Origin of the sequence: Rahnella sp. WP5 (assembly GCF_000745615.1) — a bacterium.
Classification (GTDB): domain Bacteria; phylum Pseudomonadota; class Gammaproteobacteria; order Enterobacterales; family Enterobacteriaceae; genus Rahnella; species Rahnella aceris.
Genome location: NZ_JQJR01000009.1, coordinates 230,216 through 326,102, shown reverse-complemented (window position 1 = coordinate 326,102; position 95,887 = coordinate 230,216). Strand labels below are relative to the sequence as shown.

Sequence of the window (95,887 nt, the reverse complement as noted above, 5' to 3'; positions counted from 1 at the left end):
CCTGACCCCATGCCGAACTCAGAAGTGAAACGCCGTAGCGCCGATGGTAGTGTGGGGTCTCCCCATGCGAGAGTAGGGAACTGCCAGGCATCAAAAAAAGACAAAAGCCCTGCACAATGTGCAGGGCTTTTGTCTTTTTGTTCTACGGATCAGCGATTAGGCACGCAATATTCAAACAAAAGGCCATCCTCAGGATGGCCTTTTCTATTTCTGCGCTCTACTCATCAGTGATTAGAGCTTTGCGAGATCCCGATCCCTGTTTGTGACCGCACAAACTGAGGGTAGAAACGCTCCCTTTCTTTCTGTCCTTCCAGTGAGTTATCTGTAATCGAGAAGAACCAGGTACCGGCAAAAGCAACAATCATCGAGAACAGCGCGGGGTATTCGTAAGGATAAATGGGCTTAGCATGTCCTAAGATCTGGACCCAGATAGTTGGCCCGAGAATCATCAATATGACTGCTGTAAGTAAGCCGAGCCATCCGCCAATCATTGCCCCGCGCGTTGTCAGTTTAGACCAGTACATTGAGAGCAGAATAATGGGGAAATTGCAGCTCGCAGCAATGGAGAACGCTAATCCAACCATGAATGCAATATTCTGTTTTTCAAACAGAATACCCAACGCGATGGCGACGATACCAAGCAGAACAACGGTGATCTTCGAAACCCTTAACTCATCACGTTCTGTTGCTTTACCGTCCTTGATGACGCTCGCATACAGATCATGAGAGACCGCCGAAGCCCCTGCCAGCGTTAAGCCCGCGACCACCGCTAAAATGGTTGCGAAAGCCACGGCAGAGATAAATCCGAGGAAGAAACTTCCACCGACCGCATCCGCTAAATGCACGGCTGCCATATTATTACCGCCGAGTAATATACCGCTGGCATCTTTAAACGCCGGGTTTGAGCTGACCAGAACAATAGCACCGAAACCGATAATGAAGGTCAAAATGTAGAAGTAACCGATAAAGCCAGTAGCATAGAACACGCTTTTCCTGGCTTCTTTGGCATCATTGACGGTGAAGAACCGCATCAGAATATGGGGTAAACCGGCGGTACCGAACATCAGTGCAAGCCCCAGAGACAGGGCGGATATCGGATCTGAAACCAGTCCTCCCGGGCTCATGATTGCAATCCCTTTAGAGTGGACGGCGACCGCCTGAGTAAAGAGGGTATTAAAGTTGAAGCCGACAGATCTCATGACCATAATCGCCATGAATGTCGCACCGGCCAGCAACAGGATAGCTTTGATGATTTGTACCCAGGTCGTCGCCAGCATTCCGCCAAACAACACGTAGAGTACCATCAGGATCCCAACCAGGATCACTGCGACATGATAGTTAAGCCCAAACAATAGCTGGATTAACTTACCGGCACCGACCATTTGTGCGATCAGATAAAGCGCAACAACCACCAGCGAACCGCAGGCTGAAAGCAGCCGGATTGGTTTCTGTTTCAACCGGTATGACGCGACATCTGCGAAGGTATATTTCCCCAAATTACGCAGGCGTTCGGCAATCAGGAACAAAATGATTGGCCAGCCGATCAGGAAACCGATGGAATAGATCAGGCCATCATAACCGGAGGTATAAACCAGTGCGGAGATACCCAGGAAAGAAGCGGCAGACATGAAATCGCCAGCAATTGCCATACCGTTTTGCAGGCCAGTAATGCGGCCGCCAGCTGTATAGTAGTCCTGGCGGGACCGTGTACGCTTTGATGCCCAATAGGTGATATATAAAGTCGCGCCAACAAACAGCACGAACATTACGATAGCTTCAATATTAAGAGGCTGACGTTTAACTTCCCCGGCGATGCCCTCCGCAGCAAGCAAACTGAACGGGAAGGTGAGGGATAACATCAGTAAAAGAAGAGAGCCGCGACGTGCGATCATGGCTGCACCTCGCGGATAATATCTGCCGTCAGGCGGTCAAACTCGCCGTTCGCGCGAATGACGTAAATTCCAGTCAGCACGAAGGAAATAACGATCAGCCCCACGCCCACGGGAATGCCGCGGGTGATGGTGGCACCGTCATAGAGAGGTGTTCCCAGCCACTGTGGATCGAACGCAATCAGTAAAATGAAAGCGACATACAGAACCAGTGTGATGCCTGACAGAAGCCAGGCAAAACGACTGCGTTTTTGCACCAGTTCCCTGAAGCGCGGATTACTTACAACTCTCTGATAAATGAGATCATTCATCTCAGTGACTCCTGTGAGGCATTGATAGAGTTCACCGCGCCAGGGCGGTGAAAAATTACGACGGTACTTTCATTGATTGTTTTTCTTCCAGCAATTTATCGACTACGCCCGGATCCGCCAGCGTAGAGGTATCTCCCAGATTGCTTGTGTCTCCGGCTGCAATTTTGCGCAGAATACGACGCATAATTTTGCCGGAACGGGTTTTTGGCAACGAATCAGTCCAGTGAAGAATGTCAGGCGTGGCAATGGACCCTATCTCTTTACGCACCCAGTTGCGTACTTCGGTATAGAGTTCTGGTGACGGTTCTTCGCCGTGATTCAGTGTGATGTAGGCGTAAATAGCCTGACCTTTAATGTTATGCGGAATACCCACAACGGCGGCTTCTGCAATTTTAGGGTGAGAAACTAATGCTGATTCAATTTCAGCCGTCCCAAGGCGATGGCCGGAAATATTGAGCACGTCATCAACACGGCCTGTTATCCAGTAATAACCGTCTTCGTCACGACGCGCACCGTCACCGCTAAAGTACATATTTTTAAACGTGGAGAAATAGGTCTGCTCGAAACGTTCATGGTCACCAAACAGTGTACGCGCCTGACCCGGCCAAGAATCGGTGATGACCAGATTGCCTTCGCATGCTCCTTCCTGAGGAACGCCTTCGTTGTCTACCAGAGCAGGCTGAACACCGAAGAACGGCCGCGTTGCCGAACCCGCTTTCAGCTCAGTGGCACCCGGCAGCGGGGTTATCATGAAACCGCCGGTTTCGGTTTGCCACCAGGTATCGACAATCGGGCACTGGCTGTTACCAATAGTCCTGTAGTACCACTCCCAGGCTTCCGGGTTAATTGGTTCGCCAACTGACCCCATGATCCGCAGTGAAGCACGGCTGGTGCCCTCAATGGCTTTATCCCCTTCAGCCATCAGTGCGCGGATCGCCGTAGGTGCGGTATAAAGGATATTTACCTTGTGTTTATCAATAACCTGCGCCATACGGGCCGGTGTCGGATAATTTGGTACACCTTCAAACATCAGGCTGATGGCTCCGCACGCCAGCGGGCCGTAGAGCAAATAGCTGTGGCCCGTTACCCAGCCGACATCGGCCGTACACCAGTAGATATCGCCATCATGATAGTCAAAGGTGTATTTGAAGGTCAGGGCCGCATAGACCAGATAACCGCCCGTGGTATGCAATACGCCTTTCGGTTTACCCGTGGAGCCGGAGGTATAAAGGATGAAAAGCGGATCTTCTGCTTTCATTTCTTCGGGCGGACAATCTGCAGAAATGCCTTCAATTGCATCATGCCACCAGATGTCACGACCCTCTTTCCATTCCCCCTGTTTGCCGGTGCGTTTGAAAATGATGGAATGTGTGATGCTGGTGACCGACGGGTTTTTCAGCGCATCATCCACATTTTGTTTCAGCGGAATGGTACGTCCGGCGCGCAGACCTTCGTCGGCGGTAATCACCAGCCTGGCATTGGAATCGATAATGCGACCGGCAACAGCTTCCGGGGAGAAACCGGCGAAGATAACGGAATGCACAGCACCGATACGGGCACAGGCCAGCATCGCGACAGCCGCTTCCGGTACCATAGGCATGTAAATAGCGACAACATCCCCTTTCTTAACGCCCAGGCCCTTTAAGACGTTAGCAAACTGACAAACATCATGATGAAGCTGTTTGTAGGTGACGTGTTTATTCTCGGCTTTCGGGTCATCACCTTCCCAAATCAGCGCGGTCTGATCGCCTTTGTCGCTTAAATGACGATCCAGACAGTTAGCTGCAAGATTCAGAGTGCCATCCTCAAACCAGCGAATATCGACATTCCCCGGCGCAAAGGAAGTGTTTTTCACTTTTGTGAAAGGCTTAATCCAGTCGAGCACTTTGGCCTGTTCACCCCAAAATGCGTCAGGATCTTCGACAGACTGTTGATAATACTGCTGATATTTCTCAGGTGTGATCAGGGTACGCTCTGCTATGGAGGCAGGAATAGGGTGCTTATAAACATGGCTCATGGTTTTTCTCCTTTAATTTGTTAATGATATGTCAATAAAAGGTTGGGTGTAGTTTGCGGTATGCCTTTGTTTGTTTTCTGGGGGACAGATCACGCAAGCGGAGAAAAAACAGCAGGATATATTCATTCGTCATGCGGAGCAGTCCACATAAGCCTGGGAAGTTCAGGAAAGAGATAAAGTTAAAAAATATGATTCTTAATGTGATTATTTGGTTAAAGAAAGCTTAACTCAGGGTTTGGTGTGGAAATTTTCTTATCTATTACGGAACATTTAATATCAGATATTTTAACCTCTGAGTTAATTTCCTTTCATAAATCGCATGTTTAAAGATTAATCTGAGAGTAAAACTCTTAATATTTGCAATTGGCAAATTATTATAACGTTAAATTTAAAATATCAGTATATTGATCTGGCAAGAGAGGGGTGCTCTCTTCGGTACAGCGAAAAATATCGCTTAATAGCTGCTTAATGCTTAATAGCTACCGTTAAATCTCAAGGACTTATTATGTTTAACGCCAAAAGAAAGACACTGGTTATTGCTTTATCTGCCTTTATTTCTGCATCAGCTTTTGCAGATGATACAACGCCTCCGACAGGAGCTGATCAAGGTTCAGGCCGTATTCATTTCACCGGGACGGTTATTAACGCACCTTGCTCAATTGCCGCAGGTGATGAAGACATTAATGTAAACATGGGGCAGGTCGCGAATAAGGTGCTCGAAAGCGGCAATAAATACTCTCAAAACGTGAATTACACCATTCATTTGCAAGATTGTGACCTGACCGCACAGACGGCGGGCACCGTTCAATATCCGGCTATGTCCAAAGTCGCCGTTTCTTTTGCGGGTACGCCTGACAGCAGCGCCGCTGAACTACTGGCCAACACCGGCAGCGCGAAAGGCGCAGGCATCCGCCTGATTGACGCCAACGGTGACCTGCTGAAAGTGGGTGACACCTCTAAAGATATTAACCTGGTCACAGGGAATAATGAGCTGGTATTCGCCGCACGCGTGGAAGCCAATTCTCAGCCTGTTTCAACCGGTACGATCGTTTCTCAGGCAACTTACGCCCTGAACTACAAATAAATATCGCTGCTATTTAGGGGAGTTTTCTCCCCTTTATTTTTCGGCTGTGCCAGCGCCAGGGATTGGTGTGGATTACTATTTTAGTAAGAAGTGATTTTATTATGTCGTTTGCGATGAATAGAACATCGGCTGAAATCAAGAATGTCCTGTGGTTTATTTTTCTTCTGTCAGGATGCTTTATTTCAGTCAGAAGCTTCGCAGTAGAATTTAACGTTAACTTCATTGATTCTGCCGATCGCAATAATGTCGATCTGTCACGATTTCAGGTAGCCGATTATATCGCGCCCGGTGAATACCTGCTGGATGTGGTGCTCAATGGCCGCACGTTCGGCGAACAAAGCGTGATTCACTATATTCCCACTGCGGATAAGAAAAATAGCCGCCTGTGTTTACCGCCGGTACTGGTGGATAAATTCGAACTCACTAAAGACGCGCGCGAAAAGCTGACTTTGTGGCATCACGGTGAATGCACGTCTCTCGATCAGCAGCAGGAAGTCACCGCACGTTACGATCAGGAAAAACAAACGCTGAATATCAGCATTCCCCAGGCCTGGCTGACCTTTCACGATCAAAACTGGGTGCCGCCCTCACAGTGGGATGATGGCGTCAACGGCGCATTGCTCGACTACAACCTGCTCGGCAGCCGATACATGCCGCAGTCCGGCGACAGCACCACCAGTTTCAGCAGTTACGGCACTACCGGTTTTAACCTCGGGCCGTGGCGCGCCCGTGCCGATTATCAGTATTCTTCGTGGCGCACATCCGGCGCGCCCGCCAGTGATAAATTCACCTGGACGCAAACCTATCTGTATCGTGCGCTGCCTTCTGTGGGCGCACGCCTGACTGGCGGGCAGACCTATTTAAGCTCAGATATTTTCGATTCATTCCGCTTTCTCGGTGTTTCACTCAACAGCGATCAGCGCATGTTGCCTCCGTCGTTGCGAGGTTATGCGCCGCAAGTCACCGGCATCGCCAAAACCAATGCCAAAGTGAGCATCAGTCAGAACGGGCGGGTGATTTATCAGACCAACGTGTCACCGGGCCCATTTGTGGTTCAGGATCTGACCGAAGCGGTACAGGGCGCGCTGGATGTCAAAATCGAAGAAGAAAACGGCAGCGTGACGACTTATCAGGTGACCACCGCGACCATTCCGTTCCTGACCCGCAAAGGCCAGGTGCGTTTCAAAACCGCAATGGGCAAACCGACCACCGGCAGCAGCAATCACGTCTTGCAGCCGGGTTTTTACAGCGGCGAAATGTCCTGGGGTGCGCTGAATGATTTCTCGCTTTACGGCGGTCTGATCAGCACCACCGGTAACTATCAGGCGCAGGCCATCGGCGTCGGGCAAAACCTGCAAAAACTCGGTGCCGTATCTTTTGATGTCACGCGTTCCTCGGCGACCGTACCGGTGGCAGGGAAACAAACCGGGCTGAGTTACCGCGCCAACTACTCCAAGCGGTTTGACTCGACCGGCAGTCAGATTACGTTTGCCGGATACCGCTTCTCGGAAAAAACGTTTATGTCGTTCAGCCAGTACCTCGACAAGGTGAACGGCGACGGTTATTCCCGCGATGACAAACAAACCTACACCGTGACGGCAAATCAGTACCTGCCGTGGCCGGCGATTACGCTCTATCTCTCTGCTACCCACAAGGTCTACTGGAATGAGAGTGCGAGTAACAATTACAGCGTATCGGTCAGCAAGATTTTCGATATCGGCCGCTTTACCGGCATTTCTGCGACGTTTTCCGCCAGCAAGCTGAACTACCGCGATACCGATGAAAATCAGATGTTTCTGTCGCTCAGTTTGCCGTTGTCTTCCGGGCAACAGATCAGCTACGACGCACAGCAGGATTCGCAAAGTGGTTACTCGCAAACGGCGTCGTATTACAACAGCCAGGATCCGAACAATAGCTGGCGCGTGGGCGCGGGCGGGAGCAGCCCGGATCTGCAAAAAGGTAACGGTGTGTTCCGCGCCAACTATCAGCATATGTCGCCGTACGGTCAGTTCGGTGCGAACGGCAGCGTGAAAAATAACGATTACCGCTCAGTGAATGCCAACTGGTACGGATCGTTTACTGCGACAGCGGCAGGTGCAGCATTGCATCAGAGCAGCGCCGGCAGCGAGCCACGCATGATGGTATCAACCGGTGTGAAAGGCATTCCGATCAGCGACGGTGCGTCAGTGACCAACGATTACGGCATTGCTGTTGTGAATGGCGTGTCCAGCTACCAGACCTCCGATATCCGCGTTGATGTGAATAATTTGCCGGATGACGTGGAAGTTTACAGCTCGGTGGTCAGCAAAACCCTGACGGAAGGCGCAATAGGCTTTCGCAAAATCCGCGCCATTAAAGGTGAACGCCTGATGGCGGTAATACGCCTCGCTGATGGCAGCCACCCGCCGCTGGGCGCCGCCGTTACCGACAACAGTTCCGGGTTTGAAGCGGGCCTGATTGGCGACAGTGGTCTGGCGTACCTGGCCGGAGTATCCGGCGAGAAATCCCTGACTGTTCGCTGGGGAGACGGGCAGCAATGTCAGATCCAGGTGCCACCTCAGCCCGTGACATATTCAGGGCAGGTATTGCTGCCCTGCACTTAATAATTTAAACGCTTTCAACAAAGCAGATCAGGAAAGGAATAATCCGATGAACAGGTATTTTTTGCGTTTTGGGGCAGCATTACTGCTGATGATTGGCATGACTTATCCGGCTTTCGCCGCCGTCAATCTGGACCGGACACGCATCATCTATAACGCCAGTGATAAATCCGTCAGCGTGATGCTGGAAAACCAGAGCAAAGATCTACCGTATCTTGCGCAGGTCTGGCTGGAGAACGAGCAGGGCGAAAAAATCACCTCTCCACTGGTGGCGTTGCCGCCGATGCAGCGCATTGATGCTGGCCAGAAAAGCCAGATCCGCATTTTGCAGTTACCCGAAACCGCCGGTCTGCCGAAAGATCGCGAATCGCTGTTTTACTTTAACGTGCGTGAAGTGCCGCCAAAAAGTGACATGGCGAACGTGATGCAGGTGGCGATCCAAAGCCGCGTGAAGCTGTTTTTCCGTCCGGTGGAACTCAGGAAGCTGGTGAAAGGTCACTGGCAGGAACAGCTTCAGGTTGCCCGTCTCAGTGATGGGCTAAAACTGACCAATCCGACACCGTTTTATATCACTGTCGGCTATCTGGGCAAAGACAACAAAGGCAATATCCCTGGTTTTGACAGCGTGATGCTCGCACCGTTCGCCACCGAAAATCTCACCGGCAAGCAGTACGTTAGCCAGCAATACAGTCTGGGTTACATGGATGATTACGGCGGTTTGCAGGTGAACGAGTACAACTGCCAGACACAACAATGTCAGCGCATCAGCAAAGACGCAAAACGCTAAGGAGTGGTGATGGCTGGTATTGACAGATTTCAGGCGGGTCGAATGGTATTTCTCCTGCTGCTGTTGTTTTTTTCCCGCAGTGCACTGGCGCTCGATTGTGTCGAAAAAGGTACCGGTATTGTGGACAAACCGGCTATTCCCGTCGGGCAACTGGCGATCCCGGCGAACGTGCCAGCAGGCACGAAAGTCTGGGAATCCAATGACATCAATGTCACGGCCTATTGCGACAATGTGCTGGGTTCGATCATTGATGTGGTGCATTTCTATTTTAATCCTAAATCACAGTCGATTGGTGAAGGGTTGCTGCTGGGCGTCAGTTACAACGGGCAGGATCTGGAGCAGAACGAACAGCGTCTGAGTACCAACAGTACGCCGATCAAAAAAGGTCAGAATGTGACGGTGAATGTCACGTTCCGTCTGTATATCAAAGTCAGCGGAAATGCGCCTTCCAGCGGACATTATCAGGGGGCCGACCAGTTTACGGTTTTCCAGCTTGACGGCAGCCGCGGGATTAACAAAACGCCGGGCGCAAAAAATCTTAAATACAACCTTTCAGGATTACAGGGGATCCGCTTTCTGGCCTGTGGCTCTGATCTGAAAGTCTATCCTGAGTCTCAGATTGTCGATTTTGGTGCAATTCAAAGTACCACGTTGTCCCGATCGTCCGGCGTTTCACTGCCGTTTGCCATTAAAGCGGTAAAACAAGGGTGCCTTGACAACTTCTCGCTGCAGGCGGAATTTTCCACCGCCAGCCCACTGCTGGACAACACCGCGATTGACCTGTCCAACGGCGCGAAGCTGATGCTCTATAACGACCAGGATAAAGCCATCACTTTCAACCGCTATGATGACTTTGCTGAGCTGAACAATGTGAATGAAGTCACCAAAAACTTTACGGCAAAACTGAGTGCGATCCCGGGGAAAACGCTTTCTCTCGGGCAATTTGACGCATCCGTGATCGTCAAGATCAACTACTACTGACGACGGCTTAAGGAAAGGAGGAAGGCTATGCTAAGAACGGCAAAATTGCGGGCGCAGGCGCTCGAGGAACCGGTTTATAAGGTCCAGGCACCGGAGCTCATCGCAGAGACTCACATTCATGCCCTGCTGCAAACCCTGCGTGAAGATGCTGGACTGAGTAAGACAGAACTGGCCAGACGGCTGGGCATCACGCCACCAGCGATTACCCGTCTTGAGAAGCGGCCGGCTCAGGCCAGTTTTTGTACCTTGTCGCGTTACGCCCAGGCTTGCGGGTTTCATCTGTACCTCTACTATAAATAAGTGAGTTGCTAAATGTATTTGTATTCAAAGACTTTTTTTGAATACACACAATGCAATCGGAGACTGGTTGCTTTCAATCAACAGGGTGCTGTTATCGTATTTCTTCAGTACCAGCGTGTCAGTATGGCCGGTCAGAAAAAAACTGTTTATCAGCAGGAGAGACGAAATCTGCCAGTCCATATTGTCTACACTGTCGATATTAATCTGATTGCTGGTGAGCGAATACGTACTGGAGTTTGTGCTAACGTGAATATAGTCATAATAAATGTTTCTCAGCAATGTTTTCCGTTGAATAACAATCCCATTTTTGTCATACAAATAACCCGTTCCACTGAGTGAAACTAAAATTTTGTGGTTGTCAAGAAAACTGAAGTAGAGTGCGGCAACCAGTTTTGCGGTTTGATTATCATATTGTGCTTCTATGATCATATTTCCACGGCAAGGTATATTAACAGGGAATGCTTCCCGGTTCTTTTGAACGAAAAAACCATACAGGGTAAAGAGTAATATAAATACAGCCGGGATGAACGGGAGGAGGATGCTCTTCTTTCCCTGAAAAATACGTTTTCTATCACTGAACATGCGTGGTCCTGTCATTTGTATAATAGCTTATGCAAATGTTAGCTTTATAATTATCATCGGTAATGCACTGCGCCATAAAATCACGTACTGAGCCAGTATTGATGGGCGAGGTAAAACGCTCACTTTGGAATATGAAAATATCTCCTGGTTTGCAGGTAATATTATTTTTTTGCAGAAATGTCCCGGCCAGTTGAATAAATTCGCGCTTACGGGACGAAATGACGGGCGCGGTTGAATACAAATCACAGGCACCTAGCCTGGCAATTTTCAGCTCTGTTTTCGGATCCTGCAAATCGTTGTACATAATGAAAAATGCCCACACAGTCAAGACTGCCGCCACAAGCAGGCTTATCATAAAGCCAGAGGGGCGATTTTTTATCCTCTTTTCAGGTTGCGTTTTTAGCTGAAGTGATGCTGCCGTCGGCGCGATGATCTCTTCCTTTTGCTCTGTTTCAGTCAGCCGGTTTTCCGGTGTTTTGTTGACCTGCACGTTGTGAACCTGAACTTTCTCCTCAGGAGGTTCATGCATGAGGTAAGGTTCAATAATGATTTCTTTACGGATAGTAAAACCGACCTTGGGCACGGTAACGATAAATTCATCAGGGTAACCCAAAGTGACCACTACTTTGCGTAATTTGCTGACGCAGTGATTAAGATTATTATTACTTGCTATCAGTCCGTAGTCATCCCAAACTTTTTTAAAAAATATTTCACGCTCAACAACGATACCCTGTTGTTCTATTAACAATAATAATATCCTGCGCGCAGGATTAGAAATGGCGATCTTGTTTTCTGAATCACCCGCTAATGAAAGTGTGTTATCTTCAGGGTTGAAGACTATTAGATTTTCAATCAGATAATTCATGTGCATTTCACGCCTCCCTGTTAAGAATATCCTGCCTCCACACATGCTTCATGCAATGAGAACAATGCGCACCCGGCGCGCATTCTTGATTTATATCTCACGCATCAGGTCAGTCAGTATAAACCGTTCTATTTCAAAAACAGATTTCTGTCGTAAATGTTTACAGAGCAGTCGTTCGAAATGTAATGGCGGAAAGCGTGGGGGGAAAAGCATATAAATCACGTACGGATTTTTAGTAGTACGTGATTTTTGATTTATTGCTGCAGATACGGGCCGACAATGTCGATGTGCTGCTGAGACAAGTCGACAGCAATACGGGCACCCAGAGGAAGCGTTAACATCGGATGGGTATGGCAGCAGTCGAAGCCATCAACCAGCGGAATGTCTTGTCCGTTCAGCACTTCCAGCAGCACATCCGCCGGTTGCCTTCCTGTCCCCGCATTATCGAACAATTCGTGTTTGCCGAGCAGAATAGCGCTCACACGGTCGAAAATTCCGTTCAGTTTCAGCATTGAGAAAGAGCGCTCGATGGTCGCGATATTGTGCAAGCTGTCTTCGATAAACAAAATATCGCCCTGACGGATTTCCGGCATATAAGGGCTGCCCCAGATGCCAGACAGCGTATTCAGATTTCCGCCGATGACGCGCCCCTCGATGCGTCCCTTGCCGTGAAAACGGCAGGTATTGGCGTACAACGTTTTCGCCCTGACCGGCGTGACATCATTCCAGTTGAGCTTTTCATCCGTCCAGTGCTGCGGTAAAGCGTAGCGATAAGGCTCAGAGCGGCGGGTCATCAGGATGTCAGCGAAAGACGCGTAGGTTTCATCAACCAGCGGCGGAAATTCGCCGAAAGAAGCCACCAGCGCCGGACCGTAAAAGGTGATCAATCCTGTTTGCGCATAAATCCCGGCCAGCAATGCGGTCGTGTCGGAATACCCGATGATGATTTTCGGATCAGTACGCAGCGCATCGTAATCCAGATAAGGCAGCAGGGAGTTAGTGTTGTTACCGCCAATCGACGACATTACACAACGCACCTGCGGATCACGGATCAACTGATTCAGTTCTTCGGCACGTGCCTGAATGGAGCCGGAGCGATAGTGATCATATTGTCCGGTCATTGTGCCGGCTTTCAGCACAAATCCTTTATCTTCCAGGAATTTCTTCCCGCGCAGATAACGGTTAGGGGCGGTGGCAGTCACCGGTGATGACGCAGAGAAAAAACCAATGGTATCGCCGGTTTTCAGGGCGGGCGGGAACAGCGAAAGTTCTGACGAGGGCATTTTACATCCTATAAATCTGCTCAATGTTCAACCTGCAATGTATCAATTCAATTGCAGGTTGAACAGGGGCCTTACAGGATAAACCGGAGGATTAATGACCGGCGGCGATTTCTTCCGCTGGCGCTTTTTTGCCAAACAATTCATTCACTTTGTTCTGGCGTACCAGAATAGCCATTGCAATCACACCGACGATCGCCAGGCCACTTGAGAGGATGAAGGCTGACTGATATCCCCCGCCGTACTGGATTAAAAATCCGGTAATGCTCGGGGATAAAATCCCGGCCAGATTCGCCAGTAAATGCACGAAGCCGCCAGCCGTTCCGATACGGTGTGCCGGAACGATATCCTGCAACAGTGACCAGCATGCCTGCGGTGTCATGTAAGCAAAAATACTGGCGACGGTGATCAGCGAGACGGCACCTGCGGTATTGCGGGTGTAGGCCGTCATCAGCACGCAACCGGCAGCAATTATCAGACCGGCGAAAATCACGGCTTTACGTGAGAACAGAAAATTACCGCTGCGGCGGTACAGCATATCCGCGACAATCCCGCCGCCAATAAAGCCGGCGGTGGCGCCCAGCCAGGGCAGAATACCGATAATGCTCATGCTCTTAATGTCGAGATGCTGGAAGTCAGTGAGATAGCTTGGCAGCCATGACAGGAAGAAATACTGAATGTAGTTGAAGCAGAAAAAGGCAGCGGCCACGCCCAGCACGGGTTTGGAAAATACGTAGTACCACAGGCTGTGCGCATCATTTTCTCTGGCGCCGTTTGTCACCGGTGTCGCCGGGCGGTCGCTGGCAATCAGACGTTTTTCTTCCTCTGAGACCCGAGGATGCTGTTCTGGCTTATCGCGGAAAAAGGTCATCCACGCCGCCAGCCAGACAAAGCCCAGTGCGGCAATCACCACGAAGGCGATGCGCCAGCCGAAATGCAACCCGACCAGCCCGACAATCGGCGCGGCGATGGCGGCCCCCAGTGGCTGCCCCGCATTGGTGAAGCCGACCGCGCGGCCGACTTCCTTGCGCGGAAACCAGTTGGAAATTGATTTGTTGGTGGTGGTGCCCATCGGGCCTTCGCCGATACCAAACATGACGCGCACGACCAGTAAATGCGCGAAACCGGTGACCAGTGCTGTTGCGCCGCAAAATACGGACCAGAACGCAGCAGCGAAGGCGAAGACTTTTCGCGGGCCAAACTTGTCTGCACTCCACCCGCCAATAAAGCAAAACAGGCAGTAGCCAATAAAAAAGGCGCTGAACAAAATCCCCATCTGGGCATCATTGATATGCAGGTCGCCTTTGATCAGTGGCGCCATCACCGATAACGCCGCGCGGTCGAGATAATTGAGCATGCCGGCAAAGAACAGCAGCAGGGCGATGACCACCCGATAATTGGATTTACGCATGTGCGGCCTCCGCGGTCAGAGAAAGGGTTTTCGAGCTGATGAGGTACTTCTGGATGATGGAAAGTGATGGCTCAAAACCTAGCCCCGGCGTATCCGGCAACAGCATATGCGGTTCAAAATTCAGTTGTGAATAAAGCGTTTCCTGCCACTGAATGTAAGGCACTTCCAGACTCACGCTGTCGTCGAGCGTAGCGACCAGTTGGGCGGTGGCCATCAGGCCGGCACCGTAATAAAAACAGTGCGGAACAACGCGGATGTGGTATTGCTTCGCCAGCGCAAACACTTTCAGCATGGCGGTGATCCCGCCGACTTTACTGACGCTGGGCTGTGCGACGTCAATCGCGCCGTGTTCGAAATGCTCCACAAAGCCCTGAACGCCTGCTGCATTCTCGCCTGCGGCAATACGGGTTCCTTGTTTTCGCACTTCCGCCAGACCGGCTAAATCATCCGGTGGCCAGACCGGTTCTTCCAGCCATCCCAGATTCAGAGAACGTAAAGCCTGCGCTTGTTGCGAGGCTTCTGCCACGTTCCACGGACAGTTCACATCAACCATCAGTTCAGCATCGGCAGGCAGTATTTCTCTGGCGGCGGCAATGGCCGGATAAGCCGTTTCATGCAATTTTATGGCGCGGAATCCCGCCTGCCAGGTACTCAGCACTTTTGCCGCCACACGTTCAGGATGATTGCCATAACTGACCAGGCTGGCGTAAACCCCGATTCTTTGACGTTTCGCCCCCAGCAATTGCCAAAGCGGCTGCTTCCATGCTTTCGCCAGCAAATCCCATAGCGCAATATCCACAGCTGAAAGGGCAAACATCACAGGACCGGTGCGCCCGAAAGCATGAAAGTTCACCTCGGCCTGCTGCATCAGTGCAGCAATTTCCTCAGGACTTTCCGGGCAGGTTTGGCCGAGAAAAAATCGCCCGACTAAGCCGTTCATCGCGGTTTCGGTGAGCGGATTACAAAGATGACCGAAACCTTCCCCCCAGCCGTGTAAGCCGCTGTCGGTCGTGATTTTGATCAGTAATGTTTCCATTCTGGTGAGCTCGGGAGATGCCGCGTTATAAGCATCCGTCTGTATCTCTGGTGTTTTATCCCTGTCGCTGCTGAATGGAATCGCAACGCGCAATACCTCAATTTTGGTTATTTTCATGAGACATTCCTGTTTTATAGGGCCTTGAGGAAACTTATCAGGCTAAGGAATCAGTCTAAAACGCAGGGATATGACCGTTAACGGACGTTGGCCTAACTTTTAAGCAGAATTGAACGGGAGTTTTGTGCAAATGAATGAAGGGATGAGAAGTGAATCACGAAAGGGTAAATACGTAAGATTTAAAAAGCAAAAAACCCGCCATAGGCGGGTTTCTTTAAATATGGTGCCCGGACTCGGACTAACGCCGCAGGCGTTTGAACAACGGCTTTGCCGTTGGCCCGCAGGGCGAGCCTGTTAAGGCGAGTCATCGAACGGAGTTCGATGGAGAGTCCGTATCTCTGGAAGCAAAAAACCCGCCATAGGCGGGTTTCTTTAAATATGGTGCCCGGACTCGGAATCGAACCAAGGACACAGGGATTTTCAATCCCTTGCTCTACCGACTGAGCTATCCGGGCAACGGGGCGCATTAAACCGTATTGGGCCTGAGCCGTCAACGGGTTTGTTATCTAAAATACATAAAAGCCGTTTGTTTGCTGCCTTTTCATTCAAAAAGGATGAAATTGCCGGGCAGCAATGGGGGAAGTCAGGAAAGTGCACCATGTTCACGGCAGCGGGCGATGTTCAGCACATCCTCTGCCAGACGGCGTGCGACTTCCACATCGTTCAGTTGGCGTTTAACGAGCAGTTTACTCAGGCAGCCTTCGAGGATCAGTTCCATCTGCTGAGCGACCATTTCCGGGTCATCCGAGCCCATTTCCTGCAAAAGCGCCAGAGTGTAGTCGTAGGAGGCCCGTTTCTGCTGTTGAGCCAACTGATGAATGGGCGCCTCGCTGTCAGGGAAAAACGTGCAAGCTGCGATAAACAGACATCCAGGATAGCGCTGCTGCCGCACCTGCTCATCCAGCACTTTATAGCGCGCCAGCAATTTCTGTGGCGCTGAAAGAGACTCATCCAGCATCAGCTGACGACGCCAGATATCAATCTGTTCGCCGTGATAACGCAGACTGTCATACAGCAGGGCTTCGGCATCCGGCCAGAAACGGCGTAATTCACTGAGCGGGACATCGACCAGTTCGGCGACCGTTTCCAGTGACAATGTTGCAAGGCCACGTTGTTCCAGGAAATTAAGGGTTTTATCGAGAACTTGTTCACGTAGCACGTTTGCCTCCTCACAATTCGCGTACTTCAAAGTGTAGTGTCGTTTAAGGGTGAGTTTTCTGCAAATGCGCGCTGAACTCCGCTGCATCCATAAAACCCGTCACCCGTGACTGTGGCAACTCATGACCATCAGGCCCGAAGAACAAAATTGTCGGCAGGCCCAGAACATTCAGACGTTCTAATAACGCTTTCTGCTCAGGGGAATTCTGGGTGACATCTGCCTGCAGCAATAAGGTATCCGTCAGTTCATTCTGCACGTCTGGCGCTGAGAAGGTATATTTTTCGAACTCTTTACACGCCACGCACCAGTCAGCGTACAAATCCAGCATAACGCGTTTGCCCTGCGCGCCCTGCAGGGCAGCGTTCAGTTCACCGACATTATGGATTTTCTGGAAATTAAGTGCGTGTACCTGTGTTGTTGTGTTAGCGGCTGGCGCAAATGCCCAGTCCTGCAAAGGACGGCTGACGATCAGCGCCGCGGCCAGGAAAAGTAATTGCAGCGTCCGCACCATGCCGCGCTGGCTTTTCAGGCTGAGCAGGAATGCCCAGCCGAAGAACGCCATGCCGAGCAGGCTCCATAAACGCAGCCCCCAGATATCGCCAATCACACGTTCGAGTAAAAATACCGGCAGTGCCAGAATGACAAAGCCAAATCCTTCTTTGACGTATTGCATCCACGGCCCGCTGCGGGGCAGTAATTTGTTGCCGAACATCGTCACAATAATCAGCGGAATGCCCATCCCCAGCGCATACAGATACAGCGTGCCAGCCCCCGCCAGCAGATTCCCGCTCTGGGCGATATACAGCAGGATCGCGCTGAGCGGCGCGGTGGTGCAGGGAGAACAAATCAACCCGGCCAGTGCGCCCATAATAAAGACGCCGGGCAGCGAGCCGCCTTTTTGCTCGTTACTCCATAAAGCCAGCCGGGTCTGGACGGCAGAAGGAAGTTGCAGGCTGAACGTGCCAAACATCGACAGCGCCAGAACAATGAACATCACCGAAAGCACAATCAGTACCCACGGACTTTGCAACGCCGCCTGGAACTGCAAGCCTGCTGCAGCGACCACCATACCAAGCAGTGTGTAAGTCAGCGCCATGCCCTGCACGTAAACCAGCGCCAGCAGGAAAATTCGCTTCATGCTGTGAGGGCGCTGACGCCCGAGAATAATGCCGGAAATCAGCGGATACATCGGCAGAACGCAAGGCGTAAAGGCAATACCGATGCCGATCAGCAAGGCCCACAGCGGAGAAAACGGCAGTGGTGTGGATGGCTTTTCAGGCGTCACGATAACCGGTGCGGATGCTGTATCCGTAGCTGGCGTGCTGACTCGCGTCGGTTCCGTGACGGCACTCAGCGGCACGTCACGAGTTTCCGGCGGATAGCAGAATCCTGCGGCGGCACATCCCTGATAGGTCACCCGAACGGTTGCATCCGCGCTGGCCTGACGGAGAGGGATCGTCAGATGCAGGGCATTCTCATAAACTTCGCTGTCACCGAAAAACTCATCATGATGATCACGGCCTTTGGGCATCAGAAACGCCGCGAGCTGAGCATTCTTCGGTTCCAGCTCAATCTTGCTGCGATATAAATAATAGCCGTCACGGATTTGCCAGTTCAGTTTGAGATCGTGACCTTGCTGCTGGAAATCAAAACTGAATGCCTGATCGACGGGGACAAACTGTGGCGCGGCGGGTTTGCCAAATAAAGAGGCATTCGCCTGAAACGGCAAAAGACTCAGGCTGCACAGCAGGAAGAAAATTCGAAGAATGCGGTGATCCATGCGGAGTAAAGTTCTCTTTGTCGCGGCAGATGAACAGCCACTGAGTGAATCGACAGAAGATGCGCACGGCGTCATGCCATAGCGCGTTAATGAATTGTGAGTATACCCTGAGCAATCCCTGAGCAGAAAGCCCCGCAGTGCTTAACGGGGGCCGCAGCCCCCGGAAAACTGTCAGAGAATAATACTGCCGAAACCAAATCCAAAAACTACGGACAGGAACACGCCAATCGTGCCGGGAATAAAGAATGGATGGTTGAAGACGAAGCGCCCGATGCGGGTGGTGCCGGTGTCATCCATCTGCACGGCGGCAACCAGCGTCGGATACGTCGGCAGAATGAATAAACCGGAAACAGCGGCAAAAGAACCCACGGCGGTCAGCGGCGATACGCTCAGTGCCAGCGCCATTGGCAGCAGGGCTTTGGTCGTGGCGGCCTGCGAATACAACAGCGCAGAGCTGAAGAAGAAAATCACTGCCAGCAGCCAAGGATGCGCCTGAATCAGGCCACCTGCGGTTTCTTTGATCCAGCCGAGATTGGCCTGCACAAAAGTGTCACCCAGCCAGGCCACGCCGAGGATACAAATACAAGCGCTCATGCCGGATTTGAACGTACTGGAGGTCAGAATGGCGTCGGTATCAATGCTGCACAGCAAGGTGATTAACGTGGCGACACTGAGCATGATAATCAGGATGGCGCTGTTGGTGGTCATCACAGGTTGTGCGACCCAACCCAGGCTCGGGCTGTTAATAACCGCATAAGCGACCACCGTCAGTACGCCGAGCAGGAACAGCAACACCGAGAGTTTGGCGCCGCGTTTGATTTCCAGCACTTTATCGCCACGCAGTTGGATCAAACCTTCTTCATACCGTTTGAGATAAACCGGGTCATTGGAAAGCTTTGCGTCAAAGCACCAGCTGACAATCAGCGACATCAGGATTACGGCGGCCAGTGTGGACGGGATCATCACCATCAGCAGATGAAGATAACTGACGCCGTGGCCTTCCATGGTGGATGCCATGTACACCACTGCGGCAGAAATCGGTGAGGCGGTAATGGCTATCTGCGCGGCAACCACGGCGGTGGAAAGCGGGCGGCAGGGTTTAATCCCTTGCTCTTTGGCGACTTCAGAAATAACCGGTAATGCCGACAGTGAAATGTTGCCAGTGCCCGCCATAATCGTCAGGAAATAGGTGACGATGGGCGCGAGGAGGGTGATGTGTTTGGGATTACGGCGCAGCAGCTTTTCAGTTTGTTGCACCAGATAATCCATCCCGCCTGCTACCTGCATGGTCGAGATCGCGGCGATCACCGCCATGATGATAGAGATTACGTCAAAAGGGATGGTTCCCGGTTTAACGCCTATCAGGGCGAGCACCAGAACGCCAAGCCCGCCCGCGAAACCAATGCCGATGCCGCCTAAGCGCGCGCCGAGGAAAATCGCCGCCAGTACAATAATAAATTCGATAATTAACATGGTTGTCCGTCCATATTCCCAGCACTCCTTAAGGAATTGATAATTAATTGTTGTGTAATTGTTGTGTTGTACAAAGTAAAAAGGCCCGCTGTTCTGCAGAACAACGAGCCTTTAAAAGGTCAGTATTTGAGTCTGTTACTGTTCATTTTCATCGGTATAGCGTTTTGCTTTGTAAGCCGGATGTTTCAGGTTTTCGATGGAGAAAATGTCGTCCAGCTCCGCCTCAGTCAGCAGGCCGCGCTCGAGCACCACTTCCCTGACACTCTTACCGGTTTCAGCACAAATCTTGCCGACGATATCGCCATTGTGGTGGCCGATGAACGGATTAAGGTAGGTGACGATGCCGATAGAGTTGAAAACGTAGAACTCACATACTTCTTTGTTCGCTGTAATGCCGTTGATGCATTTTTCGAGCAGATTGTAGCAGGCGTTAGTCAGGATATGCACTGACTCAAACATCGCCTGACCAATTACCGGTTCCATGACGTTCAGTTGAAGCTGGCCCGCTTCTGCCGCCATCGTCACGCAGACGTCGTTACCGATGACTTTGAAGCACACCTGGTTCACGACTTCCGGGATAACCGGGTTCACTTTGGCTGGCATGATAGAAGAACCCGCCTGTAATTCCGGCAGGTTGATTTCATTCAGGCCAGCGCGAGGGCCGGAAGAGAGCAGACGCAGGTCGTTACAGATTTTAGAAAGCTTCACGGCCAGACGTTTCAGCGAGCTGTGAACCATCACGTATGCGCCACAGTCGGACGTTGCTTCAATCAGGTCTTCAGCGGGTACACAGGCCAGATTGCTGACTTCTGCCAGTTTTTCTACCGCCAGTTGCTGATAACCTTCCGGCGTATTCAGGCGGGTACCGATTGCTGTCGCCCCGAGGTTCACTTCCAGCAGTAATTCGCCGGTACGCAACAGATTGCGGGTTTCCTCTTTGAGCAACACGTTGAACGCGTGGAATTCCTGACCGAGCGTCATCGGAACGGCGTCCTGCAACTGTGTACGGCCCATCTTGATGATGTTTTCGAATTCTTTCGCTTTACGCTCAAAGCCGTCGCCCAACTGGGAAATAGCATCAACCAGTTTCAGCAAGGACGCGTACACGGCGATACGAAAACCAGTAGGGTAGGCATCATTGGTGGACTGGCATTTGTTCAGATGGTCATTTGGATTGAGGAACTGGTAATCGCCTTTCTGGTGTCCCATCAGTTCCAGACCGATGTTCGCCAGCACTTCATTCGTGTTCATATTTACCGAGGTTCCCGCACCGCCCTGATAGACGTCGATAGGGAACTGGTCCATGCATTTGCCTTTATCAAGCACTTCGTCGCACGCCTGAATAATGATATCCGCAATGTGACGTGGAATGGTGCGCAGCTCTTTGTTAGCAAGAGCTGCCGCCTTTTTCACCATCACCATGCCGCGAACAAACTCAGGAACATCACTGATCTTGGTGTTGCTGATATAGAAGTTTTCAATCGCCCGCAGGGTGTGAATGCCGTAATAAGCTTCTGCCGGTACTTCGCGCGTGCCCAGCAGGTCTTCCTCGATACGAATGGTGTTTGACATGAGAACCTTCTCTTCGGTACTGAATGCGTTATGCGATGTTTAAAATTATGTTACTGGCCGTAGTAAATTTAAAACGATCAACCGTTGTTTGAGCAACGGAGGCGATCATATGCTGCTTCAGACGAATTGCACGTACTAAGATCACTATCCTGCCCTATTATCGTGCATGTTTTTAGTATCTGTGAGAATTCTCACAATTCATTTACCTGCTCAATTAAATCAGGTCTGGTGGTTGAAATCATGATGAGTGATCACCATCTCAGTGTAGTCAGCCTGCATTTCTTTGATAGCGAAGATCTCAAGCAGGCACTTATTCAGGGTTTGGAATGCCGCTGCGACAGCGCTTCCGGAGCCAAATTACAAGGAGAATGCGGTGCGCTGGTTACCGTTATTACTGTTATTCCTGCTGGCTTACATTGAAATCACCTTATTTATCAAGGTGGCTGCGGTGGTTGGCGTGGCAACAACGTTATTGCTGGTTGTTTTCACCTCTTGCGTAGGTGTCTCTCTGGTGAAGAATCAGGGCATGAAGACGTTTATGCAGTTGCAGCAAAAACTGGCGGTTGGGGAAAGCCCGGCAGCCGAGATGGTTAAAAGTGTTTCGCTGGTGATCGCCGGATTCCTGCTGCTGGTACCGGGATTCTTTACTGATTTCCTCGGTTTGCTGCTTTTGCTGCCACCCATCCAGAAACGACTGACGCTAAAACTGATGCCGCATTTGAACATTGTGCGTTCCGGCGGTAACTGGGGGAGCAGCGCGCCAACGGGGAATACCTTTGATGGCGAGTTCCAGCGGACGGATGAAACGCAGGAACGTCTGGTTACACCTAAAAAAGATGACGACACAGAGCATCACGATCGCTAATCTCTGTGGCCTCAATTGTTAAAAGATTGTTGGGAAGCACTGCGAAGGTCGATTTTCGTCAACAGAGCAGCGAAAGAAAAAGAGAAAATTTTTCTGTTCTTCCCCTTGAAGGGCTGCGTATCGCCCCCATTAAACAAACCACGAGGCCGGGCAGGACTTTGCCAGGCATTCAACCCTAAAAATAGATATGGACCCGCTCACAGGAGAGTTATCAATGAAAATTCGTCCATTGCATGACCGCGTTATCGTCAAGCGTAAAGAAGTAGAATCTAAATCCGCTGGCGGCATCGTTCTGACTGGCTCCGCTGCCGGTAAATCTACCCGTGGCGAAATCCTGGCTGTCGGCCATGGTCGCATTCTGGAAAATGGTGAAGTTAAAGCGCTGGACGTGAAAGTTGGCGACATCGTCATTTTCAACGACGGTTACGGCGTGAAAGCTGAGAAGATCGACAATGAAGAAGTGTTGATCATGTCTGAGAGTGACATTCTGGCAATCGTAGAAGCCTGATTGTCCCCCGATCCACTTTTTTCTGAACAGAACGAATTTAAGGGAAATTAACAATGGCAGCTAAAGAAGTAAAATTCGGTAACGACGCCCGTGTGAAAATGCTGCGTGGCGTAAACATCCTTGCTGATGCAGTAAAAGTGACCCTGGGCCCTAAAGGCCGTAACGTGGTTTTGGACAAATCTTTCGGCGCACCAACCATCACTAAAGACGGCGTGTCCGTTGCACGTGAAATCGAACTGGAAGACAAGTTCGAAAACATGGGCGCACAGATGGTGAAAGAAGTCGCGTCCAAAGCGAACGATGCAGCGGGTGACGGTACCACTACCGCAACCGTTCTGGCTCAAGCCATCATCACTGAAGGCCTGAAAGCTGTTGCCGCGGGCATGAACCCGATGGATCTGAAACGTGGTATCGACAAAGCTGTCGTTGCTGCGGTTGAAGAACTGAAAAAATTATCTGTCCCTTGCTCTGATTCTAAAGCCATTGCACAGGTTGGTACCATCTCTGCTAACTCCGATGAAACTGTCGGTAAACTGATCGCTGAAGCGATGGAAAAAGTGGGCAAAGAAGGCGTCATCACTGTTGAAGAAGGCACTGGCCTGCAAGATGAGCTGGACGTTGTTGAAGGTATGCAGTTCGACCGTGGTTATCTGTCTCCTTACTTCATCAACAAACCAGAAACCGGTTCAATCGAACTGGAAAGCCCGTTCATCCTGCTGGCTGACAAGAAAATTTCTAACATCCGCGAAATGCTGCCAGTGCTGGAAGCCGTTGCGAAAGCCGGTAAACCACTGCTGATCATTGCTGAAGACGTTGAAGGCGAAGCCCTGGCGACTCTGGTTGTGAATACCATGCGTGGCATCGTGAAAGTGGCTGCGGTTAAAGCACCAGGCTTCGGCGACCGTCGTAAAGCTATGCTGCAGGACATCGCAACCCTGACTGGCGGTACCGTTATCTCTGAAGAGATCGGTCTGGAACTGGAAAAAGCCACTCTGGAAGATATGGGTCAGGCTAAACGTGTTGTTATCAACAAAGACACCACCATCATCATCGATGGCGTTGGCGAAGAAGCAACCATCCAGGGCCGTGTTTCTCAGATCCGTCAGCAGATTGAAGAAGCGACTTCTGATTACGACCGTGAAAAACTGCAAGAGCGTGTGGCTAAACTGGCAGGCGGCGTAGCCGTTCTGAAAGTGGGCGCAGCGACTGAAGTTGAAATGAAAGAGAAGAAAGCTCGCGTTGAAGATGCCCTGCACGCAACCCGTGCTGCGGTAGAAGAAGGCGTGGTTGCTGGTGGTGGCGTGGCGCTGGTTCGCGTTGCTCACACTCTGGCTAACCTGACCGGCGACAACGACGACCAGAACGTGGGTATCCGCGTTGCTCTGCGCGCAATGGAATCTCCACTGCGTCAGATCGTTGTGAATGCTGGCGAAGAAGCCTCTGTTATCGCAAACAAAGTGAAAGCGGGCGAAGGCAGCTTCGGCTACAACGCTTACACCGAAGAATACGGCGACATGATCGCAATGGGTATCCTTGATCCAACTAAAGTCACCCGTTCTGCTCTGCAGTACGCGTCTTCTGTAGCTGGCCTGATGATCACCACTGAGTGCATGATCACCGACCTGCCTAAAGACGATAAAGTCGATATGGGCGGCGCTGGCGGTATGGGTGGAATGGGCGGCATGGGCGGCATGATGTAATCATCATCCCCCTGCGTTCATCCGCAGGTACGTAAAATCAGCGGGCTTTTTGCTCACTGAGGCAACGTACTGAAGAAACCCGGTCTGTAAAGGCCGGGTTTTTTTATTTGACCCTTTTTTATCAGGTTCAGTAAGATAACTCTCATTGTCTCCGGCCTTTAACGTGTAGACTTGTTTCTGCGTGGATTTCGGATTTTTACCGATAGCACAAACTTGGGTATGCGTGGCAACGGATGCCTAAGAGAGCCAGGTGTTTTCTGATAGGCTTTATGTGATTACAAAAACAAATGGGGAAAGTGATGCGGATTAAAATGTTACTGGGCCTGTCAGCTATCGCGCTGCTTGCCGGGTGCAGTACCACTCATCAACTGGATGCAGCGGGCCAGCAGGTGAAATTCACGGACGACAAACCAGGCGCAAATTGTCAGTTGCTTGGCGAAGTCACCGGTGCCCAAAGCAACTGGTTCTCCGGTACCGGCGGTGACGGCAGCTCCATGCGTGGCGCAGCCAATGACCTGCGTAACAAAGCGGCAGCGATGGGCGGCAACACCATTTATGGTGCCAACAGCCCGTCCCAGAACTTCCTGTCTAGCTTTGCACCGGTTGACAGCAAAATGGTCGGTCAGGTTTATAAGTGCCCATAGTCGCGTGAAGGCTATAAATACTAAAGGGATGCCAATGGCATCCCTTTTTGCGTTCCCCCTTCATACTTCAAGCCGCAGGTGCGTTGGCTACGTTCAGTCACCTGAATCACTTACCTGAGTAAGCTCATCGGGACTCCATCACTTGCCGCCTTCCTGCAACTTGAATTATTTGGGGGTTGGAAGAACGTGTTAAGACTGCTTCAGCCGCAGATCCAGAATGGTTTTGCTCGGCTCACCGCCAATTTCACGGGTCAGTTTCGGTACCATATAACCTGACACTTTACTCATCAGCCCTTTCATAATGACGCGCGCTTCGTCGTCGTTCACCATGAAATGCGCCGCACCCTGTACTTTATCCAGCACGTGGATGTAGTAAGGCAAAATACCCGCGTCAAACAGCGCGTTGCTCAGTGTCGCCAGCACATCAGCAGAATCATTTACGCCCCGCAGCAGCACGCTCTGATTGAGCAGCGTCACGCCATGGCTTTTCAGCTTCGCCATGCTGGCGCGCAATGCATTATCAATCTCATTGGCGTGATTGATATGCGTCACCATCAGCACCTGAAGACGTGATTTTTCAAGGCGCTGGCAGAAGGCATCCGTGATACGTGCAGGGATAACCACCGGCAAACGGGTATGAATACGCAGCCGCTTAATGTGCGCGATCCCTTCGAGTTCACCGATCAACCAGTCGAGTTCATGATCCTTGGCCATCAGCGGATCACCACCGGAGAAAATAATTTCATCGAGTTCCGGGCGAGTGCGGATATAATCCAGCGCCTGAACCCAGTTAGCCTTATTTCCCTGGTTGTCCTGGTACGGGAAATGACGACGGAAACAGTAGCGGCAATTTACCGCACATCCGCCTTTCACCAGTAACAGGGCGCGATTGCTATACTTGTGCAACAGACCCGGAACAACGCTGCGTTGTTCATCAAGCGGGTCAGTGGTAAAGCCCGGCGCGGCAATAAATTCCTCGCGTGCGGTCAATACCTGAAGCAATAAAGGATCCTGTGGATCGCCCGGCTGCATACGTGCCACAAAGGCGCGGGGCACGCGAAGCGGGAACAAACGACGGGCTTCACGCCCACTTTGCAGTTCTGCATTGTCGTTAAGTGCCAGAAGAGTAAGCAGTTCATCCGGGTCAGTGATAACATCGCCGAGTTGATACAACCAATCTTCTCTAAATGGCGTGTTTAGGGTTACAATGTTTGCCATTTTTTTGGCTAATACCAGTTTAAAATTAGAGGGCCATCATGGCGACTTATTCTAGCAACGATTTCCGTCCGGGTCTTAAAATCATGTTCGAGGGCGAGCCTTACGCTATCGAATCCAGTGAATTCGTAAAACCAGGCAAAGGCCAGGCTTTCGCACGCGTTAAAATGCGTCGTCTGCTGACCGGTTCCCGTGTAGAAAAAACCTTCAAATCTACTGACTCATGCGAAGGCGCTGATGTTGTAGATACCAACATGAACTACCTCTACAACGACGGTGAGTTCTACCACTTCATGCACCCTGAGACTTTCGAACAGCATCAGGTTGAAGAGAAAACTGTTTCTGACGCCTCTAAATGGCTGCAGGACAACGCAGAATGTATCGTGACGCTGTGGGATGGCCGTCCTATCGCTGTTCAGCCACCAAACTTCATCGAAGCTGAAGTTGTGGACACTGATCCTGGCCTGAAAGGTGATACCGCAGGTACCGGCGGTAAGCCAGCGACCCTGAGCACCGGCGCTGTGGTTAAAGTGCCATTATTCGTGCAGATCGGCGAAATCGTCCGTTGTGACACCCGCTCTGGCGAATACGTTTCCCGCGTTAAATAAGTTCTCAATACTTATTACGCCGGATGAAAGCTGCCACAGGTGAATGCCTGTCGCAGCTTTCCAGCCCCAACTTGTTGAATGGGATTATGTTTACCATGTTGAAGAAGATGATGTTTATCGTGGTTTCAGTGATGCTGCTGGCTTCGTTATCCGGCTGCAACACGGTTCATGGTTTCGGTGAAGACATCCAGCATCTGGGTGGCGCAATTTCCAAAGCAGGCTGATCCCTTCAGCCTCATTTTACCAAATGTCCTAAAATCCTGCCTGTTCCCTTCTATATCCAGAAAATTAGCTACACTAAAAGTGTCGTACTTTACATTCTCTTATAGGAAGGAAATTTATATGCTGAAGAAAAGTATCCTCGCTATCTTGTCTGTTCTTATCTTGTCTTCTGCCTTAACAGCCTGCAACACCACGCGTGGCGTAGGTGAAGATGTGTCTGCCGGTGGGGAAGCCATTCAGAAAAGCGCGCAATAGCGAGCGAATAACGTTAAGTAAACTGATGTCTGCCTGCACGTTGATGCAGGCAGTGTTGTTTTTATGGCGCGAGTTTTATGGTGTAAGCATCAAGGCTGTTTCACCCACACCAGTTTGCTGGTATCAAATCCGTACTGCTGCGCCGTTTGCAGAAGTTGCTGCTTCACGCTGTCATCCAGCGTTGGCGTACGAGACAGGATCCACAGATAGCTTTTATCCGGCCCGCAGACCAGCGCGTAACGATAATCTTTATCCAGTTCTATGACGTTATAACCGCCATAGAACGGACCGAAGAATGACACTTTCAGCGCCGCGCGCGCAGGTGATCCGGTGAAGTAACCTTTGCCCTCACTTTCCTGCCATTTATTCTTCTGCGGATTAAACCCGCGATTAATCACTTTTACGCCGCCATCATCGCGCAGGCTGTAATTGGCGGTGACGCGTTCCAGTCCGCTTTCAAAACTATGGTCCAGCCTGGCGACTTCATACCAGGTACCGAGATAGCGGGTGAGTTCGAAATTATTGACGACTTTGACGTCAGCAGGCGGCGTTACGCTGCACGCGACTGACATAAGTGCTGTGATGATAACGCTGAGTTTTGACCAGATACGCATGGAGTTTCCTTCCTTAGTATGTTCTCTAAGTGTAGGTAACAAAAAAGAAAAAGGGAAAACCTGCGGATAAAGAATGAAAACAGCGGCCAGAGAGATGGCCGCTGGAAAGTCAGATCTTTGCGGATCAGAGGCGGATCAGCACGATAAGGGTGACGATACTTAAGATCGTCGCCAGCCCGTAGAACACCCATTTTCCGGCCGGAACGTGGATCTTCAGGTCGTGCATGCAGTGATGGATCCGGTGCAGACCGCACCACAGAGGCAGCACGATCATCAGCAGCAGGAACAGACGCCCGATCCCGCTTTGCGCAAATGCCAGCACGCGTGGATAGCTCAGTGCGTCGCCGGGGAAAAAGCCCAGCGGCAGCAGGAAGCACACCAGCAGAATCATCACCGGCGCAAAAATCGCGCTCCACATACCGCCCGCACCAAACAATCCCCAGAACACCGGCTCGTCTGAACGTTTAGGAAGAGTATTTTTCATGTCGCCTCCTTAAAGAAACAGTGCGATGACGAGAACAACCAGCGTCACAACGATCGTCACGCCCCAGAAACCGGCAATCACCGGTTCAGGTCCCATTTTTTTACCTTTCACCACCAGGATGGAGGCTTTCGGTGCCAGTTCGAACCAGGTTTTGGTATGCAACAGGGCCGCAAGCAGGGCGATCAGGTTAATCAGCAAGACCACCGGATTTTGCAGAAAATTCACAAAACCCGCCCAGCTTTCAGGCCCGTTACGTAACGAGCAAACCCCTGCCAGCAGTAAGAGACTGAACCATACTGCCGGAACCGCCGTGCCCTCACGCAGCATATAAAAACGGTAGAACGGTAAATTTTTCCACCAGCTGGCTTTCATCTCACGCACGTAGGGTTTACGTTTGCTGCCCGTACTTTGAGTCGTCATATTTTCCTCCCTCATTGCGGTCTCAGCCTCGCGATCATGAAGTCTTTCGAACTTTCGACTTTGCCTTGCTGAATGGCGGCGGCAGGGTCGACGTGCTTCGGACAGACTTCGGAGCAATAACCGACGAACGTACAACTCCAGACACCATTCTGACTGTTGAGCTGTGGCATACGTTGTGCTTTGCCGTGGTCACGGTTATCGAGGTTGTAACGATGCGCCAGCGTGATAGCTGCCGGGCCGATGAATTCAGGATTCAGTCCAAACTGCGGGCAGGCGGCATAACATAAACCACAGTTGATACAGCCGGAGAACTGGTGATATTTCTCCATTTGCGCCGGAGTTTGCTTGCCCGGGCCTTCGCCGACCGTGCGGGTATTGCCGATAATGTAAGGTTTGATGGCTTCGAGGCTTTCGATAAAGTGGGTCATATCGACCACCAGATCACGTTCCACCGGGAAGTTCCCCAGCGCCTCAATCTGCATACCGTCCGGATATTCCCGCAGGAAGGTTTTGCACGCCAGCTTCGGCACCCTATTCACCATCATGCCGCACGAGCCGCAGATTGCCATACGGCACGACCAGCGATAGGAAAGGTCAGCGGCCAGATGATCTTTGATGTAGCCCAGAGCATCGAGCAGTGACGTTGTTTCATCGAAAGGCACGTCATACACCACCGGATGCGGCGCGCTGTCCGTTTCCGGGTTGTAGCGCATGATCTCAACCTTCAGGCTGCGCATTTTAGCCACGTGATTGCTCCTTATCTTTTTTATCGTGAGTCTCAGATTCCCCGCCGTACACGCGTTTTGCCGGTGGCAGCGTGGTAATTTTCACGTCGCCATATTCGAGACGCGGGGCGGAATCTGGCTGATAAAAGGCCAGAGTATGTTTGAGGAAATTCACGTCATCGCGTTCGGTACAGCCTTCATCGAGACGCTGATGGGCGCCGCGTGATTCGCGACGATTGATGGCGGAATGCGCCATACATTCTGCTACTTCCAGGCCATGACCCAGTTCGATGGTATACAGCAGGTCGGTATTAAAGACACTGGAGGTATCCTGAATTTTCACCCGTTTGAAGCGTTCTTTCAGTTCGGCCAGTTTATCGATGGTTTTTTGCATCAGCTCGGTAGTGCGATAAATCCCGCAGCCTTCTTCCATCGCCAGACCCATTTCGTCACGGATGGCTGCCCAGCTTTCGTCGCCTTCCTGTGCCATCAGCGCGGCAACACGGTTTTCGATATCACGCACCTGCGCTTCGAGTGCGGCGTTGTTGCCGGTGTCTTTGGCTTCAACTGCACGCTCTGCCGCTTTTTCACCGGCCATACGCCCGAACACCACCAGTTCTGCCAGTGAGTTGGAACCGAGGCGGTTGGCACCGTGCAGACCGACGGAAGAACATTCGCCGACCGCAAACAGTCCTTTGATACGGGTTTCACACTGTGCATCGGTTTCAATGCCGCCCATGGTGTAGTGCGCGGTAGGGCGAACAGGGATCGGGTCCGTAATCGGATCGACGCCGACATACGCTTTGGCCAGTTCGCAGATGAACGGCAGACGCTCACGCAGTTTTTTCTCGCCGAGATGGCGTAAATCCAGATACACCACGTCGCCACGCGGCGTTTCGATGGTGCGTCCGGCGCGCCATTCGTGCCAGAACGCCTGTGATACTTTGTCACGCGGGCCGAGTTCCATGTATTTGTTTTTCGGCTCGCCCAGAGGGGTTTCCGGCCCCATGCCGTAATCCTGCAGATAACGGTAACCGTCTTTGTTGACCAGAATGCCGCCTTCACCGCGGCAGCCTTCTGTCATCAGGATGCCGGAACCTGGCAGGCCGGTCGGGTGATATTGCACGAACTCCATGTCGCGCAACGGAATGCCATGGCGGAACGCCATGCCCATGCCATCGCCGGTGACGATGCCGCCGTTGGTGTTGTAACGGTAAACACGGCCTGCGCCGCCGGTCGCCATGACCACGGCGTTAGCCCGAATTTGCACGCGTGTGCCTTCCATCATATTGATGGCGACAACGCCGCGTACCTGGCCTTCATCGACCAGAATATCGAGGACGAAATGCTCATCGAATCGTTTGATTTGTGGGTATTTCAGCGAGGTCTGGAACAGGGTGTGCAGCATATGGAAGCCGGTTTTATCCGCGGCAAACCAGGTGCGTTCGATCTTCATTCCGCCGAAGCGGCGAACATTGACGGAACCGTCATCCTTACGGCTCCACGGACAGCCCCACAGTTCAAGCTGGGCCATTTCAGTCGGGCATTGATGAACGAAATGATCCACCACGTCTTGCTCACACAGCCAGTCGCCTCCGGAAACGGTATCCTGGAAGTGAAAATCAAAGCTGTCGTGATCTTGCGTCACAGCGGCAGAACCGCCTTCGGCCGCCACGGTGTGGCTGCGCATTGGGTACACTTTCGAAATCAACGCGATATTCAGGTTGGGATTGGCTTCCGCTGCGGCTATTGCTGCGCGTAAACCCGCCCCACCTGCACCTATAATTGCAATGTCGGCGTTAAAGGTTTGCACTGCATTCCTCCACTATCATCAATGAGATCGGGTTTGAAACACCCGCGAAAAGCTCTTCATAATCGAAGAGTTAGTGAACCCCGATGACATACAGGCGCTGTCCCGGTGGCTGATATTCTTATTGTTTGTAAGAGAATTATTATACCAAAGGGGTAGTCATGGTAATTTGATGTGAATGCAGGTTTAGGCTTTCTCTGCATTGCACTTCGTAAAATGAGATATTTGTTTGCCTGCGGGGATGCAGGTAGACTGCATGACTTTTCTGAATTCGGAGTAAATCACCATGAGCGAAACAGCAAGCTGGCAACCCAGTGCTCCCGTCGCCAATTTGTTGAAGCGTGCGGCTATCCTCGCTGAGATTCGACGTTTCTTTGCCGATCGCGGCGTACTGGAAGTTGAAACGCCAGCAATGAGCCAGGCCACGGTGACCGACATTCATCTGGTGCCGTTTGAGACGCGTTTTGTCGGGCCGGGTGCGGCTGACGGCATGACGTTGTATCTGATGACCAGCCCGGAATATCACATGAAACGTTTGCTGGCTGCGGGCAGCGGGCCGATTTATCAGATGGGACGCAGTTTCCGTAATGAAGAAGCCGGGCGTCATCATAATCCGGAATTCACCATGCTCGAATGGTACCGTCCGCGTTATGACATGTACCGTCTGATGAATGAAGTGGATGATTTACTCCAGCAGGTTCTCGATTGCGATAGCGCTGAAACCCTGTCTTATCAGCAGGCGTTTACCCGCCATCTCGGTGTGGATCCGTTATCCGCCGACAAAACGGAACTGCGTGAAGCGGCGGCAAAACTGGATTTATCCAACATTGCTGATACCGAAGAAGACCGTGACACCCTGCTACAGTTGTTGTTTACGATGGGTGTAGAACCGCACATTGGTCGCGACAAACCGACATTCGTCTATCATTTCCCGGCCACGCAGGCCGCTCTGGCAGAAATCAGTACGGAAGATCACCGCGTCGCCGAGCGTTTCGAGGTGTATTACAAAGGCATTGAGCTGGCGAATGGTTTCCGCGAACTGACGGATAGCCGTGAGCAGCGTCAGCGTTTCGAGCAGGATAACCGCAAACGCGCGGCACGCGGCCTGCCGCAGCATCCTGTCGATAACAATCTGCTGGATGCGTTAGAACACGGTATGCCGGAGTGTTCAGGTGTGGCGCTGGGCGTTGACCGCCTGATTATGATTGCGCTGGGTGCTGCCAGCCTGAGTGATGTCCTGGCCTTCCCGGTGACACGCGCCTGATGAGGGCTTAAGCCCTGTTCCCAAGGTCAGGGCTTCCTTCCACGACTTCCCTTTTTGCCCCTTCATTGTGCAATAAACCCAAAACTGCACTTTTACTGAAACAAAAGTACCTAAATGACGCAACGCTGATTTTAAAGTTTCAGTGCTGGCCCTTTCTCGCCAAGCGCCATAAACAGGGTCTTCTGCCTGAGTTAAGCTAAATTTTTTGCTGCTGGCCTGATTTATGCATTACCGGATCATCACTTATTATCCGGAAAACTCGTTATGTCAGAATCCAACGACAAAGAACTTCTTTATGGACTGGAAGAGCGCATTGCACCGGCACCGGCATTTTTCACCGCCATCCAGCACGTGCTGGCAAGCGTGGTCGGAATTATCACGCCGCCGCTGATTATCGGCTCGGTTCTCGGGCTGAATGCCTACTTGCCTTATCTGATCAGCATGTCTTTGCTGGCTTCCGGCATCGGGACATTTATTCAGGCGCGCCGGTTTATGTCGGTGGGCGCGGGGATGATTTGTTTGCAAGGTACCAGTTTTGCGTTTCTGGGGGTGATCCTCTCCGGCGGTATGTTGGTGAAAAGCCGCGGTGGCTCTCCTGAAGACATCATGGCGATGATTTTTGGGGTGAACTTTGTGGCGGCGTTTATCCCGCTGCTGGTTAGCCGGTTTATCGGGCAGATGCGCCGCGTGTTTACACCGCTGGTCAGCGGCACCGTAATCGCGCTGATTGGCATCAGCCTGATTAAAGTCAGCATTACCGACTGGGCGGGCGGCCATGGTGCCGCGAATTTCGGCGCACCGGTTAACCTCGGGCTGGGGGCGCTGACGCTGCTGGTGATTGTCGCCTGCAACCGCATCGACGTGCGCTGGCTGCGCCTTTCATCAATAGTTTTAGGCATTGTTGTCGGCTGTATCGCCGCTGCGCTGACCGGCCATCTGACGGTGAAACCTTTGCAGGGCGACTGGTTTGCATTGCCGCAACTGTTCCGTTTTGGTTTTAAGTTTGACTGGATTATTTTCGTGCCGATCGCGCTGGTATCGTTTATCAGCATCCTGGAAGCGGTGGGTGATCTGACCGCTAACTGCATGTTGTCGCAACAGCCGATTGAAGGGGAAAGCTTCCGTAAACGTCTGCAGGGCGGGATTCTGGCTGACGGTATCAGTTGCCTTATCGCCGCAGCCTTCTCGTCATTTCCTAACACAACATTTGCACAGAACAATGGCGTGATCCAGATGACCGGCGTCGCCAGCCGTTTTATCGGCATGTATATTGGCGCGGTATTACTGGTGCTAGGCCTGTTTCCGTTTATCGGCGAAGTGTTGCAGCAAATTCCTGCGCCGGTGCTGGGTGGCGCAACGCTGGTGATGTTTGGCAGCGTGGTCGCGGCGGGTATCCGAATCATGACGCAGTCGCCGGTCGGGCGTCGTGAAATGCTGATAATTGCCATCGCCTTTGGCATCGGTCTGGGCATTGAAGCCGTGCCAGATGTGCTTGGTCAGTTCCCACCCATCGTTGGCAATATCTTCGGGCATGCCGTGACCAGCGGTGGCGTTATCGCTATTCTGCTCAATTTACTGATGCCTGCAGAACGCACCAGCGTGGTCGCGGAGGAGATCAAGGTTCACTGAAATTCTGCGCGTTGCGCCCCTGGATCAGCAGACAGGGCATAACTGAGCTGACTCACTTTTTGAATTTAATGTGACCTTAAAAAGGAAGTCAGACATGTCAGAGCAACGCACGTGGATCAAAAATCCGCTGGCGGTTTTTACCGCCAACTCACTGGATGCCCGTGGCGGCATCGTCACTGAAGGGCAGAAAATTGCTGAGTTGCTGACCGCGGGTCAGCCACCTTCGCAGCCGGTAGATCATATTTATGATGCCTCCGAGTCTGTACTGCTGCCGGGGCTGATTAACACTCATCATCATTTTTATCAGACGCTGACCCGGGCCTGGGCGCCCGTGGTCAACGTGCCGTTATTCCCGTGGCTGAAAAAACTTTATCCCGTCTGGGCGCGTTTAGGGCCGGAGGCGCTGGGCCTGGCAAGCCGCGTCGCAATGGCTGAACTGTTGCTTTCCGGTTGCACTACCACCACTGACCACCATTATCTTTTCCCGCAGGGCATGGAAGAAGCCATTGATGTGCAGGTCGATGTGGTCCGTGAGCTGGGTATGCGTGCATTGCTGACGCGCGGCTCGATGAGTCTCGGTGAAGAACAGGGCGGTCTGCCGCCGGAGCAAACAGTGCAATCGGGCGAGGTGATTTTGCAGGACAGTCAGCGTCTGATTGACCGCTATCATCAGCGCGGTGAGGGCGCGTGGATGCAGATTGCACTGGCACCTTGCTCGCCGTTTTCGGTCACCACCGAAATTATGCGTGAGAGCGCCAGGCTGGCGCAGCGGGAAGATGTCCGGCTGCATACGCATCTGGCGGAAACGCTGGATGAAGAACAGTTTTGCCTGAAAATGTTTGGCCTGCGTACCGTTGATTATCTGGAAAGTGTCGGCTGGCTGAGTGACCGGACATGGCTGGCACACGGGATTCATTTTAATGACGATGAAATCCGCCGTCTGGGCGCGGCGGGCACCGGTATCTGTCATTGTCCGGTGTCGAATATGCGGCTGGCTTCCGGTATGTGCCCGACGCGGGATCTGGAGGCCGCTGGCGTGCCGATTGGTCTGGGCGTTGACGGTTCGGCGTCGAATGATGCATCAAACCTGATGTATGAAGCGCGGCAGGCGCTGTATCTGCAACGTCTGAAATACGGGGCGGAATATGTCACACCGGAACGAGTGCTGGGTTGGGCGACGCGCGGTTCGGCGAAGCTTATCGGTCGCGATGATATCGGGCAGATTGCCGTGGGCAAACAGGCTGATCTGGCGCTGTTTAAACTCGATGAATTACGTTTCAGCGGCAGTCATGATCCGATTGCCGCGCTGCTATTGTGTGGTGCGGAAAAAGCCGATCGGGTGATGATCGGCGGGAAATGGCGGGTGACTGACGGTGAAATTGTCGGCATGGATATCAAATCGCTGATCTCTTTGCACCGCAACGCTGCGGCAGCGCTAATCGCGGATCTTTAAACTCCATCAGCCAATGTGCTTAAAAAAGGGCAGAAGAATCTGCCCTTTTGCTGTTCTCTTTTCTCTTACAAATCGCCCGGTGAGCGCGAACTGTTACTGCTGCGACCACTGCCGCTGCTGCTGGTAAAGGTCGCGTTATTGCCATTTTGCGCGCGGTGCAGTGTTTCCATACGCACCTGGAATGGCGGGAATGGCAGTGTAATGCCGTGCTCGCGGAATCCAGCCAGGATCAGTTGGTGAATTTCATGGCGAAGCGGCATACGGTGCGCCATTTCAGCGGCATGCATACGCAGCTCGAAAATCTGAATCCCCTGCTGGAGATCCACCAGATAGGCTTCCGGCGCAGGCATATCCAGCACCAGCGAGCAGCGGTGCGCAGCGTTGAGCAGAATTTCTGTCACTTCTTCACTGTTGGCTTCCGACGGTGCAGGCACGGTTAGCACCACGCGCGTGACGGAATCCGACAGCGACCAGTTGATGAACTGCTCGGTGATAAAGGCCTTGTTCGGCACGATAATCTCCTTGCGGTCCCAGTCAGCGATCGTCGTGGCACGGGTGTTGATCCTGGTGATACTGCCGGTCAGGTTGCGGATCGTTACGGTATCGCCGATACGGATCGGTTTTTCAAACAGGATAATCAGGCCGGAAATAAAGTTAGCGAAGATCTCCTGCAAACCGAAGCCGAGACCGACACCGAGTGCCGCCACCAGCCATTGCAGTTTTGCCCACTCGATCCCGATCAGCGAGAAACCGGTCAGGCCGCCAATCAGCAGCAATACGTATTTGGTGACGGTCAGTACGGCATAGCCGGTACCCGGCGTCAGATCCAGGTGTTGCAGCAGCGCCAGTTCCAGCAACGCGGGCAGATTACGCACCAGTTGCGTGGTGATAATCAGCACCAGAATGGCGATCAGCACCGATCCGAGGGTGATCGGCTGCATGCTTTCCACGCCCTGAACTGTAGACGCAACCTGCCAGAGATGAATATTTTCCAGGAAAGAGAAGGCCGAGTGGATTTCAGACCACAGGAAGATCACCGAGATCAGCGCGATCAACGTCAGCAGAGAACGCACCAGCCGCAGCGACTGGGCAGAGATGGCATCCAGATCCACCACCGGTTCCTCAATCTCGACCGTGCCTTCATTGCTGGTGCTGATCTGATGGCCATCTTCCTCACCGCGGGCGCGTTGATTCAGCATTTCCGCACGGCGCTGCTTGGCGCGTTCGAAGGCGATACGACGTCGCTGAATCAGCATCCAGCGGCGGATAATGTGATAAATCACCAGCAACACGAACCAGATGGCGACCGAGGTTTCCAGGCGGGCCAGCAGCGCCTGTGAGGTCGCGAGGTAGCCCATCAGTGAAGCCAGCGCAGCGACAATCGGTGCGCCCAGCAGCATCCACCACAGCGTCTTGTTAATGATGTTTTCGCTGTTGCCTTTTTTATCGTGATACAGCGGAATGCCCGCGCGTTTCAGGCTATTGGTGACCAGTGCGACCACCAGACACAGAATCACGAAGCACAGACGCCCCAGCGTATTAGAGAACTCGCGATCGTTGAGATTATCGAAGGTAATCAGCGCCATAATGAGCGGCACCAGCACCCAGATCGACAGCGCGTAATAGCGCAGTGCCCTTGACACCGCACGCTGCGGCCAGCCGAAGTGTGCCACAAACAATCCCTGAGGATGTGCCAGCGCGGCGCTGACCATAAACGCCCACAGGATTGGCAACGTCGCGGTGACGCCATCGCCGATCGCTACCGCAATCGGATACGGCCAGGCACTTTGCAGCCCGAATCCCAGCGCGGCCCACAGCACAGGTAACGGCATCGCCACCAGAATTGACCAGAACACGGTACGCAGGGTCAGCGAGAAATGATCCTGCGTGACTTTGCCGACTTTACTGCTGGCACGTTCCAGAAATGCATAATAGTGCTTGCGGGAACTGATGCTGATAATCACCAGAATCAGTGCGCCAAACAGCGGCAGCAGTGTTTCTTTGCTGGTGACCATCATCATCGACGCACCGCCAAGCTGGCTGAGCGAATCCAGCGAGACCAGCCGTTTCAGGTCATGCGCGACCTGCACCGGGTAAGAAATGCCGATGGCGCTGACGTCTGCCACCCAGAACAGATAACGGTGGGCGGCGTCATGTACGTCATTCAACGCCTCCACCAGTTGGCTGTTTGCCACTTTCAGCTTGGTCAGTTCAAGAATTTGGGTATCGCAACCCGAGAGCAGGGAATTGAGCAAATCACGTTGCGTCCGCAACTGCGCATCCAGAATTTTTTGCTGATCTGTGGTGAGCGGTTTGCCATCGTCCTGCCGCGCCTGACGGTAAATAGCCTGCTTATCCAGCAAATCTTCATAGTGCAGACGCTGAACGCGCAACTGGCCCATATCGCGGTCAAGCTGTTGCGGTTTTGGCATATCCGGCAGACGCGCAACCTGCGCCCTCAACGTTTCGCCAAGTAAATTAGACGCGCCAAGCCACTGCGCCTGTTCGCGAATGGTATTAATCGCCTGACGTACCTGCTGAGTCTGTGCAGCGGCCTGACGTTGTTGAGAGGAAATCAGGTCCATCCGCTGCGCCTGCTGATTCAGCGCCAGCGACAACTCGCGGTTTGCCTGTAACTGCTGACTGATCGAGTGTGGCAACTCGCCACTCTGTTCGGCCAGCAGCTCGGTTTTTTCCAGCGCCTGTTCGGCTTCCTGCTGACGTTGATTATTCAGCGTGTTGCGTAAAACCTGTAATTGCTGATCAAGAAAATCGGCGCGCTTTTTGTAGAGATCGGTGCGCATCCGCGACAGTTCCTGCCGGTTATTGGCAGAAAGCTGAGCCAGTTCCAGTTCATCCACCTTCGCTTTGCGCGCTGCGGATTCGGCCTGAAGTGCGCTGAGTTGCGCCTGCGCCAGGGGTGAGGAGGTGGCCGCCGCTGTCGCCGCCTGTATGCGCTGATCGATGTCGCTCAGCGCGTTGCGGGCTTCGGATTGCTGTTGCGGGATCAGACTTAGTGAGTCGCTGATGTCGCGGGAACGATCCTGCTCCTGACGTAACTGGCGGGTTTCTTCCAGTTGCTGGCTACTGACTTGCAGAATTTGCTGCTCGAGCTGAGCGGCTGAGATGCTGTTATCCAGCGCGGGTGGCTTGTCAGGCTGATTTCGCAATTCCTGGTGCAGGGCCTGCGTCAGTTTTGGAAAATCATCAATGACCTTTTGATATTCCGCCGTGCGCCCGGCTGAAACACTGGCTTCATTCAGCCAGTTGAGTGCGCTTTGCAGCGCCTCAACCACCTGCGTCTGATTGGCCATTTCTTTGTTGGCTTCCGCCTGTTTCAGCTCCTGTTTGAGCTGATCTTCAGTCGGGGCCGCACCCGCCATCAATGGCAGGGACAGCAGTAAACTCATCAGCAGGGCGGGGATCAGGCGCACTCGGTCACATCCTTTTTCTCAGTTCTTTTCGTCTGTTCAGGGCGAACTTAATAATCTTTCGGGACTTGTGGTTCAGCCGTTGCCACACCAGCAGGTGTTTCTGTTGCTACAGGTACTTCTGTTGCTGGTGCTTGCGCGTCAGTTGTTGCGGGTGCCGCTTCACGCAGCGCTTCAGCGAACGGTTCGCCCATGCGGGTCACGGTGCCATTGCTCAGATTCGGCATGAAGCGAATTTGTTTAGCGGCAAACAGGTTGATCACCGTAGAACCCAGTTTGAAACGGCCCATTTCCTGACCTTTTTCCAGCGCGATGGCACCTTCTTCGCCCGCCGCCGGATAGGTCCAGCGTTTGATAATGCCTTCGCGTGGTGGTGTGACACAGCCGGCCCAGACGGTTTCAATGCTGCCGACAATCGTTGCGCCGACCAGAATCTGCACCATCGGCCCGAATTCAGTATCAAAGACGCAGATGACGCGTTCGTTACGGGCGAACAGATTTGGCACATTCGCAGCGGTCAGCGGGTTGACGGAGAACAAATCACCCGGCACATAAATCATTTCGCGCAGCACGCCGTCGCACGGCATATGCACGCGGTGATAATCCCGTGGTGCCAGATAAATGGTGGCGAACTGGCCGTCTTTGAACTGCTCAGCCAGCAGATAGTTACCCGCCAGCAGCGCTTCTAAACTGTAGAAATGACCTTTAGCCTGGAACAGCTTGCCATCGGTAATTGCCCCTAACTGGCTAACTGCGCCGTCGGCTGGCAGACAAAGCATATCCAGACCGCTGACGACCGGACGTGCGCCATCGCGCAGCGGACGCACGAAGAATTCGTTAAATGTGGCGTAAGATTTGAGATCCGGGTTTTGCGCTTCTTTCATGTCGACGTTATAAAAACGCGCAAACGCTTTGATCACCCAATGGGTCAGCGTGGCCGCACGTTTGTCCGCGCCCCAGCCAGCAAGACGGGTCAGTCCTTGTTTAGGAAGTAAGTATTGCAGTTTGATTTTGATACTGTCCAGCACGGGGAAAACCTCTTGGATGGTATGAATGACCGGTGTTACCGGTCATTTTGCAGGAGACCCTGAAATCAGTTCAGGGTCACGCAGTGTTGTATGGCGGAGGATTGTAACGGGGTGAAATCAACGGTTCAACTTCCGTTAACCTCACCCGTTTGCCATTAACATGTTAATTCAATTAATTAGCATTACAGCGTGTCGAAGTTTTTACGTGTTTTTACGTCTTCCATGCTTTCCAGAATGCGGTGGTAGTTGTCGAAACGTTCTTCGGCTATTTCACCCCGGTCTACGGCGTCACGGATTGCACAGCCCGGATCGCTGCCGTGTTTGCAGTCACGGAATTTGCAGTAGCCAAGGAAAGGACGGAATTCGACAAAGCCCTGGGTGATTTGCTCTGGCGCAAGGTGCCATAAGCCGAATTCACGCACACCCGGGGAGTCGATGACGTCGCCGCCATGCTGGAAGTGATACAGACGCGCTGCGGTGGTGGTGTGCTGACCCAGGCCTGAGTTATCAGAGACTTCATTCACCAGAATTTGTTTTTCATCCGGTGGCAGCAGGGCGTTCAGCAGGCTGGATTTGCCTACGCCTGACTGGCCGGCAAAAATACTGATGCGGTCAGTCAGCGCCTTTTCAAACGCAGGCATGCCTTCGCCGGTCTGGCTCGACACTTCGAGTACGCGATAATTGATATTGCGGTAGATATCCATCATGCCCTGAACGAATTTACGGCCTTCGTCGTCGAGCAGATCGATTTTATTGAGCACAATCAGCGGCTCAACTTCAACGGTTTCGCACGCCACCAGATAACGGTCAATAATATTGAGCGACAGCTCCGGCAGAATGGCGGAGACAATGACGATCTGGTCAATGTTTGCGGCAATGGGTTTGACGCCATCATAGAAATCAGGGCGTGTCAGAACGGAAGTTCGTTCGTGGACCGCCTCGACGATACCTTTCACACTGGCATTTTCCCCGGCGCGCCATACAACGCGGTCACCGGTGACCAGAGAACGGATGGTACGGCGGATATTGCAACGGTGCTGGCTGCCGTCGGCCGCTTCAACGTCCGCATGCATCCCGAAACGGCTGATGACAACGCCGTCCTGCGGTTCGCCATGCAGAGAATCGTCCAGCTCTTTTCGTTTGTCGGTCTGTGTCAGACGACGCTGATGGTTAGTCTGAACGCGACGTTGTTGCCCTTTAGACAGTTTTGACTTAGTCACTGCGCCTCACTTGACTGGCTTTAATCGCTCGGTGCGACCAAAACGACTATGATACCAGCTATTTTATAGTAATTGCCCGAATGACGGAGATCTCCGTCAACTCTCTACTTTGTAACAGGACACATCATGGCTGCAAATGACTCGAACTTAATTTGGATCGACCTGGAAATGACCGGTCTGGATCCTGAACGTGACCGCATTATTGAGATTGCCACGCTGGTGACGGACGCGCATCTGAACATTCTGGCCGAAGGGCCGGTGATGGCGGTGCATCAGTCTGATGCTCAGCTGGCGCTGATGGATGACTGGAATGTGCGTACGCACACCGGCAGCGGTCTGGTGGATCGCGTCAAAGCCAGCCCGTTTGATGACAATGCAGCCCAGCAAAAAACTATCGAGTTCCTGCGCGAGTGGGTTCCGGCGGGGAAATCGCCGATTTGCGGCAACAGCGTCGGGCAGGACCGACGTTTCCTGTTTAAGTATATGCCGGAGCTGGAAGAGTATTTCCATTACCGTTACCTGGACGTCAGCACGCTGAAAGAGCTGGCGCGTCGCTGGAAGCCGGAAGTGCTGGCAGGTTTTAAAAAGCAAAATACCCATCAGGCCCTGGATGATATCCGTGAATCCGTCGCTGAATTAGCCTACTACCGCGAACATTTTATTAATCTCCACAATAACTGAAATCTTTTTTATTGCGCTGCGGAGCACGAAATCACCGTGTTTCGCTGATTAATTCATCTCTTTGATGTTTTAATCGACACTTGAACGAAAAATTCATTTTTTTGCTTTCAGGGGCTTGCGGCTAAAAGGATTTCTCGTATAATGCGCACCCCGTACCGATGAAGAATTTCGTTGAGTGCGCAGGTTTTTCTCTCAGTTGGTAGAGCACGACCTTGCCAAGGTCGGGGTCGCGAGTTCGAGTCTCGTTTCCCGCTCCAAATTTTTAAGTTACGTAGATTCAAAGATTTAAGCCGTCAGAAGTATTACATCTCAATGCGGGAATAGCTCAGTTGGTAGAGCACGACCTTGCCAAGGTCGGGGTCGCGAGTTCGAGTCTCGTTTCCCGCTCCAGTTTTCTTCTTCAGTTCAAAATCATTTCTTAACGCTTTCTTCCTGCATTTTCTGTGCATAAATGACGTGATCATTACACGATTTGTAGTAATGTTTTAAACAGACTTATCCACAGGTTTAGTTGTTTTTTTACACTGTCTGTTTTTTGCGCCCGCCATATTGCCAAAATATAACTTGTTGATTTAAATCAATATAAATTTATAAAGAAACGTTATGACGATCACTTGCTCTTTTTTTTGCACTTGATTGGCAAAGCATTTTTATTTTTATGCACAGAAAATATCGCTTTTCTAATGCATTGCTTTGGGGAATGGTTATGCATCCCTTGGCAAACCCTTTTCCACTGCGCGGATCAGGCGTTTTTGCTGTGAAGTTTGCACTTCTATCCGATGTTCATTCCTTCTTTCTGTCTGCTGTGCGATTGCCCAACTGATATGTTCATCCAGCAATGCATTTTCCCCTTCCCGCGACTGTAAGGCATTAAGCACGTCTTCCGAATAGGGCGCATTGCCCAGCGCCACTGCAATATTGCGCAACCAGCGCAGATGTCCGATACGCCGGATCGGCGAACCTTCCGTGATACGCAAAAATTTTTCTTCCGCCCAGCTAAACAATTCAATCAGCTCTGGTGCATGCAGCGCGGCGCGCGGGCTGAAATCTTCTTCATCCGTCAGTTGCGAATAGCGATTCCAGGGGCAAATCAGCTGGCAATCATCGCAGCCGTAGATACGGTTACCCATCAGCGCGCGGAATTCTTCCGGTATTGCGCCTTCCAGCTCAATGGTCAGATAGGAAATACAGCGGCGGGCATCGACGGTATAAGGCGCAACAATGGCACCGGTCGGGCAAGTGGTGATGCAGGCCACGCACTTTCCGCATTTCTCTTCCTGCGGCTGATCGACAGGCAGGGGCAAATCAATCAGTAGTTCGCCGAGAAAGAACCATGAACCGGATTCACGGTTAAGAATGAGTGAGTGTTTACCAACCCAACCAAGACCGGCTTTCGCCGCCAGCGGGCGTTCCATCAAGGGTGCGGAATCGACAAAAGGGCGAAAGGTGACGGTCTGATCAGCGTGTTCAGTACAATGCGCCTGAATCATATCGCCAAGTTTTTTCAGACGCTGGCGCAAGACTTTGTGATAGTCACGTCCAAGGGCATAGCGGCTGACGTAGCCGAGTTGCGGGTTATTCAGGATTTTGGCAAAGGCCGCTTTGGCGGGTAAATAATTCATGCGCACGCTGATCACCCGCAATGTGCCGGGCAGAAGTTCATGCGGCCGTGCGCGTAACATGCCGTGGCGCGCCATCCATTCCATCTCGCCATGATATTGTTTATCAAGCCAGTCTTGCAGTTTAGGCTCTTCGGCAGATAAGTCTGTATCGCAGATGCCAACCTGCTGGAAGCCTAGCGATTGGCCCCATTGCTTGATATGTTGAGCCAGTTGAACGAGATCGAGAGGGAGTGTCATGACGAACCAACGTGAAAAACGAAACGAGGCGAGTTTACCACATTCTGTGTTTTCTGCTGACTGGCTGCGACAGGCTGAACGCCAGGCGGCGCAGGAAACGGGGATTTCTCTGTTTACACTGATGCAACGTGCGGCAAAAGCCGCTTTTTTACTGGCGCAGCGTGAGTTTCCGCAAACCCGCCACTGGCTGATTTTGTGTGGCCACGGTAATAACGGTGGCGACGGTTTTGAAGTTGCGCGTCTGGCGAAAACTGCAGGCATAAGCGTGACGCTGCTGGCCGTGGCAGGCAGTAAGTCGCTGCCAGAAGAGGCAGAAAAAGCGCGGCAGGATTGGCTGAAAAGCGGCGGCACGGTTAACCCTGCGGACTTTGCATGGCCGCAGGACGCTGATCTGATTATCGATGGTTTGCTTGGCACCGGTTTATCTTCCGCGCCGCGAGCACCTTATGACGGGCTGATTGAAGCCATGAACTCGGCGTCTTTGCCTGTCATCTCTTTAGATATCCCTTCCGGTCTTGATGCGCAAACAGGTCAGACTGCGGGGAAGGCGGTTTACGCCACGCATACGATCAGTTTCATCGCCCTGAAACCCGGTTTACTGACCGGGCAGGCGCGCGACTACACCGGCAAATTACACTGCGATGCGCTGGGGCTGGAAAGCTGGCTGGGCGGGCATCTTGCTCCCTTACAACGGCTGGATGCGTCACAATTAGGCGCATGGCTGCACCCGCGTCGCCCTTGTTCTCACAAGGGCGAACACGGGCGTTTGCTGTTAGTGGGCGGCGATACCGGTTTTGCGGGGGCGATCCGCATGGCTTCGGAAGCCGCGTTGCGAAGCGGGGCCGGACTGGTGCGAGTACTCACTCACAAAGAACATACCGGACCGTTACTGACCGCGAGACCTGAGCTGATGGTGGAAGAACTCACCGCAGAGTCGCTCGATGAAGGGCTTGAATGGGCAGATGTGTTAGTTATCGGCCCCGGTCTGGGTCAGAAAGAATGGGGCAAACAGGCGGTAGAACGCGCAGAAAATTGGGATAAACCGGCCTTATGGGACGCTGATGCGCTTAACCTGCTGGCAATCAATCCGCGGAAACGGCAAAATCGTGTGCTGACGCCCCATCCGGGCGAAGCGGCACGTTTGCTAGATTGCAGCGTGAACGAAATTGAAAGTGACCGCTTACTTTCAGCCAAGAAACTCACGGAGCGATATGGCGGCGTGGTGGTGCTCAAAGGTGCCGGCACTCTGATTGCCAGTGAGCGTGGCGAGATGGCGGTCGCGGATGTCGGCAATGCCGGTATGGCATCCGGCGGCATGGGCGACGTACTTTCTGGTATTATCGGCGGCCTGCTGGCTCAGAAACTGAATAGTTATGATGCGGCCTGCGCGGGCTCAGTAGTGCATGGTGCTGCCGCAGACGAAATTGCCCACCGGCAGGGAACGCGCGGTATGCTGGCAACTGATCTTTTAGCGGTGATTGCCCCGTTAGTTAATCCAGACCTGAAGAAATAGATATCACTGAATGAATCAACTTAATATCTCTTTACCCGACGAAGCGGCAACGTTGCAACTAGGTGCTTCCCTGGCGAAAGCCTGTGAAGGTTCAACGGTTATCCATCTTTATGGCGATCTGGGAGCCGGTAAAACAACCTTTAGCCGGGGATTTCTTCAGGCATTAGGGCATCAGGGCAATGTGAAAAGCCCGACCTACACGCTGGTTGAGCCTTATCAGCTGGAAAAGATTGCCGTGTATCATTTTGATTTATATCGCCTTGCTGATCCGGAAGAACTGGAGTTTATGGGGATCCGCGATTATTTCGCACAGGACGCTATTTGTCTGGTGGAATGGCCACAGCAGGGGGCAGGTGTGTTGCCAGAACCGGATATTGAACTGACGCTGGATTATTCCCTGACCGGTCGCACCGCGAAGCTGGTGGCGGTTTCTGAATCTGGCATAAAATTGCTGCATCGTGTTCAACAGCAAGGATGATCACGCGATGAACTCACGTTTTACCTCTCTTTATATTTCAGCCGCGATGTTGTTATCGACGCTGATATTGTTTGCTGTGCTCGCCTCACCGGTTTTTGCAGCAGGCATGAAAAACATCAATGTTTCCAACGGTGCCACGCAATCTACCGTTACGATTACATTTGATGGCTCACCGGATTACTCTTTTTTCCCTCTGCACAACCCTGAACGCGTAGTGATGGATATCCGTCAGGACGGCGTGATGAAAGGCTTGCCGTTGAATTTCAACGGTCAGAATCTGGTGACGCGTGTGCGTGCCAGTACGCCGCCCAATGCGCAGAGTCAGCGTCTGGTATTTGAACTGAATCAGAAAGTCAGAACCAACGCCACCAAACAAAAAGACGGCAGCCAGTATACCGTGGTGCTGACCATGAACGCCTCTGCTCCGGCACGTCAGCGTGCACCGGTTACCGTGGCGACCAACACGCCATCGCCAAATGCGGGCAAAATGATTACGCCTTCCGAAAAATCAAACCCGTTTACCAATGATCAGACTAAAGTCGTAGCTACTACGGTGGCGCCGGATAACTCACGCTCTTCTACCGTGTCGACCAGTGACAGCAGGATAATTGTCGCGATTGACGCCGGTCATGGCGGGCAGGATCCGGGCGCAATTGGCGCGGGCGGGCTGAAAGAAAAAAATGTCACCATCTCTATCGCCCGTAAATTACAGGCGATTCTGAATGCCGACCCGATGTTCCAGCCGGTCTTGACCCGCGACGGTGATTACTTTATTTCCGTCATGGGACGTTCCGATGTGGCGCGCAAGAAAAACGCTAATGTGCTGGTTTCCATTCACGCAGATGCCGCGCCAAGCCGCAGCGCGCGTGGCGCATCAGTCTGGGTGCTGTCGAACCGTCGTGCTAACAGCGAAATGGGTAACTGGCTGGAGCAGCACGAGAAACAATCAGAACTGCTCGGCGGCGCCGGGGATGTGCTGGCGAATACCGCTTCAGACCCGTATCTCAGCCAGGCAGTGCTGGATTTACAGTTCGGTCATTCACAACGTGTGGGTTATGACGTCGCGACCCGTGTTCTGCGCGAACTGCGCTCCGTTGGCTCTTTGCACAAAGCGAAGCCTGAGCACGCCAGTTTAGGCGTGTTGCGTTCGCCGGATATTCCTTCCCTGCTGGTGGAAACCGGCTTTATCAGTAATTCAACTGAGGAGCGGCTGCTGGGCAGCAGCGCGTACCAGGATAAAATTGCGAGGGCTATCCACATCGGCCTGCGTAATTATTTCCAGTCGCATCCGATACAAAACGGCCCAAAGGTCGAAAACCGTCCGCTGCTGGCCTCATCAGCAGCGGCGGCAGACAGTAGTGCGACAACCCGCTCTGCCGTGAGTCAACCGGGTCCGATTGAGGTGACTGCCGGGGCAGCCGGTGCCACGCAGATCCATAAAGTGACACGGGGTGAAACCCTGACCGGGATCGCGAATAGCTATGGCACGACAAATGCGGCACTGCGCGACCTCAATAAGTTGAAAAAAGACGGCGTCTGGGTCGGCCAGCGATTGAAAGTCCCTGCGGGAACCCGCACATCTTCAATAGCCGCAGCACCGGATTCGACAGCAAAAACGGCGAAGAAACCCGCGAAACATAAAGTGAAACGCGGCGATACGCTGTCGGCGATCGCCAGTAAATATGGTGTCAGCATGAACGACATCAGAACCGCAAATCATATGAAGTCTGGCGAGGTACAGCTCGGCCAAACCTTAACTATTCCACAGTCATAGGCGGGAATAACCGTCTGCCACAGGAGCCGCTATGCCGATCAAGGTACTGCCGCCGCAACTTGCTAACCAGATAGCAGCGGGCGAAGTTGTCGAAAGACCGGCTTCCGTGGTGAAGGAACTGGTGGAAAACAGCCTTGATGCGGGCGCGACGCGTATTGATATTGATATCGATCGCGGTGGCGCCAAGCTTATCCGCATTCGCGACAACGGCTGCGGGATTGGCAAAGACGATCTGGCGCTGGCGCTGGCGCGTCATGCCACCAGTAAAATCACCTGTCTTGATGATCTGGAAGCGATCCTGAGCCTCGGATTTCGCGGCGAAGCGCTGGCCAGTATCAGCTCGGTATCGCGCCTGATTCTGACATCGCGCACCGCAGAGCAGAATGAAGCCTGGCAGGCCTATGCCGAAGGACGGGATATGGCGGTGACGGTCAAACCGGCGGCGCATCCGCAAGGCTCGACGGTTGAAGTGCTGGATCTGTTTTACAATACGCCCGCCCGCCGTAAATTCATGCGCACTGAGAAAACCGAATTCACCCATATCGATGAAGTTGTCCGGCGAATTGCGCTGGCGCGCTTTGACGTGTCCGTCAATCTCAGCCACAACGGCAAACTCATCCGTCAGTATCGCGCGGTGAAAGACCGTTCACAGTTCTCCCGCCGTCTGGCCAGTATTTGTAGCCCGGCGTTTGTCGAGCACGCACTGGAAGTGGAATGGAGCCACGGTGATCTGGCGATCCGTGGCTGGGTCGCCGATCCGGCGGGTTCGCGCAGTCTGACAGATATGCAGTATTGCTATGTGAACAACCGCATGATGAAAGATCGCCTGATTAATCACGCGATCCGTCAGGCGTATCAGGATCAGCTCAAAGATGATCAGCAGCCCGCGTATGTGCTTTATCTGGATGTCGATCCGCATCAGGTGGATGTGAATGTGCATCCGGCAAAACACGAGGTGCGTTTCCATCAGTCGCGGCTGGTACATGATTTTATTTATCAGGCGGTGATGTCCGTATTGCAGCAGGCCGGGGCACCCGTTCTTGACGAGCCACAGCTTCAGGAAGATACGCCGCGCTGGCAGCAGGAAAATCGTCAGGCGGCGGGTGGCAATCATTTCTCGCAGCCGGCAGAACGCAAAGTGCCGGCATCGCGGGAAAACAATTCCCCGCGTGAAAATGTGTTTCCTGAAACTGCCCGCGCCAGCCAGCCACGTGAATCTGCTTATCGCAGCACGGAACCCGCTTACAATCCTTCAGAAAGCAAAGCTTACGGACGTTTGCTGCAGCCCGCGCCGGAGTCGTTTTCCTTACAGGAACCGGCACCTGCTGTGGCACAGCCCGCTAAGCCCGCCGTTTCAGTGGCCCGTACACTGACGGAACCGGCGCTGGAATCACACAGCCAGAGTTTCGGGCGCGTGCTGACGGTATGTTCCGCGGAATATGCGTTACTTGAGCGCGGCAAACAACTGGTGTTGCTGGCGTTACCGGTGGCCGATCGCTGGCTGAAATGGGCGCAGCTGACACCACCCGAAGAAGGATTGCGGCCGCAGCCGTTATTAATTCCGCTGAAGCTGACAATGCAGAAAGAAGAGACCGCCGTGCTGGCGCGCCATCAGGCGTTATTACAGCATTTTGGTTTAGAAATGCTCAGTGAGTCACAGCGTGTGACGGTTCGCGCGGTACCTTTACCATTACGCCAACAAAATTTACAAAAGTTGATACCTGATCTGTTAGGTTACCTTGCTGTTCAGCAGGAGGTGACTTCTGATGCGGTAGCTATGTGGTTTGCCCGCCACTGCGGCTGCGAGCATGAGGTCTGGACGATTTCGCAAGCCATACAATTACTCACGGATGTTGAGCGTCTTTGCCCGCAATTGGTGAAATCGCCCCCGTCCGGCCTTCTGCAACCTCTTGATTTACAGTCCGCGCTGGCGGCTTTTAAGCATGACTGATTCTGAAAACAACGCACTTCCCCCGGCAATCTTTATTATGGGGCCGACTGCCTCCGGTAAAACAGCATTGGCGATGTCGCTGCTGAAACACCTGCCTGTCGAGCTTATCAGTGTCGATTCCGCCCTGATTTATCGCGGGATGGATATTGGCACGGCGAAACCCACGGCAGAAGAGCTGGCTGAAGCACCGCACCGGTTGATTAATATTCTTGACCCGACGGTGGCTTATTCGGCGGCTGACTTTCGTCGAGACGCATTATGCGAAATGGCAGAAATAACCTCGCGCAATAAGATCCCGTTATTGGTAGGTGGGACTATGCTTTATTTCAAGGCATTGCTTGAAGGTCTTTCTCCTTTGCCACCTGCTGATCCTGTCGTGCGCGAGCGTATCGAAAAGCAGGCTGCAGAACAGGGTTGGGAGGCGTTACATGACCAGTTGCGCAAAATAGATCCCGTTGCGGCTATGCGAATTCATCCGAATGATCCGCAGAGACTGTCCAGAGCACTGGAAGTTTTTTTTATTTCGGGTAAAACTTTAACGGAACTGACTAAAATTTCGGGTGAAACATTACCCTATCGCGTACATCAGTTTGCGATTGCGCCGACCCGCCGGGAATTATTACATACGCGGATCGAGGAACGTTTTAGTCAGATGTTGTCCAATGGTTTTGAAGACGAAGTCAGAACGCTGATAGCCCGGGGCGATTTGCATACAGATTTGCCTTCCATTCGTTGTGTGGGTTATCGCCAGATGTGGTCATATTTGTCTGGTGAATTCGATTACGATGAAATGGTTTATCGTGGTGTTTGCGCGACACGACAGCTGGCCAAACGTCAGATGACCTGGTTGCGAGGTTGGGAGAGTGTCGAATGGCTCGATTCTGAGAAGCCAGAAGAGGCCTTAAACCGTGTAATTCAGGTTGTTAGTGCATAGGTTGGGTGATTGTGTACAATTGATCAGTACTCAGCGCGCAAATTTTTTATGTGATTTATTTTCGAGCCGATAGGCTCAAAGTTACAAACAACAAACTAATAAGGAAAAGATAGAATGGCTAAGGGGCAATCTTTGCAAGATCCGTTCCTGAACGCATTGCGTCGTGAACGTGTTCCGGTTTCTATTTACTTGGTGAATGGTATTAAGCTGCAAGGCCAGATTGAGTCTTTTGACCAGTTTGTCATTCTGTTAAAAAATACGGTTAGCCAGATGGTGTATAAACACGCTATCTCCACCGTAGTGCCTTCCCGCCCGGTGTCACACCATAGCAATAATCCAGGTTCGGGCAGCACCAACAATTATCACCAAGGTAGCACTCCGTCTGCGCAACAGCCGCAGCAGGAAAACGATGACGCTGAATAAAGCGCAACGTTGGTCAACCACGAAGGGGTTCATAAGTATTCCGATTATGCTTATGCACCCCCGGCTGGCGAATTTTTCCCAAATGAGAGGTCGCAAGCTTGTTTGACCGTTATGAAGCCGGTGAGCAGGCCGTACTGGTTCATATCTATTTCTCGCAGGACAAAGACACGGAAGACCTGAGCGAATTTGAATCGCTGGTATCTTCTGCAGGTGTAGAGGCGTTGCAAGTCGTCACCGGGAGCCGTAAGGCACCGCACCCAAAATACTTTGTCGGTGAAGGAAAGGCCCAAGAAATCGCAGATGCCGTCAAAGCAACGGGCGCCTCTGTCATCCTGTTTGATCACGCCTTGTCTCCCGGCCAGGAAAGAAACCTGGAAGCCTTATGCGAATGTCGAGTTGTCGACCGCACCGGATTGATATTAGATATTTTTGCCCAGCGGGCCCGAACACATGAAGGTAAGTTACAAGTAGAACTGGCGCAATTACGCCACATTGCTACCCGACTGGTTCGCGGCTGGACGCACCTTGAGCGGCAGGGCGGCGGCATTGGCGCGCGTGGCCCAGGTGAAACCCAGCTCGAAACTGACCGCCGCTTGCTGCGGGACAGAATCACTTTGATCCTCAGCCGTCTTGAAAAAGTGGCTAAGCAGCGTGAACAGGGTCGTCGTTCACGCGTTCGTGCGGATATTCCGACGGTGTCTTTGGTTGGGTATACCAACGCCGGGAAATCCACACTCTTTAACCGTATTACTCAGGCCGATGTCTACGTGGCCAATCAGTTGTTTGCTACGCTGGATCCTACGCTGCGCCGTATTATAGTGGCAGATGTCGGGGAGACGGTTTTGGCGGACACCGTAGGGTTTATTCGTCACCTGCCCCATGATTTGGTTGCGGCTTTTAAAGCAACGTTGCAGGAAACCCGACAGGCATCTCTGTTACTCCATGTGATTGATGCAGCGGACATCCGTGTTCAGGAAAATATTGACGCGGTGAATACGGTGCTGGCAGAGATCGAAGCAGATGAAATTCCTGCGCTGTTAGTGATGAACAAAATAGATATGCTGGATGACTTTGTTCCGCGTATCGACCGCAACGAGGAGAATTTGCCGGTCAGGGTCTGGCTCTCAGCCGTGACAGGTGAAGGTATTCCGTTGCTTTTCCAGGCATTAACGGAGCGACTCTCTGGCGAGATTGCGCAGCATGAATTGTGCTTACCGCCGGAAGCAGGCCGACTTCGTAGCCGTTTTTACCAGCTTCAGGCCATTGAAAAAGAATGGATTGAAGAGGATGGCAGTATTGGTCTGATGGTGCGAATGCCCATCGTTGACTGGCGTCGCCTCTGCAAACAAGAGCAGGAACTGGAAAGCTATGTCCGCAACCAGAGTCTGTCTGATTTGGCCTGAAGAACACCAATCATAGAATAATGGAGCTATAACATGGCGTGGAATCAGCCCGGTAATAACGGACAGGACCGCGACCCCTGGGGCAGCAGCAATAATAATAGCGGCAACTCTGGTGGAAATTCTGGTGGAAATAACGACAACAAAGGTGGCCGCAATCAGGGGCCACCTGATCTGGATGATATCTTCCGTAAACTCAGCAAAAAGCTGGGGGGCTTCGGTGGAAAAGGTTCAGGCAACAACAATAACAGCAACAATGGCGCACCAACGGGTTCCGGTCATGGGATGAGTGGTGGCCGGATTGTTGGCATCGCGGTCGCAGCGGTGGTGGTGATCTGGGCAGCAACGGGTTTCTATACCATTAAAGAAGCCGAGCGTGGCGTTGTGACTCGTTTTGGTAAGTTCAGCCATCTGGTTGAGCCTGGCCTGAACTGGAAACCGACCTTCATCGATCAAGTTCGTGCAGTAAACGTAGAATCGGTACGTGAACTTGCTGCGTCTGGTGTAATGCTGACGTCTGATGAGAACGTTGTGCGCGTTGAAATGAACGTGCAGTATCGCGTGACGGATCCTGAAGCTTATCTGTTCAGCGTCGCCAACCCTGACGACAGCCTGAGCCAGGCGACTGACAGCGCATTACGTGGCGTTATCGGCAAATACACGATGGATAAAATCCTGACGGAAGGCCGTACGACCGTGCGTAGCGATACCCAGCGTGTACTGGAAGAAACTATTCGTCCGTACAAAATGGGTATTACCATTCAGGACGTCAACTTCCAGACCGCGCGTCCGCCGGAAGAAGTGAAAGCTTCCTTCGATAACGCGATCGCCGCCCGTGAAAGAGAACAACAGTCTATTCGTGAAGCAGAAGCTTACGCGAACCAGATTCAGCCTCTGGCAAACGGTGAAGCACAGCGCTTACTGGAAGATGCTAAAGCCTATAAAGATCGTACGGTTCTGGAAGCACAGGGTGAAGTGGCCCGTTTCTCCAAACTGTTACCTGAATATAAAGCCGCGCCGGAAATTACCCGCGAGCGTCTGTATATCGAAACCATGGAAAAAGTCCTCAGCCACACCCGTAAAGTGCTGGTGAGTGATAAAGGGAATAACCTGATGGTCTTGCCGCTGGATCAAATGCTGCGTGGAAATAACGCAGCAGCCAACGACACCAGCAAAAATGATGAAACAGGTTTGTTGCCTTCCGTTCCAGGTTTAACCAGCAGTAACAGTAAAAGCAGTGCCGATAACAGCAGTTCCCGTTCGTCTGGCAGTGTCATGGACCAGCGCCGTGCAAATGCACAGCGTGACGATACACTTCGCGTAGGGAGAGAATAACAATGCGTAAGTCATTTTTACTTATCGTCGTTGTGGTGCTGGTGGCGCTTTATGCTTCACTGTTTGTTGTTCAGGAAGGTCAGCGCGGTATTGTGCTGCGCTTTGGTAAAGTCCTGCGTGACAGCGATAATAAACCGCTGGTGTATGCGCCGGGCCTGCATTTTAAAGTTCCATTCGTGGAATCCATTAAAATGCTCGACGCGCGTATCCAGACCATGGATAACCAGGCTGACCGCTTCGTCACCAGCGAGAAGAAAGACTTAATCGTCGATTCTTACCTGAAATGGCGTATCAGTGATTTCAGCCGCTACTACCTGGCAACCGGCGGTGGTGATGTATCTCAGGCAGAAATTCTGCTGAAACGTAAATTCAGTGACCGTCTGCGTTCTGAAATTGGTCGTCTTGATGTGAAAGATATCGTGACCGATTCCCGTGGCCGTCTGACGCTGGATGTGCGTGATGCCCTGAACACCGGTAGCGTAGGCGATGAGCCTGAAGCGACCACCGAAGCCGATGATGCGATTGCCTCTGCAGCAAAACGTGTTGAGCAGGAAACCAAAGGTAAACAACCTGCGGTGAACCCGAACAGCATGGCGGCATTGGGGATCGAAGTGGTGGATGTACGTCTGAAACAAATCAACTTGCCGGAAGAAGTGTCCAGCGCGATTTACGATCGTATGCGTGCTGAGCGTAATGCGGTGGCATTGCGTCACATCTCTCAGGGTAAAGAAGAGGCGACCAAAATTCAGGCTGCTGCGGATTACGAAAGAACCCGTACCGTTGCTGAAGCAGAGCGTACTGCCCGTATCACCCGCGGTGAAGGAGATGCCGAAGCGGCGAAACTGTTTGCTGATGCGTTCAGCCAGGATCCTGACTTCTACGCATTCATCCGTAGCCTGCGAGCTTACGAGGCCAGCTTTAAGAGCGGCAACGACGTCATGGTGTTAAGCCCTGACAGCGATTTCTTCCGCTTTATGAAGTCACCTGAAAAAAATAAATAATTGCTTCTGCAATTTCCAAAAGGCCCTTCAGGGGCCTTTTGTCTTTTCTGAAATCCTTCTTTCTTTTTAGGGAAGGGATGTAATGAGAACGATTCATCATGAATGCGACAATCTGGCTGGCGCTGGCATTAGTTTTGGTTCTTGAAGGCCTGGGGCCGATGCTTTATCCAAAAACATGGCGAAAAATGATCCTCTCGCTGGCGAATCTTCCGGACACGGTTTTACGCCGTTTTGGTGGGGGTCTTGTGGTCGCAGGCTTCGTAATTTACTACATGTTGCGTAGTCGTCTGGGTGGATGAGGGTTTGTTACGCCGGGCTTGTCACGTCTTGCTGAGACCGGTAGCACGCAATTAAAATTTTTCCCGCAAACGTGTGCTAAAAGTGCTGGAAAGCACAGAATGAGATGTTAGAATCCTTTTTTAAGCAACCTGGTGATTCTTGAGATGGGTAAGAACGTCGTCGTACTCGGCACTCAATGGGGTGATGAAGGGAAAGGCAAGGTCGTAGACCTGCTTACTGAACGGGCTAAATATGTTGTGCGCTATCAGGGCGGTCACAACGCCGGTCACACTCTGGTTATCAACGGTGAAAAAACCGTTCTTCATTTAATTCCTTCTGGCATTCTGCGTGAAAACGTGACCAGCATCATCGGCAACGGTGTTGTACTGGCGCCTGACGCGTTGATGAAAGAAATGGGCGAACTTGAAGCTCGTGGCATCCCTGTACGCGAACGTCTGTTACTGTCTGAAGCTTGCCCGCTGATCCTGCCTTATCATGTCGCACTCGACATAGCGCGCGAAAAAGCGCGTGGCGATAAAGCGATCGGCACCACCGGTCGTGGCATCGGCCCGGCTTATGAAGATAAAGTAGCCCGTCGCGGTCTGCGCGTAGGCGATCTCTTCAACAAAGAAACTTTCGCTATCAAGCTGAAAGAAATCATCGAATACCATAACTTCCAGCTGGTGAACTACTACAAAGTAGAAGCCGTTGATTTCCAGAAAACGTTGGATGATGTGATGGCGATTGCCGACATCCTGACCGCAATGGTTGTTGACGTCTCTGAGCTGCTGGATGGCGCGCGTAAGCGTGGCGATCTGATCATGTTCGAAGGTGCGCAAGGCACGCTTCTGGACATCGACCACGGGACTTATCCGTACGTAACCTCTTCCAACACCACTGCTGGCGGCGTCGCTACCGGTTCAGGTATTGGTCCACGTTATGTTGATTATGTGCTCGGCATCGTGAAAGCCTACTCTACCCGCGTGGGTGCAGGTCCGTTCCCGACTGAACTGTTTGATGAAACCGGCGAGTTCCTGCGCAAGCAAGGTAACGAGTTTGGCGCGACCACTGGCCGTAGCCGTCGTTGTGGCTGGCTGGACATCGTGGCGGTTCGCCGCTCTGTGCAGATCAACTCCCTGTCTGGTTTTTGTCTGACTAAACTGGATGTGCTGGACGGTCTGAAAGAAGTGAAGCTGTGTGTCGGTTACCGCATGCCTGATGGCCGTGAAATGACGACTACACCGCTGGCTGCTGAAGGCTGGGAAGGTATCGAGCCAATTTACGAAATCATGCCCGGCTGGACCGAAACCACCTTTGGGGTGAAAGAAGTCGAAAACCTGCCGCAGGCAGCGCTTAACTATATCAAGCGTATCGAAGAGCTGACTGAAGTGCCGGTTGATATTATCTCTACTGGCCCGGATCGTAGCGAAACGATGATTCTGCGTGACCCGTTTGATGCATAACAGTCAGAGCTGATTGTGTAAAAACGTCATAACCGGGCAAAATTGCCCGGTTTATTTTTTTCTGAATCCCTTCACTTGTTTACTTTCCATAAACCATCCACTATCTAAATGATTAGCTGCAAAGTTCGCGGCTGGTTTATCATCAAAGTGTCATAATAAACAATCATCTTCACCCTGTTGTCATTGCTGGCGTGGAAAGACCGGGTAATAGCTACCCAGAGGTATGTGTGCAGTTAACGAGTTTTACTGATTATGGTTTGAGAGCGTTGATTTATATGGCTTCGTTGCCTGACGATCAGATGACCAACATTTCGCAGGTCACCGAGGTTTACGGTGTATCGCGCAACCACATGGTGAAAATCATTAATCAGTTGAGCCGTGCTGGTCTGGTCACTGCCGTTCGCGGAAAGAACGGAGGTATTAAACTGGGCAAGCCCGCAGAGACCATTCGCATTGGCGACGTGGTGCGCGAACTGGAACCTCTTTCGCTGGTCAATTGCGCCAGCGACTTTTGTCACATCACGCCTGCATGCCGACTAAAACAAGTCCTGCACACTGCTGTAGAACATTTTCTTGATGAGCTGAATCAGTACACTCTGGCCGATATGGTCAAAGACAACTCAACGCTCTATAAATTATTGCTTGTTGAATGAAAGACTTTCAACAAACTGCTGATGACAACGGAGGAACCGCTATGTCACAAGATCCATTCCTGGAACGAGAAGCAGAAAAATACGAATCACCTATTCCCAGCCGTGAATTTATTCTGGAACATCTCGCGAAACGTGAAACCCCAGCCAGCCGGGAAGAAATTGGTAACGAACTGAATCTTTCCGGAGAAGAAGCGCTGGAAGCCCTGCGTCGCCGTTTGCGCGCCATGGAGCGTGACGGCCAGTTAGTCTTTACCCGCCGCCAGTGCTACGCGTTGCCGGAGCGTCTGGACTTGCTGAAAGGCACGGTTATCGGCCATCGTGATGGTTACGGTTTCCTGCGCCTGGAAGGCGTGAAGAAAGACGATGTGTATTTGTCTGCTGAACAAATGAAAATGTGCATCCACGGTGACGTGGTCCTGGCACAACCAGTTGGAACCGACCGTAAAGGCCGCCGTGAAGCGCGCATCGTGCGTGTTCTGGTGCCTAAAATGAGCCAGATTGTGGGCCGTTACTTTACCGATGCAGGTGCCGGTTTTGTGGTACCCGACGACAGTCGTCTGAGCTTTGATATTCTGATCCCGGCCGATGCCATTAACGGCGCACGCATGGGATATATGGTGGTGGTCGAGCTCACACAGCGTCCGACCCGCCGTACCAAAGCGGTCGGTAAAATCGTTGAAGTCCTCGGTGATAAAATGGGCACCAGCATGGCGGTGGACATCGCCCTGCGTACCCATGAAATCCCGCATGTCTGGCCGCCACAGGTTCTCAAACAGGTCGAAGACCTGAGCGAACAGGTGCCGGAAGAAGCGAAAAAAGGTCGCGTGGATTTACGCAGTCTGCCGCTGGTCACCATTGATGGTGAAGATGCCCGTGACTTCGATGACGCCGTGTACTGTGAGAAAAAACGTGGTGGTGGCTGGCGCCTGTGGGTGGCAATCGCCGACGTGAGCTATTACGTCCGTCACGGCACCGCGCTGGACGATGAAGCCCGCAGCCGCGCTACGTCGGTGTATTTCCCGTCACAGGTTGTGCCGATGCTGCCGGAAGTGCTGTCTAATGGCCTGTGTTCGCTGAACCCGCAGGTAGACCGCCTGTGTATGGTCTGTGAGATGACTATCTCCGCGCAGGGTAAACTGACCAGCTCTAAATTCTACGAAGCCGTGATGAGCTCTCACGCGCGTCTGACATACAACAAAGTCTGGCGCATCATCGAAGGCGACCCGGAACTGCGCGAGCAATATTCGCCGCTGGTTAAGCATCTGCTTGAACTGCACACCATGTACAAAGTGCTGGATCAGGCGCGTGCAGAACGTGGCGGTATCGCGTTCGAAACCGAAGAAGCGAAATTTATCTTCAATGCTGAGCGTCGTATCGAACGTGTCGAACCGACCGTACGTAACGATGCCCACAAACTGATCGAAGAGTGCATGATCATGGCGAACATTGCTGCGGCGCGTTTTGTTGAAAAACATAACGAACCGGCGCTGTTCCGCGTGCATGACCGTCCAAGCGATGACCATATCTCCGCGCTGAAAAGCGTGCTGGGTGAATTGGGTCTGGTGATGGGCGGCGGCATGAAACCTGAGCCGAAAGATTATGCTCAGATCATGGATGAACTGGCCGATCGTCCTGACCGCGAAATGCTGCAAACTATGTTGCTGCGTTCAATGAAACAGGCGATTTACGATCCGGAAAACCGTGGCCACTTTGGTCTGGCATTGCCTTCTTACGGGCATTTTACGTCGCCAATCCGTCGTTATCCGGATCTGGCATTGCACCGCGCGATCAAGTATCTGCTGGCGAAAGAGCACGGCACGTTGAAAGATCGCTGGACGCCAACCGGCGGCTGGCACAGTGATTACGAAGATATGTTGCAACTCGGCGAGCATTGTTCGATGGCAGAACGCCGCGCGGACGAAGCCACCCGCAACGTGGCGGACTGGCTGAAGTGCGACTTCATGCAGGATCATGTGGGTGAAGTCTTCACCGGCATTATCGCCAGTGTCACCGGCTTCGGCTTCTTCGTACGCCTCAACGATCTGTTCATTGACGGCCTGGTGCACGTGTCATCGCTCGACAATGATTATTACCGTTACGATAACATCGGTCAGCGTCTGGTGGGTGAATCCTCCGGTGCGGTTTATCGCCTGGGCGATACGGTAGAAATTCGCGTTGAAGCCGTGCATATGGACGAACGTAAAATCGATTTCGCGCTGGTTTCCAGCACCCGCAAAGCACGGGGTGAAGGCAAAACCGCACGTGACCGCGCGAAAAAAGGTGGCGAACGTACCATGCGTTCTGCCGCGCCAGCCAATGCTGGCCGTCGCCGTACCGCTAAGAAAAACGTGAATTTTGAGCCGGACAGCGCGTTCCGCAAAGATGACGCAAAACCAGCCAAACCGAAGAAAGAGAAAGCGGTCAGTGCTGTGGGTAAAGACGGTAAACCGAAGAAAGCCAAAAAGCCTTCTGACAAAACTGCAAAAATTGCGGCGGCCACCAGAGCCAAACGCGCGAAGAAAAAGCAGTCTGACAGCTAGTCCTTTCTGACGATTCTTCTATGATAGAATCGTCTGTAACCTTACTAAATTGCGGACAGCTTGCTGTCCGCAAGTCTATTTTAAAGAGCATCATGAGCGAAATTATCTACGGTATTCACTCCGTTAAAGCCTTACTCGACAACGATCCGCAACGCTTTCTGGAAGTCTTTATCCTGAAAGGCCGTGACGATAAACGCCTGAAACCGCTAATCGACGAGCTGGAAGCCAGCGGTATCGTGATCCAGGTGGCGAGCCGCCAGTGGCTGGATGAGAAATCCGAAGGTGCTGTGCATCAGGGGATTATTGCGCGTGTGCGCGAAGGCCGCCAGTATCAGGAAAATGACCTGCCTGCGTTGCTGGAAAGCCTCGATTGTCCGTTCCTGCTGGTGCTGGATGGCGTAACGGATCCACATAACCTGGGTGCCTGTCTGCGTACCGCGGATGCGGCGGGTGTTCATGCGGTGATTGTTCCGCGCGACCGTTCCGCGAAACTGAACGCCACCGCCAAAAAAGTTGCCAGCGGCGCCGCTGAAAACGTGCCGTTGATCAACGTGACCAATCTGGCGCGTACGTTGCGCGTATTGCAGGAACATAATGTCTGGATCGTCGGCACAGCCGGTGAAGCGGATCATGACCTGTTCCAGAGTAAAATGACCGGCCCGATGGCGCTGGTGATGGGCGCAGAAGGCGAAGGTATGCGCCGTCTGACCCGCGAACATTGCGACGAACTGATCAGCATCCCGATGGCGGGGAGCGTCTCTTCCCTGAATGTTTCCGTAGCCACCGGTGTTTGCCTGTTCGAAGCGGTACGTCAGCGCGGCCTGAAGAAAAGCTGATTGTCGTTTATTGATCCGCTGATTAAACGGGAGCCTCAGGGCTCCCGTTTGCATTTCTGCCTTTGTGATCTGTCCGCCTGTTAATTCCCCGATTTTTACCATACTTACGCCATATCCTTTTAACAGGGAGCAGGCGATGGACTGGGAAACACACCGGGTTTTCAATCAACCCAAACCACTGAGTAACAGCAATTTATTCCTTTCCGACACCCCGTTGCGCGAAGCGGTTTCCCGCCAGCAGGCGGGCTGGGATGCCGATGTCCTGGCGTCCCTCGGGCAGCAGTTAGGCTCTGCAGAATCGCTGGAGCTGGGAAGGCTGGCGAATACCAATCCGCCCGATCTTTTGCGTTATGACACCACCGGTGAACGTCTTGATGACGTGCGTTTCCATCCTGCGTGGCATCTGCTGATGCAAGGGTTGATCGCCAACCGCGTGCACAATTTACCCTGGCAGGAAGATGCGCGTATCGGTTCGGTGGTGGCGCGTGCGGCGCGTTTTATTCTTCACGGTCAGGTTGAAGCGGGGACGTTATGCCCGGTGACGATGACATTTGGCGCGATCCCGTTGCTGCAAAAATATCTGCCGCCGGAGTTCAGTGGCTGGATGAAACCGCTGTTATCTGACCGTTATGATCCGCATCTGCAATCCGGCGATCAGAAGAAAGGCGTGCTGTTCGGCATGGGCATGACGGAAAAACAGGGCGGCTCGGACGTGCTCAGTAACACCACGCGGGCGACGGCGCTGGAAGGACGCGGCAGCGGAAAACCTTATCATCTGGTGGGCCACAAATGGTTCTTCTCCGTGCCGCAAAGCGATGCGCATCTGGTGCTGGCGCAGACTGATGGCGGACTGTCCTGCTTCTTTCTGCCGCGCGTATTGCCAGACGGAACGCGCAATGCGATCCGCATCGAACGCCTGAAAGACAAACTGGGTAACCGTTCGAACGCCAGCAGCGAAGTGGAGTTTCAGAATGCCACCGGCTGGCTGCTGGGCGAAGAAGGCGAGGGCGTCCGCCATATCCTGAAAATGGGCGGTCATACGCGCTTTGACTGCGCGCTGGGAAGCCACGCTATGATGCGCCGGGCGTTGTCGGTTGCGCTGTACCATGCCTTCCAGCGGCAGGTTTTTGGTAAACCTCTTATCGAACAACCACTGATGCGCCAGACGCTGAGCCGCATGGCGCTGTTGCTGGAAGGGCAGACGATGTTGCTGATGCGTCTGGCCGCGGCGTCCGATGCGCAGGATAATCCGGCGGAACAATTATTATGCCGCCTGCTGACGCCCGCTGCAAAGTTCGAAGTGTGCCGCCAGGGGATGCCGTTTGTGGCAGAGGCGATGGAAGTGTTGGGAGGGATTGGCTATTGCGAAGACAGCGAGTTGCCGCGTTTGTACCGCGAAATGCCGGTCAACAGTATCTGGGAAGGATCGGGAAACGTTATGTGTCTTGATGTGCTGCGCACGCTGAAAAAACTGCCTGCCAGCGCGGAAATGGTTCAGCAGATTTTGCATCAGGCGCGCGGACAAAACCGCGTCTTTGACCGGGCGTCGCGCCAGTTTTTACAACGGCTGCGTAAGCCGGAAGAAGCGCAGGGTCGCTGGCTTACCGCTCAGCTATTTAACCTGCTGACAGCGACGCAAATGCTGGAGTTTGCGTCGCCACCGCTAGCAGACGCGTGGTGCCGAATGGTGCTTGATCCGCGTGGAGAAACGCTGTTGCCGGAACGTTTGTGCCAGTTGTTGCTTAACCGGGCGATCGGCGCTGAATAATCAGCGGTAGAGTGTGGCCTGTGAATACCAGCGGCCGGGAATAATAGTTTCGCTGTTAAACATGATCACGTAGTAATGCGCACCCGCCGCATCGGCGCGGCGCTGCACTTCTGCTTCTGCATCCATCGGACTGCCAATCACATCGACCGTGATGCTGCCAATTTTGGTGAGAGTGGAAGTCTGCGCACGGGTAATTTCCTGCGCTTTGGTTGTCACGGCAGGCGGCGGAACCGGCGTGGTTTGCATCAGATTACTGCAACCGCTTAGCGCAACCACTAACAACAGCGCAGCGGAGATTCGGAGGGATTTCATCGTGATATCCGGTAAAAGGGCGATACCCTGAAGTGTAGCCCTTTCACCGGTGTGCTGGCGAGTCCGCGCGGTGTATATTGCCGCGCAATTCACGTCTTACCGTTCGGAAATTTTAAAGACGCTGACCAGTTGTGAGAGATGGCGGCCTTGTTCGCTGAGCGCCGCCGCAGTTTGCTGTGAATTCTCCACCAGCGTGGCGTTCTCCTGCGTCGCTTTACCAATCTGCATAATGGCAATGTTTACCTGTGAAATACCGGACGACTGCTCGTGCGAGGCCAGATCGATATCGCTCATCAGCACTTTGACCTGGCGAATACCCTGCAAAATATCGTTCATGTTTACCTGCGTTTTGGCTGCACTCTGGTGGCCGTCCTCGACTTTGCTCAGGGAATCTGCGACCAGATTTTCAATCTCCTTCACCGCATTTGAACTGCGCTGTGCCAGCGCCCGGACTTCTGCAGCGACAACTGCGAACCCGCGCCCGTGCTCACCGGCTCTGGCGGCTTCTACGGCGGCGTTAAGGGCCAGAATATTGGTCTGGAAGGCGATGCCCTCGATGACGGTCGTGATATCCGCGATACGCGTTGAGGCGTGCTTAATGGCCTCCATGCTCTCAACCGACTGATTCACTGCATCAGCACCGACAGTGGCCGCTTTGTCGGTCTGTTGCACCAGTTGAGTGGCCTGTGTGGCATTGTCCGCCGTGTTCTGTACGGTAGCGGTGATCTGCTCCATGCTGGCTGAGGTTTCTTCCAGACTGCTGGCTTGCGTGCCGATCTGATGATTAATCTGCTCGCTGTCGTGCGCAAGTCCTTGCGTATTCATCATAATTTCAGAGGAAACCTGCCGGACTTCACCGACAATTTTTTCCAGCCCGTGGCCGATTCCGTCGATCGCATGCATCAGGGCACCAATTTCATCAACACGCTGGGTTTCAGCCCGCGCGCGCAGGTCACCGCTGGCATATTGTTGTGCAATACTCACGACGTCGCTCAGCGGGCGGCTGACCAGCTTGCGCGTCAGCCAGATAAACAGTGCAGCGAAACATGCCAGCGCCAGCAGGCTCACCATCAGGAAGTGATTACGCGTGCTATTGACCTGTTCCATCAGACTGTTTTTATCGGTACTGCCGACCACCACCCAATGCCAGGCCGGCACATTCGCATATACCATGAATTGCTGATGCTGGCTGGTTGCGTCAGTGTACTCACGCTGGCCTTTCGGCTGCGCCATCACCTGCTGCAGTTCGCCTTCAGGCCACGCTGGCGTTTTTCCTTCATCAGTGGAATGCACCAGATATTTACCGAGATCTTTACCGGGTGCGCTGTTGAGTACAAAGAAATAGCCTTTCTCGCCAATGCGTTTGGACAGGATTTTCTGACGCATGTCGGCATATTCCTGCGTGATATCCACACCCACGAACAAAATCCCAATGACGCTGCCCTGTGCATCGCGCACCGGCTGATATTTGGTGATGTATTTTTTGCCGAACAGCGTTGCCAGCCCGCTGAAAGGTTGCCCTGCCATAATTTGCGCATAAGCGGGGCTGCTACCGTCGAGCAAGGTGCCGATGGCGCGGGTGCCGTCCTGTTTTTTCAGGGACGTGGTTACGCGGATAAAGTCATCGCCGCGGCGGGCGAACACGGTGGAAATTGCGCCGGTGCGCGCCAGAAAATCATCGGGGATTTTGCTATCCAGATTCAGTGGCGTACCGCCTGCTTTTATGACAGGTGCTGACTGATCGCCCACCATCATCGGGCTGGTAGTATCAAGTTCGAAATCCGATGGCAGAAAATGGCTGAACAGACGCGTATAGCTGTCCACTTCCGCATTCAGGCTGGCATTGTACATTTCAATCATGTCTACCACCCCGGTCACCTGCTCGGAAATGGCGTTAACGGCCAGTTCATTGACCTGCTTTCCAGCGGAGTGAGTCAGTGACAAAGTGAAAATAATAAATAAGGAACCGACCAGCAGGGAGGCGATGCTGGCCAGTTTTGCGCCAATGCTCCACCGTCGAAATGAGCGTTTTGATGCCGTTTTCATGGGTTTTTCCCGTTAGCTTCTGATAGCGCACTAACGGCGGAGAACGGGAAAGGATTAACGATCAAATGTAACCATTTATTTCATGTAAAATTGATCTGAATCAATGAAATAAATATAAATGTGTGAATTTGAATTAAGGTCAGCCAACTGAAAAATGCGGATTTTGAATAACGGGTTATAAATCATACGAAAAAGGTTGTGGTCGCCGTTTTGCAGACCCGTAGAATGTCAAAACTCACAGAGGCCGATATTTTTTCTAAATGCACAGGGGAAAGCACGATGGTTGAGATGTACGAAGAAAATATTGAAGGGATCCAGATCATTCATGCCGTGCCCGCCGGACAGTATCAGCAGCAACTTCCGACGATTTTTTTCTATCATGGTTTTCTGTCTTCCAAAGAGATTTATTCATATTTCGGCTACACGCTGGCAAAGGCGGGTTTTCGCGTGATATTGCCTGATGCATTAATGCACGGTGCGCGCGCAGAAAACGACGAAGCGCGATGTCTGGCGAATTTCTGGAGCATTTTGCAGAACAACATTGATGAACTGGCGTGTCTGAAAGACGAGTTTGTCGGACGCGGTCTGGCGGATCCGCAGCGTTTAGGCGTCGCTGGCGTTTCGATGGGGGGCATGACCACCATGGCGGCGCTGATCAAATTCCCATGGATTAAAGCGGCGGCCAACCTGATGGGCTCTGGTTATTTCGCGCGTTTATCTCACCACCTTTTTCCAGCTTACAACGCCGGTGGCATTGTGCAGCGTGACGTATTTGAACGCGAAATCGCGCCTTTGCTGAGTCTGGATTTCACCGGGAAAGCGGCGTTAATCGCAGATATTCCGTTGTTTGTCTGGCACGGTGAAGAAGATGATGTGGTGCCTTTTGCTGAAAGCCAGCGGTTGCGGCAGGAACTGGCTGAAAGCGGTGCAGATGATAATCTGACCTTTATTTCTGAGGCGGGCGCGAAGCATAAAGTCTCGGTTCATGCGCTGGCAGAAGTCACGGCATTCTTCGCTGCAAAGCTGTAGAGAAATTAATCTGCCTTTCTCCTTGAGTTTCCCACAGGCTGTACATATAATTGCGCGTCATTTTTTCGACCGCACACAAACACGTTCCTTGCTTCCATGGGCCGCGGTTGACCCTGACAGGAGGCTGAATAATCCGTAAGGAGCAATTCGATGCGTCATTACGAAATCGTTTTTATGGTTCACCCTGACCAAAGCGAACAGGTTCCGGGCATGATCGAGCGTTACAGTGCAGTAATCACTAACGCAGCTGGTCAGATTCACCGTCTGGAAGACTGGGGCCGCCGTCAACTGGCTTACCCGATCAACAAACTGCACAAAGCCCACTACGTTCTGCTGAACGTTGAAGCTCCGCAGGAAGCGATCGATGAGCTGGAAACTAACTTCCGCTTCAACGACGCCGTTATCCGTAGCATGGTTATGCGTACTAAACACGCGGTAACTGAAGCATCTCCAATGGTTAAAGCAAAAGATGAGCGTCGTGATCGCCGCGAAGACTTTGCTGAAGCTAACGATGATGCTGAAGCTGGGGATTCTGAAGAGTAATTGCCGTGACGGCGAATCGTCTGGTGTTGTCGGGCACTGTGTGCAAGACCCCCATTCGTAAAGTCAGTCCTTCGGGCATTCCACACTGCCAGTTTGTGCTAGAGCACAAATCGTCGCAGCAGGAAGCCGGATTTAACCGACAAGCATGGTGCAGAATGCCCGTGGTTGTCAGTGGACAAGCGTCACAAGCATTAACTCACAGTATAACGGTCGGCACGCAACTCACTGTGACCGGATTCATTAGCTGCCATCAAGGGCGCAATGGTCTGAATAAAGTGGTGTTACATGCCGAGCAGATTGATTTGATAGATTCTGGAGACTAGCCTAATGGCACGTTATTTCCGTCGTCGCAAGTTCTGCCGTTTCACCGCGGAAGGCGTTGTAGAGATTGATTACAAAGACATCGCTACACTGAAAAACTACATTACCGAAAGCGGTAAAATTGTCCCGAGCCGTATTACCGGTACTCGTGCAAAATACCAGCGTCAGCTCGCTCGTTGCATCAAGCGCGCTCGCTACCTTTCATTGTTGCCATACACTGATCGTCATCAGTAATCGGCCACTGTCTATTAACGACTTTGAGAGGATAAAGTAATGCAAGTTATTCTGCTTGATAAAGTAGCAAACCTGGGCAGCCTGGGTGATCAAGTTAACGTTAAAGCGGGCTACGCTCGTAACTTCCTGGTACCACAGGGCAAAGCTGTTCCTGCTACCAAGAAAAACGTTGAGTTCTTCGAAGCACGTCGTGCAGAACTGGAAGCCAAACTGGCTGACGTTCTGAACGCTGCTGAAGCTCGCGCAACTAAAATCAACGAACTGGGTTCAGTAACCATCGCGTCTAAATCAGGCGACGAAGGCAAACTGTTCGGCTCTATCGGTACTCGCGATATTGCTGATGCAGTAACTGCTGCTGGCGTTGAAGTTGCTAAAAGCGAAGTTCGTTTGCCGAATGGCGTTCTGCGTACCACTGGTGAACACGAAGTTGAGTTCCAGGTACACAGCGACGTATTCGCTAAACTGAACGTAGTTGTGGTTGCTGAAGCGTAATAGCGCTGAAGTTAACCTGTGAAACGCCGGCCATGTGCCGGCGTTTTGCTTTTCTGCATGATGAACAATGCAAAGATAAGAAACCGATCAGTTACCGCGCTGGAAACTGCCGTCCGGCTGACGGGTAAACGTCACTGTAACATTTTGATCCGTTGTCACTTGCAGGGCCATGACCACCCCCTGTGCATCACGCTGTATCTTCACTTCCTGCCCGGTTTTCAGGGTACTCAGCGGTTTGTCCCCCCCTTCTACCCGTGCCATCGAAAATACGTCATTTACTGCCATATTATTATCGCGGAACAACTGCGCCAGCGTCTGACCCGACTGCACCTGATAACTGCGCCACGTGCCGCTGTTGTCATTACTCTGCGGCTGAACAGGCTCAGGCTGCGCCATTTGCGTCGTGCGGCCCTGATCGTTACGCAAATCGGCCTGCATCGGGATACTTGCCGGTTGTTGCGGTTGCGACGGCGCATAGGTGTTTTCTGGCGTATAGGGCCACAGTAATGCCAGCAGGATGACCAGCACAGCCAGAATAATGCCGCGGCGGTGCGCATACGGCAGGGGCGACAACCAGTGGAAATCGTCGCTCATGTGCCAGATTTTGCTCAGCAGCGTTTTGCCCCGGGCGGCGGCGGAAGTACCGGTTTCCGTTTCTGCAGAAGTGATTTCACTCTCGCTTTCACTCTGCGGTGCTGTGGTGTCTCGCATCGGCCTTTTCATAATGGCAATCCAGGATCTCAACATGGGTTGATAAATACGGATGGCTTTCCTTCTCCTGGGCGGGATTCTGCCCATGACGACCTCTCTTGTTAACTGTCGTAATGTCGACTGCCTGTTGCTGCCTAGTATAGCCGTTTAACTGCTTGATGCGGAAAGGGACAAAGCACAAATATCACCCGAACGATGTCGTGAATGGCGTCAAATGCGAAAAATTTACCGAAAAGGGAAAGGAACTGCGCCTGCCGTCATGTTGCCTCACAGAGAATTTTACCCAAAAGCCTTGCGCTGCTATGCTGCGCGTTCGACATTTTTAAGAGCTAAGGAAATTTCATGACTACCCCTTCATTTGACAGCGTAGAAGCGCAGGCAAGTTACGGTATCGGCCTGCAGGTCGGTCAACAGTTGCAGGAATCAGGTTTGCAGGGTTTAGAGCCTGACGCACTGCTGGCAGGCTTACGCGACGCGCTGGAAGGGAATACGCCAGCCGTTCCTGTTGATGTGGTTCACCGCGCACTGCGTGAAGTCCACGAACGTGCTGATGCTGTTCGTCGTGAACGCCAGGAAGCTCTGGCTGTTCAGGGTCAGGAATTCCTGGCTGCAAATGCACAGCGCGAAGGCGTGAGCAGCACCGAGTCTGGTCTGCAATTCTCTGTCATCACCCAGGGCGAAGGCACCATTCCGGGCCGTCAGGATCGCGTACGTGTTCATTACACCGGTAAACTGATCGACGGTACCGTGTTTGACAGCTCCGTACAGCGTGGCGAGCCGGCTGAATTCCCGGTCAATGGCGTGATCGCGGGCTGGATCGAAGCACTGACCCTGATGCCTGTCGGCTCTAAGTGGGAACTGTATATCCCGCATAACCTGGCTTACGGCGAACGTGGCGCGGGGGCTTCCATCCCTCCATACAGCGCGCTGATCTTCGAAGTTGAGCTGTTGGAAATTCTGTAATTCCTTCCGGATAGCAGAAACAAGAAAGGGCGCATATGCGCCCTTTTTTACCTCTGAAACCTGAATTATTCGCCACGCAGCGCGCGCGGGAACAACAAGTTGTTTTCCAGATGGATATGCTCCATCAGGTCGGTGATGAATTCGTTGATCCCGGCGTACAGCGCCCGCCAGGTCACACACGCCCCTTCCGGCGGCGTCACGTTATTGGTCAGACGTTTAATCTCTTCAAGAATCTGCCCCGCATCATCGTGCTCACGTTCCATGACTGAAATCGGACCGGCAGCCTGACGGCCCATTCCGCCGCGGATCATCGGGAACAGGATCTGTTCTTCTTTCATCATGTGGCTGGTCAGTTCTTCCAGAATCAGTTGCAGCTGAACCGCCAGACCATGGGGACAAGGCAATTTGTCACCGTGTACCCGTTCCACTTTCTCTGCCATCAGAACCAGTTCAGGCAGCTCCTGACGGTGGCGGTCATGGTAGCGAGGAATAATAAAATCGATAATTTGCGCCAGCGGTGCGGTTTTCCAGTCAGTGGAGGTATCCGGCAGCCGGGCAATTTCAGCAATCTGCTGTTCGATGAGATCAATATCCAGCTCTTTTTTGGTGACGGCGCGCAGCAGGGTTTGTTTACCGCCACAGCAGAAATCGAGATCGTACTGACGGAACAGACGGGTAGCGCGCGGAATGGCAACAGCCAGAGCGCCAAGGGGTTGGTCGCGATAGTCCATGATGAAGCCTCGTTAAATGAAAGAATTTATAACATGTATTATAAATACATGTTTAAGACGCGGCTATAGCTCAAAGGAAGTACAGAAAGAAAAAACGCCCCAGGCGGGGCGTTTGACAGGGCATTATTTTTGCAAATCGACCTGATAAATCTCAAAACCTATGGCATCGGTGCCTTTGGCCGTCATCGGGTATTGCGCGTGAGACTGAATAAAGGCCGCCGCTTTGTCGCCAGGAGACGTTTCGAAACGGATATCCAGCGGTTGCGGTGCCGCAATTTTCGCCAGCTTCCAGTTGTTGTCCGCCGTTGGTGTGACCGCGCCTGCTTTTTTGGTTTCGGCACTGATGTACGCCGCAACCACGGAACGGTTTTCATCCGGTGACGCGAAAGCGATGTGTTTATCGCCGGTACCTGCGAATTTTCCGCCGTAAGCCCGGTAATTATTCGTGGCGACCAGGAAGGTGGCTTTCAGGTCTATCGGCTTACCGTTGTAGGTCAGGTTTTTAATGCGTTCTGCATCTTTATTAATCAGTGCGCATTCACCATCGAATTTTGCCGGCTGGCTGACATCAACTTCATATTTCACGCCGTCGATAACGTCAAAATTATAAGTACGGAAGCCATCCCAGTTGATCAGCGGTTGTGGTTTGGTGCTGTGAATATCGATCTGATTAAACTGTCCGGCAGAACATTCCAGCCAGTCTTTGACTTCCTGTCCGGTGACTTTCATCACCACCAGTGTATTCGGATACAGATACAAATCTGCCGCATTGCGGAAAGTCAGCTCGCCTTTTTCCACTTCCACGAAACTGGCCGGATCGTTTTTACGTCCGCCGACTTTAAAGGGTGCAGCAGCAGAAAGTACCGGCAGATCGGCTAAATCCGGGTCGCCCTGAATGAAATGTTCGGTATAGGCTTTCTGCGCATTATTGACGATTTGTACCGTCGGGTCGTCCTGAACCAGTGCCAGATAGCTGTACATGTTGTCGGTGGATTTGCCGATTGGCTTACTGACAAATTTACGTGTTGCGTCATGAGAAGGGGCGAGCACTTTCACCAGACTCTGATCTTCCGCCGCCAGAGATTTCTTCTGCTCTTTATCGTAAATCGGGCGCGCTTCAGCTTTAGCCGTTTCGACTTTCCAGCTGCCACTGTCGTTGTTCAGCACCATATCCACGACACCAAGATGGTCGCCCCACATGCCCGGCATCACGGCAGGAACACCATTCAGCGTGCCTTGTCTGATGTCCGCACCTTTGATGCTGGCGAATTCCTCACTCGGGAAAACCGCGTGCGCATGGCCGAACATAATGGCGTCGATGCCTTTCACCTGGCTCAGGTAATACACCGAGTTTTCTGCCATGGTTTTGTATGGGTCGCCGGAAAGACCAGAGTGCGGGATGGCGACAATGATGTCGGCACCTTGCTTACGCATTTCGGGGATCCACTTTTTAGCGGTTTCGGTGATATCCGCCACAGTGACTTTGCCCTGCAGATTAGCTTTGTCCCAGACCATGATTTGCGGCGGCACGAAACCGATATAGCCGATGCGCAGATTATGGGTTTTACCTTCCCGGTCTTTTACCGCGTTATCGGTGATCAGGAATGGCGTGAACAGCGGCTTACCGGTTTTATCATCAATGACGTTGGCATTTACGTAAGGAAACTTCGCCCCGGCCAGTGCTTTTTTCAGATAATCCAGACCGTAGTTAAATTCGTGATTGCCGAGATTACCGACCGCGTAATCGAGTGTATTCATCGCCAGATAAACAGGATGGACGTCGCCCTGTTTCAGGCCTTTCGCCGCCATGTAATCGCCCAGCGGGCTGCCCTGTATGATGTCGCCGTTATCGACTAATACTGAGTTGGTGACTTCGTTCCGTGCCGCATGGATCAGGCTCGCGGTGCGTACCAGTCCAAATTTATCGGTCGGTTTATCTTTGTAGTAATCGAAGTCCATCATGTTGCTGTGCAGGTCCGTGGTTTCCATAATGCGCAGATCCACCTGTGACGCCTGAACGGATGCTGCCGTCAGTATTGCCAGCAGGGATAACGTCAGATGACGTTTATTCATTGCCTTGCCTCCAGAGAAAGGGATGATGCCCGTAAGAGAAAACCGGATATGTATCTCAAAATTTGCTGAGAATGTAATCAGTTGTCATGGATAAATGTGAGATGTAACAGCTTTATGACGTGTTCACATTACGGGATGGCTATTCGCGGCAAAAAAAACTAGGCTTGAGAAATGAGAATCAAAGCACTGAGGTAAACGATGTTAGAGCAAATTTGTCAGTTAGCGCGCGATGCGGGTGACGCAATCATGGCGGTGTATGACGGTGAACAACCGCTTGATGCGCGCCATAAAAAAGACGATTCGCCGGTCACCGCAGCAGATATTGCAGCGCACAACGTGATTAAAGCCGGCCTGCAAACGCTGGATCCGCAAACGCCGATGCTGTCGGAAGAAGACCCGCAAAGCTGGAGCGAGCGTCAGAACTGGACGCGCTACTGGCTGGTTGATCCGCTGGATGGCACCAAAGAATTCCTCAAGCGTAATGGTGAATTCACGGTAAATATTGCGCTGATCGAAGACGGTATCCCGGTGTTAGGTGTGGTGTACGTGCCGGTGACCAAGGTGATGTACAGCGCCGCAGAAGGCAAAGCCTGGAAAGAAGAGCAGGGTGAACGTCAGCAGATTGCAGTGAAAGAAGCGCATCCGCCGCTGGTGGTCGTCAGTCGTTCACACTTCAGTAATGACCCTGAATTGCAGGATTACCTGGCGCAACTGGGCGAACATCAGACGGTAGCGATCGGTTCGTCGCTGAAATTCTGTCTGGTGGCGGAAGGTGCGGCACAACTTTATCCGCGCTTCGGACCGACCAATATCTGGGATACCGGTGCCGGTCATGCTGTCGCGCTGGCTGCCGGTGCGCAGGTACATGACTGGAAAGGGCAGACGCTGAACTACGTGCCACGCGAATCGTTCCTGAATCCGGGCTTCAGAGTGTCTTTATTCTGATATGACACCCCGGTTTACGCCGGGGTTTTTACGTTTTATTCTTTTACCAGCTGATCCACCAGCGTAATCACCTGCTGGACTTCCTGCGGTGACAACTGCCCGTCTTTGGCGAATTTAATTACCCCGTTTTTATCCAGAACCACCACTGCTGAACTTTCCGGTTGCAGGTCCCATGCCTTTTTCACCGCACCGTTGCTGTCGACAATTACCTGCGACCACGGGAATTCACGTTTGCCACTTTCTATGCTTTTACGCACGAACATGCCGGTACCGATAATAGCGTCGTCGGTATTGACGATAGTCGTGGTCTGATAACGGTCATGGGGCAAATTCGCGGCCCTGATCGCGGTAATTAGCGGTTCGTTCAGGGCCTTGGCGCTGCTTCTTCCCGCCATGTGCTGCACAATACGCACTTTTCCAGGAAGTTTTGCGCTGTTCCATTTGCTGTAACTGAATGCATCCTTAACGTCATTCAGTTCGCCTTTATCATCCACCCCGACCGGTGCCAGACGCTGGCCGACGGTAAAGTTGTGGGCAGATGCAAAAAGCGAAAATGTCATAAAAGTGATCACAAAAAGACTTCTTAAAAGCATAGATTCTCCGGGGCGCAAAAGAACAGTCACGCCAATCATAGGACGCCCTAAGTGGTCTGTCCTGTTGGTATGTTAAATTTGTGTTGCTGATTACAAAATTGCCACATAAAGCAGGGTTATACTGTGTTTGAATGTCAGGGTTTAAGACAATACTGAAAATCAATGTAAAAGCAGTTAAATCCACTGGCAATACCTGAGTGCCCTGCTATGTTATAGGTCTCTTCACTGCAAAACACTTTTCTGTCCCGGTATCTGTCGCCTTGCGACGTGGCCGGTACCTGCAGTGATTTAACGGAGAACAATAGAAAAATGAGAATATTCCAGCGTTACAATCCGATGAAAGTCGCAAAGTACGTTAAGACACTGTTTCGTGGACGTTTGTATATCAAGGACGTCGGCGCTTTTGAATTCGACCAAGGCAAGATCTTGTTGCCAAAGGTACGCGATAAGCGCCACTTTAGCGTGATGTCTGAAGTTAACCGTCAGGTTACGCATTTGCAGGCAGAAATGGGCTAAGTGTGCCCTGCGTGTTGTCACTGCTTTATAGCAGCGTGCGCAAAAAGAAACGGCTCCCTGAAGGAGCCGTTAGTGTTTCTGGCGTTTGAATTTTCCACGCTTGAAAAAGCGCCTTACCCCTGCGCTTTCTTGTCGTCTTTAATTTCCTGCGGCGTTTTTGGCAGCAGCGGTGCAGCAGGCTGGTCGACAATACGCGTCACCAGCAACTGATCAATCTTATAGCTGTCGATATCGACCACTTCAAATTTGAAGCCGGAGAATTTCACAAAATCCGTACGCTTAGGGATCTTGCGCAGCATGAACATCATGAAGCCGCCGATGGTTTCATAGTTACCGGATTGCGGGAATTCTTCGATATGCAGCACGCGCATCACGTCTTCGATTGGCGTACCGCCTTCAACCAGCCATGAATGCTCATCACGGGCCACAATCTGTTCTTCCATACCCTGACCCACCAGATCCCCCATCAGCGTGGTCATCACGTCGTTAAGCGTGATAATACCCACCACCAGCGCATATTCGTTGAGGATCACGGCAAAGTCTTCGCCTGCCGCTTTGAAGCTTTCCAGTGCTTCGGAAAGCGTCAGCGTATCCGGCACAATCAGCGCATTGCGGATTTGCACACCGCTGCTCAACATTAAGCTCTGATTACCCAGCACACGGTTCAGTAAATCTTTCGAATCAACATAACCGACGACCTGATCGATATGACCGTCACACACCAGAAATTTGGAATGCGGGTGAGTGGCGATTTTCTCTTTAATACTTTCTTCGCTTTCACGCAGGTCAAAATAAATCACGCTTTCACGCGAGGTCATTGACGACGGAACGGTACGGGATTCCAGCTCGAACACATTCTCAATCAGTTCATGTTCCTGCTTACGCAGTACGCCCGCCAGCGCACCGGCTTCAAAGACGGCATAAATATCGTCGGAAGTGATGTCGTCGTTACGCACCATGGGCAGCTTGAACAGACGGAAAATCATGTTCGCCATACCGTTGAAGAACCACACCATCGGGCGGCAAATCATCAGACAGAAACGCATCGGGTTGACTATACGGACGGCAACCGACTCAGGTGAAATCATACCGATGCGCTTCGGTGTCAGGTCAGCAAACAGAATGAACAGGCTGGTGACCAGCACGAACGAAAAGATAAAGCTGATTTGATCCGCCATTTCAGGCGACATAAAGCGGATAAAAAAGGTCCGGAAAGCCGGGGAAAATGCGGCATCACCCACGATACCACCGAGGATGGCGACGGCATTGAGGCCAATCTGCACCACGGTAAAGAACAGGCCAGGGGTTTCCTGTAACTTCATGACACGGGAGGCATTGACGTTTCCTTCGTCTGCCAACTGTTTGAGTTTTATTTTGCGGGAAGCGGCCAGCGATATCTCTGACAGCGAGAAAAAGGCACTGATCGCGATTAATAAGAGAATCAGTAAAATACTGTTTAACATAATCTATCCGTTTAACACCGGAATTAACCGGCAGAGAAAGGCACTCATTATTTTTGTTGCTTAAAGAACACCCTTTTTAAAAAAACATTAAAAAGCTGTTCAGAAGAAAAAAGCGTTAAGGATGAAAAACAAAGATAATTGCCAGAAATAGTTTTCAAGGGCCACTTTTGTGACCCGCATAGTATAGCAGCAGCACTGAGACTGCCGCCAGCGCTTAAAAATCCCGCATTATTGCGGCGGCAGACAGACGCCTATGCCGCCTAATCCGCAGTAACCTTCCGGGTTTTTGAACAGATATTGCTGATGTTCATCTTCCGCATAATAGAACGGCAGGGCTTCGGTGATTTCCGTGGTAATAGTGCGCTTATCGTTGGCTTCGTCCATCGCCTGCTGGAAACTCGCCAGACTTGCCAGCGCCTGATCCTGTTGTTCTGCGCTCAGCACATACAGCGCGGAGCGATATTGCGTGCCAATATCGCCACCCTGACGCATACCCTGCGCCGGGTCGTGATTTTCCCAGAAAATCTGCAACAGTTTTGTGTAGCTGATAATCGCCGGGTCAAAGACTACGCGCACGACTTCCGCATGACCGGTCTGGCCGGTACACACTTCGCGGTAGGTCGGGTTGGGAGTGAAACCGCCGCTATAACCGGCTGCCGTACTGTAAACCCCTTCCTGTTGCCAGAACAAACGCTCTACGCCCCAGAAGCAGCCCATCGCAAAAATCGCGACTTCCATGTTGTCAGGAACATGCGTCATTGAGTGGCCACTTACTGCATGAAGGGTTGCCACCGGCATCGGGGTTGTACGGCCAGGTAACGCTTCTGCCTGCGTGACAGACTGCGTTTTATCGGAAAGTTGCACCACAGAAAACTCCAGTTGTTGCTTTAGTGAACGAGGTTTGTCACAAAAGGTTTGTACGAATAACAACGACCAACAGGTCAGTGTTAGTTGTATCTGATTGCGTCTTTGCACACAATACGAAGGACGTTGCTTCGTCGTTGAACATTTTCAGGGGATTAGCACTAAAATGCTTTCATCAGACTTTAAAAAGATGAATCTGCCAAAGATGGGCAGATAATCTCCGGCGGGCATCTGATATTTTAACAGGACAGTAAAATTTAGCAGGAGTGCGTGTGCCACGATATCGTGAACTGGGTTTGTTATTTGTACTGCTGGCCCCCTCACTTTCCATGGCAGCGAAGGTGCGTTTGCAACTGGAAGGCCTGGATGGCGATTTAGAAAGGAACGTCCGCGTTCGTTTATCAGCCATTCAAAGCGATGAAGTCGGGGCTAACGGACGGTTCCGTGCCCGCGTCAGTGCTGCCATTGAACAGGGTTTACGGCCGCTGGGGTATTATTCGCCGACCATCGATTTTGATTACCGCGAAACACCGCCGCCCGGGCGTCCGGTGTTGATTGCCAAAGTGACACCAGGGATACCGGTGAAAATCGCTGGCACGAGTGTCGTGATTGAAGGGCAGGCAGACAAAGATAATGAATTCGAACAGCTCAAACAGCGTGATGTGCCTGCGGTAGGGACGATTTTAAACCACGGGACGTACGACAATTTCAAAAGCTCACTGACCGGCATTGCCCTGCGCAAAGGTTATTTTGACGCCACGATGCGTAAAAGCCAACTGGGCGTCATCGAAGACGAGCACAAAGCGTTCTGGGACATTCAGTTTGACAGCGGCGAGCGTTACCGCTTCGGTGACGTGCATTATCAGGGATCGCAGATCCGTGATGAATATCTGCAAAATCTGGTGCCATTTCATCAGGGTGATTACTACACCACGGCGCAACTGGCTGAGCTTAACCGCCGCCTGTCTGCTACCGGCTGGTTTAACTCTGTTGTCGTGTCACCGGATTTCACGGATGCCAAAGCCACGAAAACCCTGCCGCTGAATGCCGTGGTGTCGCCGCGCACCGAGAATACCATCGAAACCGGTATCGGTTATTCCACGGACATTGGCCCGCGGGTGACGGCCAACTGGAAGAAACCATGGGTTAACGATCGTGGTCAGAGTTTTGAAACCTCAACCACGCTCTCCGGCCCGGAGCAGTCTTTAGATCTCAGTTATAAAATTCCGCTGCTGAAATCCCCGCTGGAGCAATATTACCTGGTGCAGGGCGGTTTCAAACGTGAAGACCTGAACGATACCAATTCAGATTCCACCACCGTCAATCTGGCGCGTTATTGGGATCTCTCCAGCGGCTGGCAGCATGCGGTCAATCTGCGCTGGAGCCTCGATCACTTTACGCAGGGTAGCGTGACCAACACCACCATGCTGATTTATCCGGGTGTGAGCCTCAACCGTACGCGTCAGCGCGGCGGTCTGATGCCAACCTGGGGCGATTCTCAGCGCTACTCTCTTGATGTGTCCGATACTAGCTGGGGTTCTGACGTCGATTTCGCCGTGATTCAGGCGCAAAACGTCTGGATCCGCACCCTGGCTGACAAGCACCGTTTTGTGTTCCGCGGCAATCTGGGGTGGATTGAAACCAATGACTTCGAACGTGTGCCACCATCCTTGCGCTTCTTCGCCGGTGGTGACCGCAGTATCCGTGGTTACAAATACAAATCCATTTCTCCACGTGATGACGAAGGCAAACTGACCGGTGCGTCCTATCTGGGCACCGGTTCGGTGGAATACCAGTACAACGTGACCGGAAAATGGTGGGGCGCCGTGTTTGTCGATTCCGGTGAAGCGGTTAATGACATTACACAAAACGATTTTAAAACCGGCGCGGGTGTGGGTGTGCGCTGGGCTTCGCCGATCGGCCCGGTGAAATTAGATGTTGCCGCTCCGGTGGGTGACAAAGATGAGCATGGATTGCAGTTTTACATCGGTTTGGGTCCGGAATTATGAGTTTATTTAAAAAGATCTGCCTGGGATTCCTGATTTTCCTGGTGCTGTTAATCAGCCTGGTGGCCTTTCTGGTCGGCACACAAACCGGTTTGCACCTGATGATCAACGGTGCCAACCGGTTCGTACCGGGCCTGAACATAGCCAGTACCGAAGGTGGATGGCGCGACCTGACACTGAAAGGCGTGCATTACGAAATGCCGGGTGTGGACGTTAAAGCCGGGGAGTTTCACCTTTCCCTCGATTTCTCCTGCCTGAAAAACAGCGCGCTGTGCGTCAATGCGTTGCGGGTGAAAGACGTTAATGTGGTGGTCAATACCAAAGAAATGACGCCAGCCGCCGCGCAACCTGAGCCGGAAAACAGCGAGCCGCTAACCAATCTCAGCACGCCGTATCCGATCACGCTGCGTTTGCTGACGCTGGATAACATCAATATTACGCTGGATGACCGGGCTATTTCGCTGGCGTCATTCCGCACCGGGGCGCACTGGGAAGGCCGCGCAATTCAGCTGATGCCAACGCGTATCGGCGGATTACTGATTGCGCTGCCGAAAACGCCAGTCAGCCCGTTACCGGACGTGGTGCAGGCCGCGCAGGACAAAGCCGTCGAAAAAGCGACGGGCAAACCGGCACAACCGCCGGTGGTCGTGCCGGAGAAGCCGCTGGGTGAAACATTGCAGGAGTTGTTTGCTAAACCGCTGCTGCCTGAGTTACCGGATTTCCGTCTGCCGGTTGATCTGGATATTCAGCAAATTCTCGCCGAAAACCTGCGTCTCACCGGCGATACCGATGTGTTGATCACCCGTTTCGAGCTGAAAGCCAGTACGCAAAATCAGATTGTAAAACTGGATAAACTGATGGTGCGCTCGCCACAGGGTTCCGTGGATGGTATGGGGCAGGCGACGCTCAACCAGAACTGGCCGGTCGATATGACCCTCAATACCGCCGTGAATATCGATCCGCTGAAAGGGGAGAAGATCAAACTGAAAGTCGCGGGCGGGCTGCGCGATAAGCTGGATGTTGGCCTCAATCTTTCCGGCCCGGTGCGTGCTCAGCTGGCCTTGCAAACTCAGCTGGCGGAAGCCGGTTTGCCGTTGGATCTGCAACTTACCAGCGATGCGCTGCAATGGCCGCTGACCGGCACGCCGCAGTATCAGGTGAAAGGCTTCAAATTTAACGTGAGTGGTAAAGCGACCGATTACGCGCTGTCACTGCGTTCAGATTTCAAAGGCGAGCAGATACCGCCTGCGACGCTGACCCTCGACGGTAAAGGCAACGTGGAGCAGTTCAAACTGAGCCTGCTGCGCCTTGCCGCGCTGGAAGGCAATACCGACCTGACCGGCGTGGTGGACTGGAGTAAAGCCATCAGCTGGAACAGTGAACTGAAGCTGACCGGCATTAATACCGCTAAACAGTATCCTGACTGGCCGGCGAAATTGCAGGGCAAGATCACCACGCGCGGCAGCCTGTATGGCGGCACATGGCAGATTCAGGTGCCGGTGCTGGATCTGACCGGTAACGTGAAGCAAAACGCGGTCAAAGCGCAGGGTAATGTGCGCGGCAACAGTTATGGCCAGTGGGATATCCCGCAACTGCATCTTGAACTGGGGCGCAATAATCTGGATGTGAAGGGGACGCTCGCTGATACCTGGAATCTCGACGCTAAAGTCGATGCCCCACATCTTGACGGTGCATTGCCGGGTCTGGGCGGTGTAGTGAAAGGAATGCTGCAACTGCGCGGTGATCTCAAGGCACCGAAGCTGCTGGCGGATATAACAGCGACGGGCCTTAAATGGCAGGCGCTGACGGTGCGCCGCGTGGATATTAAAGGCGACGTCAGCTCTACCGATCAGATCCAGGGCAATTTTAGTGTACGCGTTCAGCAGCTTAAACAGGATGCGCTGGATATCACTGACATTAATCTCGAGGCCAAAGGTAACGAGAAAAAGCATGAACTGACGTTGAAAGTCGATGGCAAACCGGTTTCCGGCCGTCTGGCGCTGAGCGGCAGTTTTGACCGTGCCACCGAGGAATGGAAAGGCAACATCACCAATACCTTGTTTGATACGCCAGTCGGGCAATGGCGACTGAACCGTTCGATTGCACTGGATTACTTTAATAAAGAGCAACGGATCACCGTTGGTCCGCATTGCTGGCAAAACCCGAATGCTGATTTGTGCGTACCGAAAACGATTGATGCCGGTGCCAGCGGGCAGGCGAGCGTGGTGCTCAACCGCTTTGACCTGGCGATGATCAAACCTTTCCTGACCGATGACACACAGCTGAGCGGCGTGTTCAGTGGGAAAGCCGATGTGAGCTGGAAAGCGGAAGGCGGACTGCCGCAGGCCAGTGTTTCACTGGTGGGTAAAGGCGTGAAAGTTCAGCAACTGGTGCAGGGCAGCCCGCTGCCGGTGGCGTTTGATACGCTGAATCTGAACGCCGGGCTGAACAACGGTCGTGCCAGTCTCGACTGGCTGATTAAAATCACCCACAACGGTCAGCTTGACGGCAGCATCCAGATTGCCGATCCGCAGGGAAAACGTAACCTCAGCGGTAATGTGAATATTGCCCGTATCTCGATGGCCTTGCTTCAACCCGCGCTGATGGACGGCGAAAAAGCCTCGGGTATTTTGAATGCCAATCTGCGCCTCGGCGGTAACGCACAGAAACCGCTGGTGTTTGGCAGGCTGGCGCTGACCGGTGTTGATTTCGACGCGCAATTTATGCCGTTTGATATCACCGATGCCAATATCGGCATTAATTTCAACGGCATGTCATCCATCATGGAAGGGGTGATCAAAACCGCGCAGGGTCAGATTGAGCTGAACGGTAACGCCGACTGGAGTGAAATTAATGCCTGGCGCGCCCGCATCGCGGCGAGAGGCAACAAAGTGCGGGTTTCCGTGCCACCGATGGTACGTCTGGACGTTTCACCGGATTTAGTGTTTGATGCCACGCCGCAGTTGTTCTCGCTTAACGGAACCGTTGATATTCCGTGGGCGCGCATTACGGTGCAGGAATTGCCGGAAAGTGCAGTGGGCGTGTCGTCGGATGAAGTAATGCTCAACGACCAGCGTCAGCCTATCGCACCGGCTTCTGCCTCTATTCCGATCAACAGCAATCTGATGGTGAACATTGGTAAAGATGTTCGTCTCGATGCCTTCGGTCTGAAAGCCCGGCTGGAAGGTGCGCTGAAAGTGGCACAGGACAGCCGCGGCCTGGGGCTGAACGGGCAAATTAATATTCCGTCCGGGCGCTTCCATGCTTACGGGCAGGATCTGATTGTACGTAAAGGCCAGTTGCTGTTCTCCGGCCCGGCGGATCAGCCGCTTCTGAATCTGGAAGCGATCCGTAACCCGGACGCGACAGAAAACGATGTGGTTGCTGGTTTGAGAGTTACCGGTGAGGCCGATGCGCCTAAACTTGAGATATTCTCAGATCCGGCGATGTCACAGCAGGAAGCCTTGTCCTACCTGCTTCGCGGGCAAGGATTAGACAACTCCGGCGGTGACAGCGGCGCAATGACTTCCGCTCTTATCGGGTTAGGGGTTGCACAAAGTGGTAAACTTGTGGGTAAAATCGGCGAGGCATTCGGTGTCAGCAATCTGGCGCTGGATACTCAGGGCGTGGGAGACAGCTCCCAGGTCGTGGTCAGTGGTTATGTTTTACCGGGTTTACAGGTGAAATATGGCGTCGGGATATTCGACTCGCTGGCAACGCTCACTCTGCGCTACCGGTTGATGCCCAAGCTTTACCTGCAGGCTGTATCGGGCATCGATCAGGCATTGGATTTGCTCTATCAGTTTGAGTTTTAATTCATGTGACTTTTACTATACGAATATAAACATGCGAATAATTGTTTACGGTAGCTTACGACGCAAGCAAGGCAACAGTCATTGGATGACGAATGCTCAATGGTTGGGTGATCATGAGCTGGAAGGTTACGCCCTGTATAATCTGGGTCACTATCCTGCTGTTATACCAGGGGAAGGCAAAGTCTATTGCGAAGTTTACCGCATTAACTCGTCCATCATGGCTGAGTTAGATGAGCTGAAAAGTAATACGAAAGATTATCGTCGTGAGCTGATTTCGACACCTTATGGCAGCGCCTGGATTTACCTCTACATTCGTTCACTGGATGGTGTGCCGAGAATTGAGGGTGGTGACTGGGTTAAGCGTAACGAAGCAGTAAGTGAGTAATCTGAGCAAGGTCGTCGGAAAATAATCGTTGTCTGACAACGCTTAATACATAAAAAAACACCGCCATCTGGCGGTGTTTTTTTGTTCAAACGGCAGAAAACTTATTTGTTTTTAGCACGTTCGAAAGAGGTCACGATTTCAGCTTTTGCAGCAGCAGCATCAGCCCAACCGTCAACTTTTACCCATTTGCCTTTTTCCAGCGCTTTGTATTGCTCGAAGAAGTGGGTGATCTGGCCGCGCAGCAGTTCTGGCAGATCGTTCACATCTTTGATGTGATCGTATTCTTTGCTCAGTTTGGTGTGCGGAACGGCAACCAGTTTCGCATCTTCACCGGCTTCGTCGGTCATTTTCAGCATACCGACAGGGCGGCAGCGGATCACAGAACCTGGTTGCAGCGGGTACGGAGTTGGAACCAGAACGTCAACCGGGTCGCCATCCAGAGACAGCGTGTGGTTGATGTAACCGTAGTTGCACGGATAGAACATCGCAGTAGACATGAAACGGTCTACAAACAGCGCGCCGGTATCTTTATCCACTTCGTACTTGATTGGATCTGCGTTTGCAGGAATTTCGATCACTACGTAGATATCTTCTGGCAGTTCTTTGCCCGCCGGGACATTCAGTAAGCTCATTGTTGGTTTCCTTCATTGAACCAGGAATAGAGTGCCGCACATTATAGCCAACTCTCCCGCGATTTCCCGCCCTTTTCGTCGAATCGTCTGCGCGCATTTTCCGGCATGACCTGCTGTTGAACCTCGGCTAAATCTTCCGTATTGGCAGTAAAATTTACTGATCCGATACTTTTCCGCGTAACTGCCTGTTTTTGCTTTTCTTATCAAGATATTCGAGCGATTGCCGATAACAATATTCAAACAAAAAATCAGGATTAACCTGATCCCTACCCATCTGAAGTATCTCCTTTTCACCTGAATGGCTGGATAACACCGTATGTTGAATAAGTTGAGCGTAAAAGCCGGTCTGATTGGCCTGCTGGGATTTATGACGTTAATTCTCTTGCTGGTGAGCGTACTGGGGGCGAATGCCATCCGGCAAAGTGCGACATCACTGCAAAAAATTAACCAGCTTCAGGGCGATGAACTCGGTTCACTGGCCGACAGCTACAGTTTTTCGTTGCGTACGCGTGTCGCCAGCGGCGTGGCGGTACGTCAGCTGGAAATTGGCATGATGGATGATGCGAAAAATACAGCGGACCGCATTAGCGGTTATATCAAACAAGCCGATACCGATCTGGCGAAATTTATCAGCATCCAGGATGACACTCAGCAGGGCAGAGATTTATCCGACGCCGTGAAGAAAACCTACGATGCCTATAAAGCTAACGGCTTAGTGCCGCTGCTGGCAGCAATTCAGGCGCAAAGTGCAGACGGTTATTACGATGTGCTGGAAAACAAAATCACGCCTTACAGCAATGCTTATGATAAAGCGCTGGCGGATTTCCGTGCCTATGCCGTAGATAATACCAACAACCGCATTGAACAGGCCCGCGCCAATGCACGTATCCAACTGACAGTGATTGCCACCAGCTTCATCATTGCGCTGATTATCGCGGTGCTGGCATGGTTCGCCTTGCAGAAGATCATCATGCATCCGCTGACGTTCTCCATTGCGCAACTGGAATATATCGCCCAAGGCGATCTGACCCATGAAATTGATGATTCCCGTAATAACGAAATGGGGCGTTTGCTGAAAGCGATGAAGCAAATGCAGGATTCGCTGGCGCTTTCTGTCGGACGCGTACGCGATGCCGGGAATCAGATCGATGTCGGTTCCCGCGAACTGGCTGCCGGTAACGTCCATCTGGCGCAGCGCACCGAAGAATCCGCTGCATCGCTGGAAGAAACTGCCGCGAGCATGGAGCAACTGACCTCAACCGTGCGCATGAATGCCGCGAACTCTGACCAGGCCAATCAACTGGCGCAAAGCGTGTCAGTCATTGCCAACAAAGGCAGCGAAGTCGTCCATCAGGTAATGGATAAAATGCAGGGCATCACCGATAGCTCAAAACGTATCGGCGACATTATTACGGTCATCGACGGCATTGCCTTCCAGACCAATATTCTGGCGCTGAATGCGGCAGTCGAAGCCGCACGTGCCGGCGAGCAGGGTCGTGGTTTTGCGGTGGTGGCGGGTGAAGTACGAAGCCTGGCGCAACGCAGTGCGCAATCGGCTAAAGAGATTAAAGAGCTGATTGTGGATTCTGAAAGCCGGGTTTCTGAAGGTTCGGATATGGTGAGATCTGCCGCAAACACTATGCTGGAAATCTCCAGCGAAGTGACACGAGTGACCAGCCTGATGCGTGAGATTTCCATCGCGACGACAGAACAAACGCACGGCATCGAACAGGTGAACGTGGCGATTACGCAGATGGATCAGGTAGCGCAGCAAAATGCCGCACTGGTGGAACAGGCGACAGCGGCCACACGTTCACTGGAAGAGCAGGCGCAGTTACTGGCAAAAAGCATGGCGGTGTTTAAACTCAATCGAGCCGATCATTTCTGAAAAAATCCTGAGCGGTAAACAATAAAAAAGGTGGCTTTTAAGCCACCTTTTTATGTTTGGGTCAATGCAAAGCTACACAGGTATCACATTCATTCTTTGATGATTTTTTGATGCGTATTTCAGTTATTCATCAGGGAACTGGGCAATGAAGCGCTCCGCGTCTTCCACCATTGAACTGTTGCCCACAAAGAATGGTGCACGTTCATGCAGTTTCTGCGGGATGATATCCAGGATACGGTTTTTACCGTCACTGGCTTTACCGCCAGCCTGCTCGGCCAGGAAAGCCATCGGGTTGCATTCATACAGCAGACGCAGTTTTCCGTTCGGATGGCTGGCGGTGCTTGGATAAATATAAATGCCACCTTTCAGCAGGTTGCGGTGGAAATCTGCCACCAGCGAGCCGATGTAGCGTGAGGTGTAAGGGCGTTGCGTCGCTTCATCCTGTTCCTGGCAATACTTGATGTATTTTTTAACGCCAAGCGGGAATTTAATGTAGTTGCCTTCGTTGATCGAGTACATGTTGCCCTTTTTAGGGAAACAGACTTTTTCGTGAGAGAGGCAGAAAACACCAAGTGAAGGATCGTAGGTAAAGGCATGAACGCCTGCGCCGGTGGTGTAAACCAACATGGTGGAAGAACCATATACCACATAACCTGCGGCGACCTGGCGGTTTCCCGGTTGCAGGAAGTCAGCTTCCGTCACCGGCTGACCCAGCGGAGTCGTACGGCGGTAAATCGAGAAAATTGTCCCGACAGAAACGTTAACATCGATGTTTGAAGAACCATCCAGCGGATCCATCAAAATGACGTATTTTGCATTTTCAGCGCGTTCACCTTCGAAAATGACAATCTCATCTTCTTCTTCTGACGCGATACCGGCAATCTCACCACGCGCCTTCATCGCGGCTTTTAATTTTTCATTTGCGTACAGATCAAGCTTCATCTGCACTTCACCCTGCACATTCTCTGCACCACTGGTACCCAGAATGTCGACCAGACCCGCTTTGTTGATATCACGGTGAATGATTTTAGCGCCGAGTTTAATTGCTGAAAGTAACGCTGTCAGTTCACCAGTTGCATGTGGAAAATCTTGCTGCTTCTCAACAATAAATTCGCCTAACGTTTTCATGACACTTTCCCTGAATCGAGGATAGATAACGGTACGTTAATAAAAATTTCACAAGAGCGTGAGCAGTTTAGCCCAAATATATGGACGAATCATAGGCAAATCCATTTCTTCTGGAGGATTCTGAGCGGTAGAATAGCGGCTGACTTAAAGGCATTAATGGAAAATATATGCGCATTCATATTCTTGGGATTTGCGGCACGTTTATGGGCGGGCTGGCGATGCTGGCTCGTGCACAGGGGCATCAGGTAACCGGTTCGGACGACAACGTTTATCCACCGATGAGTACGCTGCTGGAAAATCAGGGGATCGACCTGATCCAGGGGTACGATCCTGCCCAGTTAGATCCTCAGCCGGATCTGGTGATCATCGGCAACGCGATGACGCGCGGCAATCCTTGTGTCGAAGCGGTGCTGGAGCTTGGGATCCCTTATGTCTCGGGCCCGCAATGGTTACATGACCATGTTCTGCCAGAGCGCTGGGTTATTGCCGTTGCGGGGACGCACGGTAAAACCACCACTGCCGGCATGGTAACGTGGATCCTCGAAGCCTGCGGTTATGAACCGGGCTACGTCATTGGTGGCGTGCCGGGCAATTTCGAGGTGTCTGCGCGTCTGGGCAACAGCCCGTTTATCGTGCTGGAAGCTGATGAATACGACTGTGCGTTCTTCGATAAGCGTTCCAAGTTTGTTCATTACAGCCCGCGTACGCTGATCCTCAACAATCTCGAATTCGATCACGCTGACATCTTTGATGATCTGAAAGCGATTCAGAAACAGTTCCACCATCTGGTGCGTCTGGTGCCGGGCAAGGGAAAAATCATTCTGCCGGAGCACGACACACCGCTGAAACAAGTGATGGCGATGGGGTGCTGGAGTGAGCAGGAATTTGTCGGTGATGCCGAAAATTGTGTGTGGGATGCTAAGAAACTGACGCCAGATTCCAGTACATTCGAGGTTTATTTGCACGGCGAAGCGGTCGGGCAGGTGAAGTGGAATCTGGTTGGCGAGCACAACATGCATAACGGCCTGATGGCGATTGCTGCGGCACGCCATGTGGGCGTGAAGCCGGAAGATGCCTGTAAGGCATTGGGCGATTTCATTAATGCCCGTCGCCGTCTCGAATTGCGCGGCGTAGAAAATGATGTCAGCGTGTACGACGATTTTGCTCACCATCCGACGGCTATTCTGGCAACGCTTTCTGCATTGCGCAGCAAAGTCGGCGGAACTGCACGTATTCTGGCCGTGCTGGAACCCCGTTCAAACACCATGAAAATGGGCATGAGTAAAAATGAACTGGCACCTTCCCTGGGACGTGCTGATGAAGTTTTCCTTTTACAGCCGCAGCATATTCCCTGGCAGGTGGCCGAAGTGGCTGAACACTGTATTCAGCCTGCTCACTGGAGCGCAGACGTCGATTCGCTGGTCGATATGGTCGTTAAGGCCTCGCAGCCTGGCGATCATATTCTGGTGATGAGCAATGGCGGTTTTGGTGGTATACATGGAAAACTGCTTACGGCCCTGGCTGCAAAAGCGAAAGCGTCACAAGTTCAGTAAAATCATATTTTTATAGTGAATAAGCACAGCAGTTGCTGTGCTTTTTTTATGCCTGTGATCCGCCATGTTAAGGTTTTCTCAGGCAAAAAAAAGCCCCCGAAATTTTGAGGGCCAAAGGGTGTCGTCGGACAGGACGACGAGGGTATCGTTAGCAAGAGAGTCGGGCAGTGGCAGTGTCAACGCTCTTCCCAGCCTCAACAGCGCTTATTTTCGCTGGTCTGTGGCTGTTGAAACCCGGTAACGCTAATTTATGAAATACTCAAACAGCGGTTTTATATCAGTGACTTACTCAGAAATGTTATTGATAGATTTCTGCTGTCGCGTGATAAGCACCGTCGTTATGGGCTTCGATCACACGGAAAGATTTTGCGCCCTTGCTCTCAGCTTTATCAGACAGCTGCTGGCGGATATCCATTGGCACGCCGTTGACGCCGCTAACGCTGACCATGCCCATCGGTTGCAGATTTTCTGCCTGCTGGTTTGTCACAAGCTGTGCGGCAGAGGCACCAAAAGAAACAACAGACAACAGGCTAAGTGCGGCAATAGTGGTAATAATTTTCATGATGGTTTCCTGAATTCACAGACGTTGGTGCTTTTCATCAGAGAGCAACGTCGATTGAGATTTGGATTTATCAGGACTGTAATATCGTGTTCTGGAGCGCATAAAGCGTGCGGGAACGTAGATGGTGCAGTGACAAATCCTTCTTAATGCGCATAGCGCGGGCCTGAGTCATTCAGGCCCCTTCGCTTCGTTTACCCGAAATTATTGGTAAATTTCTGCGGTCGCGTGGTAGTTACCTTCTTCACGAACTTCGATAACACGGAATGCTTTAGCACCTTTGGCATCGGCTTTATCTGACAGTGCCTGACGGATATCTGATGGTGCACCGGCTACGCCGCTGACGCTGATCATCCCTGTAGGCTGCATTGTTGCGGCTTGTTCTTGTGTAACAGGTTGTGCTGCAAAAACGCCAAATGACAATGCAGAGAGAATGCTTAATGTTGCGATGGTAGTTTTAACTTTCATGATTTTGACCTCGTCGATTTTATTATGTTTCCAACAACTGGTGCTTCACACCACGGAAATGAGTATACATCTAGTCACGCCATAAATTAATAGCTCGCTAATAGTTATTTAGGTGGTTATATGTCAACTATCTGTATTTTTAATAACAGAAAGGCATAAAAAGTGGATGAAAAACGTTCATTTTGTGTTGATTTTTAGTAAAATCAATGGATTGAGTGAATTTGACTATTTGTGCTTATTCTTGCGGTGAATCACACCCTGGAAATATTTGTGTGACGGAATTTCGTAGGTTGTAGCGAGATTTAACAGAAAGGCGGTGCGTTTGCGTTTTTTTTGAGAAACGGAAGGCAGCAATAAAGGAAGTGAATGACGTTGAATGAGGTCAGAGAAGGTAATCTTCTGACCTCAGGCACAGAATGAAAGCGACAGGAGGTGCAAAATGTTGCAGCCCTAGAGCTCCTGCTCGAACAAACTGAGGATCGCATCGTGCAACTGTTTGACGCTAAATCCGCGGGCCGGTGTCGTGAAGATCGTATCATCACCGGCAATTGTTCCGAGGATCCCTTCGGATTTACCCAGGGAATCGAGTAAACGCGCGATCAGTTGTGCGGCTCCCGGGCTGGTTCGGATCACCACAACGGCATCGTTATGGTCGATATCCAGCACAAGATTCTTCAGAGGACTGGTGGTTGTCGGCACGCCAATTTCAGCGGGCAGGCAGTACACCATTTCCATCTTCGCATTACGAGTTCTGACAGCACCAAATTTTGTCAGCATCCGTGAGACTTTTGACTGATTGATATTTTCGAAACCATCATCCTGAAGTGCGACAACGATTTCGCCCTGAGAGCTGAATTTCTCTTCCTTCAACAGTGCCTTGAAGGCTTTGATCAAATCTTCCTGTTTAGCAGGATTACGCATTTTGCACCCTGGTCTCTGAATCATAGTGGGGCTGATTATGCAGATAATTGAATTTTTATGCAACAGAGGTTAATTGCAAAAATCATTAATTAAGCTTGGAACAAGGAATGTAAGTGCCGCTGTTTTAAGCTCAATTTAATGAATATGCCAAAATTGTGCATTGCGGGTGAACTGTGTTGCACAAGGGATTTAATGTGATGATCTCGATTCAGCTCTCACATTGGACCGAATTTAACCATTTATTAACCTGGCCTATTTTGTGGTGCTATTTTTAATGATGAAGCTTTCCGATAAAAAGTCACTAAAAGCGGAAAAGGTCATCTTAGAGATGTTTTTTTACTTTCTAAACGACCAACCTCAGATTCTCTGCAGGTGAGCGATTGTTTTTAACAGCGTAAGTGATTAAGGTCACACCAATTAATTACACGACACTTATAAGTTAATGATAAAAAAGGAGTATAGGATGAAAGTTGCAGTTCTAGGTGCTGCGGGTGGTATCGGTCAGGCCCTCGCGCTTCTGCTCAAGACCCAGCTACCTTCCGGTTCCGAACTCTCATTATATGACATCGCACCGGTCACTCCGGGTGTCGCCGTCGATCTCAGCCATATCCCTACCGCGGTCAAAATTAAAGGTTTCTGTGGTGAAGATGCTAAACCGGCTCTGGAAGGGGCTGACATCGTCCTGATTTCTGCGGGGGTGGCACGTAAACCCGGCATGGATCGTTCAGACCTGTTTAATGTGAATGCCGGGATCGTGCGGAATCTGATCCAGCAAGTTGCCAGTACCTGCCCGAAAGCCTGCATTGGTATTATCACTAACCCGGTAAATACCACGGTCGCGATTGCGGCTGAAGTATTGAAAAATGCGGGCGTCTACGACAAAAACAAACTGTTTGGCGTAACGACTCTGGACGCAATCCGCTCCAATACTTTTGTGGCTGAGCTGAAGGGTAAGCAACCTGAAGATATCGAAGTGCCAGTTATCGGCGGGCACTCCGGTGTGACGATTCTGCCTTTATTGTCTCAGATCCCAGGTGTCTCTTTCACTGAAAGCGAAATTGTTGCACTGACTCAGCGCATTCAGAATGCCGGAACGGAAGTGGTAGAGGCCAAAGCCGGTGGCGGTTCTGCCACGCTTTCAATGGGGCAGGCTGCAGCACGCTTCGGGCTTTCATTGATGCGGGCGATGCAGGGTGAAGAGAATGTTGTGGAATGTGCCTATGTTGAAGGTAAAGGCGATTATGCGCGATTTTTCGCACAACCGGTTCTGCTAGGTAAACATGGCATTGCAGAGCTTATCGATATCGGTCAGCTCAGTGCTTTTGAGCAGCAATCGCTGGATTCGATGCTGGATATTCTTCGCAAAGATATCGAGCTTGGTGAGCAGTTTATTAATAAGTGAACATTGAACAAAGCCGCCGGTTAACGGGCGGCTTTTGTTTTTCTTAACGCGGTGTTTCATTGGTCGGGCGGCAACGGCGTTCAATGATTTGCAACGTTTTGGGATCAAAATACCGGCTAGGCCAGATCAGTGAGGGATGGATACCCAAAGCGCCTGCGATAAGCAATTCTCCTTTTGGCCATGGCCGTGATAATGCATTTGAAAGTGTCGAAGAGCTCAGGCCTGCTGATCGTGATACTGCTGCGAGTGTGGTGCCCTTCTTTCTCAGTGCTGCAATAATATCAGCCTGGTGCCAGTCTTCATTCCTTGTCATCATGATCTCTTCCTTCTGAAAAATGATTTTCAATAAATACGCTATTAAACATACTTTTAAAAATTGCTCGTACTACTCATATAAACCATATCAATGTTTCCTAAAATCCATTATTTTACTTATTTAGAAAATACATTCTTATTTTGATTTAGACAAACAAGTAAATTCCTTTTGCTTTTTGTGATTTGTGTCAGTTTATAATTTTATTATTGTATTTTTTTAAAGTGAAAACGTAACTGGCATGTGTTTTTTTTGAACAAATACATTGATAAGGTTAATTAACTAATTGAATTTCAGTTATTTAAATTATGATTTAAGGCGGTTTTTCTTGCTTTCTTAGATGGCTATCTACTTGTTGTAATTTGCTTTTTTTAATTTTCCTCTTATTTTAGTTTAAGATTTTATTTAAACTGCTTTCCGAAAAAAAATTTAATCAGTTCACCCGGCTGTTGATAAACATAATTCATGGAAGCATTTACATACATCTATAGACTCACTCCAAAAAATTGAATATCTTCTTTCTGTCAAATAGGTGTTTTTCTAAATGACTTATGTTAATACCACCTTTTATATAAACGCTCATTACCAGAAAATATCAGCATTACCCTCATGGATGTATAACAACGATCTTTCTTACTTACTTAATAAGAAACAAGGAATGTTATGAAAAAAGAGTGGTTTGCAGCAAAGGAACTGACCGGAAAAGAAGGGCTGCCGACGTCAACCCAAGGTGTGCATGGGATGGCTCGCAGATTGTGCTGGATTAAACGCCGCAGGCTGGGCGTTCAGGGACGTGCAGTGGAATATCACATCGACAGCTTGCCCGGTAATGCCGCCGCCAGTTTATCGATGAATGAGCGTTCTGCTGAATATGTGTATACGTCACATCAGGACCCACTGGCGATCTGGATCGAAAGTTATAAGCAACTGAGAGAACCTGAACGTGAAACGATGATCTCATTCATTGTGAGGGAAGGGATATCTGAGTTGCTCAACAGATTACGTGAGCCTGAAAAAAACTAGCGCAATAATGCCTGTCGCGCCTGCTTTATTCTGGCAGGTACGACAGGCAAATATCAGAAATCGCGTTTTACAGACATATGCGCGAGGCCTTCAAGCGCAGAGCGATATTCCGACTCCGGGAGCACCTGAAGCGCCTGGATGGCTTTATCAGCTTCTTCTTCAGCACGCTGGCGGGTGTAAGCCAGAGAGCCCCACTGATGCATTGCTGCCAGCACGGGTTCCAATAAATGGCGCCCGTTACCCTCTTCGATAGCTTTGCGGATCATAGCGGATTGTTCGGTGTCACCGTGCTGCATCGCATGCAGAAGGGGCAACGTCGGTTTTCCTTCATCAAGGTCATCGCCAGTGTTTTTGCCCAGCGTTTCGCCATCAGCATCGTAATCGAGCAAATCATCAATCAGCTGGAAAGCGGTGCCCAGATAACGACCATAATCTTGCAAAGCTGTAATCTGCTCATTGTTTCCGCCCGCCAGCATGGCAGAGGCTTGAGACGCGGCTTCAAAAAGACGCGCAGTTTTGCTGTAAATCACCTGCATGTAACTGGCTTCTGTGATGTCAGGATCATTGCAATTAATCAGTTGCTGCACTTCGCCTTCTGCAATCACATTCACCGCTTTTGCCATCAGAGCCAGAACAGGAAGCGATTCAAGATCTGTCATCATTTGAAATGCGCGGGTGTAGATAAAATCGCCGACCAATACGCTGGCTGCGTTGCCAAATGCGGCGTTCGCAGTGGCCTTTCCCCGACGCATATCTGATTCGTCAACCACATCGTCATGTAACAGTGTGGCGGTATGAATAAACTCAATCAGAGCAGCGACTTTGATGTGTTTATCGCCCTGGTAGGATAGTGCTTTGGCTGCCAGTACTGCTATCATCGGGCGGATACGTTTGCCGCCGCCACTGATGATGTAATATCCCAGTTGATTGATGAGAGAAACCTCTGAATTCAACTGTTCAAGGATGGATGCATTGACTGCAGCCATGTCGTCCTGGGTAAGATCAATAATCTGTTCTAGGTTCATTGTGTTTTTTCAGCTGTTGTTCTCTTCACCGCAATGAGGTCTGGCTCACATTGGCACATGGCGCTAACTGTAAAGGGGATTGTACTTGAAAAACAGTGTAGATAAATGATATCGGAAGAACTGCGCTTTTTTTCTTCTTTTGTCGTCATTGTACTCTTGTCTTATGCTGATTTTTTGCGTAGAATTCGCGCCCTATTGTGAATATTTATAGCGCCCTCTGGACTATACAAAGTTGAGTGCGCGGAAAGCGGAGTTTTATATGTACGCGGTTTTCCAAAGTGGTGGTAAACAACACCGTGTCAGCGAAGGACAGACTATTCGTCTGGAGAAGCTGGACGTTGCAACTGGCGAAGCTATCGAGTTCGATCAGGTTCTGATGATTGCAAACGGTGAAGAAATCAACATCGGTCTGCCTTTAGTGGCTGGCGGTGTAATCAAAGCTGAAGTCGTTGCTCACGGTCGTGGCGAAAAGGTCAAAATCGTTAAGTTTCGTCGTCGTAAACACTATCGTAAGCAGCAGGGCCACCGTCAGTGGTTCACTGACGTTAAAATCACCGGCATCAGCGCTTAAGATTAGGAGAGCGGAACAATGGCACACAAAAAGGCTGGCGGCTCCACACGTAACGGTCGCGATTCAGAAGCTAAACGTCTGGGCGTAAAACGCTTTGGCGGCGAAGCAGTACTGGCAGGCAGCATCATCGTTCGTCAGCGCGGCACCAAATTCCACGCTGGTATCAACGTGGGTTGCGGCAAGGACCACACTCTGTTTGCTTTGGCTGACGGTAAAGTCAAGTTCGAAGTTAAAGGCCCGAAAAACCGTAAGTACATCAGCATCGAAGCTGAATAAGTTTTTCGCGTCTTAGTAAATAGATGTAAGCCCCGCAATTCGTTGCGGGGCTTTTTACATTCTGGTTAGCCCATTCTGGCGGGATATGGATACGAAATCACAGGCACCTGTCGGGATTCTGTTGGCGCTGATTACTGCCATGAGCTGGGGCTCTTTGCCTATCGCCATGAAGCAGGTTCTGGTGGTGATGGATCCCTTTACTGTGGTTTGGTATCGGTTTTCGATGGCGGCCGTTGTGCTGGGTTGCATTTTGGCCATGAGGCGAAGGCTGCCTCCGAGAGCGATTTTCAGGCGACCGCGCTGGCTGGTTTTAGTGCTGATTGCAACTTGTGGATTACTGGGAAACTTTGTTCTTTTTAGTTCTTCTTTGCAATTTCTTAGCCCGACGGCTTCTCAGGTTATCGGACAGCTTTCTCCGGTCGGTATGATGGTGGCCAGCGTAATCATCCTAAAAGAAAGGATGCGCGTTACGCAGGTTATTGGCGCCAGTATGTTAATTTTTGGGCTGATATTGTTTTTCAATACCAGTCTGATTGAGATTTTCACCCGTCTGACGGATTACACTTTGGGTGTGATTTTTGGCGTCGGGGCAGCAACAGTTTGGGTGATATATGGTGTGGCGCAAAAGGTTTTACTGCGTCAACTGGCTTCACCGCAAATCCTTTTTTTGCTGTACACTTTATGTTCTATCGCATTGCTCCCGCTGGCCAGCCCTGCGGTGCTTTCACAGCTCAGCGGCTGGCAGTTTGCCTGCCTGTTGTTTTGCGGCGCGAATACCTTGGTAGGATATGGCGCCTTAGCGGAAGCGATGGCGAGATGGCAGGCAGCTCAGGTGAGTGCATTAGTGACACTCACGCCGCTGTTTACCCTGCTATTTTCAGATTTATTGGCACTTGCCTGGCCTGACTTTTTTGCTGTACCAGTACTTAATTTTATTGGTTATCTGGGAGCATTTGTGGTGGTGGCGGGTGCAATGTTTTCCGCAATTGGCCATCGATGGTGGCCACGTCGGACAGAGCAAAACCTGGTAGCTAAACTTTAGCTGCCAGGCGAATGATTTACGGAGACAGAACAAATGAAGTTTGTTGATGAAGCCACGATTCTGGTTGTGGCCGGTGATGGCGGTAACGGGTGCGTCAGCTTCCGCCGCGAAAAATACATTCCACGTGGCGGCCCTGACGGTGGCGACGGTGGTGATGGCGGTGATGTGTACCTCGTTGCTGATGAGAACCTCAATACGCTGATCGATTTCCGCTTTGTGAAATCTTATCGTGCTGAGCGCGGTACTAACGGTCAGAGCAGCGACTGTACCGGTAAACGCGGTAAGGACATCACCATTAAAGTGCCTGTGGGAACGCGAGTTCTTGACCAAAGCACTGGCGAAGTCCTGGCCGATATGACCAAAAATGGTCAGGTTAATATGGTCGCTAAAGGCGGTTTCCACGGACTCGGTAACACCCGTTTTAAATCTTCCGTGAACCGTTCACCGCGTCAGAAAACCATGGGCACCAAAGGTGAAGAGCGTGATATCGCACTCGAACTGATGCTGCTTGCCGATGTAGGCATGCTGGGTCTGCCAAACGCAGGTAAATCGACGTTTATCCGCTCCGTCTCTGCAGCGAAGCCGAAAGTGGCTGATTATCCGTTTACCACACTGGTGCCAAGTCTCGGTGTTGTACGTATGGATCACGAACAAAGCTTCGTGGTTGCAGACATCCCCGGTCTGATCGAAGGGGCTTCTGAAGGCGCTGGTCTGGGTATCCGCTTCCTGAAGCACCTTGAGCGTTGCCGCGTTCTGTTGCACCTGATCGACATTGCGCCGATCGATGAATCTGATCCGATCGAAAATGCCAAAGTCA

The 95,887-nt window shown here is 51.8% G+C and carries 87 protein-coding genes, 2 tRNA genes and 1 rRNA gene (1 of these 90 only partly in view); 52 read left to right on the top strand and 38 right to left on the bottom strand.

Annotated features, from left to right (window positions below):
• Nucleotides 1–89: ribosomal RNA gene (rrf, locus tag EX31_RS24945) — 5S ribosomal RNA — on the top strand; the annotation flags it as partial.
• Nucleotides 90–224: 135 nt separating this feature from the next.
• On the opposite strand, the gene actP is transcribed toward rrf, so the two are convergent.
• The 3 genes from actP to acs are packed head-to-tail and all read right to left on the bottom strand — an operon-like array spanning nucleotide 225 to nucleotide 4,217.
• Nucleotides 225–1,859: a cation/acetate symporter ActP gene (gene actP / locus EX31_RS09050; protein WP_167686169.1), complete on the bottom strand. Its 1,635-nt coding sequence runs from the start codon at nucleotides 1,857–1,859 to the stop codon at nucleotides 225–227.
• A gap of 29 nt (nucleotides 1,860–1,888) precedes the next feature.
• Nucleotides 1,889–2,200: a DUF485 domain-containing protein gene (locus EX31_RS09045; RefSeq protein ID WP_013573722.1), complete on the bottom strand. Its 312-nt coding sequence runs from the start codon at nucleotides 2,198–2,200 to the stop codon at nucleotides 1,889–1,891.
• A 55-nt stretch (nucleotides 2,201–2,255) separates the two neighbouring features.
• Nucleotides 2,256–4,217 (bottom strand): acetate--CoA ligase, encoded by a 1,962-nt coding sequence (acs, locus tag EX31_RS09040; protein ID WP_037034316.1) that lies wholly within the window; start codon nucleotides 4,215–4,217, stop codon nucleotides 2,256–2,258.
• A gap of 505 nt (nucleotides 4,218–4,722) precedes the next feature.
• Between acs and EX31_RS09035 the strand changes: the two genes are divergently transcribed.
• The 5 genes from EX31_RS09035 (at nucleotide 4,723) to EX31_RS09015 (ending at nucleotide 9,969) form a co-directional block, all read left to right on the top strand.
• A complete protein-coding gene (locus tag EX31_RS09035) occupies nucleotides 4,723–5,301 on the top strand; it encodes a fimbrial protein (protein WP_013573724.1) in 579 nt (192 codons plus the stop codon).
• Between the two features lie 101 nt (nucleotides 5,302–5,402).
• Nucleotides 5,403–7,904, top strand: coding sequence for a fimbria/pilus outer membrane usher protein (locus tag EX31_RS09030; RefSeq protein ID WP_037034315.1), 2,502 nt, complete (start codon nucleotides 5,403–5,405; stop codon nucleotides 7,902–7,904).
• A 46-nt stretch (nucleotides 7,905–7,950) separates the two neighbouring features.
• Entirely contained in the window at nucleotides 7,951–8,688 is a 738-nt protein-coding gene (locus EX31_RS09025) for a fimbrial biogenesis chaperone (protein ID WP_037034313.1), read from the top strand.
• A 9-nt stretch (nucleotides 8,689–8,697) separates the two neighbouring features.
• Nucleotides 8,698–9,669 carry a fimbrial protein gene (locus EX31_RS09020; protein WP_013573727.1) on the top strand — a complete coding sequence of 324 codons (972 nt, stop codon included), beginning with the start codon at nucleotides 8,698–8,700 and terminating at the stop codon, nucleotides 9,667–9,669.
• A gap of 27 nt (nucleotides 9,670–9,696) precedes the next feature.
• Nucleotides 9,697–9,969 (top strand): helix-turn-helix domain-containing protein, encoded by a 273-nt coding sequence (locus EX31_RS09015; protein ID WP_013573728.1) that lies wholly within the window; start codon nucleotides 9,697–9,699, stop codon nucleotides 9,967–9,969.
• A 24-nt stretch (nucleotides 9,970–9,993) separates the two neighbouring features.
• Here EX31_RS09015 and EX31_RS09010 read toward each other — a convergent pair whose 3' ends face one another.
• The 10 genes from EX31_RS09010 to aspA form a co-directional block, all read right to left on the bottom strand.
• Nucleotides 9,994–10,551, bottom strand: a complete 558-nt coding sequence (locus EX31_RS09010) for a FidL-like protein (protein WP_037034311.1) — start codon at nucleotides 10,549–10,551, stop codon at nucleotides 9,994–9,996.
• Nucleotides 10,541–11,416, bottom strand: coding sequence for a winged helix-turn-helix domain-containing protein (locus tag EX31_RS09005; protein WP_231576039.1), 876 nt, complete (start codon nucleotides 11,414–11,416; stop codon nucleotides 10,541–10,543). The genes EX31_RS09010 and EX31_RS09005 overlap by 11 nt, the downstream gene beginning before the upstream one ends.
• Before the next feature lie 254 nt (nucleotides 11,417–11,670).
• Entirely contained in the window at nucleotides 11,671–12,699 is a 1,029-nt protein-coding gene (locus tag EX31_RS09000; RefSeq protein ID WP_037034307.1) for a S66 family peptidase, read from the bottom strand.
• Between the two features lie 91 nt (nucleotides 12,700–12,790).
• Complete coding sequence (locus tag EX31_RS08995) at nucleotides 12,791–14,107, bottom strand: MFS transporter (RefSeq protein ID WP_037034304.1); 1,317 nt, start codon at nucleotides 14,105–14,107, stop codon at nucleotides 12,791–12,793.
• Nucleotides 14,100–15,260: a mandelate racemase/muconate lactonizing enzyme family protein gene (locus EX31_RS08990; protein WP_037034302.1), complete on the bottom strand. Its 1,161-nt coding sequence runs from the start codon at nucleotides 15,258–15,260 to the stop codon at nucleotides 14,100–14,102. The genes EX31_RS08995 and EX31_RS08990 overlap by 8 nt, the downstream gene beginning before the upstream one ends.
• 379 nt (nucleotides 15,261–15,639) lie before the next feature.
• Nucleotides 15,640–15,715 (bottom strand) — tRNA-Phe (locus EX31_RS08985).
• Nucleotides 15,716–15,843: 128 nt separating this feature from the next.
• The gene (locus EX31_RS08980; RefSeq protein ID WP_037034299.1) at nucleotides 15,844–16,419 is read right to left on the bottom strand and encodes a division control transcriptional repressor DicD; all 576 of its coding nucleotides are present in this window, start codon (nucleotides 16,417–16,419) and stop codon (nucleotides 15,844–15,846) included.
• A gap of 43 nt (nucleotides 16,420–16,462) precedes the next feature.
• A complete protein-coding gene (locus EX31_RS08975; protein WP_037034297.1) occupies nucleotides 16,463–18,199 on the bottom strand; it encodes a protein-disulfide reductase DsbD in 1,737 nt (578 codons plus the stop codon).
• Between the two features lie 171 nt (nucleotides 18,200–18,370).
• Nucleotides 18,371–19,672, bottom strand: coding sequence for an anaerobic C4-dicarboxylate transporter (locus EX31_RS08970; protein ID WP_014411551.1), 1,302 nt, complete (start codon nucleotides 19,670–19,672; stop codon nucleotides 18,371–18,373).
• A gap of 135 nt (nucleotides 19,673–19,807) precedes the next feature.
• On the bottom strand, nucleotides 19,808–21,244 hold the full coding sequence (aspA, locus tag EX31_RS08965; protein WP_013573737.1) for an aspartate ammonia-lyase: 1,437 nt from the start codon (nucleotides 21,242–21,244) through the stop codon (nucleotides 19,808–19,810).
• 373 nt (nucleotides 21,245–21,617) lie between these two features.
• On the opposite strand from aspA, the gene EX31_RS08960 reads away from it, so the two are divergent.
• From EX31_RS08960 to EX31_RS08945, 4 genes are all read left to right on the top strand, one after another.
• The gene (locus EX31_RS08960; protein ID WP_037034296.1) at nucleotides 21,618–22,109 is read left to right on the top strand and encodes an FxsA family protein; all 492 of its coding nucleotides are present in this window, start codon (nucleotides 21,618–21,620) and stop codon (nucleotides 22,107–22,109) included.
• A gap of 214 nt (nucleotides 22,110–22,323) precedes the next feature.
• Nucleotides 22,324–22,617, top strand: coding sequence for a co-chaperone GroES (locus EX31_RS08955; protein WP_009636718.1), 294 nt, complete (start codon nucleotides 22,324–22,326; stop codon nucleotides 22,615–22,617).
• A 53-nt stretch (nucleotides 22,618–22,670) separates the two neighbouring features.
• The gene (gene groL / locus EX31_RS08950; protein ID WP_013573739.1) at nucleotides 22,671–24,317 is read left to right on the top strand and encodes a chaperonin GroEL; all 1,647 of its coding nucleotides are present in this window, start codon (nucleotides 22,671–22,673) and stop codon (nucleotides 24,315–24,317) included.
• Between the two features lie 299 nt (nucleotides 24,318–24,616).
• Nucleotides 24,617–24,961: a DUF4156 domain-containing protein gene (locus EX31_RS08945; protein ID WP_014333641.1), complete on the top strand. Its 345-nt coding sequence runs from the start codon at nucleotides 24,617–24,619 to the stop codon at nucleotides 24,959–24,961.
• 189 nt (nucleotides 24,962–25,150) lie between these two features.
• Here EX31_RS08945 and epmB read toward each other — a convergent pair whose 3' ends face one another.
• A complete protein-coding gene (gene epmB / locus EX31_RS08940) occupies nucleotides 25,151–26,179 on the bottom strand; it encodes an EF-P beta-lysylation protein EpmB (RefSeq protein ID WP_037034294.1) in 1,029 nt (342 codons plus the stop codon).
• A 38-nt stretch (nucleotides 26,180–26,217) separates the two neighbouring features.
• Here epmB and efp point away from each other — a divergent pair, with 38 nt between their 5' ends.
• The 3 genes from efp to EX31_RS08925 all read left to right on the top strand — a co-directional run bounded on the left by efp (nucleotide 26,218) and on the right by EX31_RS08925 (nucleotide 27,261).
• Complete coding sequence (efp, locus tag EX31_RS08935) at nucleotides 26,218–26,784, top strand: elongation factor P (RefSeq protein ID WP_013573742.1); 567 nt, start codon at nucleotides 26,218–26,220, stop codon at nucleotides 26,782–26,784.
• A gap of 95 nt (nucleotides 26,785–26,879) precedes the next feature.
• A complete protein-coding gene (locus tag EX31_RS08930; protein WP_013573743.1) occupies nucleotides 26,880–27,008 on the top strand; it encodes an entericidin A/B family lipoprotein in 129 nt (42 codons plus the stop codon).
• Between the two features lie 118 nt (nucleotides 27,009–27,126).
• Complete coding sequence (locus EX31_RS08925; protein WP_013573744.1) at nucleotides 27,127–27,261, top strand: entericidin A/B family lipoprotein; 135 nt, start codon at nucleotides 27,127–27,129, stop codon at nucleotides 27,259–27,261.
• Between the two features lie 89 nt (nucleotides 27,262–27,350).
• Here EX31_RS08925 and blc read toward each other — a convergent pair whose 3' ends face one another.
• From blc to frdA, 5 genes are all read right to left on the bottom strand, one after another.
• Nucleotides 27,351–27,875 (bottom strand): outer membrane lipoprotein Blc, encoded by a 525-nt coding sequence (gene blc, locus EX31_RS08920; protein ID WP_013573745.1) that lies wholly within the window; start codon nucleotides 27,873–27,875, stop codon nucleotides 27,351–27,353.
• A gap of 124 nt (nucleotides 27,876–27,999) precedes the next feature.
• A complete protein-coding gene (gene frdD / locus EX31_RS08915) occupies nucleotides 28,000–28,359 on the bottom strand; it encodes a fumarate reductase subunit FrdD (protein WP_014333645.1) in 360 nt (119 codons plus the stop codon).
• 9 nt (nucleotides 28,360–28,368) lie between these two features.
• Nucleotides 28,369–28,779 (bottom strand): fumarate reductase subunit FrdC, encoded by a 411-nt coding sequence (frdC, locus tag EX31_RS08910; RefSeq protein WP_037034293.1) that lies wholly within the window; start codon nucleotides 28,777–28,779, stop codon nucleotides 28,369–28,371.
• Nucleotides 28,780–28,790: 11 nt separating this feature from the next.
• Entirely contained in the window at nucleotides 28,791–29,516 is a 726-nt protein-coding gene (locus EX31_RS08905) for a succinate dehydrogenase/fumarate reductase iron-sulfur subunit (protein ID WP_153376587.1), read from the bottom strand.
• A gap of 1 nt (nucleotide 29,517) precedes the next feature.
• Nucleotides 29,518–31,317, bottom strand: coding sequence for a fumarate reductase (quinol) flavoprotein subunit (gene frdA, locus EX31_RS08900; RefSeq protein ID WP_037034291.1), 1,800 nt, complete (start codon nucleotides 31,315–31,317; stop codon nucleotides 29,518–29,520).
• A 283-nt stretch (nucleotides 31,318–31,600) separates the two neighbouring features.
• Between frdA and epmA the strand changes: the two genes are divergently transcribed.
• The 3 genes from epmA to EX31_RS08885 all read left to right on the top strand — a co-directional run bounded on the left by epmA (nucleotide 31,601) and on the right by EX31_RS08885 (nucleotide 35,660).
• Nucleotides 31,601–32,578 (top strand): elongation factor P--(R)-beta-lysine ligase, encoded by a 978-nt coding sequence (epmA, locus tag EX31_RS08895; RefSeq protein ID WP_013573750.1) that lies wholly within the window; start codon nucleotides 31,601–31,603, stop codon nucleotides 32,576–32,578.
• A 264-nt stretch (nucleotides 32,579–32,842) separates the two neighbouring features.
• Nucleotides 32,843–34,207, top strand: a complete 1,365-nt coding sequence (locus EX31_RS08890; protein ID WP_037034289.1) for a uracil-xanthine permease family protein — start codon at nucleotides 32,843–32,845, stop codon at nucleotides 34,205–34,207.
• A 94-nt stretch (nucleotides 34,208–34,301) separates the two neighbouring features.
• Nucleotides 34,302–35,660: an 8-oxoguanine deaminase gene (locus EX31_RS08885; RefSeq protein ID WP_037034287.1), complete on the top strand. Its 1,359-nt coding sequence runs from the start codon at nucleotides 34,302–34,304 to the stop codon at nucleotides 35,658–35,660.
• Nucleotides 35,661–35,725: 65 nt separating this feature from the next.
• On the opposite strand, the gene mscM is transcribed toward EX31_RS08885, so the two are convergent.
• From mscM to rsgA, 3 genes are all read right to left on the bottom strand, one after another.
• A complete protein-coding gene (gene mscM / locus EX31_RS08880) occupies nucleotides 35,726–39,094 on the bottom strand; it encodes a miniconductance mechanosensitive channel MscM (protein WP_037034285.1) in 3,369 nt (1,122 codons plus the stop codon).
• Nucleotides 39,095–39,141: 47 nt separating this feature from the next.
• The gene (asd, locus tag EX31_RS08875) at nucleotides 39,142–40,119 is read right to left on the bottom strand and encodes an archaetidylserine decarboxylase (RefSeq protein WP_037034284.1); all 978 of its coding nucleotides are present in this window, start codon (nucleotides 40,117–40,119) and stop codon (nucleotides 39,142–39,144) included.
• A gap of 182 nt (nucleotides 40,120–40,301) precedes the next feature.
• Nucleotides 40,302–41,339, bottom strand: a complete 1,038-nt coding sequence (rsgA, locus tag EX31_RS08870) for a small ribosomal subunit biogenesis GTPase RsgA (protein ID WP_037034282.1) — start codon at nucleotides 41,337–41,339, stop codon at nucleotides 40,302–40,304.
• Between the two features lie 126 nt (nucleotides 41,340–41,465).
• On the opposite strand from rsgA, the gene orn reads away from it, so the two are divergent.
• Nucleotides 41,466–42,020 carry an oligoribonuclease gene (gene orn, locus EX31_RS08865; protein ID WP_037034280.1) on the top strand — a complete coding sequence of 185 codons (555 nt, stop codon included), beginning with the start codon at nucleotides 41,466–41,468 and terminating at the stop codon, nucleotides 42,018–42,020.
• Nucleotides 42,021–42,334: 314 nt separating this feature from the next.
• Nucleotides 42,335–42,410: transfer RNA gene (locus EX31_RS08855), tRNA-Gly, on the top strand.
• A 314-nt stretch (nucleotides 42,411–42,724) separates the two neighbouring features.
• On the opposite strand, the gene queG is transcribed toward EX31_RS08855, so the two are convergent.
• Nucleotides 42,725–43,879, bottom strand: coding sequence for a tRNA epoxyqueuosine(34) reductase QueG (queG, locus tag EX31_RS08850; protein ID WP_037034278.1), 1,155 nt, complete (start codon nucleotides 43,877–43,879; stop codon nucleotides 42,725–42,727).
• Between queG and nnr the strand changes: the two genes are divergently transcribed.
• The 15 genes from nnr (at nucleotide 43,878) to EX31_RS08775 (ending at nucleotide 62,227) form a co-directional block, all read left to right on the top strand.
• Entirely contained in the window at nucleotides 43,878–45,392 is a 1,515-nt protein-coding gene (nnr, locus tag EX31_RS08845) for a bifunctional ADP-dependent NAD(P)H-hydrate dehydratase/NAD(P)H-hydrate epimerase (protein ID WP_037034276.1), read from the top strand. The genes queG and nnr overlap by 2 nt on opposite strands.
• Nucleotides 45,393–45,402: 10 nt before the next feature.
• Nucleotides 45,403–45,870: a tRNA (adenosine(37)-N6)-threonylcarbamoyltransferase complex ATPase subunit type 1 TsaE gene (gene tsaE, locus EX31_RS08840; protein ID WP_013573759.1), complete on the top strand. Its 468-nt coding sequence runs from the start codon at nucleotides 45,403–45,405 to the stop codon at nucleotides 45,868–45,870.
• A 7-nt stretch (nucleotides 45,871–45,877) separates the two neighbouring features.
• Nucleotides 45,878–47,644 carry an N-acetylmuramoyl-L-alanine amidase AmiB gene (amiB, locus tag EX31_RS08835; protein WP_037034275.1) on the top strand — a complete coding sequence of 589 codons (1,767 nt, stop codon included), beginning with the start codon at nucleotides 45,878–45,880 and terminating at the stop codon, nucleotides 47,642–47,644.
• A gap of 31 nt (nucleotides 47,645–47,675) precedes the next feature.
• Nucleotides 47,676–49,595, top strand: coding sequence for a DNA mismatch repair endonuclease MutL (gene mutL / locus EX31_RS08830; RefSeq protein WP_037034274.1), 1,920 nt, complete (start codon nucleotides 47,676–47,678; stop codon nucleotides 49,593–49,595).
• Nucleotides 49,588–50,529: a tRNA (adenosine(37)-N6)-dimethylallyltransferase MiaA gene (gene miaA / locus EX31_RS08825; protein ID WP_037034272.1), complete on the top strand. Its 942-nt coding sequence runs from the start codon at nucleotides 49,588–49,590 to the stop codon at nucleotides 50,527–50,529. The genes mutL and miaA overlap by 8 nt, the downstream gene beginning before the upstream one ends.
• 114 nt (nucleotides 50,530–50,643) lie before the next feature.
• Complete coding sequence (gene hfq, locus EX31_RS08820; protein WP_013573763.1) at nucleotides 50,644–50,952, top strand: RNA chaperone Hfq; 309 nt, start codon at nucleotides 50,644–50,646, stop codon at nucleotides 50,950–50,952.
• 98 nt (nucleotides 50,953–51,050) lie between these two features.
• Nucleotides 51,051–52,355 (top strand): ribosome rescue GTPase HflX, encoded by a 1,305-nt coding sequence (hflX, locus tag EX31_RS08815; RefSeq protein WP_013573764.1) that lies wholly within the window; start codon nucleotides 51,051–51,053, stop codon nucleotides 52,353–52,355.
• Between the two features lie 33 nt (nucleotides 52,356–52,388).
• Nucleotides 52,389–53,687 (top strand): FtsH protease activity modulator HflK, encoded by a 1,299-nt coding sequence (gene hflK / locus EX31_RS08810; protein ID WP_013573765.1) that lies wholly within the window; start codon nucleotides 52,389–52,391, stop codon nucleotides 53,685–53,687.
• Nucleotides 53,688–53,689: 2 nt separating this feature from the next.
• Nucleotides 53,690–54,688: a protease modulator HflC gene (hflC, locus tag EX31_RS08805; protein WP_013573766.1), complete on the top strand. Its 999-nt coding sequence runs from the start codon at nucleotides 53,690–53,692 to the stop codon at nucleotides 54,686–54,688.
• Nucleotides 54,689–54,786: 98 nt separating this feature from the next.
• Entirely contained in the window at nucleotides 54,787–54,987 is a 201-nt protein-coding gene (locus EX31_RS08800) for a DUF2065 domain-containing protein (protein WP_013573767.1), read from the top strand.
• 144 nt (nucleotides 54,988–55,131) lie between these two features.
• Nucleotides 55,132–56,430: an adenylosuccinate synthase gene (locus EX31_RS08795; protein ID WP_037034270.1), complete on the top strand. Its 1,299-nt coding sequence runs from the start codon at nucleotides 55,132–55,134 to the stop codon at nucleotides 56,428–56,430.
• 227 nt (nucleotides 56,431–56,657) lie between these two features.
• Nucleotides 56,658–57,083 (top strand): nitric oxide-sensing transcriptional repressor NsrR, encoded by a 426-nt coding sequence (nsrR, locus tag EX31_RS08790; protein ID WP_013573769.1) that lies wholly within the window; start codon nucleotides 56,658–56,660, stop codon nucleotides 57,081–57,083.
• A gap of 41 nt (nucleotides 57,084–57,124) precedes the next feature.
• Complete coding sequence (gene rnr / locus EX31_RS08785) at nucleotides 57,125–59,623, top strand: ribonuclease R (protein WP_013573770.1); 2,499 nt, start codon at nucleotides 57,125–57,127, stop codon at nucleotides 59,621–59,623.
• A 92-nt stretch (nucleotides 59,624–59,715) separates the two neighbouring features.
• Nucleotides 59,716–60,459, top strand: coding sequence for a 23S rRNA (guanosine(2251)-2'-O)-methyltransferase RlmB (gene rlmB, locus EX31_RS08780; RefSeq protein ID WP_014411562.1), 744 nt, complete (start codon nucleotides 59,716–59,718; stop codon nucleotides 60,457–60,459).
• A gap of 136 nt (nucleotides 60,460–60,595) precedes the next feature.
• Nucleotides 60,596–62,227: an isovaleryl-CoA dehydrogenase gene (locus tag EX31_RS08775; protein WP_037034268.1), complete on the top strand. Its 1,632-nt coding sequence runs from the start codon at nucleotides 60,596–60,598 to the stop codon at nucleotides 62,225–62,227.
• Here EX31_RS08775 and bsmA read toward each other — a convergent pair whose 3' ends face one another.
• On the bottom strand, nucleotides 62,228–62,539 hold the full coding sequence (bsmA, locus tag EX31_RS08770) for a biofilm peroxide resistance protein BsmA (protein WP_037034266.1): 312 nt from the start codon (nucleotides 62,537–62,539) through the stop codon (nucleotides 62,228–62,230).
• Between the two features lie 96 nt (nucleotides 62,540–62,635).
• Nucleotides 62,636–64,585: a methyl-accepting chemotaxis protein gene (locus tag EX31_RS08765; protein WP_037034263.1), complete on the bottom strand. Its 1,950-nt coding sequence runs from the start codon at nucleotides 64,583–64,585 to the stop codon at nucleotides 62,636–62,638.
• A 279-nt stretch (nucleotides 64,586–64,864) separates the two neighbouring features.
• On the opposite strand from EX31_RS08765, the gene yjfP reads away from it, so the two are divergent.
• The 5 genes from yjfP (at nucleotide 64,865) to rplI (ending at nucleotide 67,204) form a co-directional block, all read left to right on the top strand.
• Nucleotides 64,865–65,614, top strand: a complete 750-nt coding sequence (gene yjfP / locus EX31_RS08760; protein WP_013573775.1) for an esterase — start codon at nucleotides 64,865–64,867, stop codon at nucleotides 65,612–65,614.
• A gap of 150 nt (nucleotides 65,615–65,764) precedes the next feature.
• Nucleotides 65,765–66,157, top strand: a complete 393-nt coding sequence (rpsF, locus tag EX31_RS08755; protein WP_013573776.1) for a 30S ribosomal protein S6 — start codon at nucleotides 65,765–65,767, stop codon at nucleotides 66,155–66,157.
• Between the two features lie 5 nt (nucleotides 66,158–66,162).
• Entirely contained in the window at nucleotides 66,163–66,480 is a 318-nt protein-coding gene (gene priB, locus EX31_RS25265) for a primosomal replication protein N (RefSeq protein ID WP_013573777.1), read from the top strand.
• Between the two features lie 4 nt (nucleotides 66,481–66,484).
• Nucleotides 66,485–66,712 (top strand): 30S ribosomal protein S18, encoded by a 228-nt coding sequence (gene rpsR, locus EX31_RS08750; RefSeq protein ID WP_002210155.1) that lies wholly within the window; start codon nucleotides 66,485–66,487, stop codon nucleotides 66,710–66,712.
• 39 nt (nucleotides 66,713–66,751) lie between these two features.
• On the top strand, nucleotides 66,752–67,204 hold the full coding sequence (rplI, locus tag EX31_RS08745; RefSeq protein ID WP_013573778.1) for a 50S ribosomal protein L9: 453 nt from the start codon (nucleotides 66,752–66,754) through the stop codon (nucleotides 67,202–67,204).
• 87 nt (nucleotides 67,205–67,291) lie between these two features.
• Here the strand turns inward: rplI and EX31_RS08740 are convergent, their stop codons facing one another.
• Nucleotides 67,292–68,002 (bottom strand): LysM-like peptidoglycan-binding domain-containing protein, encoded by a 711-nt coding sequence (locus EX31_RS08740; RefSeq protein WP_037034259.1) that lies wholly within the window; start codon nucleotides 68,000–68,002, stop codon nucleotides 67,292–67,294.
• A gap of 255 nt (nucleotides 68,003–68,257) precedes the next feature.
• Here EX31_RS08740 and fklB point away from each other — a divergent pair, with 255 nt between their 5' ends.
• A complete protein-coding gene (gene fklB / locus EX31_RS08735; RefSeq protein WP_037034256.1) occupies nucleotides 68,258–68,878 on the top strand; it encodes an FKBP-type peptidyl-prolyl cis-trans isomerase in 621 nt (206 codons plus the stop codon).
• A gap of 65 nt (nucleotides 68,879–68,943) precedes the next feature.
• Here fklB and ytfE read toward each other — a convergent pair whose 3' ends face one another.
• A complete protein-coding gene (ytfE, locus tag EX31_RS08730) occupies nucleotides 68,944–69,609 on the bottom strand; it encodes an iron-sulfur cluster repair protein YtfE (protein ID WP_013573781.1) in 666 nt (221 codons plus the stop codon).
• Between the two features lie 123 nt (nucleotides 69,610–69,732).
• On the bottom strand, nucleotides 69,733–71,682 hold the full coding sequence (locus EX31_RS08725; protein ID WP_037034253.1) for a bifunctional 2',3'-cyclic-nucleotide 2'-phosphodiesterase/3'-nucleotidase: 1,950 nt from the start codon (nucleotides 71,680–71,682) through the stop codon (nucleotides 69,733–69,735).
• 198 nt (nucleotides 71,683–71,880) lie between these two features.
• On the opposite strand from EX31_RS08725, the gene cysQ reads away from it, so the two are divergent.
• On the top strand, nucleotides 71,881–72,627 hold the full coding sequence (gene cysQ, locus EX31_RS08720) for a 3'(2'),5'-bisphosphate nucleotidase CysQ (RefSeq protein ID WP_013573783.1): 747 nt from the start codon (nucleotides 71,881–71,883) through the stop codon (nucleotides 72,625–72,627).
• A 35-nt stretch (nucleotides 72,628–72,662) separates the two neighbouring features.
• Here cysQ and EX31_RS08715 read toward each other — a convergent pair whose 3' ends face one another.
• Nucleotides 72,663–73,220: a YtfJ family protein gene (locus tag EX31_RS08715; protein WP_037034250.1), complete on the bottom strand. Its 558-nt coding sequence runs from the start codon at nucleotides 73,218–73,220 to the stop codon at nucleotides 72,663–72,665.
• 309 nt (nucleotides 73,221–73,529) lie between these two features.
• Here EX31_RS08715 and EX31_RS08710 point away from each other — a divergent pair, with 309 nt between their 5' ends.
• Nucleotides 73,530–73,736, top strand: coding sequence for a DUF1107 domain-containing protein (locus EX31_RS08710; RefSeq protein ID WP_013573785.1), 207 nt, complete (start codon nucleotides 73,530–73,532; stop codon nucleotides 73,734–73,736).
• 113 nt (nucleotides 73,737–73,849) lie between these two features.
• Here the strand turns inward: EX31_RS08710 and EX31_RS08705 are convergent, their stop codons facing one another.
• Together EX31_RS08705 and msrA are read right to left on the bottom strand one after the other, a co-directional pair.
• Complete coding sequence (locus EX31_RS08705; RefSeq protein WP_013573786.1) at nucleotides 73,850–75,199, bottom strand: polyamine export protein PaeA; 1,350 nt, start codon at nucleotides 75,197–75,199, stop codon at nucleotides 73,850–73,852.
• A 228-nt stretch (nucleotides 75,200–75,427) separates the two neighbouring features.
• Nucleotides 75,428–76,063 carry a peptide-methionine (S)-S-oxide reductase MsrA gene (gene msrA, locus EX31_RS08700; protein ID WP_014411565.1) on the bottom strand — a complete coding sequence of 212 codons (636 nt, stop codon included), beginning with the start codon at nucleotides 76,061–76,063 and terminating at the stop codon, nucleotides 75,428–75,430.
• A 329-nt stretch (nucleotides 76,064–76,392) separates the two neighbouring features.
• Here msrA and EX31_RS08695 point away from each other — a divergent pair, with 329 nt between their 5' ends.
• From EX31_RS08695 to EX31_RS08685, 3 genes are read left to right on the top strand one after another with little or no spacing between them, the layout of a single operon-like run.
• The gene (locus EX31_RS08695) at nucleotides 76,393–78,072 is read left to right on the top strand and encodes an autotransporter assembly complex protein TamA (protein ID WP_222940672.1); all 1,680 of its coding nucleotides are present in this window, start codon (nucleotides 76,393–76,395) and stop codon (nucleotides 78,070–78,072) included.
• Nucleotides 78,069–81,884, top strand: coding sequence for an autotransporter assembly complex protein TamB (locus EX31_RS08690; protein ID WP_037034249.1), 3,816 nt, complete (start codon nucleotides 78,069–78,071; stop codon nucleotides 81,882–81,884). The genes EX31_RS08695 and EX31_RS08690 overlap by 4 nt, the downstream gene beginning before the upstream one ends.
• Nucleotides 81,885–81,915: 31 nt before the next feature.
• Nucleotides 81,916–82,269: a gamma-glutamylcyclotransferase family protein gene (locus tag EX31_RS08685; RefSeq protein WP_013573790.1), complete on the top strand. Its 354-nt coding sequence runs from the start codon at nucleotides 81,916–81,918 to the stop codon at nucleotides 82,267–82,269.
• Between the two features lie 101 nt (nucleotides 82,270–82,370).
• Here EX31_RS08685 and ppa read toward each other — a convergent pair whose 3' ends face one another.
• Entirely contained in the window at nucleotides 82,371–82,901 is a 531-nt protein-coding gene (gene ppa / locus EX31_RS08680; RefSeq protein ID WP_013573791.1) for an inorganic diphosphatase, read from the bottom strand.
• Between the two features lie 316 nt (nucleotides 82,902–83,217).
• Here ppa and EX31_RS08675 point away from each other — a divergent pair, with 316 nt between their 5' ends.
• Nucleotides 83,218–84,789 (top strand): methyl-accepting chemotaxis protein, encoded by a 1,572-nt coding sequence (locus tag EX31_RS08675; RefSeq protein ID WP_037034248.1) that lies wholly within the window; start codon nucleotides 83,218–83,220, stop codon nucleotides 84,787–84,789.
• Between the two features lie 123 nt (nucleotides 84,790–84,912).
• Here the strand turns inward: EX31_RS08675 and fbp are convergent, their stop codons facing one another.
• The gene (gene fbp / locus EX31_RS08670; protein ID WP_013573794.1) at nucleotides 84,913–85,917 is read right to left on the bottom strand and encodes a class 1 fructose-bisphosphatase; all 1,005 of its coding nucleotides are present in this window, start codon (nucleotides 85,915–85,917) and stop codon (nucleotides 84,913–84,915) included.
• A gap of 167 nt (nucleotides 85,918–86,084) precedes the next feature.
• Between fbp and mpl the strand changes: the two genes are divergently transcribed.
• Nucleotides 86,085–87,470, top strand: a complete 1,386-nt coding sequence (gene mpl / locus EX31_RS08665; protein ID WP_013573795.1) for a UDP-N-acetylmuramate:L-alanyl-gamma-D-glutamyl-meso-diaminopimelate ligase — start codon at nucleotides 86,085–86,087, stop codon at nucleotides 87,468–87,470.
• A gap of 298 nt (nucleotides 87,471–87,768) precedes the next feature.
• Here mpl and yhcN (EX31_RS08660) read toward each other — a convergent pair whose 3' ends face one another.
• From yhcN (EX31_RS08660) to argR, 3 genes are all read right to left on the bottom strand, one after another.
• Nucleotides 87,769–88,032 carry a peroxide/acid stress response protein YhcN gene (gene yhcN / locus EX31_RS08660; protein ID WP_014411566.1) on the bottom strand — a complete coding sequence of 88 codons (264 nt, stop codon included), beginning with the start codon at nucleotides 88,030–88,032 and terminating at the stop codon, nucleotides 87,769–87,771.
• 201 nt (nucleotides 88,033–88,233) lie between these two features.
• Entirely contained in the window at nucleotides 88,234–88,497 is a 264-nt protein-coding gene (yhcN, locus tag EX31_RS08655; protein WP_013573798.1) for a peroxide/acid stress response protein YhcN, read from the bottom strand.
• 450 nt (nucleotides 88,498–88,947) lie between these two features.
• On the bottom strand, nucleotides 88,948–89,418 hold the full coding sequence (gene argR / locus EX31_RS08650; RefSeq protein WP_013573799.1) for a transcriptional regulator ArgR: 471 nt from the start codon (nucleotides 89,416–89,418) through the stop codon (nucleotides 88,948–88,950).
• A gap of 463 nt (nucleotides 89,419–89,881) precedes the next feature.
• Between argR and mdh the strand changes: the two genes are divergently transcribed.
• Nucleotides 89,882–90,820 (top strand): malate dehydrogenase, encoded by a 939-nt coding sequence (mdh, locus tag EX31_RS08645; protein WP_037034246.1) that lies wholly within the window; start codon nucleotides 89,882–89,884, stop codon nucleotides 90,818–90,820.
• A gap of 43 nt (nucleotides 90,821–90,863) precedes the next feature.
• Here mdh and EX31_RS25260 read toward each other — a convergent pair whose 3' ends face one another.
• On the bottom strand, nucleotides 90,864–91,136 hold the full coding sequence (locus EX31_RS25260) for a helix-turn-helix domain-containing protein (RefSeq protein WP_013573801.1): 273 nt from the start codon (nucleotides 91,134–91,136) through the stop codon (nucleotides 90,864–90,866).
• Nucleotides 91,137–91,796: 660 nt separating this feature from the next.
• On the opposite strand from EX31_RS25260, the gene EX31_RS08640 reads away from it, so the two are divergent.
• Complete coding sequence (locus EX31_RS08640) at nucleotides 91,797–92,156, top strand: DNA-binding protein (RefSeq protein ID WP_013573802.1); 360 nt, start codon at nucleotides 91,797–91,799, stop codon at nucleotides 92,154–92,156.
• A gap of 53 nt (nucleotides 92,157–92,209) precedes the next feature.
• Here the strand turns inward: EX31_RS08640 and ispB are convergent, their stop codons facing one another.
• Nucleotides 92,210–93,181, bottom strand: coding sequence for an octaprenyl diphosphate synthase (gene ispB / locus EX31_RS08635; protein WP_037034245.1), 972 nt, complete (start codon nucleotides 93,179–93,181; stop codon nucleotides 92,210–92,212).
• Nucleotides 93,182–93,440: 259 nt separating this feature from the next.
• On the opposite strand from ispB, the gene rplU reads away from it, so the two are divergent.
• The 4 genes from rplU to cgtA all read left to right on the top strand — a co-directional run.
• Nucleotides 93,441–93,752 carry a 50S ribosomal protein L21 gene (rplU, locus tag EX31_RS08630; protein WP_013573804.1) on the top strand — a complete coding sequence of 104 codons (312 nt, stop codon included), beginning with the start codon at nucleotides 93,441–93,443 and terminating at the stop codon, nucleotides 93,750–93,752.
• 18 nt (nucleotides 93,753–93,770) lie between these two features.
• On the top strand, nucleotides 93,771–94,028 hold the full coding sequence (gene rpmA, locus EX31_RS08625) for a 50S ribosomal protein L27 (protein WP_013573805.1): 258 nt from the start codon (nucleotides 93,771–93,773) through the stop codon (nucleotides 94,026–94,028).
• Nucleotides 94,029–94,113: 85 nt separating this feature from the next.
• Entirely contained in the window at nucleotides 94,114–95,070 is a 957-nt protein-coding gene (locus tag EX31_RS08620) for a DMT family transporter (RefSeq protein ID WP_037034243.1), read from the top strand.
• Nucleotides 95,071–95,103: 33 nt separating this feature from the next.
• Nucleotides 95,104–95,887: the 5' portion of an Obg family GTPase CgtA gene (gene cgtA / locus EX31_RS08615; protein WP_013573807.1), read on the top strand. The gene runs 389 nt beyond the window's last position; the window shows 784 of its 1,173 coding nt (coding positions 1–784); it begins with the start codon at nucleotides 95,104–95,106; its stop codon lies off the right edge, out of view.

Coding starts and splice junctions, on each gene's coding strand:
- actP (WP_167686169.1), bottom strand. CDS start 1,859: ATGTTATCCCTCACCTTCCCGTTCAGTTTGCTTGCTGCGGAGGGCATC.
- EX31_RS09045 (WP_013573722.1), bottom strand. CDS start 2,200: ATGAATGATCTCATTTATCAGAGAGTTGTAAGTAATCCGCGCTTCAGG.
- acs (WP_037034316.1), bottom strand. CDS start 4,217: ATGAGCCATGTTTATAAGCACCCTATTCCTGCCTCCATAGCAGAGCGT.
- EX31_RS09035 (WP_013573724.1), top strand. CDS start 4,723: ATGTTTAACGCCAAAAGAAAGACACTGGTTATTGCTTTATCTGCCTTT.
- EX31_RS09030 (WP_037034315.1), top strand. CDS start 5,403: ATGTCGTTTGCGATGAATAGAACATCGGCTGAAATCAAGAATGTCCTG.
- EX31_RS09025 (WP_037034313.1), top strand. CDS start 7,951: ATGAACAGGTATTTTTTGCGTTTTGGGGCAGCATTACTGCTGATGATT.
- EX31_RS09020 (WP_013573727.1), top strand. CDS start 8,698: ATGGCTGGTATTGACAGATTTCAGGCGGGTCGAATGGTATTTCTCCTG.
- EX31_RS09015 (WP_013573728.1), top strand. CDS start 9,697: ATGCTAAGAACGGCAAAATTGCGGGCGCAGGCGCTCGAGGAACCGGTT.
- EX31_RS09010 (WP_037034311.1), bottom strand. CDS start 10,551: ATGTTCAGTGATAGAAAACGTATTTTTCAGGGAAAGAAGAGCATCCTC.
- EX31_RS09005 (WP_231576039.1), bottom strand. CDS start 11,416: ATGAATTATCTGATTGAAAATCTAATAGTCTTCAACCCTGAAGATAAC.
- EX31_RS09000 (WP_037034307.1), bottom strand. CDS start 12,699: ATGCCCTCGTCAGAACTTTCGCTGTTCCCGCCCGCCCTGAAAACCGGC.
- EX31_RS08995 (WP_037034304.1), bottom strand. CDS start 14,107: ATGCGTAAATCCAATTATCGGGTGGTCATCGCCCTGCTGCTGTTCTTT.
- EX31_RS08990 (WP_037034302.1), bottom strand. CDS start 15,260: ATGAAAATAACCAAAATTGAGGTATTGCGCGTTGCGATTCCATTCAGC.
- EX31_RS08975 (WP_037034297.1), bottom strand. CDS start 18,199: ATGGATCACCGCATTCTTCGAATTTTCTTCCTGCTGTGCAGCCTGAGT.
- EX31_RS08970 (WP_014411551.1), bottom strand. CDS start 19,672: ATGTTAATTATCGAATTTATTATTGTACTGGCGGCGATTTTCCTCGGC.
- aspA (WP_013573737.1), bottom strand. CDS start 21,244: ATGTCAAACACCATTCGTATCGAGGAAGACCTGCTGGGCACGCGCGAA.
- EX31_RS08955 (WP_009636718.1), top strand. CDS start 22,324: ATGAAAATTCGTCCATTGCATGACCGCGTTATCGTCAAGCGTAAAGAA.
- groL (WP_013573739.1), top strand. CDS start 22,671: ATGGCAGCTAAAGAAGTAAAATTCGGTAACGACGCCCGTGTGAAAATG.
- EX31_RS08945 (WP_014333641.1), top strand. CDS start 24,617: ATGCGGATTAAAATGTTACTGGGCCTGTCAGCTATCGCGCTGCTTGCC.
- epmB (WP_037034294.1), bottom strand. CDS start 26,179: ATGGCAAACATTGTAACCCTAAACACGCCATTTAGAGAAGATTGGTTG.
- efp (WP_013573742.1), top strand. CDS start 26,218: ATGGCGACTTATTCTAGCAACGATTTCCGTCCGGGTCTTAAAATCATG.
- EX31_RS08930 (WP_013573743.1), top strand. CDS start 26,880: ATGTTGAAGAAGATGATGTTTATCGTGGTTTCAGTGATGCTGCTGGCT.
- EX31_RS08925 (WP_013573744.1), top strand. CDS start 27,127: ATGCTGAAGAAAAGTATCCTCGCTATCTTGTCTGTTCTTATCTTGTCT.
- blc (WP_013573745.1), bottom strand. CDS start 27,875: ATGCGTATCTGGTCAAAACTCAGCGTTATCATCACAGCACTTATGTCA.
- frdD (WP_014333645.1), bottom strand. CDS start 28,359: ATGAAAAATACTCTTCCTAAACGTTCAGACGAGCCGGTGTTCTGGGGA.
- frdC (WP_037034293.1), bottom strand. CDS start 28,779: ATGACGACTCAAAGTACGGGCAGCAAACGTAAACCCTACGTGCGTGAG.
- EX31_RS08905 (WP_153376587.1), bottom strand. CDS start 29,516: ATGCGCAGCCTGAAGGTTGAGATCATGCGCTACAACCCGGAAACGGAC.
- epmA (WP_013573750.1), top strand. CDS start 31,601: ATGAGCGAAACAGCAAGCTGGCAACCCAGTGCTCCCGTCGCCAATTTG.
- EX31_RS08890 (WP_037034289.1), top strand. CDS start 32,843: ATGTCAGAATCCAACGACAAAGAACTTCTTTATGGACTGGAAGAGCGC.
- EX31_RS08885 (WP_037034287.1), top strand. CDS start 34,302: ATGTCAGAGCAACGCACGTGGATCAAAAATCCGCTGGCGGTTTTTACC.
- orn (WP_037034280.1), top strand. CDS start 41,466: ATGGCTGCAAATGACTCGAACTTAATTTGGATCGACCTGGAAATGACC.
- nnr (WP_037034276.1), top strand. CDS start 43,878: ATGACGAACCAACGTGAAAAACGAAACGAGGCGAGTTTACCACATTCT.
- queG (WP_037034278.1), bottom strand. CDS start 43,879: ATGACACTCCCTCTCGATCTCGTTCAACTGGCTCAACATATCAAGCAA.
- tsaE (WP_013573759.1), top strand. CDS start 45,403: ATGAATCAACTTAATATCTCTTTACCCGACGAAGCGGCAACGTTGCAA.
- amiB (WP_037034275.1), top strand. CDS start 45,878: ATGAACTCACGTTTTACCTCTCTTTATATTTCAGCCGCGATGTTGTTA.
- mutL (WP_037034274.1), top strand. CDS start 47,676: ATGCCGATCAAGGTACTGCCGCCGCAACTTGCTAACCAGATAGCAGCG.
- miaA (WP_037034272.1), top strand. CDS start 49,588: ATGACTGATTCTGAAAACAACGCACTTCCCCCGGCAATCTTTATTATG.
- hfq (WP_013573763.1), top strand. CDS start 50,644: ATGGCTAAGGGGCAATCTTTGCAAGATCCGTTCCTGAACGCATTGCGT.
- hflK (WP_013573765.1), top strand. CDS start 52,389: ATGGCGTGGAATCAGCCCGGTAATAACGGACAGGACCGCGACCCCTGG.
- hflC (WP_013573766.1), top strand. CDS start 53,690: ATGCGTAAGTCATTTTTACTTATCGTCGTTGTGGTGCTGGTGGCGCTT.
- EX31_RS08800 (WP_013573767.1), top strand. CDS start 54,787: ATGAATGCGACAATCTGGCTGGCGCTGGCATTAGTTTTGGTTCTTGAA.
- EX31_RS08795 (WP_037034270.1), top strand. CDS start 55,132: ATGGGTAAGAACGTCGTCGTACTCGGCACTCAATGGGGTGATGAAGGG.
- rnr (WP_013573770.1), top strand. CDS start 57,125: ATGTCACAAGATCCATTCCTGGAACGAGAAGCAGAAAAATACGAATCA.
- rlmB (WP_014411562.1), top strand. CDS start 59,716: ATGAGCGAAATTATCTACGGTATTCACTCCGTTAAAGCCTTACTCGAC.
- EX31_RS08775 (WP_037034268.1), top strand. CDS start 60,596: ATGGACTGGGAAACACACCGGGTTTTCAATCAACCCAAACCACTGAGT.
- bsmA (WP_037034266.1), bottom strand. CDS start 62,539: ATGAAATCCCTCCGAATCTCCGCTGCGCTGTTGTTAGTGGTTGCGCTA.
- EX31_RS08765 (WP_037034263.1), bottom strand. CDS start 64,585: ATGAAAACGGCATCAAAACGCTCATTTCGACGGTGGAGCATTGGCGCA.
- yjfP (WP_013573775.1), top strand. CDS start 64,865: ATGGTTGAGATGTACGAAGAAAATATTGAAGGGATCCAGATCATTCAT.
- rpsF (WP_013573776.1), top strand. CDS start 65,765: ATGCGTCATTACGAAATCGTTTTTATGGTTCACCCTGACCAAAGCGAA.
- rpsR (WP_002210155.1), top strand. CDS start 66,485: ATGGCACGTTATTTCCGTCGTCGCAAGTTCTGCCGTTTCACCGCGGAA.
- rplI (WP_013573778.1), top strand. CDS start 66,752: ATGCAAGTTATTCTGCTTGATAAAGTAGCAAACCTGGGCAGCCTGGGT.
- EX31_RS08740 (WP_037034259.1), bottom strand. CDS start 68,002: ATGGGCAGAATCCCGCCCAGGAGAAGGAAAGCCATCCGTATTTATCAA.
- fklB (WP_037034256.1), top strand. CDS start 68,258: ATGACTACCCCTTCATTTGACAGCGTAGAAGCGCAGGCAAGTTACGGT.
- ytfE (WP_013573781.1), bottom strand. CDS start 69,609: ATGGACTATCGCGACCAACCCCTTGGCGCTCTGGCTGTTGCCATTCCG.
- EX31_RS08725 (WP_037034253.1), bottom strand. CDS start 71,682: ATGAATAAACGTCATCTGACGTTATCCCTGCTGGCAATACTGACGGCA.
- cysQ (WP_013573783.1), top strand. CDS start 71,881: ATGTTAGAGCAAATTTGTCAGTTAGCGCGCGATGCGGGTGACGCAATC.
- EX31_RS08715 (WP_037034250.1), bottom strand. CDS start 73,220: ATGCTTTTAAGAAGTCTTTTTGTGATCACTTTTATGACATTTTCGCTT.
- EX31_RS08710 (WP_013573785.1), top strand. CDS start 73,530: ATGAGAATATTCCAGCGTTACAATCCGATGAAAGTCGCAAAGTACGTT.
- EX31_RS08705 (WP_013573786.1), bottom strand. CDS start 75,199: ATGTTAAACAGTATTTTACTGATTCTCTTATTAATCGCGATCAGTGCC.
- EX31_RS08695 (WP_222940672.1), top strand. CDS start 76,393: ATGGCAGCGAAGGTGCGTTTGCAACTGGAAGGCCTGGATGGCGATTTA.
- EX31_RS08690 (WP_037034249.1), top strand. CDS start 78,069: ATGAGTTTATTTAAAAAGATCTGCCTGGGATTCCTGATTTTCCTGGTG.
- EX31_RS08685 (WP_013573790.1), top strand. CDS start 81,916: ATGCGAATAATTGTTTACGGTAGCTTACGACGCAAGCAAGGCAACAGT.
- ppa (WP_013573791.1), bottom strand. CDS start 82,901: ATGAGCTTACTGAATGTCCCGGCGGGCAAAGAACTGCCAGAAGATATC.
- EX31_RS08675 (WP_037034248.1), top strand. CDS start 83,218: ATGTTGAATAAGTTGAGCGTAAAAGCCGGTCTGATTGGCCTGCTGGGA.
- fbp (WP_013573794.1), bottom strand. CDS start 85,917: ATGAAAACGTTAGGCGAATTTATTGTTGAGAAGCAGCAAGATTTTCCA.
- mpl (WP_013573795.1), top strand. CDS start 86,085: ATGCGCATTCATATTCTTGGGATTTGCGGCACGTTTATGGGCGGGCTG.
- yhcN (WP_014411566.1), bottom strand. CDS start 88,032: ATGAAAATTATTACCACTATTGCCGCACTTAGCCTGTTGTCTGTTGTT.
- yhcN (WP_013573798.1), bottom strand. CDS start 88,497: ATGAAAGTTAAAACTACCATCGCAACATTAAGCATTCTCTCTGCATTG.
- argR (WP_013573799.1), bottom strand. CDS start 89,418: ATGCGTAATCCTGCTAAACAGGAAGATTTGATCAAAGCCTTCAAGGCA.
- mdh (WP_037034246.1), top strand. CDS start 89,882: ATGAAAGTTGCAGTTCTAGGTGCTGCGGGTGGTATCGGTCAGGCCCTC.
- EX31_RS25260 (WP_013573801.1), bottom strand. CDS start 91,136: ATGATGACAAGGAATGAAGACTGGCACCAGGCTGATATTATTGCAGCA.
- EX31_RS08640 (WP_013573802.1), top strand. CDS start 91,797: ATGAAAAAAGAGTGGTTTGCAGCAAAGGAACTGACCGGAAAAGAAGGG.
- ispB (WP_037034245.1), bottom strand. CDS start 93,181: ATGAACCTAGAACAGATTATTGATCTTACCCAGGACGACATGGCTGCA.
- rplU (WP_013573804.1), top strand. CDS start 93,441: ATGTACGCGGTTTTCCAAAGTGGTGGTAAACAACACCGTGTCAGCGAA.
- rpmA (WP_013573805.1), top strand. CDS start 93,771: ATGGCACACAAAAAGGCTGGCGGCTCCACACGTAACGGTCGCGATTCA.
- EX31_RS08620 (WP_037034243.1), top strand. CDS start 94,114: ATGGATACGAAATCACAGGCACCTGTCGGGATTCTGTTGGCGCTGATT.